The organism is Mesorhizobium sp. CA14 (assembly GCF_020165195.1).
Classification (GTDB): Bacteria; Pseudomonadota; Alphaproteobacteria; order Rhizobiales; family Rhizobiaceae; genus Mesorhizobium.
Window position 1 is genome coordinate 1 of the sequence record NZ_JAIUHR010000007.1, and the last position, 111,374, is coordinate 111,374.

Below are 111,374 nucleotides of genomic sequence, written 5' to 3' on the forward strand. Positions count from 1 at the left end.
CCCCTACTCCCCTACTCCCCTACTCCCGCATGAACCTCATCTGCGCCGCCTTGCTCTTCCTCGTCGCGCTTCTCTTCGCCTTGGCCGGCTTCACCCGCGCCGGCGTCTGGTCGATCGAGCGCCGCAACCCGCCTGACGGCGCGTTCGCCGACATCAACGGCGCGCGCATCCATTACGTCCATATCCCGGCGCCGACCGGCGCCGGCCTGCCGCCGGTCGTCTTCATCCATGGCGCCAGCGCCAATCTCAGGGACCAGATGCTGCCGCTGAAGTCCTTGCTCGAGGGCCGCGCCGAGATGCTGTTCTTCGACCGCCCGGGTCTCGGCTGGTCGGAGCGCGGCGACAATGAGACGCTTGCCACGCAGGCCGATACGATCGCCGCGCTGATGGACCGCATCGGCATCGAAAAGGCAGTCGTCGTCGCCCATTCCTTCGGCGGTGCGATCACCACGGCCTTCGCCCGCCAGCATCCCGAGAAGACCCGCGGCCTCGTTTTCCTTGCACCCGCCACCCATCCCTGGCCGGGCGGCGCGACCGCTTGGTACTACAAGCTCACGGCCACGCCGGTGATCGGCTGGTTGTTTTCCGAAACGCTCGCTTATCCGGCGGGTATGCTGCGGATCGGCGATGCCACCGCTTGTGTCTTCTCGCCCAACAAAGTGCCGCAGGGTTATATCGACGGCGCCTCGATCCCGCTGGTGCTGAGGCCATCCGCCTTTCGCGCCAACGCCCGCGATGTCGCCCAGCTCTACGACTATGTCCGCGCCGCCGCGCCTGCTTACCGCGAGATCAAGGCGCCGACCGTCGTCATATCGGGCGATCGCGACAAGGTGGTCTATGCCACGATCCATTCCGTCGGCCTGGAGCGCGACATTCCCGGCGCCGAATTGGTCTGGGTCCGCAATCTCGGCCACAAGCCGGACTGGATCGCGCCCGACCTCGTGGCCGGCGCCATCGCGAAAGTGGCCGGCGCGCCGATCGACCTGCAGGCGATGGCCAAGACGGTGGAAGGCCGGATCGCCGGCGACGCGCAAGGCGCCGGTAGATGTCCTGAGCTCCGAGTGCCAGACGCAGAACTCGCGCCGGGCTGAACTCGAAGGTTCAAGCGCCAAGGGCGTGTTGGGATTCGGGTCAGGCCGAGTCGGAGTCGAAGACGGGCGCGAAGCGACCAAACTGGGAGGGTTCCGAGAACCGGAGCGGAGCGTACTTAACGTACGTGAGCACCGGAAGCGCAGGAAGCCGGTATTTGCAGGCCGGCCTCACCCGAATATCAACACGCCCTAATGCGTTTCCGACCCCACATACGCAATCCGCAGCATATTGGTCGAGCCGGGCGTCCGCAGCGGCACGCCGGCGGTGATGATGACGCGATCGCCCGGCTTGCCGAAGCCTTCTTCCAGCGCGATGCGGCAGGCCCGGTCGACCATGTCGTCAAGGTCGGTCGCGTCCGGCGAGACGACGCAATGCGTGCCCCACAGCAGAGAAAGGCGGCGCGCCGTGTTGAGGATCGGCGACAGCGCCACGATCGGCACCTGCGGGCGCTCGCGCGCGGCGCGCAGACCGGTGGTGCCCGACGCGGTGTAGGAGATGATCGCCGACAGTTTCAGCGTCTCGGCGATCTCGCGCGCGGCCAGCGAAATGGCGTCGGCCCCGGTGGCCTCGGGCTCCGAGCGCTGCGCGTTGATGATGCCGGCATAGGTCGGGTCGGTTTCGACCTTGGTGGCGATGCGGTTCATCATGGCGACCGCCTCGACCGGATAGGCGCCGGCCGCGGATTCGGCCGAAAGCATGATCGCGTCCGCGCCTTCGAAGACGGCGATGGAGACGTCGGAAACCTCGGCGCGGGTGGGCACAGGCGCGGTGATCATCGATTCCAGCATCTGCGTGGCGATCACCACCGGCTTGCCGGCACGGCGCGCGGCGCGGGTGATCTGCTTCTGGATGCCCGGCACGGCTTCGAGCGGCATTTCGACGCCGAGATCGCCACGAGCGACCATCAGCGCGTCGGAGAGGTCGATGATCTCTGCGAGCCGCGCCACCGCCTGCGGCTTCTCGATCTTGGCCATGATCAGCGCGCGGCCGCGCGCGATCTTGCGGGCCTCGGCCAGGTCCTCCGGCCGCTGCACGAAGGACAGCGCCACCCAGTCGACGCCGGCGGCGAGGACCGCGTCGAGGTCTGCCCGGTCCTTCTCGGTCAGCGCGCCGACCGGCAGGTCGGTATCGGGCAGGCTGACGCCCTTCTTGTCAGAGATACCAGAGCCGGCGACGACCGTGCAGGTGATCGACTTGCCGTCGCTCTTCTGCGCCTTCAGCTCCAGCTTGCCGTCGTCGATCAAAAGTCGGTGACCGGCCTCGACCGAGCTCAGGATTTCGGGATGCGGCAGATACACCCGCTTCGACGTGCCGGCTTCGGGATTGTCGTCGAGCGTGAAAGTCTGGCCGACAGTCAGCGCTTCCTTGACGTTGGCGAATTTGCCGACCCTGAGCTTCGGCCCCTGCAAATCGGCGAGGATGCCGATCGGTCGGCCGACGGCCGCTTCGACCGCACGGATACGCCCGACCAGCGTGCGCATCAGCTCGTGGTCGGTATGGCTCATATTGATGCGGAAGACATCGGCGCCCGCTTCGAAAAGCTTCTTCAGCATCTCCTCGGAGGAGGAAGCCGGACCGATGGTGGCGAGGATCTTGACCTTGCGGTTACGTCTCATTGACTGTTTGTTCCCGGAGCGGGGGCCGCTGCTGGCGCGCCTCCCGTTGCGGGCTCGTCGGTCAGCTGGACCATCCAGCTGGCCTGCTCGCCCGTGTCATATTCCTGAAATCCGGCGCGCTGGAAGCCCCGGGCGACGCAATCATTCACGCCGGCGATCTTGAACTCTTTTTCGGCGACGCACATGTTGATCGGGCCGTCCCAGCGCCCGCCGCGTTCGGCGTCTTCTGCATAAAGATAGTAAAACCTTGATGACAGCGGACCCTCGATCAGCGTCTTGCAGGTCGATCCTTCGATGTGCCACCAGCCTTCGGTGATCCAGCCGGCCTTGGCGCGATAGCCGATGCCGACGCCCACCAGATTTTGCGTCGCGTTGCAAACGCGGAAGTCGGCCCGGGCCGGCGAGGTCGCGGCTATCGCGAAAAAACCCGCGCCGATGATCAGCAACGGCACGACCAGGCGCTCGCGCAACCGGCCGGCAAAACCCATCGCAGATCCCCTTGCGAACCACATTTGCATCTCTCGAAGCCCCTTTTCAGCAAACTGCGGTCGCATGTCAACGCGCCGTTTTGTCGAATTCCAATCGATTTAGAATGGTCCGTAGCGCAACTTCTCCCGCGATCGGGGATTTTTTGCGGAAACCTTGGCCAAACAACGGCATTGCGCCGGCGTCCTCTTCGTGGAATGACGATACCACATCGCAGCCGCCATCCCCTTTTCAGCCGATGACCCGATCCACAGTTTTCACGCCATTCGACATTGTCGAGGGCGACCGCAAGAAAGGCGTCGTGCTGCTGGCCGATCACGCCCGCCGCGATCTGCCGGAGGAGTATGCCAGTCTCGGTTTGCCGGCGTCTGAATTCGATCGTCACATCGCCTATGACATCGGCGTCGAGACGGTGACACGCGAACTTGCAGCAGCGCTCGACGCGCCCGCCGTGCTGGCCGGTTTCTCGCGGCTGTTGATCGACCCCAATCGGGGCGAGGACGACCCGACCATGATCCGTCAGCTCTATGACGGCACCGTGGTGCCGGGAAATTATCCGATTGCCCGGGAGGAACGCGAGCGGCGACTCGACCGCTTCTACCGGCCCTATCACGACGCCGTCGGCGCAATGATCGCCTCCGTGGTGCATGCCTCGGGCAAGGCGCCGTTCATCTTCTCCGTGCATTCCTTCACACCGGCGATGCAGGGCATTGTCCGCCCCTGGCACGTCGGCGTGCTGTGGGACCGCGACGACCGCGTGGCGCGGCCGCTGATCGACATGTTGGCCAAGGACAAGTCCCTCGTCGTCGGCGACAACGAACCCTATGACGGCGCGCTGCGCGGCGACACCATGTTCCGCCACGCCATCGTCAACGGCTATGCGCATGCGCTGATCGAGATCCGCCAGGACCTGATCGCCGACCGCGCCGGCGCCTTGGCGTGGGCCGAACGCCTGGCGCCGATCGTTGACGCCATCGACCGGCGCCCCGATATACATCAGGTGAAAATGTTCGGCTCGCGCACCGGACCCGTGTGACGAGACCGACAGCCGGGAGTTCCCCAATGACCGAACTCAGCGACGACCAGAAACGCGATTTCGAGGCAGCCGCCTTCCGTCGGCTGGTGGCGCATCTGCGCGAACGCGGCGACGTCCAGAACATCGACCTGATGAACCTCGCCGGCTTCTGCCGCAACTGCCTGTCCAACTGGTACCGCGAAGCTGCCGACGCGGAGGGCGTAACGCTGTCGAAGGACGCTGCGCGCGAGATCATCTACGGCATGCCCTATGCCGAATGGCAGGCGCTCAACCAGACCGAGGCGTCGGAAGCCAAGAAGGCGGAATTCGAGGCAAGACGCCCGAAGGATCATTGAGCTAACGACGAGGCATAAGAGCGAGCGCCGGCGGGACAGCGCCCCCCTCTGGCCTGCCGGCCATCTCCCCCACTTGGGGGGAGATCAGACGTCGCATCGGCTTTCGCCAATCTCCAATGCCGCAGGATGAAGCGAGGCGCCTGAGCAGCCAATCTCCCCGCTTGTGGGGGAGATGTCCGGCAGGACAGAGGGGGGCGCGAAGGATCGCTACCGAACGACTTTTCATAGCGCTCACCTGGTCCAAGCACTTCCCCTCAGCGGTTCTTGACTATAAATTGAATCGATCTAATTTGCCGCGCGAACCTTTTGCATGGCGGATTTCAGACCATGAGCGTGCAAACCACGATGCAGGCCGCGACGCGCGGCCGCTGGGCCGTCGCCGGCATTTTTCTTGCCAATGGTTTCTTGACCGGCAGCTGGGCGCCGCAGATCCCGGTGTTCCTCACCCGGCTCGATATCACCCGATTCACCCTCGGCCTGCTGATCCTCCTGTTCGGCGTCGGCGCGGTCATCGCCATGACCTGGTGCGGCCATCTGATCTCCCGGCATGGCTCGCGCAGCGCCACGCGTTGGTTCGGCGTCTGCGGCAGCTTCGGCCTGCTGATCGTCGCGCTTGCGCCCAACGTTCCCTTGGCGGCCATCGCCATGCTCATCTTCGGCGGCTCGATCGGAGGCATGGATGTCGCGATGAACTCGAATGCCGTGGTGGTCGAAAGAAGGCTTTCGCGGGCAATCATGTCGTCGTCGCATGGCTTCTGGAGCCTCGGCGGCTTCGCCGGCGGCGCGCTCGGCGGCTACTTGATCCAAAACTACGGTTATCTTCCCCATGCCGTCGCGGTGACGGCGATCGCCTTTGTCGTGATCGCCTTTGCCATTCGCTATCTCATCGCCGAGGACAGGCCGCAGGCGGTCGAGCACCGGAAATTCACGCTGCCGCGGCATGTGGCCGTCTATCTGGTCGGGCTGATGGCGCTCCTCACCATGATCTCGGAGGGCGCGGTGCTCGACTGGGCAGCGCTCTTCCTGCATCAGGAGCTGGGCGCAGATCTTGCGGTCGCCGGCCTCGCCTATGCCGCCTTCTCCGGCGTCATGGCGCTGATGCGTTTCCTGGGCGACGGCGTGCGCAACCGCTTCGGCGCCGTGGCGACGCTGCGCGGGTCGGCGCTGGTCGCCGCCGCAGGCATGCTGGTCGCCGGGCTTTCGCCCTCGCCTTACCTTGCCATCGCCGCCTTTGCCTTCTGCGGCTTCGGCATCGCCAATATGGTGCCGATCATCTTTTCGGCCGGCGGCAACCAGGAAGGCATGTCGTCGGGCACCGGCATGAGCGTGGTCACCACCATGGGCTATTCCGGCATATTGGTGGCGCCGTCGGCGATCGGCTTCGTCGCCGAGCATTCGAGCTTCGGCCCGATCTTCGTAGCCCTGTCCGCGCTGCTGGTCGTCGTGCTCTTGATGGCGGGCTTCGCTCACCGGGCCGAATTCGCGCCCGAGCCGGATGATTTCGGGTCGGATCGACCTGAAATCATCCGGCTCTAAGATCAGACAAATAGAGCATGATGTCGTCCGAAAACCGCTTCACACTTTTCGGCATCATGCTCTAGCCGGTCCCGGCCGAATAGCGCTTCAGTTCCTCGTGCAGGAAATCCGCCACGCGGCGGATGCGCATGCTGGTGCGCACGTCGCGATGCATGGCGAGCCACACCGGCAGAACCGGCAGGGGCACATCGGGTAACAGCTTTTCCAGGTCCGGATCGGCATCGGCCAGCGGCTCCTGGCCAATGCCGATGCCGTTGCCGGTCCGCACCGCTTCCCACAGCACGATCTGATTGTCGGTCCTGAAACGGAAATGGCTGCGGCCGACCGGAATGCCGGACGCGGTGAAACCGCGAATGATCTCGTCGCTGCGGTCGAAGCCGACCAACGCATGATCCACGAGGTCGGCGGCTCTTTCCGGCCGGCCGCGCCGGTCGAGATAGGAGCTTGCGGCGCAAAGGCAGAGCGGAATGTCGGTGACCTTGCGCGCCACCAGCTCGTTCTGCGCCGGCCTGACCATGCGGATGGCGATATCGGCATCGCGGCGCAACAGGTTCTCGACCTGGTTGGAGGCGACGATCTCGACCTCGATGCCCGGCTCTTGCTCGCCGAGACGCGCCATCATGTCTGGCAGCACGAAGGCGGCGACAACCTCCGAGGCGGCGATGCGCACCGTGCCCTCGATCGCCTCGACCGAACCCAGCGCCAGCAGCGAAAATGCATTGGCCTGCTCGCTGACCGCCCGGCCGCGCTCGTAGAGCGCGCTGCCGGCTTCCGTCAGCTCATAGCCGCGCCGCCCGCGCCGGAACAGCGTAACGCCGAGCGCCTGCTCGAGCTCCCCGATGTGGCGGCCGAGCGTCGGCTGGCTGGCCGCAAGCCTGCGAGCCGCGCCTGAAAGACTGCCGGTTTCGGCGACCGCGACAAAGCTTTTGATCAGGTTCCAGTCGAATTCCTTCATTCATTTTTGAATAACAGATTTCCGACCTCAGTCAATTTTAATTCGTCCGTGAACGCATCAGATTGGCCGGGCAAACGCAAACAACGGAGAGAACATGATGACCAAGATCGCAATCCTCGGCGCCAATGGCCGGCTCGGCCGCGTGGTCGGCAAGGCTTTCATCGATGCCGGCTTCGACGTCCGCGCTGTTACCCGCACCGGCAAGGTACCGGCGGAACTGAAGGGCGCCACGGCCGTTGCCGGCGACGCGCTGGACTGCGAGTCCCTGATCCGCGCCACCCAAGGCGTCGACATCATCTTCAACGGCCTGAACCCGATCTACACCGACTGGGGCAAGTGCATGCCGATGGCTGAGAACGTCATGGCCGCCTGCCGGGCGAACGGCGCGCTGCACCTCTTCCCGGGCACGGTCTACAATTACGGCTCGCCGATGCCGCAGGTGATCGACGAAGCAACGCCGTTCCATCCGACCACCGAGAAGGGCCGCATCCGCTGCGCCATGGAAGCGCTGTTCCGCAGCGAGGCCGAAGCCGGCCGCGTGCGCACCATTATCCTGCGCGCGGGCGATTTCTTCGGCGGCACCGGCTCAGGCTCCTGGTTCGACCTCGTCGTCGCCGCCAAGATGGAGAAGGGCGTCTACACCGCGCCCGGCCCGGCCAACCTCGTGCATGAATGGGCCTACCTGCCGGACTTCGCCGTCGGCTTCGTCGGCCTGGCGAAGAACCTCGACAAAACGGGCTTCTACGAAGCCATCAACTTCCCCGGTCACGCCGTCACCGACCTCGACATGAAGACCGCGGCCGAGAAGGCGCTCGGCCGCAAGCTGAAGCTCTCCTTCATGCCCTGGTGGGTGCTGCGCGCCGGCAGCCCGTTCGTGGCCATGTGGCGCGAGATCGTCTCGATGTCCTATCTGCGTTTCGAGGCGCACCGGCTGGTCTCGACGCGGCTGGAACAGGTCATCGGCGAAATCCCGCACACGCCGCTCGACCAGGCGGTGAAGGAGGCGCTGCAGGATATTGGCATCGGCGCGGAGCCGTCGCGCCTCGCCGCCTGATCAAGACAGATCAGAAATGAACCGGCCGGGCTCAAGCCCGGCCGTAAGTCGTTTGGATCAGATCCTGCCCATCAACAAAAGGATCAGCAGCACCACCAGGATGACGCCGACAATGCCGGACGGGCCGTAACCCCAGGAGCGCGAATGCGGCCATGCCGGCACGGCGCCGATCAAAATCAGGATCAGGATTATTACGAGAATTGTGCCGATCGTCATGAAAACCCTCGCCGTCTGGTTGAACTACGAGGGAACAATGCAAAAAGCCGCCCGGTTGTTCCCGGGCGGCTTTTGTCCTTGGGGTTGTGAAACGCTCTATTCCGCAGCCTTCGGGAAGGCGACTTCCGGCTCGGCGCCGGTCTCCTTGGCTGGTTCGTCGGTCGCGATCTCGCCCTTGCCGCGCCGGACCAGGCGGCTGAGCCAACCGCGCCGCTGGCCCGGTTTCACCTTGGCGCGGGTGAACACCATCAGCATCGACGGCGTCACCACGAGCGTCAGCAGCGTGGCGAAGGACAGACCGAAGACAATCGCCGAGGACAGCGAAATCCACCATTGCGTCGATGGCGCGTTGATCGTCGTCTCGTGATGGAAGATTTCGAGCCCGAGGCCGAAGGCGATCGGCAGCACGCCGAGGATGGCCGACACCGCCGTCAGCACCACCGGACGGGCGCGCTCGCGGCAGGTCTGCAGCACCGCGTCCATCTTGTCCCAGCCTTCCTCGCGCAGCCGGTCGTAAGTATCGATGAGCACGATGTTGTTGTTCACCACCACGCCGGCAAGCGCGATGACGCCGATGCCCGACATGACGATGCCGAAGGCCTCGCCTGTCAGAAGCAATCCGAGGAAAACGCCTATCGTCGCCATCACCACGCAGGACAGCACGAGCCACACGCTGGTGAACTTGTTGAACTGCGCAAGCAGCACCAGGAAGATCAGGAAGATCGCCGCGCCGAAGGCCTTGCCGAGGAAGGCGCTGGCTTCCGCGCTGTCCTCGTTGGAGCCTGCAAGCTTCCAGCGGATGCCGCTGCCGAGGTTCATATCGGCAACCGCCTTCGTGACTTCCGCCTGCACGGCCGCCACCTGCGCGCCGGCGCTGACATTGGCCTGGACGACCACGGTGCGCGCGCTGTCGATCCGGTTCAGGATGCCGACGCTGGGCTTTGCCTTGCGAATGACGAAGTTAGAGATCGGCACCGCCCCTTGCGAGGTCTGTACCCTCAACTCGTCGAGCGTCGACAGCGTGCGCCGATCCTCCGGCAGGCGCAGCCGGATATCGACCGCCTTGTCGGCGCCGGCCGGTCGGTACTCGCTGAGCTTCAGGCCGTTGGTCACCAGTTGCACCACCGTGCCGACCGAAGTCGGGCTGATGCCGTATTGCGCCGCCTTGGCGCGGTCGACCTCGATCGCCCAGTCGACGCCGGGCGGCGGCAGGCCGTCCGAAATGTCGATGACATTGGGGATCTTGGCGATGCGCGCCGCGACCGCTCGCGCCTTGTCGTCGAGCCCGGCCGGATCGGCGGCCGACAGCCGGATCTGGATCGGCTTGCCGGTCGGCGGGCCGGCTTCCGGCACGCGCACTTCGACATCGACGCCGGGAATGCCGGCCATCACGCCGCGCAGATCGTCGAGGATCTGGTTGGCGGACTTGCGCTCGCGCCAATCGACGAACTCGTACTGGATGACGCCGACCACGTCTTCGGGAATGTCCTGGCCGCCGCCCTGCGTCTTGCCGACCCGCGTATAGACCGACTTCACGCCGGGCCAGCCGAGCAGGCGGTTTTCCGCCGTCTTGGTCGCGGCGTCCATTTCGGCCAGCGAAAGATTGCCGCGGGCATGAACATAGAGCAGGCCGTAATCCGGCTCGACGCTGGGGAAGAACTCGACGCCGGCGCCATATTTCGAATAGGCGAAGCCGACGCCGACCAGAAGCCCGACGGTGAGCAGGATCACCGTGATCGGGAAGCGCACCGCCTGCTTGACCACGGCCATGTACCAGCCGTCGCGATGCTCTTCCTCATGATGCGCCGGCGCCTTGGCGAAGATCGCGCCCAAAGTCGGCGCGAAGACCAGCGCATAGAGCATCGAGGCCGACAGCGTCACGATCAGCGTGATCGGCATATACTTCATGAAGTCGCCGATGATGCCGGGCCAGAAGAGCAGCGGCGAGAAGGCGGCGATGCGCGTCATCGTCGCCGCGATGACCGGGCCGGCCATGCGCTTGGCAGCAAGCGCGAACGCGTCGGCCTTCGGCATGCCTTCGCTCATACGCCGTTCCGCGAATTCGGTGACGATGATGGCGTCGTCCACCAGCATGCCGACGGCCAGGATGAGGCTGAACAGCACGATCATGTTGATCGTGTAGCCCATCATGGCGAGCAGCAGGATGCCCATCAGGAACGATGACGGAATGGCAAGGCCGATGAGCAGCGAGGCTCGTCCCGACAGCGCGTAGAGGATGACGATGAACACCAGTATGACGGCGATCATCACGTGGTTCTGCAGGTCGCCGAGCAGCTGGTTGACGAAGACCGACTTGTCCTGCGTGTAGGTAACGTGCATGCCCTCGGGCATCGTCTTGATGAAATTGTCCGACACTTCCCTGACATGGGTCAGCGTGTCGATCAGATTGGCGCCAATGCGCTTCTTCACTTCGATGGCGATTGCCGGCCTGCCGTCGAGGCGCGTCACTGTCTCGGCGTCCTTGAAGGTCGAGCGTATGGTCGCGATGTCCTTGGCCTGGACCACGGCGTTCGGCGTGGCGACCACCGGCAGGTTGGCGACATCCTCGGGCTTCTCGATCAGCGACGGCACCTTGACCGCGTATTTGCCTTCCGAGCCTTCGAGATTGCCGGCCGCCACGAGACTGTTGGAGGAAGCGACGCCCTGGATCACCTGGTCGAGCTGCAGCCCGTAGGAGGAAAGCTTCACCGGGTCGACGACCACCTCGACAAGGTCGTCGCGCGCGCCCTGCAGCGAGCCTTCGAGCACGCCGGGCACTTCCTCGATACGGTCGCGCAGCTCGCGCGCGGCCGACGTCAGCACGCGCTCCGGCACATCGCCGGAAAGCGTGACGACCAGGACCGGGAATTCCGAGACGTTGACCTCGTTGACCGTCGGCTCCTCGGCGGCCTGCGGCAGGTCGGCCTTGGCGTCCTGCACCTTGCTGCGCGTATCCTGCAGCGCCGTCGCGAGATCCGTCTGCGGCTGGAATTCGACCAGCACATAGCCGCCGCCCTGGAAGGCGGCCGAACGCATCTCCTTAAGCCCCTTGAGGCTCTTGAGCTTGCTTTCCATCGGCCTCAGCAGCAGGCGCTCGGAATCCTCCGGCGAGATGCCCTGATAGATCAGGCTGACATACATCATCGGAATCGGAACGTCGGGTTCCGCTTCCTTCGGCGTCGACTGATAGGCGACCCAGCCCGCGACGACCAGGAACAGCAGCGCCGAAATCGTGAGGCGGGCATTGTTGATGGCGAGTCTGACGATATCCATGACTTCGGCCTGTTATGCTTCGGGGGGCTGGGGACTGCCCTCGCCGGACTGGTCGGCGACGGACGCGTCCTGCTTTACTGCGTGCCGGCGGTGGCTTCGCCGATCAGCTTGTTGATGGTCGCCTGGTCGGCCTCGACAGGCTTCACCAGGTCGCCCTCTTTTACCAGCTCCTGGCCGGCGACGATGATGCGCGCATCTTCCGGAATGCCGCCCAGCACCAGGCCGTGCGGCGTGTCGTCGACCAGGTCGATCGGGAAGAACGCCACCTTGTCGTCCTTGCCGACGGCGCGGATGCCGAGGTCGCCCTTGTCGCCCAGCGTCACCACCGAGCGGGGCAGCATGACCGCGTTGGTCGGCTCGGCGCTAAGCGTGATCTCGGCCGTCATGCCTGCGGGAATGGAGCCGTCGGCATTGGGGATCGCCACCTCGACGCGGAAGGTACGGGTCTGCGCCGAGGCATCGCGGCTGATGTAGCGAACCGTGCCGGTGACCTTCTGATCGTTGACCAGGCGCACGTCGGCCTGGTCGCCGATCTTGACGTAGCGCAGGTCGCGCTCGCTGATCTCGCCGCGCGCGATCACCGGGTCGAGCTTCAGGACCGTCGCCACCTCGCCGCCTTGCATCACCGAGCTGCCGAGCTCCACCGGGATGCGGTCGATGACACCGTCGAACGGCGCCTTGACCTCATTGCGGTCGAGTTCGGCCTGGGCGGTGTCGAGCTGCGATTGTGCGAGCGTCAGGTTGGAGCGGGCTGTGTCGAGCTGCAGCTTCGGCAGATTGCCGGTCTTGGCCAGGCGCTCGGCGGCGTCGAGCTCGGCCTTGCGCTGCACCAAGAGCTGCCTGGCGTTGTCGACATTGGAGATCTTCTCCTCGGCCGCGAGCATCAGCACCAGGTCGCCGGTCTTGACGCGGTCGCCCTGCTTGACCGGCAGCTTTTCGATGACGCCGGCGACGCGCGTCGCCAGCACGGCGCGCTTGTCGGCTTCGGTCAGGCCGGAGATGCGGATCGCGCGCGCATACGTCTTGCGCGGCGGCGTGACCACCGCGACGGTGCGAGGCGCGGCCTTCGGCTCTGCCTCGGCCTTGTTCGGCTTGGCGGCCGCCGGCTTGCCGGCGTCGGCCTGTTTGTCGGTGGTAACCGACTTGTCGGCGGTAGCCGACTTGTCGGCGGCACTGCCGACGGACGAAAACTCGCCCGTTCCCATCCAGGCCGCGAATCCGATGAGCACGGCAATGGCTGCAAGCTTGTGAAACCTGATTCTCGGCATCGTCGTTTTTCCGTTGCGGGACCTGGCGAGGTCGGCTTTCGACCCGGGCGCGGCCGATATGGGTGTGCGCGGGGCCTAGTTCAATTTGCCGTGATCGGCAGACGCGCGCTTCTACCTCAAAGTTGCGGCGCAATATAGTCGGAAAAGTTGCAGGAACATTGCGACATAGAACACTGTGCCTCGACAAAAGCAGGCTTTTCTGCAAGCCGGCAGGCGCTTTCGCGGGCGCGCCGACAGGTTTCCCCAAGGTCACTGGCAGCAGCCGTCAGCATTATGCGAAAAATCTTCCGTAGGCGGCGGCAACCACCCGTTTGGAGCGCAGTCACGCGCGCTATCCTCGGGGTGAAGCTGTCAAGTGATGAAGTTGAGCAGTCGGAATATCCACTCGAATGTCCTGCCATAGGGCGGGCGCAGCAAGCGGCCGGCGCTGAGCTTCGACCGGATGAAGATCGGCTTTTCCTTGCTGAAGGTGCGGAACCCCCATTCGCCGTGATAGGCGCCGGTGCCGCTCTCGCCGACGCCGCCGAAGGGCTGCCGCTCCTGCACCAGATGCAGCATGCAGTCATTGATCGTGACGCCGCCGGCCACCGTCTCGCGCATCATCCTTTGGCGGTTGGCGCTGTCGCTGCCGAACCAGTAGAGCGCCAGCGGCCGCTCGCCCCGGTTGACATGATCTATGGCCTCGTCGACCGTGCCATATTCGACGATCGGCAGGACCGGCCCGAAAATCTCCTCGCGCATCAGCCGCAAGGTCTCGCCGGCGTTGCGCACCAGCACCGGCGCCATCTTGCGATCGCTGACGCCGAGCGTCTCGTTGGCCGGGTTGACCTCGATGATTTCTGCGCCGCTGTCGCGCGCCTCCGCGACCATGTCGCTCAGCCGCCGGTGATGCCGCTCGCTGACGATCGCCGTGTAGTCGGGATTGTCGCCAAGGCGCGGATAGAGCTTGGCCATTGCGACCGCGACCTTTGCCGCGATCGCCGCGCCCTGCCCTTGCGGAACCATCAGATAGTCCGGCGCGATGCAGGTCTGGCCGGCATTGAGCAGCTTGCCATAGGCGACGCTGGCAACCGCCTCGTCGAGGTCGCAGGACGGATCGAAGATTGCCGGCGACTTGCCGCCGAGCTCGAGCGTCACCGGCGTCAGATTGGCAGCGGCGGCCAGGGCCACCTGGCGGCCGACGGCGGTCGAGCCGGTGAACAGGAGATGGTCGAAAGGCAGCGACACGAATGCCTTGCCGGTCTCCGCGTCGCCGATCATCACGCTGACCTCGTCGGCAGCGAAATATTTTTCGACCAGGCTGGCGAGCAGGTCCGAAAACTTCGACGTCAGTTCCGACGGCTTGATCATAACGCGGTTGCCGGCCGCGAGCGCCGCGGTCGCCGGCGCGACGGCGAGCTGGAACGGGTAGTTCCAGGGCGAGACGATGCCGACGACGCCGAGCGGCTGCGGCAAGAGGCGATTGCGTCCAGGCAGGAATGGCAGGCTGGTGGCGACGCGGCGCTCGCGCATCCAGGCGCCGAGATGCGACAGCGCGTGCCTGATGCCGGCACGCACGACGAACAATTCGGCAAGCCGCGTCTCCTCAGCCGAGCGGCCAGAAAAATCGCTGTCGATCGCAGCGCAGATCTCGGCCTCGTGCTTTTCGGTGAGCGCCAGCAGGCGCTTCAGCCGATCCTTGCGCGCGTCCAGCGTCGGGAACGGCTCCTTCTCGAAGGCCCTGCACTGCGCTTCAAACCTGACCCCGAGAGCGTTCTGTCTGATCTGCAGCATCGCGACCTCCCTTTACGTTCAGGTAAGCTACATCCCGCCGACAACCGAATCCAGCATTGCCCCGGTTCCGCTGGGGAAGATGCTGACAGCCGGAACGGACTTGCTGACGGGTATGGAAGACCTCAGGCGCGGCGGCGCGCGGATTCGGGCTTAAGGCGCGCTGCCAGGAACTCCTTGACGCGACGCCCGGGCGCCGGGCCGCGCAGCGGCTTGAAGCCGTCGTCGAGCTCGCCTGAAAGATCGAGCGTGGCATGCTGGCCGACGGCGTCGTAATTCTCTTCCAGCCAGTCGCTGGCGGCGCTGCGGCCGAGGTCGCGCAGATAAGCGATGAAAGCCCATTCGGCATTGACCTTGGACGACGCCGAGAGGTCCTTGAACGCCTCGTCGGCATCGATGCGGTGCATGCGGATGTCGCGGTATTCGCCATGCGGCAGGCGTCCGGCCGCGATCAGTTCCTTGACGAAGGCGATCGAGCGGAATTCACGCAGCAGCCCGGCGTTGAAGGTGATCTCGTCGATGCGGTTCTGGATCTCGTTGGCGCTCTTCGGCGTGCCTTCGCGCACGACCGGATTGATCTGCACCAGGAGCACGTCCTCTGTCGCCGCCGTCTTGAAGAACGGATAGAGCGCCGGATTGCCGCCATAGCCGCCATCCCAATAAGGCACGCCCTTGATCTCGACGGCGCGGAACAATTGCGGCAGGCAGGCCGAGGCCATCACCGTGTCGAGGTCGATCTCGCCGTCGGAGAAGACGCGCAGCTGCCCGGTTTCGACATTGGTCGCCGAGATGAACAGCTCCATCGACTTGCAGGCGCGCACATTGTCGAAGTCGATCTCCTTCGCCACCACATCGCGCAGCGGGTTGAGGCCGAGCGGATTGGCGACATAGGGCGAGAACACCCGCGACATCGTGTCGAAGAAGAAATAGCCGGGCGTGTTCTCGATCGACCAATTGCCCCAAACCACGTCCCACGGCATGCGCTGCACCGGGCTGAAACGGCCCTTCGAGGCCACCGCCCGCCAGAAATCGTCGAGCTTCTTGCGCGCGCCTTCCACACCGCCCCGGACAAATCCGTCGGCCAGCGCCACCGCGTTCATGGCGCCCGCGCTGGTGCCGGACACCGCCGCGATCTCCAGCCGCCCATCCTCCAGCAGCCGGTCGAGCACGCCCCAGGAAAAGGCGCCATGCGAGCCGCCGCCCTGGAGCGCGATGTTGATCTTCTTCTTTTCCTCCGCCCTGCCGTTCTTCGCCATGGCGTTCCTTGTTTCGATGCGCCGGCCTACCGCTACGTCATTTGCACGGAGCCGGCGCAGTCAGCCTATGTTGCAGCGCAGCATATAAGGGCGAACCAAGGCAAGAACACGAACACACAAGCGTGATCATGGAATTTTCCTCGCCCACGAAGTGGGCTACAGCATCCTGTGACTGGCGCGGCTGATCAGGCCGAGGCTTGATTGCCCCGTGGATCCCCCAATCCGTCGCTGCTTCGCAGCGCCACCCCTCTGGAGGGAAAGGAAGGGAGCGTTGCTCGACGAGCGTTGACGGCAAAAAGCTTGGCGCCTTTCCTCTACCCCGTCGATCGGGGAAAAGGTGGCTCGGCGAAGCCGAGACGGAGTGGGGGTCGACCAGCGCTACATAAGACAATACATGCGCCAAGCTGCCATGCACGTTATCGCCAAAGACCAGCCGCTTGGAATGGGTGCATGCCGTAGCCGAGGTGGGGGAGGAACTACCTCTTAGGCAACCAGGTCGGGCACTGGCCCGACATAATGCGACTGCGGCCGGATGAGACGTCCGGTCGCCTGCTGCTCGCGGGCGTGCGCGATCCAGCCGGCAACGCGGCCGGCGGCAAAGACGTTGGAGAACGCCTCTTTCGGAAAGCCGACCGCCTCCAAAAGAAGCGCGGTATAGAACTCGACATTGATCTGGATCGAGCGCTGCGGCTTGGCGATCCTGAGCACCTCAAGCGCCGCCTGCTCCACAGTCTCGGCGAAGGCTAGGCGGCTACCGGTTTCGCTACGCGAGCCGAGTTGCCGCACGACCGCCTTCAGCGCGTCGGCGCGCGGGTCGCGCACGCGGTAGATGCGATGTCCGAAACCCATGATGCGCTCGCCATGCGCGATCTCTTTACGCAGCCAGGCCGTGGCGTCGCCGCTGGCCTCGATAGCGTCCAGCATCTCGATCACCGGCCCCGGCGCACCGCCATGCAGCGGGCCTTTCAGTGCGCCGAGCCCGGCCAGGATCGCCGAGGTCAGCCCGGCCTGCGTCGACGCCACCACGCGGGTCGCGAAGGTCGAGGCGTTGAGCCCGTGGTCGCAGACCGTCACCAGATAGCTGTCGAGCGCCTTGGCAAGCGCCGGCGAGGCGGCGCCGGAGAGCATGCGCAGCATATCGCCGGCATGATCGGCTTTTTCGTCGGGGGCGACCGGCGTCTCGCCCCGGCCAAGCCGCAGCAGCGCCGGCGTCAGCACCGCCGGCGCCGCGATCAGCCTGAGCGCATCGGCAAGTCCATCGCCATCCGGCAGGACGGCCATGCCGGCCCGCATGCCGCTGTAGATGTCGAGCGGCGCAAGCTGGGCAAGCATCGGCTGCACGCGATCGAACACTTCCACCCGCGCGTTGCCGATCGCCTTCTCCAGTTCGGCATCGCTCGGAAGGTCGTCGAAGAAGCCGTCGAACAGGAGCCGCACCACTTGCGCGTAGCGCCAGCGGCCGGCGAGTTCCATCAGCGAATGGCCGCGGATGGTGAGGTGCCCGCCCGCGCCATCGACGTCGGAAAGCACTGTGTCGGCCGCCACAACATCATCGAGCCCATTTGCCATGATCGTCTCCTTGACCTTTTGCGCATGACAATTAATGCTGCGCAATCAATGCATCAATCTTGATCAAGATAATCAATGTAAGGCGGGCAAATGATGGAATGGCTGACGCGGGATGAGGCGCTGGAGCGGCTCAACGTCCGTCCGCAGACGCTTTATGCCTATGTCAGCCGCGGCCGCATCGGCATGAAGCCGGACGACGCAGACCCGCGCCGCAGCCGGTACCGCGCCGACGACATCGCCGCGCTCGCCACGCGTCGCGACCGCGGAAGGAGCCCGCAGGCGATCGCCGAAAGCGCCATCGCCTGGGGCGAGCCGGCGATTCCCACGTCAATCTCCACGGTGCTGCATGGCCGTCTCATCTATCGCGGCAAGGATGCGGTGGAGCTTTCGGCGACGGCGACACTCGAGGAGACCGCCGGACTGCTGTGGGCCTCCGACCGTCCGGTATCGTTCGCCTCGCTGACCTCTTCGGCCGCCCGGCAAAGCGGCACGCCCACCGCCTTCGCCAGGCTCTCGGCGCTCGCCGCCGGAGGCTGGTCCTCGCTCGGACGCAGGCCGGCCATGCTGCAGCAGGACGGCGCCGCCGCGACCAGCGCGCTGGCAACCGCGCTCGGCGCGGCGCCGGGCTCCGAACCCGTGCATGTCAGGCTGGCGCAGGGCTGGTCGGTGAAAGCCGCCGGCGCCGATCTCATCCGCAGGGCGCTGGTGCTTTTGGCCGATCATGAACTCAACGCCTCGACCTTCGCCGCCCGCGTCGCGGCCTCCACGGGCGCGCCGGTCGCCGCCTGCCTGCTCGCAGGTCTTGCGACCCTGACCGGCCCGCGCCATGGCGGCGCCGGCGCGGCGGCGATCACGCTTGTCGAGGATGCCGAGCGGCTGGGTCCGGACGAGGCGATTGCCCGCTGGCTCGCCCATGACCGGCCGCTGCCAAGCTTCGGCCACCCGCTCTACCCGGAAGGCGATCCGCGCGCACAAGCACTGCTGCCCGACCTGGAGATCGATGACGGGATCGTGCATCTTCGCGACGCTGTGCTCGCCGCGACCGGGCTGCATCCGAACATCGATTTTGCGCTGGCCGCGATGACGCGCAGCCTCAGCCTGCCGGCCGATGCACCGTTCCGCCTGTTCGCGCTCGGCCGCAGCGTCGGCTGGACGGCGCATGCCGTCGAGCAGGTGACCAGCAACAGGCCGATCAGGCCGCGCGCCCGTTACGACGGGCCGGTCGGGACTTAGTGGCGGCCGACTGGTGCCATAAAGGTGAAGCGCTTGGCGCTTCGCCTTTATGTGAAACGCGGCAGGGTGTGTCGAGATTCCGGCCTCACCTGAATATCGGCACACCCGTCAGGACATCGTGTCCAGCTTGCGCTGCATGGCCGCAATCTGCGCCTTCAATTCCTGCAGATCGTCGGATTTCTCTTCCTTCTTCGGCGGCTCGGCAGGGGCCGCGGAATTGCCGCCGGCGGGCGGGAACGGCGTGAACATGCGCATGGCGTTCTGGAACATCTCGACGTTGCGTCGCGTCTGCTCCTCGAGCGCCTTGATGGGCGTCTTCATCATGTCTATCGGCGTCTTGCCGAAGGCGCCTTTGAGCTGCTCGCGAAACCGCTCCTGCTCCTTGGAGAAGGCGATCATCGACTGTTCGAGGAAGCTCGGCACGATCATCTGCATCTGATCGCCGTAGAAGGAGATGAGCTGGCGCAGGAACGGGATCGGCAGCATGTTCTGCCCGTCCTTGTTTTCCAGCTCGAAGATGATCTGCGTCAGCACCGGATGGGTGATGTCGTCACCCGTCTTTGCGTCCTGGACCGTGAACTCCTCGCCCTTCTTGACCATCTCGGCCAAGTCCTCGAGTGTCACATAGGTACTCGTGCCGGTATTGTAGAGCCGGCGATTGGCATATTTCTTGATGACGATCGGGTCGTCTTTTGCGGCCATCCGTATCCTCCCCAGGACACCGGCACCTTTAGGAGTAAGCGGCCGGTAACGATTGCGCCCTTTATCGAGGATACGCGCAAAAGCGTCACAATTCCAAGCGGTTTGTGCACTGCGGCATCATTTAATGCTGCATGGCCATGACAAAATCCGCCGCGCGGTCAACGGCATGTTACCGCAACCGGCGCACGTTCTGCTTGCCGCGCATGGCGGCCATGCCCATTTCCGGTTTGACTCGGCTGCTTGAACCGGCAAGAAAGTCTTCAAGGATAGCCTAAAACACGACACCTCGAAGTCTGGAGAAGAAAATGTCCGCTTCCAATTCCATCGTCGTCGCCAGCGCCGCCCGCACCGCGGTCGGTTCCTTTAACGGCGCTTTCGCCGCCACGCCGGCGCATGAGCTCGGCGCCGTCGTCATCAGGGAATTGCTGGCGCGCGCGAACGTCGAGGCGGCGGAAGTCGACGAGGTCATCCTCGGCCAGGTGCTGACCGCCGCGCAAGGCCAGAACCCGGCCCGTCAGGCCTCGATCAATGCCGGCCTGCCGAAAGAGACCACGGCCTGGGGCCTCAACCAGGTTTGCGGGTCGGGCTTGCGCGCCATCGCGCTCGGCATGCAGCAGATCGCCACCGGCGACGCCAAGGTGATCGTCGCCGGCGGCCAGGAATCGATGTCGCTGTCGCCGCATGCCGAGCATCTGCGCGCCGGCGTCAAGATGGGCGACTACAAGATGATCGACACCATGATCAAGGACGGCCTGTGGGATGCCTTCAACGGCTACCACATGGGCAACACCGCCGAGAACGTCGCCCGCCAGTTCCAGATCACCCGCGAAACCCAGGACGAGTTCGCGCTCGCCTCGCAGAACAAGGCGGAGGCCGCGCAGAAGGCCGGCAGGTTCAAGGACGAGATCGTCGCCTTCACCATCAAGGGCAAGAAGGGCGACACCATCGTCGATCAGGACGAGTACATCCGCCATGGCGCGACGCTCGACGCCATGACCAAGCTGAAGCCCGCCTTCGACAAGGACGGTACGGTCACCGCCGCCAACGCCTCCGGCATCAATGACGGCGCCGCCGGCGCGCTGCTGATGACCGAGGCCGAGGCTGCAAGGCGCGGCATCACCCCGCTGGTGCGCATCGCCTCCTGGGCGACCGCCGGCGTCGATCCGGCGATCATGGGCACGGGTCCGATCCCGGCTTCGAAACGGGCGCTGGAAAAGGCCGGCTGGTCGGTCAAGGACCTCGATCTCGTCGAAGCCAACGAGGCCTTCGCCGCGCAAGCTTGCGCCGTCAACAAGGGCATGGGTTGGGATCCCTCGATCGTCAACGTCAATGGCGGCGCCATCGCCATCGGCCATCCGATCGGCGCCTCCGGTGCCCGCGTCTTCAACACGCTGGTCTATGAGATGCGCCGCCGCGGCGCCAAGAAGGGCCTCGCCACGCTGTGCATCGGCGGCGGCATGGGCGTTGCGATGTGCGTTGAAGCGCTCTGAGCTCAGCGAATAGGGAGTAGCGAATAGGGAAGAAAGAGCGTCGCGCGGCGGGACATCAGAACCCTACTCGCTATTCGCTACTCTCTATTCGCTCGGACGATTTTAACGGGAGGAACTTCATGTCCAAAGTAGCAATCGTCACGGGCGGATCGCGCGGCATCGGCGCTGCGATATCGGTCGCCTTGAAGAACGCCGGCTATTCGGTCGCGGCCAACTATGCCGGCAATGACGAGGCGGCCCAGAAATTCAAGGCCGAGACCGGAATCCCGGTCTACAAATGGTCCGTCGCCGACTACGACGCCTGCGCCGCCGGCATCAAGCAGGTCGAAGCCGATCTCGGTCCGGTCTCCGTGCTGGTCAACAATGCCGGCATTACCCGCGACGCCATGTTCCACAAGATGACGCCCGCGCAGTGGAAGGAAGTGATCGACACCAACCTCTCCGGCGTCTTCAACATGACGCATCCTCTGTGGAGCGGCATGCGCGACCGCAAGTTCGGCCGCGTCATCACCATCTCCTCGATCAACGGCCAGAAGGGTCAGATGGGCCAGGTCAATTATTCGGCCTCGAAAGCCGGCGACATCGGCTTCACGAAGGCGCTGGCTCAAGAGGGGGCTCGCGCCGGCATAACCGTCAATGTCGTCTGCCCCGGCTACATCGCCACCGACATGGTCATGGCCGTGCCGGAAAAAGTGCGGGAATCGATCATCGCTCAGATCCCGGTCGGCCGCCTCGGCGAGCCGGAAGAGATCGCGCGCTGCGTCGTCTTCCTGGCTTCCGACGAGGCCGGCTTCATCACCGGCTCGACGATCACCGCCAATGGCGGCCAGTATTTCGTCTGACACTCCGGTACTTCGCCCGACACCCTTTGCCGCCAAGGCGGCTCCTGCACCGGAGCCGCCTTTTCTGTCCTTCGGCAATGCCGGCGCGACACCTTGCCTCAATTCGGCACGCAAAAGTTAACGGCCGCGACCACGCTCTGTGCACAACCCCTCCGACAAGCTGTGAATCCTCGGTGGGCAAGCAGTGGATAACACCATATCTAGCGGTGAACAAACCGGGAAACTTTGTGCATCTCTGATTCGTCGCCGATTCGTTCTGGCTTTGACCGAAAAGTTAATGGCGAAGACCGAAAACCCCACCAAAATCGTTAAAAGCCGTTAAGAAAGCCCAACAATTTCATAACCTTGGCGGCGCCCTCGAGTGCACCGCGACCGTTCGCCGGCAAAGGTTAACGGCGGCCTGGCTCCAGCGCAGGCTAGGCATGAATCGGGCCAATCTCCCGATTCAGCATGTGGTGAGACTCATCGTCAAAAAATCCACATATAGCCGTGAACAAAACCTGAATCAGACCGAGTCACCGATTCGTCGCTGATTCGTTCCAGACTCGTTCCAGCCGTTAACGGCAGCCGGTTTTGACCGCCTCGTCCATTCCTGCCAGCTCCCAAAAAGAACATTCCGCTTTCGCTCGGCGTCCTAAATCCCTATGTGTCGGCTGTCACACGCGGCGGCGCCGCCGCGCCTCCGACCAAAAGCGGCAGAAACACCTATTTCCGAGCCGATGAACATCCAGCCGAAACACTCCCAGCCGCTGATCCTTTCGGGCCGCGACGTGACGGCGGTGTTGGGTCCCACCAACACCGGCAAGACCCATCTCGCCATCGAGCGCATGGTCGCGCATGGGACCGGCATCATCGGTCTGCCGCTGAGGCTGCTCGCCCGCGAGGTCTATGCCCGCGTCTGCGAGAAGGTCGGTGCCCACAAGGTGGCGCTGATTACAGGCGAGGAGAAGATCGTGCCTGCCGGCGCGAAATATTCGGTCTGCACCGTCGAGGCGATGCCGCGCGAGACCGACGCCGCCTTCGTCGCCATCGACGAGGTGCAGCTCGCCGGCGATCTCGAGCGCGGCCATATCTTCACCGACCGCATCCTGCATCTGCGCGGCCGCCAGGAGACGCTGCTCCTGGGCGCCGCCACCATGCACGGCATCCTGCAGAAACTGCTTAAGGGCGTATCCGTGGTGACGCGGCCGCGGCTTTCACATCTCGCCTATGCCGGCTCGAAGAAGCTCACCCGGCTGCCGCGGCGGACTGCGATCGTCGCCTTCTCGGCCGACGAAGTCTATGCGATCGCCGAGCTGATCCGCCGCCAGCAGGGGGGTGCTGCCGTCGTGCTCGGCGCGCTCTCGCCGCGCACCCGCAACGCGCAGGTCGAGATCTTCCAGTCCGGCGACGTCGACTATCTCGTTGCCACCGACGCCATCGGCATGGGGCTGAACCTCGACCTCGAGCACGTCGCCTTCGCCCAGAACCGCAAGTTCGATGGCTATCAATACCGCAACCTGACCGCCGCCGAACTCGGCCAGATCGCCGGCCGCGCCGGCCGCCATCTGCGCGACGGCACGTTCGGCGTCACCGGCCAGGTCGATCCGTTCGACGAGGACCTGGTCAAAAAGATCGAGGCGCATGATTTCGACCCGGTGAAGGTGCTGCAATGGCGCACCGCCGATTTCGACTTTTCCAGCCTGGATGCGCTGAAGCGCTCGATCGAGGCCAATGCGCCTGTCGAAGGCTTGACCCGCGCGTTGCCGGCAGTGGATGCGCAGGCCCTGGAGCACCTGTCGCGCGATGGCGACATCCGCGCTTTGGCCACCGGCAAGGAGCGCGTGGCGCTGCTTTGGGAAGCCTGCGCGCTTCCCGATTACCGCAAGATCGCGCCGGCGCAGCATGCCGACCTCATCGCCTCCATCTATATGGACCTTGCGCGCCATGGCCATGTCGATGAGAATTATATGGCCGAGCAGGTGCGGCGCGCCGACACGACCGACGGCGATATCGACACGCTGTCGCACCGGATCGCCCAGATCCGCACCTGGACTTTCGTCTCCAACCGGCCGGGCTGGCTGGCCGATCAGCTACACTGGCAGGAAAAGACGCGCGAAATCGAAGACAGATTGTCGGATGCGCTGCATGAGCGGTTGACGAAACGCTTCGTAGACCGCAGGACTTCCGTCCTCATGCGGCGCCTTAGAGAAAATACCATGCCTGAAGCCGAAATCAGCCCTACCGGAACCGTCCTCGTTGAAGGCCATCATGTCGGCGAGCTGCAAGGGTTCCGCTTCACCGCCGACCAGAGCGCTGGCGGCGAGGACGCCAAGGCGGTGCGCACCGCTGCCCAGAAGGCGCTCGCGGCCGAGTTCGACGCGCGCGCCGAACGCTTTGCCGCCTGCGCCAATGGCGACCTGGCGCTCGGCTCCGACGGTGTGTTGCGCTGGATCGGCGCGCCGATCGGCACGCTGGTCGCCGGCGACGAGGCGCTGAAGCCGCGCCTGGTCCTGCTTGCCGACGAGCAGCTGACCGGCCCTGCCCGCGACAAGGTCGCGGCGCGCGCCGAGCGTTTCGTCAATTTCCAAATCGAGTCGCTTTTGAAGCCGCTGGTCGACCTGAAGAACGCCGACCAGATCACCGGCATAGCGCGCGGCATCGCTTTCCAGCTGGTCGAGCATTTCGGCCTGATCAATCGCCGCGACATCGCGGAAGAGATGAAGTCGCTCGACCAGGAAGGCCGCGGCGCATTGCGCCGCCTCGGCGTGCGCTTCGGCGCTTACCATGTCTTCGTTCCGGCGCTGATCAAGCCGGCGCCGGCGGGACTGGTGACGCTCCTCTGGGCGCTCAAGAACGACGGCAAGGACAAGCCGGGCTTCGGCGACGTGGTGCACGCGCTGGCCTCCGGTCGCACCTCTGTGGTCATCGAGCCGGCCTTCGACAAGACCTTCTACAAGCTCGCCGGCTACCGCAATCTCGGCCGCCGCGCCGTGCGCGTCGATATCCTCGAGCGGCTTGCCGACCTCATCCGCCCGGCGACCAACTGGAAGCCCGGCCTCGGCCAGCGTCCGGACGGCGCCTATGACGGCCACGCCTTCATGGTGACGCCGCCGATGATGTCGATCCTCGGCGCCACGGCCGACGACATGGAGGAGATCCTCAAGGGTCTCGGCTATCGCTCGGAGGCGAAGCCGGCCGCCGAGGTGAAGGCGAAGCTCGACGCGCTGGACGCCGCCGCCCGCGAAGTGGCCGCGGCCAAGCTCGCCGCGGAAGAAGCGGCGCGCGCCGCGCAAGCGGATGAGGCGCAAGCTGCGGCAGCTGACACGGTCGCGGAGGCAATGGTCGAGGGCTCGGAGCCGGCTGCCGCCGAAGCTCCGGCTGAAGCCACCGCGGAACTGTCAGCGGAACCTGTCGCGGGAGAAGCGGCAGAAGTTCCGACCGAGGTTACGGAGGAGGCTCCCGCGGTGGAAGACACCGCAGCGGTGGACATCACGGCAGCGCCCGAGTCGCTCGAAAGCGCCGACGCCCTTACCTCCTCCTCGATGGGGGAGGTCGCGGCGCGAAGCGACGCGGGTGGGGATGACAGCGCCGATCTTCCCCACGAGGGGGAGGGTAGTGCCGGCGAGGCGCCAGCCGAAGCCGAGGAACCAAAACCTGTGCTCCTGTGGCGCCAGGCGCGTTTCGACCATCAGCGTCCGCGTCACCGTCATGACAACCGCCGTGACAATCGTCCGCGCGGTGGCCAGCCCGCACGCGAGGCAGGCGCCGGAGGCCAGCCCGGTGACAAGCCGGCGCATGAGGGTCGCGACGGCGCCGGCAAGCCGCGCTTCGACCGCTCGAAGTTCAAGCCGAGGCCGGAGGCGGGCGACCGGCGCGAAGGCAGGCCGCAAGGCGAGCGCCCGGATCGACGCGAGGGCCGGCCCGACTGGAAGGGCAACAGGCAGGACGGCAAGGGCAACGCTCAGAGCGGTAGCAACCCTCCGGGCGGCAAGCCAGCCTTCCAGGGCAAGCCGCGCGAGGAGCGTCCGCAGCGCTTCGACCCGGACTCGCCCTTCGCCAAGCTCGCCGCCTTGCGCGACCAGCTGAAGAAATAGGCTAGAGCATGATTCCAAAAAGTGGGAATCGGTTTTCGGGCGAGATCATGCTCCATCAAAGAGTCAGCATGATCCCGAACCGAAGAACCGCGTCAGCGAAGAGTGGGAACCGGTTTTCGGATAAGATCAGGCTCCAACAAAGCTAGCCACGATGGTTGGAGAAGGTCGCCAGCGCATCGACAAATGGCTGTTCTTCTCGCGCGCGGTGAAGTCGCGCTCGCTGGCGGCGAAGGTCGTCGTCGCCGGACGCGTGCGCATCAATCGCGACAAAGCAGCGCAGGCCTCGGATCTGGTCAAGCCCGGCGACGTGCTCACCATCACGCTCGAGGGCCGTATCCTGGTCTGGAAAGTGGTGAATTGCGGCACGCGACGCGGCCCGGCCGACGAGGCGCGGCTGCTCTACGAGGACATGTCGCCGGCGCCGACGCCCAAAGGCGACGCGGTTCCGGACGCCATTCCGGCGCTGCGCGAGGCCGGCAGCGGCCGCCCGACCAAACGCGAGCGCCGGCAGACCGACCGTCTGCTCGGCGACGAATGAGACCTGATCGACCGAGGGTCGCGGCCGGAGCAATTCCAGGAAAAATGCGCCGCGGTGGGGCTGGGTGACCTCGATGTGCCCTTGCAGCCGGATTCCATTCCGGACCGCCCGGCTCCGCCGGCAATCCCTGCCCTTGCATGCGGCGGGCAAAGGCGTTACCTCAGCCAAAAAGCCCAACAAAATGGGACGTTCCGGAGCCTGCAATGACCTATGTCGTGACCGACAATTGCATCAAATGCAAATATATGGACTGCATCGAGGTCTGTCCGGTCGACTGTTTCTACGAGGGCGAGAACATGCTCGTCATCCATCCCGACGAGTGCATCGACTGCGGCGTGTGCGAGCCCGAATGCCCGGCCGACGCGATCAAGCCGGACACTGAGGGCGGCCTCGACAAATGGTTGCAGATCAACTCGGAATACGCCGAGAAATGGCCTAACATCACCGCCAAGAAAGAGCCGCCGGCAGACGCCAAGACCTTTGACGGCGAGACCGGAAAGTTCGAGAAGTATTTTTCGGCGGAGCCCGGCGAAGGCGATTGATAGAGCGGCCGGCAACACCGGCATGACGCGACGTAACAGGACCGATACAATTACTGTCTTGACGGGCAGCGCTGCCGCTTGGCGTTAGCGAATGCAGCAAAACCTTGATTCTTCCGACTTTTTGTGCTACATCAGCAAAATATGCCGGTGACACAACGTCGATTTATGGCGCTAACGCCCCAAATCACTGAAAGGTGAGCTTTTAGATCCGGACCAGAGCGATCTGGGGCAGGCGGTCGCATTCGTGCGATATGCCGGTCCCTGCTTTTCCGGTGGGTTCATCCCTGTTGCGCGGCTAATGGTCGGCTATTGCCGGCCCCATGGGTTCGAGTCGGCATGATGCCGGCTGCACAACTAAGGAGTTCAGGGCGTAATGGCAACGATCACCCCGCAGAAGAAGTCCAACGCGGCCCGCCACGGGTTCAAGACCGGCGAATTCATCGTCTATCCGGCGCATGGTGTCGGTCAGATCGTGGCGATCGACGAGCAGGAAGTTGCGGGTCACAAGCTGGAACTGTTCGTCATCGATTTCCAGAAGGACAAGATGCGGCTGAAGGTGCCGGTCGCCAAGGCGACCTCGATCGGCATGCGCAAGCTGTCGGAAGAGGACTATGTCGACCGCGCGCTCAAGGTCGTGCAGGGTCGCGCCCGCATCAAGCGCACCATGTGGTCGCGCCGCGCCCAGGAGTATGATGCCAAGATCAACTCCGGCGACCTGATCTCGATCTCGGAAGTGGTGCGCGACCTCTACCGCGCCGACAACCAGCCGGAGCAGTCCTATTCCGAGCGTCAGCTTTACGAAGCCGCGCTCGACCGCATGGCCCGCGAGATCGCCGCGGTGAACCGCATGTCGGAGACCGAGGCCGTGCGCCTCATCGAGGTCAACCTCAACAAGGGTCCGAAGCGCGGCGCCAAGGCCGACAACGAAGAAGCCGAGCAGGAAGAAGCTGCCTGAGCTTTTTCGCTTTTGGAATTACGAGAACCCGACCTCGCGCCGGGTTTTTGCTTGTGGACTCTCGCATATGGCGCCCCCTCACCCAGCCTCCGCTTCGCTCGGCTGACCTCTCCCCGAGGGGAGAGGAGGTTGTCAGCGCCGGCGCCAAGCTCTTCTCCCCATGGGGAGAAGGTGGCCGCGTAGCGGCCGGATGAGGGGGCGGCGCCGCCCTATGCGATTGGCCCCACGAGTAGAAAGTTGGGAGGCTCAGCCGCCGCCTTCCTTCTGCGCCTCCTCTTGCCTGAGCGAGGCGATGAAGCGTTTCGTCCGCTCGCGCTCGGGATTGTCGAAGACGACCGAAGCAGGGCCCTTCTCCACGATCGAACCGGCATCGAGGAAGACGACCTCCTGCGCGATCTTGGAGGCGAGTCTGAGATCATGCGTGGCCATAACCATCGTCGTGCCTTCGCGGGCCAATTGCCCTAGCACGTCGACCACTTCCTGCGCCAGTTCCGGATCGAGCGCCGAGGTCGGCTCGTCGCAGAGCAGCACGCGTGGCGACGGCGCCAGCGCCCGGGCGATCGCCACGCGCTGCTGCTGGCCGCCGGACAGCGTCGCCGGCCAGGCATCGGCCTTGTGCACCATGCCGACCTTTTCGAGCAACGCCAGCGCCCGCTCGCGCGCCCTCGGCTCGGGCCATTTCAGCACCGTCACCAGCCCTTCCATGACATTCTCGATCGCTGTGCGGTGCGGGAAGAGCTGGAAATTCTGGAACACCATGCCGGTCTGCAGGCGGATGCGCTGGATATCCTTGGCCGGCACTTTGACGCCCGGATGGAACGCAAGCGTCTCCTCGCCGATGCGCAAGGAACCGGAGGTCGGGATTTCCAGCAAGTTGATGCAGCGCAAGAGCGTGCTTTTCCCGCCGCCCGAGGGGCCGACCAGCGCCGTCACGCTGCCCTCGTCGAGGCTGACGGTGACACCCTTCAGAACCAGATTGTCGCCGAAGCGCTTTTCGATGTTGGTGAGGCCGATCATGCGTTGGCCTCCAGGAACCCGCCATAGCGGTTGAGCCGCACTTCGAGCCGCGCCTGCAGCGCCGACAGCACCGAGCTCAACGCGAGATAAAGCGCCGCCGCTTCGACATAGAGGATCAGCGGCTCATAGGTGGTGGCGACGATGCGCTGCGCGGCCTGGAACATCTCGGGCACCGTGATCGCCGCCGCCAGCGAGGTGTCCTTGACCAGCGAGATGAACGTGTTGGAGAGCGGCGGCACCGCGACGCGGCCGGCTTGCGGAAGGATGGTGCGCCGCATCGCCTGGCTCCAGGTCATGCCGATCGAATAGGAAGCTTCCCACTGGCCCTTCGGCACCGAGCCGATGACGGCGCGGATGATCTCCGAGGTATAGGCGCCGATGTTGAGCGTGAAGCCGATCAGCGCGGCGGGAAAGGCATCGAGCAGGATGCCGACCGACGGCAGGCCGTAGAAGATCAGGAACAACTGGACGAGCAGCGGTGTGCCGCGAAAAATCCAGACATAGAAGCGCACCAGCGCGACCAGCGGCTTCGGGCCGAACAGCCGGATCAGGGCCGTCACCAGTCCGGCAATGAGCCCAAGCGCGAAGGACAAAAGCGTCAGCGGTACGGTGAAGATCAGCGCCGCCCACAGCAGCGTCGGCAACGATTCCAGCATCAATTGCAGCCAGTGCGGCACGGGGCGCTTCTCCCTTCCAGATACGGCGGCGCGTTCCCCCGTATAGACTGACTATCATGCAAAAATCGGCAGGCCGTCAAAGACGGCCCGGATGAATGTCGTGTAAAAAATGGCGGCCGTCTTAGACGGCGCCCGAATCTCATGCAAAAAATGGCGGGCCGTCTGAGACGGCCCGCCGGTTTGCGAACAAAAGGACGATTGCCTTACTTCGAAACGTCCTGACCGAAATACTTGTCGGCGATCTTCTGATAGGTGCCGTCGGCCTTGATGTCGGCCAGCGCCTTGTTGATGGCCGCGACCAGCTCCGGATCGCCCTTGCGCACGATGACGCCGGAATAGTCGGCATTCTCTTCCTGCGCGGCGATCTTCACATTGGCGTCCGGCTTGTGCTTCTTGAAGTCGAGGAAGGACAGGCTGTCGTTGATGGTGGCGTCGGCGCGGCCGGTGAGCAGAAGCTGGATAGACTGGTCGAAACCGTCGGTGCCGACGAGCTCGGCGCCGTTCTTCTCGGCGAGCTTGCCGAAATTCGAGGTCAGCGACTGTGCGGCCTTCTTGCCCTTGAGGTCGGCGAAGGTCTTGATGTCGGTGTTGTCGCCGCGCACGATCAGCACCGCCTTCGAGGCGATATAGGGATCGGAGAAATCATACTTGGCCTTGCGGGCATCGGTGATGCCGACCTCGTTGATGACGGCGTCGTAGCGGTTGGCGTCGAGGCCGGCGATCAGGCCGTCCCACTTGCCCTCGAGGAACTGAACCTTGACGCCGAGCTTGTCGCCGATGGCCTTGGCGATCTCGACGTCGAAGCCGACCAGCGCGTTGGATTCGTCGTGATAGGTGAAAGGCGCATAGGTGCCTTCAGTGCCAACCTTGAGCACCCCGGCCTGTTTGATCTGGTCGAGATTGGCGCCGGCATAGCTGGCAGTGATCGCCAGAAACTGCAGCGTTCCGGCGATAAGAAGCGGTTTGAGCCATTTCATTTTTCTGTGATCCCGTTTTGACCGGTGCCCCGGCGCGATTGTGCGAGCCGGAAACTGGCAGATAGAAGGCTGCAAAATAAGGAACCAGATTTCAAAAATCGGCTCAGCCAGAAATCTGGTTCTCAAAACCGGCCAGGAATCCGCCAAGCGGCTTTTCCCGGCAGATAACAGAATGTTTCCGTCGGCACCATCTGCCCCCTCGGGCGGCGGAACCATCCATGCGCCTGACACGTTGCATGGCTGTTGTAGGGCGCGGCGGCATCTTTTCAACCGCCATACGCGCAATCGTCGCAAAAGGAGCCGGCATGATCGAGGACGCGGCAGGACGGACACTGGTCCGGGCGGCAATGAAGGCTCCCTACCTCGAGCGCGACGAGGAGCATGTCCTTGCGCTCCGCTGGAAGGAAGAGAATGACCAGCACGCGCTGCACAGGATCACTGTCGCCCATATGCGGCTGGTCATCTCAATGGCCTCGAAATTCCGCCATTATGGCCTACCGCTCGGCGATTTGATCCAGGAGGGCCATGTCGGTCTGCTTGAGGCAGCGGCCCGCTTCGAGCCCGCGCGCGAAGTGCGCTTCTCGACCTATGCCACCTGGTGGATCCGCGCCTCGATGCAGGACTATATCCTGCGCAACTGGTCGATCGTGCGCGGCGGCACCAGCTCGGCGCAGAAGGCGCTGTTCTTCAATCTCAGGCGTTTGCGCGCACGGCTGGCCAACGGCGCCGAGCCGCTCTCCAACGCCTCGCTCTACCGCGAGGTGTCTGCGGCGCTCGGCGTGCCGGAGGCCGACGTGGCGATGATGGATTCGCGCCTGTCCTCGCCCGACAGCTCGCTCAACGCACCTTTGGCCGATGAGAACGGCGCCGCCGAGCGAATGGATTTCCTGGTCTGCGAAAACCCGCTTCCCGACGAGATCGTCGGCGAAAGGATCGATGTTCAGCGCCGCGCCGTCTGGCTGAAGAGCGCGCTCGGCGCGCTCAACGCCCGCGAGCTTCGCATCATCGAGGAGCGCAGGCTGAGCGATGACGGCGCCACGCTGGAATCGCTTGGCGAACAGCTCGGCATCTCCAAGGAGCGCGTCCGCCAAATCGAGGCCCGCGCCATGGAAAAGCTGAAGCTGGCGCTGGTAAAGCAGAATCCGGAATTTCTGGCGGAAGCCGCCTGAAGCTGGTCCGGGCCAAGCTCAAAGATAAGAAATTTATTAAATAAGAATACATCGTCATCGAGGCAATTTTCCTCGGGTAATAACGAGGATTGTGAGCTCTTTAACAGACCGTTGCGCCGCAATCGGCTTTTTGACTCCTCCAGATCACAACACATGGGGGATTTGCCATGCTGCGATGCTGCGCGCTCCTTGCAGCCTTGATCCTCGTGGGTCTCACGACATTCCAAGCGCATGCCGATCGAAGGGTGGCCCTCGTGATCGGCAATTCGCAATATCGCGAAATCCCAGCCCTCAAGAATCCCGACAAGGACGCCGAGGATGTATCGAAGACATTCCGGCTGGCCGGCTTCGAGGTGTTCGCGGCCAAGGACCTCACCAAGCTTCAATTCGAAGAGAAGTTCCGCAACTATCTGGCGGCGGCGGACGGCGCCGATCTCGCGGTCGTCTATTATTCCGGCCACGGCTTTCAGATCGGCGGGGAGAATTTCCTGATCCCGGTGGATGCGTCGTTGAAAGATGCCGCGGACATGGAAGTCCAGGCCATCAAGGTCGACGACATATTGCGGCAGCTGCGCTCGAGATCGAAGGTCCAGATGATCATCCTCGACGCCTGCCGCGACGATCCTTTCCCGCGCAAGGACTATTGGCTGCGCGACCAGTTGATCGTCGCCGGCGGCAGCGGCCTTGCGCAGGTGACAGGCTCGCAGAACACGCTGATTGCCTTTGCCACGGAACCCGGCGCCGTCGCCTATGACGGATCCGGCGACCTCAGCCCGTTTTCATCGTCCTTCTCCCGCCGCGCGCTGGCGCCGAACCAGGAAATACGCTCGGTGATGGCGGCCGTGCGTCGCGATGTGGTCAAGGCGACCAACGGCAAGCAGGTTCCGTGGGAGAACTCCTCGCTGATCGACGATGTCGTGCTGATGCGCGGAACGGAGCAACCCGCGCCGCCGCCCGACGCTGAGCAGAACCAACAGACAGCGGAGCGCGGAATTCAGGTCTCCGCCGCTGCCGAAGCGATGGACAATCGCGACATCCGCGTCCCGGTCGGCGTCGGCCCGGTTCCGCTGAAACTGGACTTCGCGGCCAAGGATGCCTCGCTCGGCCTCAAGCTCGCGAGCTACCCGGCAACCGGAACGCTGTCCCTGCCGGATCGCGTGCTTTCGCCGCAATCGAGCCTGATGGCCGCCGAGGTCGACAAGCTGCGCTACGAGCCGCAGATCGGCTCGGTCGCTCCCGTCGAAGTCGGCTTCCAGATCCGCGTGGGCAACGCCGCGAGACAGGCGACGGTGAAACTGTCGCCGAACGTCGACCCCTGCGACCAGGCCGCCGGCGAGCCGCTCGACCTGCAAGGCGTCGTTCCGGGCCGCTTGCCGAACGAGATCGGCAGCGGGGCTGTCGAAGCCTGCGAGGCGGCGGTGAAATCCTATCCCGGCATTGCGCGCTTCCGTTACGAGCTCGGGCGGGCGCTGCTGGCGTCGGGCAGGATCGACGAGGCCAGGCAGGCGATCCAGCAGGCTGCCGACAAGGAACATATTCGCGCCCTGTTCGCGCTGGGCTCCATCGCCTCGTCCGGAATGGGGACGGCTGCCGACACGTCGAAGGCGAACGACCTTTATTCGAAAGCGTCCGACAGGGGAGATCCCTACGCCATGGCCGCCTGGGGCCGCGCTTTGTTCAATGGCATCGGCGTCGAGCGCGATACCGGCAAGGGCCTGGACCTGTTGCTCCAGGCGGCGGCGATGGGGCATATCGATGCCATGAAGGAGCTTGCGCTGATCTTCAAGGAGGGCCGCAACGGCGTTCCCGCCGACCCGGCCCGCGCCTTGGCGTTCCTGAAGGCGGGCATGGAGCGGCAAGATGCTTATTCGATGGGAATTCTTGGGCTTCCGCCGAATCGAAGCACCCAGGTACTCGCCGTGTGCAAGCCCAAGGTCATCACGAAAGTGATCACGAAGGTGAAGGTAATCCGCGCCCCTGCGCCAAAAGCGCCGCCGCCGAACACGCCAAAGGTCCCTGTGGTACCAATTGACCCAGCGCCCTGGCGCGGCGGCAGTGCTGGCGATAACGATCATTCGCAGTCTGGACGCGGCAGCGGCGACAACAGCAATGGTTGATGGCATTGACGATGGTGGCGGTGCTGCTATCGCCGACCGCCGATGATCCAGGTGCAAGCGGTAATGCAGCGACCCGAAGCAACCGCGGCAATAGAGCGTTTCACGGAAACGGTGAAACGCTCTATCTCTTTGTTTTTACGCAATTCCGGAACGGAAAACCGCTCACACCTTTCCTGGAATTGCTCTAGCGGTTTTATGGCCGCTCTGGGCTTACTTGTCGGTGACGATCTTGACCTTGTCGCCCGCCGATACGCTGGCGCCCGGCGACATGGCGTTGAGCACCCGGAACAGATCGAGCTTGCGGTCGACGCCGACCATCTGGGCGGCGAGCGAGCCCATGGTCTGGCCGGCCTGGACGGTGACGACGCGGATATGCAGCGGCTTCAGCGCTGCCTTCTCGGCCGGGCTCAGCACGCGGAAGGAGCCGCTGACCGAGCGCGCCACCGGGTCCAGCGAAGTGCTGGCTGAGGGCGCGGCCGTCAGCAGCCTGTAGACCTGCCCGCCGGCGCGGATCACCGCGATGTCGAACTGCCAGCCTTGCGCGCTGGCATGCGCCGTCGCTGCATCGTTGCCGTTGATCGTCTCCTGGCGCACGCTGGCGTCTTCCAGCCCTGCCACCCAGCCGCTGCGGATGTAATCGGTGAGCGAGACCGACTTGTCGATCGCCACGCCGTCGAAGCGGATGGCGATGTCGCCCGGCCCGGTCGCGGTCACCGCTGCTGCTGAATTGTCGATGACGAACCCGTCCGGCACGGTGAAGGAGACGCCGAGATTGGGATGCATGAAGGTCTGGCCGCGCACATAGCCTTCTTCCGGCGTGTCGCCGTAGAGCAGGCCGTCTATGCCGGCCAGAAATGCGTCGCGGTCGCGCGTGCCGACGCCGGGCGGGCCGAAATTGCGCGCGAGGCGCTGCGCCAGCTCGATACGCTGCGGCGTGTTCGGGTGCGTCGCCAGGAAGTCGAGGCTGGCGTCGGTGGCGCCGCTCACCGAGCGGAAATCCGTATAGGCAGACATCGATTGCAGGAAGCGGCCGGCGGCATAGGGATCATAGCCCGCCTCGCCGATCGACTTGATGCCGATGGCGTCGGCCTGCAGTTCCTGGTTGCGCGAGAATTGCGCGAGCCTGAGCTTGCCGCGGATGAGCGCCGCCTTGGCGGTCGGGCTGTCGCCGAGCACATCGGAAACCACCTTGGTCGCCAGGCCTTCCTCGGCCTCGAGCTGCTGCCGCTGCAGCCCGTGATTGGCGGTGACGTGGCCCATCTCATGCGCGATGACGGCGGCAAGCTCGGAGGAATCGTTGGCCAGCGCCAGCAGCCCGCGCGTCACATAGAGATAGCCGCCCGGCAGCGCGAACGCGTTGACGTTGGGCGAGTTGAGGATTGTGATACGATAGGTCTGGGTCGGATTGGCCGACACCACCGTCAGATTGCCGACGACCTTGGCCACCATGCGTTCCAGCTTGGGGTCGGAATATTCGCCGCCATAGGTCGCCAGGATGCGCGGATGCTGCGCCTTCGCCATTTCGGCGAGCTTGGCGTTGGCGACGACATTGTCGACGGTGATCGGCTTGTCGGAAGGCTGGAAGCCGCTCTCCTGCACGTCCGGCGGTGTGAACATCTGGCAGCTCGCCAGCAAGGCAACGCTCGCCAGCGCGAAAAATCGTGCCCGCGGCTTCATCCACACCTTCTTAGCGCCGCTCGACAGGTCGGCTTCCTTTCCAAATCTTTCGGCAAATCACGGCCCATCCGGACCAGCATGGCCGGACCTAGCCATACTCCCCCGGACAAGGCAAGGAAACGCCGGATCGCCCATTGCCGGTTTGGCCATAAATTATGTCCGCTTCCGGGCAATATGTTGTGATCCGGCAACGGTGCCGCCTCGATCGCCGATATAGCGCCTGAACGCATCCGGTCCAGACCGATCGAAGAAATCGTCGGCCGGCCCGGTCGCCGCGATCATGCCTTCATCGAGAAATGCCACATCCTGGCCGATGCGGCGCGCATCTTCCGGCTGATGCGTGACGAACAGGACCGTCATTTTGCGCTCGGCGTGGATGCCGGCGACAAGGTCGAGCATGTCCTCGCGCAGCGCCGGGCCGAGCGATGCGAAAGGCTCGTCGAGCAGCAAAACCGGCCGGTCGCGCAGCAGCACCCTCGCCAGCGCCACGCGCTGCCGCTCGCCGCCGGAAAGCTCGCGCGGCAGCCGCTTTTCCTTGCCAGCTAGGCCAACCCGCGCCAGCGCCTCGGCGACGGCAATGCGATCGGCGTCGCCGAGTTTCAGCGATGGCGAGCGGCCGAGCCCGACATTGGCTTCGACGGAAAGATGCGCGAACAAATTGTTTTCCTGGAACACCATCGACACCGGTCGCGCCGAAGGCGGCGTATCGCCGATGTCAATGCCGCCGATCAGCACCTTGCCGGTGTCGGGCGTTTCGAAGCCCGCTATCAAATTGAGCAATGTCGACTTGCCGGAACCGCTCGGCCCCATGATGGCGGTGATCCTGCCGGCCGCGAATTCGGCATTGAAGCGAAAAGAAGACTCGCCATAGCTGAACGAGACGCCATCCAGCGTGACAGTGAGGCGCTTTTGCGCGGCGGTGCCCTTAATGGTCGTCGTCATCGCTTTCCTTCCCGCCCCAGCCGGTCGGCGGCCACCACCAGCATCAGGCAGACAAGGCCAAGCAGCAAGGCAAGTCCCGCGGCGTCGGCTGTCCGGTAGCTGCCCATGCGCGCCAAAAGCAGATAGGGCAAGGTCTGCACCGAATCGCTGCCGAAGAGCGCGATCACGCCGAGATCGCCGAGCGACAGCGCCATGGCGAAGGCGAAGCCGGTGGCCAAGGGCCGCCTCAGCGACGGCCAGTCGATCAGGCTGAGCCGGTTCCAGCCGGATATGCCGAGCGCCAGGCAAAGCCGCTCATGGCGTTCGCTCGCCGCGTCATAGGCCGGGCGAATGGCGCGGATGGCGAACGGCATCGCCATCACCGCGTTGACGGCGACGACCATGACCGGCGCGACGGCGAAGACATCGGTGACATGGCGCAGCGCCAGGAACCAGCCGGCGCCAAGCACGATCGGCGGCACGACGAGCACGAAGCCGGCGCCGGTGTCGGCGGCATGTTCGAGCAGCGACATGGTGTTCCCCGAGCGGCGGCGCAGGGCCAGCGCGCGCCGCGCCTCAATCAACGCCAGCGACAGCGTCACGCTGAGCAGCGCCGCAAGCAAGGCAAGGCCCGCGCTGGTGAGCGTCGCGCGGCGCACCGCTTCCTCGCCCGCCAGCCTGCCGAGATCGGCCTCGAGGCCTGAAAGCAGCGTCGCCGCCATCGGTCCGGCGACGAACAGCAGGGCAAGCGTGATGAGGCCGGCATTCAGCACGGTTTCGAGCCGGCCCGCTGAAAGGTAGCGGCGCGGCGCGACCGGCAGATTGGCGTCGCCGACCGTGTTGGCGCCGAGCCGCGTGAGAGCGACGACCACGATGAAGGTCAGCGCGATCTGCAGCAGCGTCAGCACCACGGCGCGCGCCGGATCGAAATCGAAGCGCAGCGCCTGGTAGATGGCGACCTCCAGCGTCGTCGCGGCCGGACCGCCGCCCAGCGTCAGCACGATGGTGAAGGAGGTGATGCAGAGCATGAAGACCAGCCCGGCAATCCCCGGCAGGGCCGCGCGCAGCACTGGCCATTCGATCAGCCGGAAGGCCGGCCGGGCGCCCATGCCGAGCTGGCTCGCCAGCCGCCACTGGTCGGCGGGAACGGTGCCGAGCGCCTCGAGGAACAGGCGCGTCGCCAGGGGCAGGTTGAAGAAGACATGCGCGACCAGGATGCCGGAGAGGCCGTAGATTCCCGGCCACTCTGCGCCGCCAAGCCTGGCGAAAGCGCCGGCAAAATATCCGGCGCGACCGTAAAGCGCCAAGACGCCGAGCGTGGCGACGATGGCCGGCAATGCCAGCGGCACGGTGAACAATTGCAGGATCAGGCCGCGACCTGGAAAGGCCGGATGCCTCGACAAAGCGCGCGCCACGAGCAGCGCCGGCGCAACCGACAGCAGCGTCGACAGAGCCGCCTGCCACAGGGTGAAGCGGGCGACGCGCAGGAGGTAGCCGTCGAAGGCAGCGGCAGCGCCGGAGAGATCTTGCGCGCCTTCGACGGCAAGGCCAGCGAAGGCGCCGCCGATGAGCAGCGCGATTGCCGCGAGCGCGATGGCACCGGCGGTGACGCGGGAGTCACGTGCGGAGTGCACGCTGCACATACGGGGTTCGAGTTAACGCATGCCGCGTTCCTTCGCGCCCCCCTTTGTCCTGCCGGACATCTCCCCCTCTAGGGGGGAGATTGGCAGCTTTGACACCCCGCTCTTTCCTATGTCGGCGGTTAGCGAAATCGCCGATGAAAGCTAATCTCCCCCCTAGAGGGGGAGATGTCCGGCAGGACAAAGGGGGGCGCCGTAGAGCGATCATCCTTCGATCAATTGTCCAAAGTTACTTGCTCATCACCGCCAGCCACTCATCCACCCACGCCTTGCGATTGGCTGCCACCTCCTCGGGGCTGAACAGCAAGGTCTTGGTCGGCTTGACCAGCTTGTCGAAGGCCGGGTTGAGCGGCTTGTCGGTCTTGCCGGCCGGGAACATCCAGTTGGTTTCCGGAATGACATCCTGGAATTTCGGTCCGGTCATGAAAGCGATGAATTTCTGCGCCAGCGGGTTCTTCGCGCCGGCCGTCGTGATGCCGGCGACCTCGATCTGCAGGTATTCGCCTTCCTCGAAAGAGGCCGCCTGGTAGCGCTCCGTGTTCTCGGCCACCATGTGGTAGGCCGGCGAGGTGGTGTAGGAGAGCACCATCGGCGCCTCGCCCTTGGTGAACAGGCCATAGGCTTCGCTCCAGCCCGGCGTCACCGTCAAGACCTTCGGCTTGAGCTTGGCCCAGGCTTCCGGCGCCTTGTCGCCATAGACCGACTTCACCCACAAGAGCAGACCGAGTCCCGGGGTCGAGGTGCGCGGATCCTGGATGACGATCTTGTCCGTGCCGTTACCTTCGACCAGTTCCTTCAGGCTCTTCGGCGGGTTCTTCAGCTTCTGCGTGTCATAGACGACGGCGAAATAACCATAGTCGAAAGGCACGAAAGTGTCGTCCTTCCAGCCGCCGGGCACGTCGATGCCGGACACTTCGCTATGCGGCGCGAACAGGCCGCTCGCCTTGGCGTCGGCGGTGAGATTGGTGTCGAGGCCGAGCACGATATCGGCCTTGGTGCCGGCGCCTTCGAGCTTGACGCGGTTGAGGAGCGCCACGCCGTCTGCCACCGAGACGAATTCGAGATCGCAGCCGCATTCGGCCTCGAATTCCTTCTTCACCGCCGGGCCGGGACCCCAATCGGCGGTGAAGCTTTCATAAGTATAGACGGTGAGCTTGTCCTTTGCCTCGGCAGGCGCGACGCCCGTCAGAAGCGAAACAAGGCCGGTTGCGAGAACAAGCTGGGACAATAGCGAGCGCATCGGCGCCTCCTTCGTTCGTGTGACAAGGAATTGAGGCGCCGGATGGTCCGAAACGTCTAATCCCTCCGCCGGTACAAACCGGATCAGGTTCAGCGGGTTGGCTTGATTGCCTCTCAGCCGGATCACGTCCGGCACCCCGTTAGAGCGTTTCGACAGATAGGCCCGGCCGAAGCGGCGCGCAAGCGGAAGTTTGCCGGGCAGCGAATGTTCGCCGGCAGGGCTCGCAACCGAAGCGCGCTGCATCCGGCTTCCGTTTCACCCGACAGGCTGGTAAGGGCGACGCCATGGGCACATTCACCATCCTGCTTGGCGGCGAGCTTATCCGCACGCCCCGGCTCGAACGTCAGATCGAAGGCTCGCGCGTCATCGCCGCCGATGCCGGCATCGGCCATGCCCGCATGCTTGGCCTGATGCCGGAGCTTTGGGTCGGCGATTTCGATTCCGTGCCGGCGAACCTGCCGGATGATCTCGCCGCGGTGCCGCGAAAAGTCTTTCCGGCCGAGAAGGACATGACCGATGGCGAGCTCGCCATAGCGGAAGCGCTTAAGCGCGGCGCCACCAGCCTCGTTCTGGCCGGCGCCTTCGGCGGCAAGCGCGCCGACCATGCTTTCCTGCATCTGGCGCTGGCCGTGCGGCTGGCCGAGGCAGGCACGACGGTGCTGCTGACCAGCGGCGCGCAGGAAGGTGTTCCCGTTTTGCCGGGCAGCGCCGCCTTCGACTATGCGGACGGCACCTTGTTTTCGGTCCTCGGCTTCTCGGAGCTCGCCGGATTGACGGTCACCGGCGCCAAATGGCCGCTCGACCGCGTCGAGGTGGCGTTCGGCTCCTCGCTCACTATATCAAACGAGGTCAAAGGGCAGCTTGGCATCGCGCTGGAGCGCGGCCGGGCGCTGCTTCTGGCCCACCCCTATCCTCTTCCAGAAAGCTGATATGGCGCCGCCACTCCTCAATCTCGACGGCATTAAACTGACCTTCGGCGGGACGCCGCTGCTCGATGGCGCGGCGCTCAGCGCATCCGCCGGCGAGAAGATCGCGCTGGTCGGACGCAACGGCTCAGGCAAGTCGACCCTGCTCAAGATCGCCGCCGGCATGATCGAGCCGCAGAACGGCGAAGTGTTCAGGCAGCCCTCGGCGACGGTCCGCTATCTGCCGCAGCTGCCCGACATGGATGGCTTCGCCACCGTGCGCGCCTACGTCGAGGCCGGCCTCGGCCCGGCCGACGACCCGCATCGCGCCACCTATCTGATGGAGCATCTCGGCCTGACCGGCGAGGAACGGCCGAGCGACCTTTCCGGCGGCGAGGCGCGTCGTGCTGCCCTTGCGCGTGTCATGGCGCCGGAGCCCGATATCCTTTTGCTCGACGAGCCCACCAACCATCTCGACCTTTCGGTGATTGAATGGCTGGAAGAAGAGCTTGCCCGCACCTCTTCCGCCGTCATCCTTGTTTCGCACGACCGCCGCTTTCTCGAGCGCGTCTCGCGCGCCACCGTCTGGCTCGATCGCGGCCAGACACGGCGGCTGGACAAGGGCTTTGCCCATTTCGAGGAATGGCGCGACCAGGTGCTGGAGGAGGAAGAGCGCGAGCAGCACAAGCTCGGCCGCCAGATCGTGCGCGAGGAGCACTGGCTGCGCTACGGCGTGACCGCCAGGCGCAAGCGCAATATGCGCCGCCTGGGCGAATTGCAGACCATGCGCCAGCGCTTTCGCAGCCATCGCGGCGCCGAGGGCACCGCCACCATGGTAGCGAGCGACGCCGCCGAATCCGGCAAGCTCGTGATCGAGGCCAAGGCCATCGACAAGAGCTTCGGCGACCTCACCGTGGTCAAGGATTTCTCGACCCGCATCCAGCGCGGCGACCGCGTCGGCCTGGTTGGCCCGAACGGCGCCGGCAAGACGACGCTTTTGAAGATGCTGACCGGCGAGTTGGCGCCGGACGCGGGTACGGTTCGGCTTGGCGTCAATTTAGAGATCGCAACGCTCGACCAGAAACGCGAAGCGGTAGATCCGCAGGAAACGCTGGCGCATTACCTGACCGACGGGCGCGGCGAGAACCTGCTCGTCAATGGCGAGCAGCGTCACGTCGTCTCCTACATGAAGGATTTCCTGTTCAAGCCGGAGCAGGCGCGCACGCCGGTGCGCGAGCTTTCGGGCGGCGAGCGCGCGCGGCTTCTGCTGGCGCGCGTGCTGGCGCGGCCGGCGAATCTTCTGGTGCTCGACGAGCCGACCAACGACCTCGACATGGAGACGCTGGAGCTGCTGCAGGAACTGGTCGCGGGCTTTGCCGGAACGGTGATCCTGGTCAGCCACGACCGCGACTTCCTCGACCGTACCGTCACCAGCGTGATCGCGCCGGAGGGCAACGGCCGCTGGATCGAATATGCCGGCGGCTATTCCGACATGCTGGCGCAGCGCGGCGGCTCCAGGCTGGAAGACCGCAAGGCAAGGTCGAAGGCCGAGACCGCCGAGGCTTCGCCGAAAGCCGAACAACCAGCGTCCAAGAGCCCTGCGAAAAAGCTCTCCTTCAAGCAGAAATTCGCGTTGGATTCCCTGCCGAAGAAGATCGAGGCGGTGACGGCCTCGATCTCGCGACTGGAGAACAACATCGCCGACCCCTCCTTCTACGAGCGCGATCCCGTCTCGTTCCAGAAGACCATCGCCGCGCTCGACAAGGAGCGCACGACGCTTGCCGCGCTCGAGGAAGAGTGGCTGGAGCTGGAGATGCTGCGGGAAGAGATGGAAGGGTAGTTCCCTCCGTTGCAACAAACCGAGAATGCGCATAAAATATGCGCATATCGAGGTGACTCTCATGCGCAAGATAGCAGCGAACGCGGTCCGTCAACCGGCCAATCTGTCGATCGATTCTCACCTCATGGCGGAAGCCAAGGGACTCAACGTCAATGTGTCGCGTGCGGCGGAAGCCGGTATAGCGGAAGCGGTCGTTGCCGAGAAGACGCGGCTATGGAAGCTTGAAAACCGCGCGACGATGGACGCTTGGAACGACTATATCGATAAGCATGGCATCCCGCTCGCCGAGCATCGGCAATTCTGATGGCGCGTTATGACGTCTTCGCCAGCGGCATCGAAGGCGGATATCTGCTCGACGTTCAATCCGACCTGCTCGACCACTTCAAAACTCGCGTGGTCGTTCCGCTTCTGCCACTGACCTCGACTCCTTCGCCGATGCGCAGGCTGCATCCGATCTTCGATATCAACGGCCGGAAGATGGTAATGGCCACCCACCTGATCGCTACGGTCGCTGCGAGCGAACTCGGCGAAAATCGGACCAATCTTACGAGCCACCACGACGATATCGTCGCGGCGCTCGACATGCTCTTTCAAGGTTTTTAACGCCTCACCCCGACGTCTTCGCAGCCCAGGCCTTCAGCGCCTCGTCGAACACTTTCTCGCCCGGGATACCCTTTTCCATGGTGAGCAGCGCGCGGCGTCCGGTCTTGTAGACCACCGGCACGTCGATCCAGTCCTGGCCCCTCAGCAGCGTCAGGTTGGCGTCTTCGTCGGCCTTGGTGTCGTTGAGCGCGACGAGGAAGAAGCCGTCGGCGATCTTGGCCGGAATGCCGATCAGCGGGCTGCCGGCATCCTGTTCGGAGCTCTTCATGGCGATACGCAGGATGTTGTCGACGCCGCCGCCGTCAAATCCTTCCGGCGTCAGGAAGATCATCTCGACGATGTGGCTGGCCGGAAGCGTCTGGTCGGTGTTGCGCCGGATCGTCATGCGCAGCTGGATGTTCTTGCCCGGGATCGTCGCCTCGGCGCGGATTGCCGGCTCCGGCGGCAGGTCGCCGCCGGGCGATTCCTGCACCAGTGACCAGACGATGCTGCCGGGCTCGGCCGTGCCTTGCTGGGTGCTGGTGCGCTCCTCATAGAAGATCGCCTTCTGCCCGACCGGCACGGTCGCCGCGGCCGTTGCCGGCGCGGGCGGCGTCGTGCCGGCGGCCGGCGGCGTTGCTCCAGCCGCAGGCGGCGTGGCGCCAGCCGCAGGCGGTGTGGTTCCGGCCGCAGGCGGTGTCGGATTGGCCGCGCCGGCCGCCGGCGCAGCCGGCGTTACGGCAGGCGCCCCGGGTGTTTGCGTGGCCGCAGCAGGCGGGGTCGCCGCCGGCGCCGTTGCTGCGGCGGGCGGCCGCGACGTCAGCGCCGCGACGGATTCGCCTTCGCCGATCGTGGGCTGTCCGCCGGCGGGGCCGGGATCGGTCTCCTTGCCCTCCGGCGTCAGGCGTTGCGTGAACTTGGTCGTCTCAGCTGGCTCGCTGGCGCTGGCGGGGGCCGGCGCCGCGGCCGTCTCGGCGGCGGGCTTGGCCGGAGCCGGCTTCGCCAGCGGCTCGGTCGAAACCGTCTTGCTGCCGCCGCCAAGGCCGAACAGCGAGCCGAACGCATTCTTGTTCAGCCATATGCCGTAGCCGCCGCCCGCCAGCACCAGGAGCGCGATGACGGCGGCGATCAAGCCGCCATAACCGCGCTTGCGCTCCCGCGACTGCGGCCGCAGACGCTGGAAGGTGTCGGCCGCCGGCTGCTCGTCATTGGCAAAGACGTCGCCGCCATCATCGGCATCGTCCAAGCCCGCCAAGCCTACATCGTCTTCACGCGGCGACGGGATTGGCGGTGGCGGGGCTTTCTGCCATGCTGGCTCGGCCTTTGGCGCCGCCTGCCAACTTGGCTCCGTCCTTGCCGTGTTCTGCCAGGCCGGCTCGGCCTTCGCAGCGTTCTGCGGCGCGGGCTCCGCCTTCGGCGCGCTTTGCCAGCTCGGTTCCGTCCTGGCGGGCGGGGTCGCCGGCTTGAACGGTTCGGATTTGAACGGATCCGGTTTGGCAGGGGCCGGCGCCTCGGGCTGGCGGGAGTGGTAAGGCTGATTCTTGTTACGGTCGATAGAGGAGAAGATATGCTCCAGCTCCGCCAGCGGATCCTCGGCCGGAACGCGTTTGACATAGTCGCGCTCGACGCTGGAGATCGCGTCTTCCAGCGAGCGCTTCTGCTTGCTGACGACATCGGGCGCAAGCGGCGGGGAATATTCAGCGAGCTTCTTCGCCAGCACCGCGCGGGCACCGTCGTATATCTGTTTGCGCACCTCGAACGAAGGATCCACCTTCTTGTCGAGCTGCTTCTTCAGAACACTAACGAAATCTGCCATGCGTCAAGTGACCTGCATTCTTTTCCCGCCGGCTGCAAATCAGCCATAGCGCCGGGAAGGGCTGTGAAACTAGTCTTGAAACGGGTCGGTCACAAGTATTGTGTCGTCCCGCTCGGGGCTGGTGGAGAGCAGCGCCACCGGGGCGCCGATCAGCTCCTCGATATGGCGGACATATTTGACCGCTTGCGCCGGCAAATCGTTCCAGCTTCTGGCGCCGGCCGTGGTTCCCTTCCAGCCTTCGAGCGTCTCATAGATGGGCTCGACCCGCGCTTGCGCGCCCTGGCTGGCCGGCAGGTAATCGATCGTCTCGCCGTCGAGCCTGTAGCCCGTGCAGACCTTGATCTCGTCCAGCCCGTCGAGCACGTCGAGCTTGGTGAGCGCAATGCCCTTGATGCCGTTGACGGCTACCGCCTGGCGCACCAGCACGGCGTCGAACCAGCCGCAGCGGCGCTTGCGTCCAGTGACGACGCCGAATTCGTGGCCGCGTGTGCCGAGGAACTCGCCGATGTCGTTCTTCTGTTCCGTCGGGAACGGCCCCTCGCCGACGCGCGTCGTATAGGCCTTGGTGATGCCTAGCACATAGCCGATGACGCCGGGGCCGACGCCGGAACCGGCGGCTGCCTGCCCCGCGACCGTGTTGGACGAGGTGACGAAGGGATAGGTGCCGTGGTCGATGTCGAGCAGCGTGCCCTGCGCGCCCTCGAACAGGATGCGCTCACCGGCGCGACGCCTGTCGTCGAGCACTTTCCAGACGCGGTCCATGTAAGGCAGGATTTCGGCGGCCACCGAAGTCAGCTCCTGCATGATCGCCTCATGCGTCGCTTCCGGATGGCCGAGCCCGCGGCGCAGCGCGTTGTGGTGCGTCAGCAGCCTGTCGACCTTCAAGGGGAGCGTTTCCAAATCCGCCAAATCCATCACCCGCACCGCGCGCCGGCCCACCTTGTCCTCGTAGGCAGGGCCGATCCCACGGCGGGTCGTGCCAATCTTGGTTCCGGAATTCGAGGCGGCGTCTTCGCGGAATCCGTCCAGCTCCCGGTGCAAGGACAGGATAAGCGCGGTGTTTTCGGCTATTTTCAGGCGCTCCGGCGTGACCTCCACGCCCTGTTCCTTGAGCTTCTTGGCTTCGGCGACGAAGGCATGCGGATCGAACACCACGCCATTGCCGATGATCGAAAGCTTGCCCTGCCTGACCACGCCTGATGGCAGCAGCGACAGCTTGTAGACCTTGCCGTCGACGACCAGCGTATGGCCGGCATTGTGGCCGCCCTGGAAGCGCACGACCACATCGGCCCGTTCCGACAGCCAGTCGACGATCTTGCCCTTGCCTTCGTCACCCCACTGCGAGCCGACGACCACCACATTGGCCATGTTCTTTTCCCTTGAAATGCCGCGCGGGCGGCCTGAAAACGACAGGCCTCTATAGCGTCAAGCGCCGGCCGGCGCGACCCTTTCTTTGCCGTCGAAACCATCCTGGAGCATGATCCCCGAACCGAAGGTCGGCGAGTGTCAACTTGATCCAGGCACAACAAAATCCGGCTTTCGCATCATTTACTTGTCGCCGCTGTCGCACTAGGCCGGCCTGAACCCGCGAATACGCTGCAGGGCCGGATCCTCCATGCACAGAGCCGCCTATCTGTTCCTTCTGTCGACCATGCTCTTGTGGGGCGGCAATTCGGTGGCGGGCAAGCTTGCCGTCGGCCATGTCTCGCCAATGACGCTGGTGTTCCTGCGCTGGGTCATGGCCGTGATGATCCTGCTTCCCATCGGCTGGCGGACACTGCGCGAGGATTGGCCCAAAGTGCGCAGAAACTGGAAGCTGCTTGCCGGCCTCGGCGCTTGCGGCTTCACCATCTTCAACGTCATCTTCTACACCGCGCTCAACTACACGACCGCCATCAATGTCTCGATCGAACAGGCAGCCATCCCGATTGTCATCATCCTTGCCAATTTCGTGCTGTTCAGGCTGCGCGTGCGACCCCTGCAGATCGTCGGCGTCGTGCTCACCATCGTCGGCGTCGCGCTGACTGCCAGCCATGGCGATCTCGGCCAGTTGCTGAAGCTCGACCTCAACTTCGGCGACGCCATCATGCTTGTCGCGGTGCTTTGCTACAGCCTCTATTCGGTGGGGCTGCGCCTCAAGCCGGCAATCCGCTGGCAAAGTTTCATGCTGGCGCTGTCGATCGCCGCGCTGCTGACGTCAGTGCCGTTCTTCATCTGGGAGGTCGCGGCCGGCCATGTCATCGTACCGGATGCGCGTGGCTGGTCGCTCACGCTCTATACGGCGCTCGGCGCTTCGGTGGTCTCGCAGGTTCTCTATATCAAGGGCAACGAGCTGATCGGCGCCAACCGCGCCGGCCTGTTCATCAACCTGGTGCCGATCTTCGGCACGCTGCTTTCGGTGCTGATCGTCGGCGAGCAGTTTCAGGCCTATCAGGCTTTCGCGCTGGCGCTTGTCCTCGGCGGTATTGCGCTTGCCGAATACAGCGGCAGCCGAGCAGCGCTGCAGGCAGAATGATGTCTCAAATCATGCGCCAAACAGCCATCAGGTGACGGCTATGCCGTCGACGCCCCGCCTGTTGCAGACGGGGGCGTTTTGATGTCGGGTGACGGAGAATCAGCTATTCGCCGCCGACGTCGAAGCGCAGCCGCTTCGCCGAGTCGATCGACTTGTGCGCACGCACCTTCTCGAGCACGGGCTCGGGAAACGGCGCATCGAGATAGAGCAGCGCGATAGCATCGCCGCCCGGACGATTGCGGCCGAGCTGGAAGTTGGCGATGTTGACGCCGTTCTCGCCGCACACCGTGCCGAGCAGGCCGATGATGCCCGGCGCGTCGGCATTGGTCGTGTAGAGCATGTGCTGCCCGACTTCGGCGTCGAGATTGATGCCCTTGATCTGGATGAAGCGCGGCTTGCCGTCGGAGAAGCAGGTGCCGGCGATCGAGCGCGTCCTGTGCTCGGTCTTGACGGTGAGCTTGATATAGCCGTCGAACACGCCCGACTTGTCGCGCTTGACCTCGGCGACGATGATGCCGCGCTCCTTCACCATGATCGGTGCCGACACCATGTTGACGTCGGAAACCTGCGGCCGAATGAGGCCGGCAAGGGCGGCACTCACCAGCGCGCGCGTGTTCATCGTCGCGGTCGAGCCGTCGAACAGGATCTCGACCTCCTTGATCGGATCCTCGGTGACCTGACCGACAAAGGCGCCGAGCACTTCGGCAAGCTTGACGAAGGGTTTCAGCCGCGGCGCTTCCTCGGCCGTGATCGAAGGCATGTTGATGGCATTGGAGACTGCGCCCTTGATGAGGTAGTCGCTCATCTGCTCGGCGACCTGCAGCGCGACATTCTCCTGCGCCTCGGTGGTCGAGGCGCCGAGATGCGGGGTCGCCACGACGTTCTCCATGCCGAACAGCGGGTTGTTTTCCGCCGGCTCGACCTCGAACACGTCGACGCCGGCGCCCGCCACCTTGCCGCTTTTCAGCGCCGCGACCAGATCGGCCTCGACGACCAACCCGCCGCGGGCGCAATTGATGATGCGCACGCCGTTCTTCATCTTGGCGATCGCCGCCGCGTCGATGATGTTGCGCGTCTTGTCGGTCAGCGGTGTATGCAGCGTGATGAAGTCGGCGCGGTGAAAGAGCTCGTCGAGCTCGACCTTCTCGACGCCGAGTTCCTCAGCGCGGCTGTCCGACAGGAACGGGTCGAAGGCAATCACATGCATCTTCAGGCCGACGCCGCGCGTGGCGACGATCGAGCCGATATTGCCGCAGCCGATCACGCCCAGCGTCTTGCCGGTGATCTCGATGCCCATGAAGCGGTTCTTCTCCCATTTGCCGGCATGGGTCGAGGCATTGGCTTCCGGTATCTGCCGCGCCAGCGCGAAGATCATCGCCACCGCATGTTCGGCCGTGGTGATCGAATTGCCGAAGGGCGTGTTCATCACGATGATACCCCTGCGACTGGCGGCCGGGATATCGACATTGTCGACGCCGATACCGGCGCGGCCGACGACCTTGAGCCTGGTGGCGGCATTGATCAGCTTCTCGGTGACCTTGGTCGCCGATCGGATGGCGAGGCCGTCATATTGGCCGATCACCTCGGCGAGCTTTTCCTTGTCCTTGCCGAGATCGGGCAGATAGTCGACGTCGATGCCGCGATCCTTGAAGATCTGCACGGCGGTGGTGGAAAGTTTATCCGAAACGAGAACGCGGGGCGCCATTGCGGCCTCCTTGACGTGGGAATGGATGTGTCGGGAAATGGCGGCCCGCGGGCCACCATGAAACTCAGGCCGCTGCCTTGAGCGACGCCTTCTGGGTGGCGAAGGCCCAGTCGAGCCAGGGCAGCAGCGCTTCGAGATCGGAAGTCTCGACGGTTGCGCCGCACCAGATGCGCAGGCCGGGCGGGGCATCGCGATAGGAGCCGATGTCGTAAGCGACGCCTTCCTTGTCGAGCGAAGACACAATCCCCTTGGCGAAAGCCGTCTGGCCGTCGGCGTCGAGCGCCGCCACGTCAGAATCGGTGAAGGAGAGGCACACCGACGTGTTCGAGCGCGTTGCCGGATCGACGGCGAGATGACCGAGCCACGGCGACTTCTCAACAAACCGGTTGAGCACCGCGGCATTGGCGTCCGCGCGGGCGATCAACGCCTCCAGGCCGCCGATGGACTTCGCCCACCGAAGAGCATCGAGATAATCCTCCACGCACAGCATCGACGGCGTGTTGATGGTCTCGCCCTTGAAGATGCCCTCGATTAGCTTGCCGCCCGAGGTGAGGCGGAAGATTTTCGGCAGTGGCCAGGCCGGCTTGTAGGTCTCCAGCCGCTCGACGGCGCGGGGCGACAGGATCAGCATGCCATGCGCGCCCTCGCCGCCCAGCACCTTCTGCCAGGAGAAAGTGACGACATCGAGCTTCTCGAAGTCGAGCCGCTGCGCGAACGCCGCCGAGGTGGCGTCGCAGATGGTCAGACCCTTGCGGTTCGCCGGAATGAAATCGCCGTTCGGAACGCGCACGCCCGAGGTCGTGCCGTTCCAGGTGAAGACAACGTCGCGGTCGAAATCGACCTGCGCCAGGTCGGGCAGCTTGCCATAGCCGGCCTCGAACTTGCGCACATCGGCGAGCTTGAGCTGCTTGACGACATCGGTCACCCAGCCGGAGCCGAAGCTCTCCCAGGCGACCATGTCGACGCCGCGCTCGCCGAGCAGCGACCATAGTGCCATCTCGACCGCGCCGGTGTCCGACGCCGGCACGATGCCGATGCGGTAGCCGGTGGGAACCTTGAGGATGTCGCGCGTCAGCTCGATCGCCTGTTCGAGCTTCGCCTTGCCGATCTTGGCGCGGTGCGAGCGTCCGAGCGCGGCGGCTTTCAGCGCCTCGGCCGACCAGCCGGGGCGTTTTGCGCAGGGACCTGAGGAGAAATTGGGATTTGCCGGACGGAGTCCGGGCTTGGTAGGCGTCGTCATCGTGGTCTATCCTTCCAGATAGTGGCCCCTCGTTGGGGAGGGGTGGCCCACGGACGGCGATATGCGCTCAGCCTTTCGGCGTCAAGGGGAAAGTTTTTGTCGCTGCCGGGATACCCGCTCCCGAAAAACAACAAGTTAAAAGCAAACGGCAGGCCTGAAGACCGGCCATCCTCAAGTTGTGCTGGCCTCTGCGCTACCAAAGATCGTAGCGTAGCCCCAGTTTGACGGTCTGGAAGTTCACACCCTTGTGAACGTTGAAGAGCCCGTTGTCATAGGCGACATACCGGGCGCTCGGGATTGAAAGATATTCGTAGCCGAGGTCGACCGAAACGTTTTTGGTCATCTGATAGGAGAGGCCGGCCGCCAGCGAATACGCAAAGTCGTAACTGGCCTTCGAACTGACCTGCCCATTATAGCCTGCAGGGTCATCGCAGTTGAATTGCGTCGTGGTGGTGGTGCCGTTACCGACGACGCTGCTGGGCGACAGGGTAACGCAGTTCTTCGCGCCGATTGTACTGGCGTATTTGTCGTAGACAACGCCAGCGCCGGCGCCGATATAGGGCGTGATACCGACATAGGTACCGAGATCGACATAGCCGTTGGCCATCAGACTATAGGCCTTGTTCAAGGCGTTGCTGGATCCCTTGCAGGGCTGCGTGGTTGGCCGAGCAGTGACTTGGCTCGTAATCGTTCCGGAGGTGTTGTCGACGACTGTCGTCGTTGTTGAACCGCTACACGTGGTATCCACGCTGTCGCTGAACTTGTTTGACGGCAGGATCCCCAGGTTCAGATCCGCGCGAAGATAGTCGTTGAAATGATAGCCCATGCCGACGCTGGCATCAAAGAGCGTCCGGCTGTGCGAAAAGCCCGGATTGTTGCTGGTGTCGTCAAACGGATGGCTGAAGGCATAGCCGACATCGCCGCGCAGGTACCAGCCCGAACCGACCTCGACCGGCTGGTAGTCCGGCGCCTGGTCGACATAGATCGGCGGGTCGTAATCCGCCGCCAGCGCCGGCGTCATCGGCAACAGGATGATTGCGGCAAGCGCTGACGCGATACGCGATCTGGATATCATGGTCCCCGGCTCCTGAAATTGGCGCCAGCCGCGAAATGCGGGCGCCGTTTCAAGGAGCCATTGTTAACCATAGTGGTTAAGTGCCGGTTAAGGATAACAGGCGGTTACCGAATTGATTTCGATGCGATTTTACGGATGCCGCAAAAGCGAAGCCGCCCGGCTGGCGCCGGGCGGCTTTGAAATTCCAGATTCAGGAAGCGATTACTTGGTGTAGATCGGTTCCGGTTCCGGCTGATAGGCGACCACCGGTGCGGCGCAGCCATTGTTGCCGCCGAACTGGTAGCGCAGGCCGCCGCGCACTTCGTGAGTGTTGATGCCGCGATCGAAGCCCGGTCCGGTGCTGCTCGCATCCCATTCGAACATGCGGCCGCCCTGGATGTGGGTGAAGCGGTAGCCCGCATCGAGGATCACCCTGTCGGTCAGGCAGTAGGAAGCACCGGCCATCAGAGCGTAGGCGAAGCGCCAGTTGGAGGAGCCCGGATTGGTCTCGGTGGTGTTCGGATCGTGGACCGTGTCCCACTTGACATGCGCGCCGCCGATGCCGGCGCCGACATAGGGCGTGATGCCGTGCCAGGTGCCGATGTCGACATAGGCGTTGGCGAGCAGCAGCAGGGCGCTCATCTTCGACACCTCAGTCGATATCTGGACCGGCGTGGTCGTCAAGTCCGAAGTCTGGCCATTGAAGTTCGACTTGAACCAATAGTCGGCGGTCACGTCCGTACGGAAGTAATCATTGATCTTGTAGCCGACGCCGCCGCCAAGCGAGAAGCCGCCCTTGAGCTTGCCGAAATCGAAGCTTTTGCTGCCGGGAGTGACCGAGCAGTTACAAGGGTCAACGGCGTAGGTCATGTAGTCGATGCCGCGCAGGCTCGACTTGTGATAGTCGATGTCGCCGCGGATATACCAGCCGCCGACATCGATCGGCTGCTGCTCGACGACGGGCGGCGGCGCCTCTTCGATTTGCGGTTCGGGGAGGTCGGCCGCAAAGAGCGGTCCGGCCAAGCCCGCGAACAGCACGGCAAGCAATGCCATTCTTGCTGTCTTGAACATTCTGTCACCCCTAAGAAGCCTCGGGACGACTCCCGCCCGAAGATGATTGACCTCGGGTTTGGATAATGAATTGCAAAGGTTAAAAGCCGTTTAACCGTACCGATTAACCACGAATCTATACAATTTTAGAGCGAACGCCGTTGTGCGAGCGGCACAAGAAACGAAAGCCCGCCACAATGGCGGGCTTTCGGATAAGGAGAACTCCCGGCTGGCGACCGGATTCAGGCGGCGCTGCGGGTTTCCTGGAGGATGCCGACGATTTCGTTGACGACCGCTTCGACCAGTTGCGGATCGTCGCCCTCGGCCATGACGCGGATGAGCGGCTCGGTGCCGGAAGGCCGGATGACGAGGCGGCCGGACGTGCCGAGCCGGTTGCGTCCTTCCTCGATCGCCGCCTTGACCGGCGCCTCCTCCAGCGGCTTGCCGCCGGAGATGCGGACATTTTTCAGAAGCTGCGGCACCGGCTCGAACTTCTTCGACAGCTCGCTGACCGGGCGGTTCTGCCGCTTGATGCAGGCCAGCACCTGCAAGGCGGAGACCAGGCCGTCGCCGGTGGTCGAGAAATCGGAAAGCACGATGTGGCCCGACTGCTCGCCGCCGACGTTGAGCCCATGCGCGCGCATATGCTCGACCACATAGCGGTCGCCGACCTTGGTGCGATGGAGCTGCAGCTTCATGTCGCCGAGGAAGCGCTCCAGGCCGAGATTGGACATCACGGTGGAGACGACGCCGCCACCGGCCAGCCGTCCGCTCTGGTGCCAGGATTCGGCGATCAGCGCCATGATCTGGTCGCCGTCGACGATCGCTCCGTTCTCGTCGACGATGACGACGCGGTCGGCATCGCCGTCGAGCGCGATGCCGATGTCGGCGCGCACCTCGTGCACCTTCTTCTGCAGGCCGGCCGGATGGGTCGAGCCGCACTCCTTGTTGATGTTGAAGCCGTTCGGCTCGACATTGATCGCCACCACCTCGGCGCCGAGTTCCCACAGCGCCTCGGGCGCCACCTTGTAGGACGCGCCGTTCGCGCAGTCGACGACGATCCTCAGGCCCGAAAGCGACATTGAGCGCGGCAGCGTGCGCTTGGCGAATTCGATGTAGCGGTCATGCACGCCGTCGACGCGCTTGGCGCGGCCGAGCCCGTCGGAATCGGCGAGCGCCAGCTCGATGTCCTTGTCGAGCATGCTCTCGATGCGCTCCTCGATCTCGTCGGAAAGCTTGTAGCCGTCGGGACCGAACAGCTTGATGCCGTTGTCGTAATAAGGATTGTGCGAGGCCGAGATCATCACGCCGATGTCGGCGCGCAGCGAGCGCACCAGCATGGCCACCGCCGGTGTCGGAATAGGACCGAGCAGGAACACGTCCATGCCGGCGGCGCACAGGCCCGCGACCATGGCATTCTCGATCATGTAGCCGGAAAGCCGTGTGTCCTTGCCGAGCACGACGCGGTGACGATGATTGCCGCGCTGGAACGAGAGCCCGGCGGCCATGCCGACGCGCATGGCGACCTCTGCCGTCATCGGAAATTTGTTGGCGCGACCGCGGATACCGTCTGTGCCGAAATACTGACCTGCCATGTGCCTTACAGTCCCCGTCGGTTTTTCAGCCGCCCGTATTGCCACAATTGGGCCGCATCCGGTCATCAAATTTCGTGATTGTATACTACCATTCCTTAGAAAAACATTGTCGCGGGCGGCGCAAGTGCCCGCGCGAAGTTTTTCAGTGCCCATCCACCGGCAAGCTCTGGCTGGTGGCACGCCGTCAGGCAATTCATCATCTTATCAGGAGCAACACACTTTGTGAGGGTACCGATGCGGAAGCATCTGGCGCAACCGGACATTGAGAGCTATTGATTTGGCATAGGGACACTTATTGGCGGCAGCAAGGGAGAAAACGCCATGCTTATTCATAGACTTGCAGCTTTGACGGGTATCGCCGTCGCAACCTTGTTCCTGGCGGCGCCTGCCAACGCGCTGACCATGGCCGAGTGCAGCACCAAGTATAACGCGGCCAAGGATGCGGGAACGCTCGCCGGCCAGACCTGGAACCAGTTCCGCAAGGCGCAGTGCGGCACCGATGCTTCCGCCGCGACCGACACCAAGACGGCGACCGATACGAAGGCCGCCGACACCAAGACCACCAAGAAGGCAAAGACGACCGCCGCTGCCGACGACGCAGCCAAGGGCTTGAGCGCCAAGGAGTGCAGCACCAAGTACCAGGCCGCGAAATCCGCCGGCACGCTCAACGGCATGAAGTGGAACGACTTCCGCAAGGCCGAGTGCGGCCCTGGCGCAACCGCCGCTACCGCCCCCGCCACCGGCACCAAAACCGCCACGACGACCAAGACCTCCACCGCCGCTGCCGACGGCGGCAAGGGCCTGACCATGGCCGAATGCAGCACCAAGTATCAGGCTGCGAAGACCGCCAACAAGCTGAACGGCATGAAGTGGAACGACTTCCGCAAGGCCGAATGCGGCGCCGCCGCCAGCGATGACGACACCGTGCCGGCTCCGACTGAGGCGACTTTCACGAAGGAACCGGCCAAGCCGACTGTGGCCGCTCCGAAGGGCGTCACTTTCCCGACCGCCATCTCGCCGAAATTCGCCAACGAGACCCCGGCCAAGGGCCGCATGCATACCTGCCTCGAGCAGTACTATGCCAACAAGGATGCCAACACGCTGAACGGCCTCAAGTGGATCCAGAAGGGCGGCGGTTTCTACAGCCTCTGCAATGCCAAGCTGAAGAGCTGATCGGTTAGTCTCTTCCAGAACAAAGCCCGCGCATCGCAAGATGCGCGGGCTTTTTGTTGCGGGCGAAGACGCCCGCAACCTGCTCGCATCTGGACTGTCGGCATCATCAATTGGCCCACACTGCTCACCGCCAGGCTTGTCCGTAGTCGCAAAGATTCTAGTTGAACATACAGGGAACAAACAGTATACAAAAGGCGTCAAACTGTTATCAATCAGGAGGGTATCAATGTTCAGTTTGAAATTGGCGACGTTGGCTGTGACGGCACTGGTCGCTTGGAGCGCCTCACCTGCGAGCGCGCTGACGATGAAGGAGTGCGGCGAGACCTATCGGGCAGCCAAGGAAGGCGGCACTCTGAACGGCATGGACTGGGCCGCTTTCCGCAAGGAGAAATGCGCGACGTCCGCCGCGGAGAGTGTCAGCGCGGAGTCGGTCGAAACCGCGGACACCAGCGCGGCGGTCGCCCCCACTGTAGCGCCGGCGGGCGTGACATTCCCGACCACCCTCGCCGCCGAGTTCAAGACCGAAAAGCCCGCGAAGGCCCGGATGAAGACCTGCCTCCAGGGTTATCACGACAACAAGGAGGCGGGCACGTTGAACGGCCTTCGCTGGATCCAGAAGGGCGGCGGCTACTACAGCCTCTGCAATGCGCGGCTGAAAGCTGAATCATAAAAATTCGAATACGGCGGATAAAGCGCTCCACCGTTTTCCCGCAGACGTTGAGCCATTATGCTCAGGCGTGTCCGAGAATCTGCTGTCGGGCGATATCTGGGCGCCAGGACGAGGGAAGCCTTGCCTTGTCTCCATTCCCAAACAAAAACGCCGCGGACCAAGCCGCGGCGTTTCTCGATCGGTCTTTCGCTCACCAGCCTCAGCTTGACGGCTGCGGTTCCATGCCGCCTTCGGGCTCGGGACCCTTCTTGCGGCGGCCGCCGGTGCCGGCCTTCGGCACGGCCGAGCCGCGGCTGGGCGGCGTGTCGTCGCCAAGGTCTCGGGCGGGCTTGTGCCCGGCGATGAGTTGCTTGATCTCTTCGCCGGACAGCGTCTCGTATTCAAGCAGCCCTTCGGCAAGCGCGATCCAGTCCTTCTTCTTCTTGGTGAGCACCGACTTCGCCGTCGAATAGGCGTCGTCGATCAGCCGCCGCACCTCGGCGTCGATGATCTGCGCCGTCTCTTCCGAGATGTTCTGCTGGCGCGCCACCGAATGGCCGAGGAAGACCTCTTCCTGGTTGTCGCCATAGGCGACATGGCCAAGCTTGTCGGAGAAGCCCCAGCGCGTGACCATGGCGCGCGCCAGCTTGGTCGCCTGCTCGATGTCGGAGGAGGCGCCCGACGTGATGTTCTCCTTGCCGAACTTGAACTCCTCGGCAACGCGGCCGCCCATCATGATCGCGAGCCTCGAGATCATGTATTTGTAGCTCATCGAATAGCGGTCGCCTTCGGGCAGTTGCATGACCATGCCGAGCGCGCGGCCGCGCGGGATGATGGTTGCCTTGTGCAGCGGATCGGCCGTCGGCACGTTGAGCGCCAGGATGGCGTGGCCGGCCTCGTGATAGGCGGTCAGCTCCTTCTCGGCCTGCGTCATCGCCGACGAGCGGCGCTCGGCGCCCATCATGATCTTGTCCTTGGCGTCCTCGAACTCGGCCATGGTGACGAGCCGCTTGTTGCGGCGCGCCGCCATCAGCGCGGATTCGTTGACGAGGTTCATCAGGTCGGCGCCGGAGAAGCCGGGCGTGCCGCGCGCGATGACCTTGAGGTCGACATTGGGCGCCAGCGGCACGTTGCGCACATGCACCTTGAGGATCTTCTCGCGGCCGACGATGTCGGGGTTCGGCACCACGACCTGGCGGTCGAAGCGGCCGGGCCTCAGCAACGCCGGGTCGAGCACGTCGGGGCGGTTGGTGGCGGCGATCAGGATGATCGACTCGTTGGATTCGAAGCCGTCCATCTCGACCAGCAGCTGGTTCAGCGTCTGCTCGCGCTCGTCATTGCCGCCGCCGAGGCCGGCGCCGCGATGGCGGCCGACGGCGTCGATTTCGTCGATGAAGATGATGCAGGGCGCATTCTTCTTGGCCTGGTCGAACATGTCGCGCACGCGGCTTGCGCCGACGCCGACGAACATCTCGACGAAATCCGAGCCGGAAATGGTGAAGAACGGCACATTGGCCTCACCCGCCACCGAGCGGGCGAGCAGCGTCTTGCCGGTGCCGGGCGGACCGACCAAGAGCACGCCGCGCGGGATCTTGCCGCCAAGGCGCTGGAACTTCTGCGGATCGCGCAGGAACTCGACGATCTCTTCCAGATCTTCCTTGGCCTCGTCGACACCGGCGACGTCCTGGAAGGTGACGCGGCCATGCGCCTCCGTCAGAAGCTTGGCCTTCGACTTGCCGAAGCCCATCGCTCTTCCGGAACCGGATTGCATCTGGCGCATGAAGAATATCCACACGCCGAGGATCAGGATCATCGGCAGCCACGAGATCAGGTAGCCGAACAGCGAATTGGAGCCGTCGGTCTCAGGCTTCGCGGTGATGGTGACATTCTTGTCCTGCAGCCTGGAAACCAGCGACGGGTCGCCTGGCGAATAGGTCTGGAAGCCGTTGGCGTTGTCCGTGTAGTTGCCGAAGATGCGGGCGCCGGCGATGGTCACGCTCTTGACCCGGCCGGAGGCGACATCCTGCAGGAACTGCGAATAGGCGATATCCGTCGTGGCACCGCGCGTCTGGGGCGTCTGGAACAGATTGAACAGGGCGATGAGCAGGACCGCTATGATCGCCCAGAGCGCGAGGTTGCGATAGTTCGGATTCATCTATTGTCCCGTTGGGGCCCGCCTGCGGGCCCGCGATAATGGAGAAGCTCGGCCTAACATAGGGAGAGCGCCTCCCCTTGCCAAGCAGAACAGCACGTATCGGTTAAGCTTTCGCCCACCCTCGCCCACCATCATGGCCGTGGAATGGCGGCGCCGGCATCGGCGGCGCGCCCATAAGCGCCGCGGTGGCGGCGGCTGGCTCGATCTCGAAGGACGGCAGGAAGCGCGCGAAAGGGGCCACCGCCGGAATGGCCGAGACCGGCTGCAGGCCCGCATTGCCGCCCGCAAAACCAAGGCATACGCCGCCGGACCACAACGAAGGCTCCGCGGCCAGCGCCGCGCGTGAAAGGCTTTGTGGGACATCCTCGCTCAGGGACGCTTGCCTGGCTGCGGCGGACCCCAGCGGCGCGATCACCAAATCGCCCGGCCCGTCTTTGAAAGTGATGCGGCAGCGATTGTCCCAGAGCAGGTTGTCCACCGGCGGCGTGGGGGCGGGCAGGTTGCGGTTTTCGCGGCGAAGGAAAATGCCGGTTCGGCGCGCGTCGACCACCGTCCGCGACAATGTAGCGCAAAGCGACCCCCACCGCAGACGCGAAAGCAGCGCAGCGCAGCGCGCCTCATCGGCGAGGAACGACATGCCGCCGACGGCGGCCAAGAGGATGCGCAACGCATAGTTGGCCGCCTCGCCGTCCTCATGCCCGGCAAAATCGCGATCAAGGCGGATGAGGCCCGGACTTGGTCTGTCGGCAAAGGCATCGATGAGCATGGCGGCGCGGCGACCGATATCCTGGCGCGCGAAAGCCGCCTGCTGCGACCGTGCCAGCGCTTCCGCGATGCGCCGTTCGCCTTCGCCCTGCGCGAGCTTCGCCCGCACGCGCGGCCGCTCGAAGCGGGCATCGACATTGGTCGGATCCTCGATCCAGCCGATCTCGCGAGCCTGCAGCATCTCGCGCAGCGCCGCGCGCCTTGTGCCGAGCAGCGGCCGGACGATCCATGTCCGCCAGTCGTGCAGCGTAGCGGGCGCCATGCCGGCGAGGCCGCGGCCGTCATCGTCGCGCGCCTGCCGCATCAGCACGGTCTCGGCCTGGTCGTCCGCGGTGTGGCCGGTCAGGATCAGCTTGATGCCTTCAGCGACGGCTGCTTCCGCAAGCAGCCTGTAGCGCGCCTCGCGCGCGGCGGCCGGCAGCCCGGTCGCAGGCTTGTCGCCGTGCCAGGAGAGAATGCGATGCGCGATGCCGCGCTCGGCGCAGAAGTTGGCAACCTGCCGCGCCTCGATGGCCGAGTCCGGCCTCAAGCCGTGATCGATCGTCACCGCAAGCAGCCTGGCGCCCGATGCGGTCCGGTCGAAGTGATCGTTGAGAAGAAGAAGAAGGGCGGTCGAGTCGCTGCCGCCGGATACGGCCGCAACGGCGCCGCTCGAAAAGTCTAGGTCTGAGAAAAGGCCGTGTGAAAGATCAGTTTTAGTATCGGGCGTCAGCACGCCGCCAGCGCCTTTTCCTGCTTGATGCGTTCCTTGAGCGTGCCCGAAACGTCGGGATAGCGCTTGCCGATCTCGTTGAAGGTGGCGCAGGCGACGTCGTTCTGCTTCAGGCCCACCAGCGAAACGCCGAGCTTGAGCAGCATGTCGGGCGCCTTCTTGGCCTTCGGATAGTCCTTGCTGGCGGCGAGGAAGACTTCCGCCGCATCGCGGTATTTCTGCTGGCCGAGCAGCGACTCGCCCAGCCAGTAATGCGCATCCGCCGCCTTGGCGTCCTTGGGGAAGCGCGAAATATGGTCGCGAAAACCCTGCTCGGCGGTCGGGTAATCGCCCGACAGGATGAACTGGTAGGAATTGCGGTAGAGCTCGTCGGGATTGTTGGTCGACGGCAGGGCCGCGACTTCCGTGCCGCCGGCTTTGTTCTTCCTGGCCGGCGTCTCGGCGGAAGGAGCGCCTGCCGTGGCCGCCGGAGCTTGCGCCGGCGCGCTGGCGTGCGGATCGGTCTCGGCATTGACGACGTTGCCGTTCTTGTCGACGGTGATGGTGCCGAAATCCTTCGGCGGCGCGCCGGTGATCAGCTTGCCGGGATCGCCGGTTTGCGATTCCACGATGACATCGCCGACTGTCTTGCCGCCGCCATTTTGCCCGCCGGTGCCGGCCGGCGCCTGCGTCGCCGGAGCCTGGGCGACGCCGTTGTCGGTTCCGGCTTCGCCGGTACCGGTAGCCCCAGTGCCGGCATCGCCGAGATTGGTGTTGCCGCCGTTGCTATTTCCGTCCTGGGGCGTGGCCTCCGACTTCTTCTGTCCGGCCGGCTTGGCGCCGCCTTGCGAGCCGCCCTCGAGCTGCTGGAAGCGGAACTCGTTGTCTTCCTGCTGCTTGCGGATCTGTTCCTGCATCTGCAGGATCTGGAAATTCATCTCCTCGATCTTGCCGTTCAGCTGACGCAGTTGGTCTTGCAGACCGGTCACGCCACCGCTGCTGTCCTGCGCGATCTGCGCCTGCTCCGGCTTCTTCTTGTCGCCGAAGATGCCGAGTGTCGGCAGACGGAAGGTGAATCCGCCATCGGAAGCCTGCCCGGCGCTGTCGGCCGGCGCTGCAAGGCTTGGGAGGCTTGATACGAGCAGCAGCGCAAGCGTGCCGCTCAGGACCGTTCTGAAGTGCATTCTGTCTCTCGCGGTGGGTGTTGGCCTGATGCGCCTTTCCAAATCAAACAAGGGAAGCAAGCGCCCTCGCGCTCATAGCAGGACGCGAGACTTCGGCCAAATTTTGTTTCGGTTTGTCGCAAATGAAAAAGGCGGCCCCGAGGCCGCCTTTCATGTTCGGGATGTTGCATTTTTGTCGCCGCGTCGGCGCGACGCCGCAGGACCCGGCTCTTAGGAGCCGGCGCCGGAAAGCGTGGTGACGGCGCGGCGGTTCTGCGACCAGCAGGAGATGTCGTCGCAGACGGCGACCGGACGCTCCTTGCCGTAGGAGATCGTCTTCAGGCGGCCGGCGGAGACGCCCTTGGAGACCAGGAAGTCGCGCGCGGCGGCGGCGCGGCGGGCGCCCAGCGCCAGATTGTACTCACGCGTGCCGCGCTCGTCGGCATGGCCTTCGATGACGATCGCGTACTGACGATACTGGTTGAGCCACTGCGCCTGACGCGACAGCGTGGTCTGCGCATCGGCGCGGATCGACGAGGAATCGGTGTCGAAGAAGATGCGGTCGCCGATGTTGACCGTGAAGTCCTGCGCCGAACCGGGGGTGGCTGCGCCGGCGCCGTTGAGGCCGAGATCCGCCGCGCTGTTCGGGGTCTTCTTCGAGGCGCAACCGGTGATGGCGAGAGCCGCCACCAGCGCAATCATCGCCGGGTTTCTGGTAAGTGCTGCGATACGGCTCATGCCGCCTCTCCTTCGCATATGAGTGATTTCGTTGATCACCCAGTAACCACGTTTGGGTTAACCGGCATTCAAGAAACACGGTTAATGTTTGGTTTCGAGCCGCCCTCCGCGGCCCTTCTCGTCCCACGCATTTACCAAGGGCAAGACTGCGCGCGGACCCTAGGCAGAAATGCGGCCAAAACGCGACCAAGGGGGAAAGCGGGATTTTGAACCGCCCGCTTTCTTCAGTTCTTCAATTCCTCAGTTCCCCTACTCGAGAAGCGGCGACCAAGCCGGGTCGGAAGCGTAGTTCGCCGTCGGAATCTGCTGCTCGTTGCGGCCGGTCAGATCGACCGAGACCAGCTTGGGTCCGCCTGCGGAGTCGCGGAAGAACATCAAGACGCGGCCGTTCGGCGCCCAGGTCGGCCCCTCCTGCTGGAAGCCAGAGGACAGGATGCGCTCGCCCGAGCCGTCGGTCTTCATGACGCCGATCTGGAACTCGCCGCCGCTCTGCTTGGTGAAGGCGATGAGGTCGCCTCGCGGCGACCAGACCGGCGTCGAATAGACGCCGTCGCCGAAGGAGATACGGTGCGGGTTGGAGCCGTCCGCGCCCATGACATAGATCTGCGAGCGGCCGCTGCCGCCGCCGCGGTCGGAGGTGAAGACGATCTGCGAGCCGTCCGGCGAATAGGAGGGCGAGGTGTCGATGGCAGTGGAGTCGGTTAGCCGCGTCGTCGAGCGGCTCCTCAGGTCCATGGCGAAGATGTTGGAGTTGCCGTCGTCGCGCAGCAGGCTCATGATCACCTTCTGGCCGTCGGGCGAAAAGCGCGGCGCGAACGTCATGCCCGGGAAATTGCCGACCAGCTCGCGCTGGCCGGTTTCGATCTGCAGCAGATAGACCTTCGGCTGTCCGCTCTCATAGGACATATAGGTGATTTCCTGCCGGTTAGGCGAGAAACGCGGCGTCAGCACGATCGAGCGGCCGTCCGACAGATAGCGCACATTGGCGCCGTCCTGGTCCATGATGGCGAGGCGCTTCTTGCGCGCGTTCTTTGCCCCGGATTCGTCGACGAAGACGACGCGGGTGTCGAAATAGCCTTTTTCGCCGGTGATCTTCTCATAGATCGCGTCGGCAATGATGTGCGCGACGCGGCGTTGATTGGCATCGTTGGCGAAAAACTGCTCGCCGGCCAGCTGCTGGTTGCCGAAAATGTCCCACAGGCGGTACTGGGCGCGGATGCGGCCGTCCGCCTCCTTGCTCACGCTGCCGGTGACCAGCGCCTGCGCGTTGATGACCTTCCAATCGTCGAAACGGGGCGTGGCATCCGGATTGGAGATCTTTTCGACAAAGGCGGCCTTGTCGATCGGCGCGAACAGTCCCGACCGTTTCAGATCGGCTGCGACGATCTCCGATATCTGCGGGCCAAGCCCTCCCTGGAAGTCAGGGATGGCGATCGGCATCGGCTCGACATTGCCTTTGTTGACGTTCAGCTCGAGAGTTGCCTGGGCAGGCAAGGTGGCGACAGAACTTATGCCCATCGCCATCGCGGCGACCATCAGGAGCGGCTTGAGGATGGATTTCATGTCTTCTCGCTTCTCTTGCTGATTTTTTGGACGCTCAGGCTACAGGCCAAGCATCGCTCTCGGATCGAAGTTGACGCGAATGTCAGACCAGATGTCTTGCTTTCCGGCGGGAACCTGCAGCCCGGCGACATCGCATTTCTGCACGGCGCGAATCGCGCTGGCGTCGAATTGGGGGTTGCCGCTGGACTTCTCGACGGTCGGGCGGCCCTCCAGCTTGCCGGAGGCATTCAGGTTGAAACGGATCACCACGGTGAAGTTCTCGGAGCCTTCGAGGCCGACCGGAAGGGTCCAGCAACCACCGAGCTGATCCTCCAGCGCCCCTTGCTCCGACCTGGAGAGCTTCTGGCCCTGATCCTTTTCGCCACCGAGCGAGGCCTGCTGGGTCGAGCGCTTGGCGCCGCCGCCGGTCGGCTTCTGCTTGTCGAGCAGAGCCGTTATCTCATCGGCGTTGAACTGCTTCTCGTCCGATTTCTTCTTGGAAGACGCTTCCTTTACCGGCTTTTCAGCGTCCTTGCGATCCGGCGCCTTGGCGCTCTCGGCCTGGGCCGGCTGCGGCTTCGGCCGCGCTTCCGGCGCGGGCGCCGAATCCGGAAGCTTCGCTTCCTCCGCCGGCTGATCCTGCGAGATCGCCTCGGCCACCGCGTCGGGCTTGATCTCTTCCTTTTGGATGGCCGCGGTCTTGTCCGGCTGCGGCGCGGGCGTCGGTTCCTTGGCCGGCGTCGGCTTCGGCTCCGTCTGCTTGACCGGCTCGGGCTTGACTTCTTGCTTGGGCGTCGGCGTCGGCGCGACTTCCGTGGCAGGCGTCGGCTTCGGCTTCTCCTGCGGCTTCGGCACGTCCTCGACCGCGGGCTTCTCGGTCGGCGTCGGCGCGGGCGGCGGCGCCGCCGTCTTGTCGACCGGCTTCGGCTTGGCTTCGTCCGTCACCGGCTTGTCGGTGTCGACGGTATTCTCCCCGACCTTCTGGGCATTGGGAACGACGTCCGGGCGCTTCGTCGGAACAGGCGCCGGCTTGTCATGCATGACCGCCTTCTTGTCGCCCTGCAGCGTCTGTGCCACGGCTTCCATCGGCACGATGTCGACTGCCACCGACTCCACGTCGGAGGCAGGCATGGCCGGCGGCGACGACAGCGTGAACAGCCCGAAGGCCAGCGCCACCGCATGCAAGATCACCGAAGAGGTGAGACCGGTCCGCATTTGGCGTCTACTGATCCTGTTCCTGCAGCGAGACCAGGCCGATATTCTTGTAGCCGGCCGCCGAAATGCGGGCCATGACCTTCATCGCCGTGCCGTAATCCGTCGACTTGTCGCCGCGGATGAAGATGCGTTCATCGTAACCGGTCTTCGAGATCGCCTGCAGCTTGGCGATCAGTTCCTCGATCGGGATTTCGGTTTCCTGCAGATAGATCTGGCCGGCAGCGTTGATCGACACGGTGATCGGCTGCGTGTCGACATTCATCGCCTTGGCCTGCGTGTCCGGCAGGTCGATCGGAACCCCGACGGTGAGCAGAGGTGCTGCGACCATGAAGATGATCAACAGCACCAGCATCACGTCGACCATCGGCGTGACGTTGATTTCCGACATCAGGGCATGGTGCCGGCCACGCCGCCTATGGCCGCGTCCGCCCCGCCCCGAGCCACTTGCGCCTGCAGCAGACATCCCCATGATCTATCCTCAGCCCTTCTGCGCTACTTTTTCATCGATTTGGCGCGAGAGTATGGCGGAGAACTCGTCCGCAAACCCTTCCATGCGCATGCCGAGCTTGTTCGCGTCCGATGACAGCTTGTTGTAGGCGATGACCGCGGGAATGGCCGCGAGCAGGCCGATCGCGGTGGCGAGCAGCGCCTCGGCAATGCCGGGCGCCACAACCGAAAGGCTGGTGTTCTTCGAGGCGGCGATCGCCTGGAACGACGTCATGATGCCAATGACGGTGCCGAACAGCCCAATGAACGGTGCGGCCGAGCCGGTGGTGGCGAGGAAGCCGAGGCGACCCTCCAGCTTCTCCATCTCGCGCGTCAGCGCCAGGTCCATCGCCTTGTCGATGCGGGTCTGCAGCGCCAGCGCCGATTTCGCGCCCTTTTCGAAGCTCTTCTTCCATTCGCGCATGGCGGCGACGAAGATCGCGCCCATTCCGGTGGTCTTGCGGTCGGCCAGCGTTCGGTAGAGGTCCTCAAGCGACTGGCCCGACCAGAACACCTGCTCGAAGCGGTTGAGCGCCAGCCGCATGCGGCCATAGGCGACGAGCTTGTCTATGATGATCGCCCAGGTCCAGATCGAGGCGCAAAGCAGGCCGATCATGACCAGCTTGACCACCCAGCCGGCCTGCATGAACAGGGCCCAGATCGACAGATGCGCGCCCGGATCGGCGAGTGCGATGTTTTCCATGACTTAAGTCCTTAAGGTTTTCCGGGCATCGCTGGCGGCTGGCCCATGGGCATTCCTTTGGTCCGATCGCGCGAAGCTTGAAGCTTGCGGGATAAGCCCCGAATGCACCGTTTCGCGGCCTTTTCGAGGCAAATATTGGTGAAAGGAAGGCACACGAATTGCGCCGATCTTCACCAATTCCTTCATGAACCGTTATGGTTAAGGATGGGTTAGGACGTAAGGCGCGGCGCATTGCCGCGCATGATCTCGACCAGGCGGAGAGACGCAACGCAGGGCCAAGCTGCTATTCAGGTCAGGCTGAGGCGAGAATGGTGGCTTACGAGAACCGGCCTACGCCGGCCGTAGCCTTCGTAGAGCGGCGACACTTATGAGGGCTTCGCACGGCGAAGGCCGGAGCGGAGCGTACTTGAAGTACGTGAGCACCGGAAGCGCCGGAAGCCGCCATTCGCAGGCCGGCCTCACCTGAATATCAGCTTGGCCGAGGCATGAAGGCGGCGACCCATTCCTTCGGGAAACGCTTCGGTCGGCCGCTTTCGCCGACGATCGCCGCTTCGACCTTGGCCTCGACCAGCACATCGCTGCCGCGCTTCAACTGCTGGCCCATGAAGATGCGGGCGCCGGAAATATCGTCGGTGCGCGTGTCGATGGTGAGGATATCGTCCATGCGCGCCGGCGAGCGGAAGTCGATCTCCATGCGCCGCACCACCCAGACGATGCGCTCGCCATGCTTGCCGTCCAGGAGTTCGGTGTGGTGGACGCCGGTCAGCCTCAGATAGTCGGAGCGGCCGCGTTCGAGGAATTCGAGATAGCGCGCATGATAGACGACGCCAGAGAAATCGGTGTCGGCATAATAGACCCTCGCCATCAGCCGGTGGCCGAAATCCGTCAGCGCTCCGGAAAGCCCGGCGCTGAGCGCCACCGATTCACCATGATCGTCCATCGCGCTTTCCTTTTTCGGCCTAGAGAGGCAGGTGTTTCTCGCGCGGGAACGGGATGGCACTGTTGGGCACGATGATCAAGACCTTGATGGCGGCGCTGCTTGCGCTTGGCGCGCTGGCATTGCCCGCCGGAGCGGCGACGTTCTCGATGAAGCGCGGCCTCAATCTCGACCAGTGGGTGACCTGGCCGGCCGAGGACAGATGGGGCGAGCGCCAGGCGATCCTGTCTTATCCGGAGTGGCGCAAATTCCTCAAGGAGGACGACCTCAGGGCGCTCAAGGATGCCGGTCTCGATTTCCTGCGCATGCCGGTCGATCCCTCGCCCTTTCTTTCGGACCGGACCGCGGCCCTTCGCGACGACCTCTATGCCAGCGTGCTCGAGTCGGCGCGCATGATCAACCGCGCCGGCCTGAAGGTGATCGTCGACCTGCATCTGATCCCGGCCGGCGGCAATCGCAAGATCGGCATGAGCGAGGTCATGCATGACCCGGCCGTCTTCGACGCCTATGCCGAGCTGGTGCGCAAGATGGCGCGGACATTGGCCAAGGAGGATCCGAAGCTTGTCGCGTTGGAACTGATGAATGAGCCGCTGCTCGATTGCGAGGCGAACGGCACCAACCTTTGGCCCGACCGCCAAAAGCAATTGTTCGCGGCCGCGCGCGCCTCCGCCACCAGGCTGACGCTGATCCTGACCGGCGGCTGCTATTCGAACGCGGAATCGCTGGCCAGGATCGATCCGAGGGCGATCGCCGATGACAACATCATCTGGACCTTCCATTCCTACGACCCGTTCCTTTTGACGCATCAGGGCGCAAGCTGGGCCGGCGACTTCATCCCCTATGTCACCGGCCTGCCCTATCCGCTGACGACCGTTCCGAAGGCGCAATTGGACATGACGCTGGACACGATCCGCGACCGGATCAGGGCCGAGGCGCCTTGGGCGCGACGGAGCGGCCTGCTTGGCTATCTCGACGAGCAGGTGGCGACGATGGACAGCCCCGAAAAGCTGCTTGGCGTGATGGATGCGCCGTTCGCGACGGTCGATGCCTGGGCGAAGGCCAACGGCGTCAAGCCGCAGGATATCACGCTCGGCGAATTCGGCATGATCCGCAAGGAATACGGCAACGGCTTCGTCATGCCGGCGGCATACCGCGCCGCCTATGTGCGCGACATGATCGCCCGCGCCGAGGCGCATGGCTTTTCATGGTCGGTGTGGAGCTATGGCGGCGCCTTCGGCATCGTCGATGCTTTCGACGGCGAGAAGGCTGAGCCGGACGTGATGGACGTAATCCGTCAGCTTCCACGTTAGTCACCAGCGATGCTACCAATTCTGCGCTGGCATCGGGGGATTAGCTTATGCGCTCACTGCTTTATACGACCGGATCACCTTTCGCGCGCGGCATTCGTGTCGTGCTGGACGAAATCGGCCTCGACTATGAGCGCCGGGAGGAAACGACGACGCCATCCGCCGCGTCTCGCGCCGACTGGACCCCGGCGCTTCAAGTACCGACGCTACGGGATGGCGATCTGACACTTTGGGAAAGCGGTGTCATCGCCGAGTATCTGCTTGCCGCCTATCAGCAGCGTGTCGGGAGCGATCCGGCTCTGGCTCCGTCGATGTGGCGGGCGGCATCGGAATGGCAGGACCGATTGCTCTTTGCTTCGATCCAGACGCTGGGCACCGCCGCAACGACGATCAGCCAGATGCAATGGTCCGGAGTGAGGCATCGCGGCAATTCGCATTTGACGCGCTGCGCAGCGCGCATTGCCCATCTGATCGGATGGCTGGAAGGGCGGATCGACCGCGACGACGAGGGATTTTTCGGCAAGGTCGTGTCGGTCCAGGACATTTTCCTGACCTGCCACTTACGCTTCATCGCCAACCGGCCCCTGGACCTCGGTACTCAACTTGGCGAGCATCCGAAAACCCGCGCGCTTGTGAGCAGGATGGAAGATCGCGCCAGCTTCCGGAACAATCCGGTGCTGTGGTGGGAACCTGGCATCACCGGTTACGAAGCCGACGGCACGCCCATCCGCGCTATCTAGAGGGAGATGAGTTTGGCTTGAATCGAAGGGATTCCCAAGGGTCTGCAAATCAGATTCAAGATGCTGGCTGGGAGAAGGAGGCCGGCATGAATGGGCAAGCCATATTCAAACGATCTTCGGGACCGGGTCGTGGCTTCGGTCGAGCAAGACGGACTTTCGCGCCGACAGGCAGCGGCGCGTTATGATGTCGGCATCAGCTCGGTGATCAGATGGGTCGGGCGCTTTCGCGAAACAGGCAGCGTCAGCCCCGGCCAGATCGGTGGACACAAACCCAAGAAGATCCGCGGCGCTCACCGCGACTGGTTGGTTGAGCGCTGCCGCAATGAGGCCTTCACCTTGCGCGGGCTGGTCGCGGAACTGGCCGACCGCGGCCTGAAGGTGGACTACCGCTCGGTCTGGGCATTCGTTCACGAGGAGAAGCTCAGTTATAAAAAAAGACGCTGGTCGCGGCCGAGCAGCGGCGCCCCGACGTCGCGCGCCGGCGTCAGCAATGGTTGAAGTATCGCGCAGCGATTGATCCTTCACGCCTGGTGTTCATCGACGAGACCTGGACCAAGACCAACATGGCGCCGCAGCGCGGCTGGGCGCCAGTCGGGGAGCGGCTCCATGCCGAGGTCCCGCACGGCCATTGGCAGACCATGACCTTCCTGGCGGCACTGCGCCATGATCGTCTGGACGCGCCATGGCTGATCGATGGACCAATCAACGGCGAGCGCTTCCGGCTCTATGTTGAGCAGGTGCTGGTTCCGACCCTCAAACCCGGTGATATCGTGATCATGGACAATCTTGGCTCGCACAAGGGCAAGGTGGTGCGCCGCGCCATTCGCGGCGCCGGCGCAAGACTTCTGCTCCTGCCGAAATAATTCGCCCGATCTGAACCCGATCGAACAAGTCTTTGCCAAGCTCAAGCACTGGCTCAGAAAGGCGGCGCGGCGAACCGTCGAGACTGTCTGCAGCGCCATCGGCGAAATCCTCGATGGCCTCACCGCAACCGAATGCAACAACTACTTCGAAAACGCTGGATATCGTTCAACCTAAAATCATCCCGCTCTAGAGCAATTCCACAAAAACTGTGAGCGGTTGAATAAAAAACAAAGAGATAGGACGTCTCGCCGTTTCCGTGAGACGGTGAAATGCAAATGGGAACCTTAGCCCAGATCGATCTGCAGGATCTCCGGCCGCACCCCGATACGTACCGGCAGAATGCTGAAGCCCAGCCCGCCCGACACGATCAGGTTGCGGTCATTCTCCACGACATGGCCGTAGGCGAAGCGGTTGCCATAGTCCGAAGGCACGACCGGCGAATAGCCGAACAGCCGCACCTGTCCGCCATGCGTGTGTCCGGACAGTGTCAGCGACACCCGCTCCGGCACTTTCGTGAAAATGTCGGGCTCGTGTGCAAGCAGGATAATCGGCTCGCTGCCCTGGATCTTGGCCAAGGTGCCCGGGAGATCGTCGAAGCCCTGGAAACTGTCGCGTCCCTTGGCCTTGTTCGGCAGCAGCGCGAGTTGATCGGCTAGCCCGGCGATCCAGAACCCATGCCCGTCCTTTTCCAACCGCACGACGTCGTTTTCCAGCACCGGGATGCCGACATGCTCGAGCGCCTTGCGCGACTGAGTCGGGCCGGCTTCCGCTCGCTGGGCGAAGAAATCCGTCCACCAATCATGGTTGCCGAGGATCGACAGCACCCCAAGCGGCGCCTTGAGCCCCGACAATGCCTCGGCCCACTCCTCCACCCGCACCCGGCCCGTCACCAGCTTTGTCCCGGCAGTATAGTCACCGAGCAGCACGATCAGATCCGGCTGCAGCGCGTTCGCTTCCTCGGCAAGTGCTGCGATCCGTTCCGGCGTCATCCAGGGCCGGCAGGAGTGGATATCGGCAAGCGCCACGACGCGCAGCTTGAGCCCGGCCGGCCAGTGCGGCGGCGTCAGCGCGTACCGCTTGACGTGGGTGAGCAGCATCGGCTCGATGCCGACCGCATAGGCGCTGAGCGACACCATGGCGAAGGCCGAGCCGCCGATAAGGCGCAGGAAAGCGCGTCTGGTGATCATGGACCGCCCAAGCCCTAGGATTGCGTCAGATAGGCCTACCTTAAAGGCTGCAATTGCGCCCTCAGTCAGGCCGAGGCGCGCAGATTCTGCGCAGATGGGCCGTAGCGCCGCCGAAACGGCGAACAAATCTGCGTTACTCTTCCTGGAACAGGCTGATCTGCTGCTGGGCGATATCCCTGGGCGGATCGAGGCCGAGATGGCGCCAGGCATTGGCGGTCAGCACGCGGCCGCGCGGCGTGCGCTGGATGAAGCCCTGCTGGATGAGATAGGGCTCGATAATGTCCTCGATCGCGTCGCGCGGTTCGGAGAGCCCGGCCGCTATCGTCTCAATGCCGACCGGGCCGCCGCCGAAATTGCGCGCGATCATCGATAGATAGCGGCGGTCGAGCGCGTCGAGGCCGAGCGCATCGACCTCCAGCCTGGTCAGCGCCTCGTCGGCGATCCTCCTGTCGACATGCGCAGCACCGGCGACGCTGGCGAAGTCGCGCACCCGGCGCAGCAGCCTGCCGGCGATGCGCGGCGTGCCGCGCGCGCGGCGCGCGATCTCCACCGCGCCGTCGTCGCCGAGCGGCATCGACAGGATACGGGCGCCGCGGCGCACGATCTGCTCCAGCTCCTCGACCGTATAGAAATTGAGCCGCACCGGGATGCCGAAGCGGTCGCGCAGCGGATTGGTCAGGAGCCCAAGCCTCGTCGTCGCCGCGACTAGCGTGAAACGGGCAAGGTCGATCTTGACCGAGCGTGCCGCCGGCCCCTCGCCGATGATGAGATCGAGCTGGAAATCCTCCATCGCCGGATAGAGGATTTCCTCGACCGCCGGATTGAGGCGATGGATCTCGTCGATGAAGAGGACGTCGCGTTCCTCGAGATTGGTGAGCAGCGCGGCGAGATCGCCGGCCTTGGCGATGACCGGGCCGGAGGTAGAGCGGAAATTGACGCCGAGCTCGCGCGCCATGATCTGCGCCAGCGTCGTCTTGCCGAGCCCGGGCGGGCCAACGAACAGCACATGATCGAGCGCCTCGCCGCGGCTCTTGGCCGCGTCGACGAAGACCTTGAGATTGGCGCGCACCGCCGCCTGGCCGACGAACTCGTCGAGCGACTGCGGCCGCAAGGTCTGGTCGGCATCCTCGCCGCGCTTGTCGGGGGCAATGAGGCGAGGCGAAAGGGTCATGCCGCCTTCCTTGCATAGGACCGGTGGCGGGACAAGCGTCGCCTCACCGCGCCAGTTCCTTCAGGCCGAAGCGGATCAACATGGACGCATCCGCGCCTTCGCCGGCCGATTTCAGCGCTGCCGCGACCGCGTTCGCCGCGATGTCGCGCGAATAGCCGAGATTGACGAGCGCCGAGACCGCATCCGTAATCGGCGCTGCGGCGACGCCTTCGCCGAGCTCCTGCTTGAGGCCGATCATGCCGGTGGCCGCGCCCGCATAGACCGGCGCCTTGCTGCGCAATTCGGTGACGATGCGTTCCGCAACCTTCTTGCCGACGCCGGGCGCGCGGGAAACCATGGCGATGTCGCGCAGCGCGATCGCGTTGGCGAGATCGGCGGGCGCCAGCGTCGACAAGATAGCCAGCGCCACCTTGGCGCCGACGCCCTGCACGTTGTTCATCAACAGGCGGAACCACTCGCGTTCCAGTCCGGTCTGGAAGCCATAGAGCCGGATCATGTCCTCGCGCACATAGGTCTCGATGAACAGCACCACCGCCTCGCCCGGCGAGGGCAGCGCGGCCAGCGTGCGCGCCGAGCAATGGGCGACATAGCCGACGCCGTGCACGTCGATGACGCAGGAATCTTCATCGATCTCGTCCAGCGTGCCTTTCAGCTTGCCGATCATGATTGTCCCTTCACGCCAGAGCGGCCATCCGGTAGGCCGCGCTTGGGCGGTGATGCGCATGGCAGATGGCGATGGCCAGAGCGTCGGCGGCGTCGTCGGTGTCGAAGATCGCCTTTGGCATCAGCACCTTCACCATCATATGGATCTGCTTCTTCTCGCCGTGCCCGACGCCGATCACGGCCTTCTTGACGGCATTGGGGGCGTATTCGGCCACCACCAGTCCGGCGCGAGCCGGCACCAGCATGGCGATGCCGCGCGCCTGGCCGAGCTTCAGCGTCGCCGTGGCATCCTTGTTGACGAAAGTCTGCTCGACCGCCGCCTCATGCGGCATGGTCTGGTGCAACACCTCGACCAAGCCGTCATGCAGCTGGCAGAGTCTTGTCGCAAGCGACTCCTTTTCGTCGGACCGCACCGTGCCGGACGCGATGAAGCGCAGCGAATTGCCCACGCTGTCGATAATACCCCAGCCGGTGCGCCTCAGGCCCGGATCGATGCCGATGATGCGAATCGCTTCCCCCATGCGCCAAGTCTAGCCGTGGCGGCAAGCGATGCCAGCAAAATGTGAACAAACCAGAAACAATTGCGATCTCAGCAATTCGCCGTTTCCGTGAGACGGTGAGACGCTCTAATTCGTCACGCGACGGATGGTTTTCGACAGCCGCGTGAGAAATGCCGGCCTGGACGATGCGACCAGCTTCCATGCCAGGACTGCATTGCCCATGCGCCGCGGCAGGATTCCGATACAAAGGAACCAGGCCGCCAGAGCAGCTCGCCGCCGCCAGGATGCGTCCATTTCCAGGCTGGCGGCGGCGCCCGCTCTTGCCAGCCCCAGCCGGGAGTCGGTGGCGACCGGATGCTGGGGCTCGTCGACGCAGAGCGAAGCCAGCCGTTCTTCCAGATGCACCGGATCGCGAAGGCCGGCATCCGGCGGTACGGTCAGACCGATCTCGGCCGCCCGGCCGGACAAGGCCTCGAGACGCCGGAAGTCATGCTGCACACGCCAACGCGCTCGCTCGGCAAGCTTTTCGGCAAAGACCGAATGATTGGAACCGTGGATGCGGTAGGCGCCAAGGCAGGTGTCGATGGATTTCACCTCTCCGTGCAGCGGCGCGAGCGTCGCGAGATAGCCATCGGCGCCTTGCCGGAAATCGCCTTCAGGCATGGGCATTATCGTTTCCAGCGCCTCGCGGTCGAATGCCAACCCGCTTGTCACCGTCGTGCGGTACCGCCCCTTGCGCAACAATTCCGGGACGACGTCGCCTGAATCGAACGGCTGTTCCGGAGGGGGAAAGACATCCTTTATCCGCTGGTCCTCATCAACGAGATGCAATCTGAATTGCGCCTGGGCGACATCCGCGTCCCACTCGTCCAGGACTTCGGAAACGGCGTTCGGATAGAGATAATCGTCGGCGTCCAGGAAAAGAATGATCTCGCCGGTGCTCGCCTCGAACCCGGTATTGAACGCGGCCGCATGCCCGCCATTCCTGCGCCTGAGACACGGACGGATTTTGTCTCCGTAGGATTCGATGACGGCCACCGACGCATCCGTCGATGCGTCGTCGACGACCACGACCTCGACATTTCGGTGGTCCTGCTTCAACGCGCTGTCGATGGCGCGTCCCAGAAACTGTTCGTAATTGTAGTTGGGGATGATGATCGATACCGGGATGCGGTCCAATGGCGAATGCACGGGATCAAGCCTCGCAATCTGCTTTGGTCACAGTGACGGTGGTTTTCTTACAGGACCGGCTCGGGTCGACCCGGCTGCGGCGAACGGCTCCAACTAGGGGCCCATCGCTTCAAGGCAAGTGTGATCTTTCCCGCGAAGGCCGGCATAGCCTTCAATACGATGACGGCTGCCGCAGTTTCGACGAGCACTCGGAATCGCAGGTGTCGACCTGCGAGCCGCTATCGCGCGTCTGTTACAAACGCGGTTTCAGCCGCGCGCGAACGCCGTATTCAAAAGGCTGATCTGGTCGGAAACCGGGTTGGCCCGCCGGCTGGGGGCGTGCAGGTCGCTGACGACGCCGCCATAGATTTCCTCGTCCATGCGCCGCACCAGCGACTGCAGGCGCAGCGAGCGCGTCACGAGGTCCACAAAATCCTTGGGCAGCTCGTTCCAGCCAAGCGCCTCGTCATGCGCGGACGCGGTATCGAGCCGCACCTTGGATTTCTCCGAGGCCACCTGGTCGCGCGTCATCTCGCCGGAATTCGCCGCCCGCTGCAAAAGCAGCCAGGAGGCGACCTGCATGAGCCTCGTGGTCAGCCGCATCGATTCGGCCGCGTAGAGCGTAGCCGCCGTGCGCGACAATTTCTTGGCTTCGAGCCTGCCCTTGCCATCGAGATATTCGGCGGCCTGCTCGACCAGCCCCATTCCTTCCTGGTAGAGCGGCTTGAAGGATTGGGAGAAAACCCGGCGCTCCGCCAATTTGATGGTTTTCGCGCTGCCCTTCGAAGGCTCGTTCATCGATACGCCCCTGCACTGCCGCCAGCCGATTCGGCAATCTTGCCGACGTGGCTCGCACCCTAAATGACTGAGGCTTGAAAATGCGCTTCGATGCCCATGAAGGCAAGCGCATGTTTAACAAACGGTTAACGCCGGCCGCGTTCCGGCCACCCGCCGGCGGATGGCGCAGGCCTGCCGGTGTGCGGATAAAAAAAGAGCCGCGGATAAGGCGGCTCTCAGGAGTTTAACAGGGAGGCGTCAAACAAAGTGGCTCCAACCACTCGGTAAGAATCCAGCAAAACTGGATGCGCATAGTAAACGCCCGTAAAGCTTAATGAAGCCTTAACGCGGCGGCGATTTTTTAAGCGAACGCGCTTTCCTGTGCCGGAACAGGACAGCGGATGCGCCGCCCGGGATCGTCTGAAACCGGATTTTCGAACGCCGATCGTGGCGGCCGTAACATGTTGGCTGCTGCCGCGGCATCGTCCCGAAACACGCGCCAGGCAAAAGGCCGCTCCTCTGAAGCGGCGCGCAGATCCGCGCCCCTTGAAATCACGCAGCATATCCGGGAGCAAACCATGGATTGGTATTCGATCGTCAAATTCCTTCACGTCGTTTCGGCTATTTTGTGGGTCGGCGGCGGCTTCGTGCTGTTCCTGCTCGGTGTGCTCGCCGAGCGAGCCGGCAACATCGAGGACAAGCTGCAGGCAATGCGCGCCAGCGGACAGCTCGGCAGCAAATTCTTCGCCCCGATGTCGATGCTGACGCTGGTCTTCGGCCTCATCATGTGCGGCTTCTGGGTCGGCTTTGCCGAGCTGTGGGTCGTCATCGGCCTTATCGGCTACGCCACGACCTTCTCGATCGGCATGCTGGTCTTCAAGCCGACCGGCGAGCGCATAGGCGCGATGGTCGCCAAGGACGGCGTGACGCCGGCCGTCCTTGCCATCGGCCAGCGCATGATGAACTGGGCGCGGCTCGATTATGCAGTGATGCTGGTGATCATCGCCGACATGGTGCTGAAGCCCAGTTTGCACGACATCGGCATTCTTGCCGGCATGGCGATGGTGATTGCGCTGGGCGCCGCGCTCGCCTTCGCCGGCGGCCGCCAGATGGTGCCGAGCGCCGCTTGACATTAACGCGCTCGCCCGAGGGCGCGTCGAGATTCAGGTCAGGCCGAGTCGAAAGTGGTGATTTCCGAGAACCGGAGCGGAGCGTACTTTAAGTACGTGAGCACCGGAAGCGCAGGAAATCGCCGTTTGCAGGCCGGCCTCACCTGAATATCGACGCGCCTCACATCAGGCCGATAATGCCGTCCCACAGCAGCTTAACGGCGACCACCGCGACGGTGGCGTAGGTGAACGGATAGAAGATTTCCGGCCGCATGCGGCGCACCAGCCAGGCGCCGGCGATCGTCGAAAGCGGCGCCAGCGGCATCAGCACCGCCGACGCGGTCAGATTGGCGGTGTCGAACTGGCCGAGCGCGAAATAGGGGATGAGCTTCAGCGCATTGGTGGCGGCAAAGAAGATCGCCGCGGTTCCCGACAGCACTTTCGGGTCGAGCCGGATCGGCAGCGCATAGACCTGGAAGGGCGGGCCGCCGACATGGGCGACGAAGCTGGTGAAGCCGGCGACCGTGCCCCAGAAGGCGGCGGCAATGCGGTTCGGCTCAGCCGCATGGTCGGCGCCGTGGCGGAACTGCAGGTAGATCCATCGCAACACGAACACCAGCGCGACGGCGCCGACGATCAGCCGCACCATCTCCTCGGTGACCAAAGCCGCGGTCAGCCAGCCGAGCCCGATGCCGATGACGGCGCCCGGCATCATGTCGACCAGCATCTTGCGGTCGTAAACGCCCCACCAGGTCCACACCGAGACGACATCCATCAGGCACAGGATCGGCAGCAGGATGGCGGCCGCCTGAACCGGCGGCATGGTCAGCGCCATCAACGGCACGCCGACGAAACCGACGGCGCCGCCGAAGCCGCCTTTTGACAGGCCGACAAGGATCACCGCGGGAATGGCGGCGGCGTAGAACCACGGATCGCTGAGCAGGCCTGACATCGGCAAGGGAAGGTTGGAGAAGGCGGGGAACCCAGCCATAGCGCAGAACAGCGCCGCCGGGATAGTCATTAATGCCGCCATCCGCTATGCCTAATGCCGGCATCCGCTATGCCGGCCCGACACTGGCAGCCGGCCGCGCTGCAAAGGATCGTCGGTTCGGTTCACTGCCTTCGAGGTGCGGATATGAGCGCTATCGGCATTCGCCGGGCCTGCGAAGCGGACGCACTAGCCTTTTGTATAATCAGGCCCAAAACGTGTCGGCAGGCCGTCGGCGAGTTTCACCCAAGGGAGCTTCTCCTCGAAAGCGACGTGCAGCGTAGGCGCAAATTTTTCCGGCTCCGCCATCGTTGCCGCAAAAAAATGCATGACATTGGACATCTTCTTTGAGCGGAAGGAAAGCGGCGAACCGCAGCGATCGCAAAACGTTCTTTCTACGCCGGGAGAAGAGTTGAATGTCTTCGGTGGCTTGCCCAGCCATCGCCATTGGCCGTCCAGGACGCCAATGTAGGTGGTCATCGGCGCAGAACACTGCCGCCGGCAACTTTCACAATGACAGACCACGCAGGCCTGGGCCGGGCCATCGACTTCAAAAGCAATAGCGCCACATAGGCAATGACCGCGCATGCGAAACCTCCTTGAGGCAGCAAGGATAGCTTATTGCCTGTGGCGTGCGGGAGTCGCCAAGAAATGCGCCGAACTGGCGCCTGATCCCGACATTTGCCTGGCGCCCGGCATTTGCTCGGCGATTGTGAGCGCGTGCGCGAGCGTTGGCTTCAGGCTGAGTTCATCAGACGCCGCGCCTGGACCAGCAGGAACATCGGCCGCTCGAGCTCTTCGGCCAGTTCCGGCCGGGCGGCGATCTGCTCGCCCGTCGGGCGAAATTCCTCGACATGCCCGATGCTGAATCCGGCCTGGATCAGCAAATTGAGCGTGGTGCCGATGGTGCGGTGGTGTTTGATCACGCCCTTGGTGAGCCAGTCGGTGGTGCGCGGTCCCTCGACAAGATACCGGTCGACCGGCCATGTCTTCCTGCCCGCGGCATCGACGGACCAGCCCGGGTTGGTCGGCGCCATATAGATCGGATGTTCCGTCGAGAAGACGAAGGCTCCGCCGGGAACCAGGGCCTGGTAAACGGTCGCGAACAGGCGCGCGGCATCGCCGACATAATGCAAGGCAAGCGAGCTGTAGGCGAGGTTGAAACGCGCCTTCGCCAGGCTGAGCTCATCGAGGTCGGCGCGCCGATAGGTGATGGCATCGTCGGCGCCGGCGGCGCGTGCCCGCGCAAGCATCTTTTCCGACAGGTCGAGGCCGAGGACCTCGCTCGCGCCGTGCGCGCGCGCCCAGCGGCAGAACCAGCCGAAGCCGCAACCGAGATCGACGATGCTCAAGCCATAGAGATCGGGCAGCATCGCGCGCAGCGCCGGCCATTCGGGCGCGCCATCCAGGCCCTCGACCGAGCGGCCGAGGCGGCTATAGCCTTCGAAGAATTCGGGACGGTCATAGATGTTTTGCGCCATGTGCCTGCTCTTCTCTGCCCGCATCACTTATGCAATGAATGAGTTGTCGGAAAGTGGCGGGTGGCAAAGTGGAAAATCAACTCTTTCAGGGTCGGCTGTTGCCGCATGAGCGCATCTTGTGGAGTGGAATGCCCGCGCAGGGATTGCTCTTCTCAAGTCGCGACGTCTTCCCTGATACCATTCAGCCTGCTCTGGTGCGGCTTTGCGATTTTCTGGACCTGTTCGGCGACAAGGCATGGCGCGCCATTGTTCTTCGACGCCTGGGGAGCGATGTTCGTCTGCATCGGCCTCTTCATGGTTTTCGGCAGGTTTGTATTCGATGCCTGGCTCAGGCAGCGGATATACTATGCCGTCACGAACAGCCGCATTCTTATCCTGCGCCGTGCTCCATCCGCCAACTTCACCTCGATCGACCTCGAACGCGTTCCTGATGTTCAGTTGACCGGCGAGACGGCGACGAAAGGGACTTTGCGCTTCGGAGTCGGCACGTCGGGATACCCGTTTTCGAGGATGAACGGATGGTTCCCGGCCCTCGATCCAGTCCCGCAATTTCTCGGAATCGAAGGCCCGCAGCGCGTGCTCGACCTCATCATGAGGACTAGGCGCGACGATGCTCGTTTGGACCGGTCCTCATCCGCCGCATAGCCGACTGTTCAAGCCGGGCGGTTTGCTCTATGCCGCAATGCAACCATCTTCGCCCGGCATAGGCGAAACCGGGATCGAAGGCCAATGAACGAAGCAACCCCGCCCAACCGCTGCCGTATCGTGCTGATCGCGCCGCCGCTCATGCCGGCTGAGCAGATCTGCGCGGCATTCGAGGGTGGCGACGTCGCTTCGCTGATCCTGCCCGACAACGGCATGGACGACGCCTCCTTCCAGGCTTTCGCCGAAAAGATCGTGCCGATTGCTCAAGGTGCCGGCATCGCCGTCATCATCGCCGGCGACAGCCGCATCGCCGGGCGCGTCCAAGCGGACGGCATCCATGTCGAAGTAAAGCCCCGGGAGCTCGCCGAGACGATCGAGCGCCTGGCCGGCAAGATGATGGTCGGTGCCGGCGGCGCCAAGACGCGCGACGAGGCGCTGGAACTCGGCGAGCAGCGGCCCGATTACATGTTCTTCGGCCGCTTCGGCTATGACAACAAGCCGGAGCCGCATCACCGCAACCTCGCCCTCGGCGAATGGTGGGCTGAGATGATTTCGATCCCTTGCATCGTCATGGGCGGCTCCGAGCTTGCCTCCGTCGAGACGGTGGCCGCGACCGGCGCCGAATTCGTGGCGCTGTCCAGCGCCGTCTTTGCCGATGGACGCGACCCGCGCGCCGCGATCGCCGCCGCCAACGCGTTGCTCGATGAAACCGCGCCGCGTTTCGAGGACTGACATGCGCCTGCACGGCCCTTGCCTGGTGGTCCTGGCCGGCTTGTTTGCGCAGGCCGCGATGGCGGCTGAGACCGTCCCGCTGCCGCAGCCGCGGCCAGAGACGAGCGCGCCGGACAAGAGCGCGCCCGACGCAGCCAAGCCGGATGCAAGCACGCCGGACACGGGCACGCCGGGCACGGGCACGCCGGATACGGGCAAACTGGACACAGCCACGCCGGACGCCGGCGCGCCGGATCCGAGCAGGTTCGGCACCGCTCCGCATATCGACAAACCGATCCAGAACACCTTGCCGCAGCCGGCGACCATGACGCCGCCATCGGCCGATGCCATCAATCCCGACCGCTTTGGCGCCAAGCAGCCGGACGCCGCCTATGGCGCCTTCCAGCGCGGGCTTTACAAGACCGCCTACAACCTCGCCCTGGAGCGCGCCAAGAACGGCGATCCGGCGGCCGAGACGCTCGTGGCCGAAATCCTGTCGCGCGGACTGGGTATGCCGCTCAATCCGGCCGAGGCCGCGAAATGGTATGCGTTAGCGGCCGAACAGGGCGTGCCGGAGGCGCAGTTCCAATATGCGCTGATGCTGCTCGACGGCCGCTATGTGAAGAAGGACGAAAAGGGCGCCTTCGCGCTGATGCAGGCCTCGGCCGAGGCTGGCAACCGGCTTGCGCAGTTCAACTTCGCCCAGTTGCTCGTCCAGCAGGATCCCGGCGATGGCGGCCTTGCCAAGGCCGCCGTCTATTACGAGCGCGCGGCAGCCACCGGCCTTGCCGATGCGCAATATGCGATGGCGCAGCTCTACGCCAACGGCGCCGGCGGCAAGCCGCATGACGATGCCCAGGCGCGTCTTCTCCTGGCGCAGGCCGCGAGGCAGAACTATGACACCGCGCAGATCGACCTTGCCACCTGGATGATCGAGGGACGCGGCGGCGGGCGCGACCTGAAATCGGGTTTTGCCTGGATGAAGCGGGCGGCGCAAGGCGGCAATGTCGCCGCCCAGAACCGCCTCGCCAAGCTCTATATGAGCGGCATCGGCACCGATCCGGACCTGATCCTAGCCGGCGCCTGGTACATCGTCGCCCGCCGCGCCGGGCTGATCGACCCGCAGATGGACGATTTCCTGCAGGGTTTAGACGACGATCAGACCAAGCAGGCGCTGCAGAAGGCAAATCGCCTGCCTTGACGCATGGTGCCACGGACGGCATGTCCGTGGCTCGCTTTGCTGCCCTCCTCCCTTGCCACTATGTGCGATTTGTGGTCTTGGAGGCGCCAAAGCGCGGCACGCGCCAGAAAAATCTCATCCGGATCAGTTCATCATGGCCAAGATCAGTGGCAGCGAAATCCGTCCCGGCTACGTCATCGAGCACGATGGCGGGCTGTGGGTGGCGGTCAAGACCAACACCGTCAAGCCGGGCAAGGGCGGCGCCTACAACCAGGTCGAGCTGAAGAACCTGATCAACGGCACCAAGCTCAACGAGCGCTTCCGCTCGGCCGAAACCGTCGAGCAGATCCGGCTCGACCTGAAGGATTTTTCGTTCCTCTACGAGCAGGGCGATGCGCTGGTCTTCATGGACACCGAAAGCTACGAGCAGCTCGAGCTGGCGAAGGACTTTGTCGGCGAGCGCGCCGCTTTCCTGCAGGACGGCATGATGGTGACGGTGCAGCTTTATGAGGAGCGGCCGATCGGCATCTCGCTGCCCGACCAGGTGACACTGACCATCACCGAAGCCGACCCGGTGGTGCGGGGCCAGACCGCAGCATCTTCCTACAAGCCGGCGGTGCTGGAGAACGGCATCCGCGTGCTGGTGCCACCCTTCATCTCGGCCGGCGAGCGCATCGTCGTCGACACAAACGAAATCACCTACGTGCGCCGCGCGGATTAACGGCAAAAAAGCAGGAAGAAAAATGGCGCGTTCCGCTCTCCTCAATGTCATGGTCCAGGCCGCGATGAAGGCCGGCCGCTCGCTGTCGCGCGACTTCGGCGAGGTGCAGAATCTGCAGGTCTCGATGAAGGGACCGGGCGACTATGTCAGCCAGGCCGACCGCAAGGCCGAAGAGATCGTCTTCGCCGAGCTGTCGAAGGCGCGGCCGGGCTACGCCTTCCTGATGGAAGAGCGCGGCGCCGTCGAAGGCGAGGACGCCCAGCACCGCTGGATCGTCGATCCGCTCGACGGCACCACCAACTTCCTGCACGGCATTCCGCTCTTCTCCGTGTCGATCGCGCTTGAGCGCCAGGGCCAGATCGTCGCCGGCGTCGTCTACAATCCGGCGATGGACGAGCTCTACACGGCCGAGCGCGGCGGCGGCGCCTTCATGAACGATCGCCGGCTGCGTGTTGCCGGGCGCTCCAAGCTGACCGACGCCGTGATCGGCTGCGGCGTGCCGCATCTCGGCCGCGGCCAGCATGGCAATTTCCTGATCGAACTGCGCAATGTCATGGCGGAGGTCTCCGGCGTCCGCCGCCTGGGCTCCGCGGCGCTCGACCTTGCCTATGTCGCGGCCGGGCGCATGGACGGTTTCTGGGAAACCGGTCTGTCGTCCTGGGATATCGCCGCCGGCATCCTTCTGGTGCGCGAGGCCGGCGGTTTCGCCTCCGACATGGATGGCGGACAGGACATGCTGGACACTGGCGAGGTCGTCGCCGGCAACGAGTTCATCCAGCGCGCGCTGCTGAAAACCGTGAAGAAGCCGTTGGCTGCCCGCTGATTAATGCATGTCGCCCAGAAGTGTGCAGCGGTTCTGGGACGACGACATGCATCAAAACAAAGACTTAAAGCGCGTCGCCTGGGTCCGTTCAGCGCGACGCGCCTTGACGCGCCTTAAAGCGTCCTTTGCGCGTCGAAAGGACGCGCGCCTTTAGTCGCAAAACCGCAACCGAAGCTTGAAATACTGGTCCGCGAGCGCCCAGATTAGGCGTTGCAGGATCATTCATGAACGATGCGAGTCCAGATACGAAGCTTGAGATCCCCTTTGTGGGGCGCTGGCACTATTCGCGCGCCGAAATGATCGCCGACGGCATTGTTCACGCTGTGGGCATCGTGCTGGCGATCGCCGCCGGCTCGGCTTTCCTGGCCTTGGCCGCCTTCCACTCCGGCCCGGGCGAATATGTCGCCGCCGTGTTCTATGTGGTGTCGCTGCTCACCGTGCTCTCGGTTTCGCTGGCCTATAATCTGTGGCCGGTGTCTTGGCCGGCGAAATGGATCCTGCGCCGTTTCGATCATGCCGCGATCTATCTTCTGATCGCCGCCACCTACACGCCCTTCCTCGCCCAGCTCGACAACTCGCCGCTGGCGCTGCCCATGATCGTCGTGGTGTGGAGCGCGGCGGCGGCCGGCATCGCCGTCAAGATGTTCCTGCCCGGCCGCTACGATCGCCTGGCCATCGTCTTTTATCTCGCCATCGGCTGGAGCGGCGTCGTGCTCGCCGGACCGCTGGTCCAGACGCTGCCGACAACCTCGCTCGCGCTGCTCGTCGCCGGCGGCATCGTCTATTCCCTGGGCGTCATCTTCTTCGCCTGGAAGGGCCTGCGCTTCCACAATGCCGTCTGGCACGGCTTCGTCGTCACCGGCGCCGGCCTGCATCTGGCTGCCATGGTCGACTGCCTCGTCGTCAACCGGTTCTAGGCCTGTGGCGCGGGCCTATCGGGCCATATTGCCAAGCGCCATTCATTTTGGTCACAATTCCGTTTAAAGTCGCGGCAATTCTGCGGCGGCGGCATCGGAAACGGGGCACGGATGGCTTTTCTCAGATCCTTCGGCAGGCGATCGGACGTCCTGGTCTATGATCCGCACAAGCTGTCGAGCCCGCAGGTCTTCCTGCTCACCATGGTGATCTTCCTGATCATCGTCGCTTTCATCGCCGCTATCCTCACCCGCCAGATCTCGACCGCCTTCTCCAGCAATCCGGGCCTCAACGGACTGATTGTCGGCGTGCTGGCGGTCGGCATCCTGCTTGCCTTCGCCCAGGTCGGGCGGCTGTTTCGCGAGGTGCGCTGGGTCAATTCCTTCCGCGCCGGCTCCGAAACCACCGAGCCGGTGCTTTTGTCGCCGATGAAGGCGATGATCGGCCGCTCGTCGACGATCGCGTTTTCGACCTCCTCGATGCGCACGATGCTGGATTCCATCGCCACCCGCCTCGACGAGAGCCGCGACACCTCGCGCTATCTGGTCGGCCTGCTTGTGTTCCTCGGCCTGCTCGGCACCTTCTGGGGCCTGCTCAACACCATCGCCTCGATCCGCGAGACGATCGAGGCGCTGGACCCGGGCACCGGCGATGCCGCCGCCGTCCTCGACGCGCTGAAACAGGGCCTGTCGGCGCCGCTCGCCGGCATGGGCACCGCGTTTTCGTCCTCGCTGTTCGGCCTTTCGGGCTCCCTGGTGCTCGGCTTCCTCGACCTGCAGGCCGGCCGCGCCCAGACCCGCTTCTATACCGAGCTTGAGAACTGGCTGTCCTCGGTCACCGATCTGTCATCGGACATCGTCGTGTCAGAGACGTCGAAAGCCACTGAATCCTCCGAGGACATCCGGCTCTTGTCGGAGCGGCTGCGCAGCCTGCAGGAGAATGGCGGCGGCTCCAATCCGCGCGTCGCCACCGCCATGGCCAATCTTGCCGACGGCATCTCGGGGCTGGTGAAGAACATGCGCTCCGAGCAGCAGATCATGCGCGACTGGGTTGAGGCCCAGTCCGACGAGCAGAAGGCCATGCGCAACACGCTGGAAAAGATCGCCGACGCGCTGAAGAAGCAAGGGGTCCACTGACGTGGCGCTGGCAAGACGGCGCACCGACCGCCGCATCGACTATTGGCCGGGCTTCGTCGACGCTTTGTCGACGCTGCTGCTGGCGATCATGTTCCTGCTCACCGTCTTCGTGCTGGCGCAGTTCCTGCTCAGCCGCGAGATCTCCGGCAAGGACGCGGTGCTGAACCGCCTCAACTCGCAGATCAACGAGCTGACCCAGTTGCTCGCGCTGGAACGCACGAACAGCCAGGACAAGGAGGATACGCTCGCCAATCTCCAGGCATCGCTGTCGGCCGCGCAGGCCGAAAAGAGCCGCCTCGAACAATTGCTGGCGCAGGGCGCCGGCGCCGGCGACGCGGCCAACAAACGGGCGGACCAGCTTTCGGGCGAGCTCAGCAACCAGCGCCAGATCAGCCAGCAGGCACTGAGCCAGGTCGAGATCCTCAACCAGCAGATCGCGGCGCTGCGCAAGCAGATCGGCGCGCTGGAAGACGCGCTCAACGTCTCCGAGCAGCGCGACCGCGACTCCAACACCAAGATCGCCGATCTCGGCCGCCGCCTGAATGTCGCGCTGGCGCAGCGCGTGCAGGAGCTCAACCGCTACCGCTCCGACTTCTTCGGTCGCCTGCGCGAGATCCTCGCCGACCGCGAGAACATCCGTATCGTCGGCGACCGTTTCGTCTTCCAGTCGGAGGTCCTGTTCCCGACCGGCTCCGATGTGATCAACGACGCCGGCAAGGTCGAGATGAAGAAGCTCGCCGACGCCATCATCGAGTTGCAGAAGGAGATCCCGCCCGAGATCAGCTGGGTGCTGCGTGTCGACGGCCATACCGACAACAAGCCGCTCTCCGGCACCGGCCGCTATCGCGACAATTGGGAATTGTCGACCGCGCGCGCTACCTCGGTGGTGAAGTTTCTGATCGAGAACGGCGTGCCCGCCAACCGGCTGGTGGCCGCCGGCTTCGGCGAGTTCCAGCCGCTCGATCCTGCCGACACCGACGAGGCGCGCAGCAAGAACCGCCGCATCGAACTGAAGCTCACCGAACGGTGAGCTATTATCACGCCAAGTCACAGGAAATTGTTTGTCGACTGAATACTTAGAGTGCCAAGTCACGTCGACAAGGCCTGAAAACATTATCTTTTTTTAATTACACATCGCAAATCGACGCACCTAATTTGCTGCGCAGGGCCGGGGACCGCCGGCGATGCCTCCCATCGCGACGCGACGGAACTGGACGGCCCCTGAACGTCGGAAGGCAATGCGGCATGACCGCTACCCTTCCCTATCGGAGGATGCGCCGCCATGCGCGCTTCAACATCTCTCAAGACTGTAACCCTGGCTGCCGCGCTGATCGCGGCCCCGCTCGCCGGCGCCTACGCGGCCGGGCACCACAAGGGGCTTCTCGACGCGACCGCTCCAGCCGATTTCATCGGACCGCGCGTGAGCGGTCTGATCGATCAGGTCCAGGGCGTGGATCAGGGTATCACCGACGCCCGGCAGGCAAACAACATTTCGGCTGCCGAAGCGCAGCGACTGCATATGCGCACCGCGCATATCAGCCAGGCCGCGGAGCATGTCGCGGTGTCGGATCACGGCAGGATACCGTCCGCGCAATATCATGAGCTGCTGCGCCGCCTCGACAATGTCGACCAGAGACTGATGAACGACACCGGCAGCGGCATCATGATGGGCGATGGCTCCGACGGCGGCAATTACCCGAACGGCTGACCTCTTCGGAGGAACGAAAGGCACCTCCTGGCGCCCGCGGGACCTGGCCCCAAGGGCGTCCTTTTTCGATAACGTCCTGCTTCGATTGGAGCAATTCCAGGAAAAGTGCGGGCGGTTTTCCGTCCGGAATTGCGTGAAAACAAAGAGATAGAGCGGTTCGGCGTTTCCATGAGACCGGTGAAACGCTCTATAGGCCGAGCCAAAGCGCGATGATGGCGAGCACCGCCGGCGCCGTCTGGATGAACAGTATCTTGCGGCCGACGGTCGCCGCGCCGTAGAGGCCGGCGATGGCGACGCAGAGCAGGAAGAACATCTTGATCTGAAACCCGCCGGCGCCGAGATAGAGACCCCAGATCAGGCCCGCGGCGAGGAAGCCGTTATAGAGGCCCTGGTTGGCGGCAAACACCTTCGAGGCGCTGGCGAATTCCGGCGTCAGCCCGAACGCCTTGCGGCCGCGCGGCGTATCCCACAGCACCATCTCCAGATAGACGATATAGCAATGGATCAGCGCCACCAGCCCGACCAGGATATTGCTGATCATTGTCCCCTCCGCTCGTCGGATAAGCATTGACGATACGTCGACGCCGCCGCGCAGGATAGGCCGACCCTGGCCTTGCCGACCAGGGTTGCCAAGCTTCGCGCCTTGGTATCTTTTCGCGCCAGCCCATTTACAGCCGGAACCCATCATGTCCTTCCAGAAACTCGACCAACTCGGCCACAAGCTCGAAGCGCTCGAGCATGCTTTGGCCATTCTCGGCGCCGACGAGGCGACGCATATGGCGGTCGGCGGCGGCGAAAAGCGCGCCGAGGCGATGTCCTTGCTTGCCGGTATGCTGCACGCCCAAGCGACCGCGCCGGAAATCGGCGACTGGATCGCCGCCGCCGAGGCCGAGCCGCTGAACGACGAGCAACAGGCGGCGGTCAGGGAACTGCGTCGCCAATACACCAACCTCACCTGCCTGCCTGTCGAATTCGTCGAGCGCCAGACGGTGGCGCGCATGCGCTCCGAGCAGCTCTGGCGCGACCTGCGCGCCAAGAACGACTGGGCGGGCTTCCTGCCGGCGCTGGAAGGCGTCGTGACCCTGGTGCGCGAGGAAGCCGCCTTGCGCGCCGAAGCGCTCAGCCTGGCCCCCTATGACGCGCTGATGGAGCAGTACGATCCCGGCAACCGCGCCGCCGACATCACGCCGGTGTTTGCCGAGCTGAAGGCCTTTCTCAAGGATTTCCTGCCGCATGCGCTGGCCGTGCAGGATGCGCGGCTGGCGAAACACCCGCTGAAGCCGCTCTCCGGCAGCTACGCCATTGACCGGCAGCGCGAGCTTGGCCTTGCCATGATGGCGGCCGTCGGCTTCGACCTCACCCATGGCTCGCTCTCCGTGTCGCACCATCCCTTCTGCGGCGGTGTGCCGACCGATGTGCGCATCACCACCCGCTACAAGACCTCCGACTTCCTTTCGGCGCTGATGGGCGTGCTGCACGAGACCGGCCACGCCCTCTACGAGCAGAACCTGCCGAAAGCCTGGTCGCATTGGCCGCTCGGCAAGGCGCGCGGCATGGCCGTGCATGAAAGCCAGAGCCTGTTCGTCGAGAAGCAGATCGGCCGCAATCCGGCCTTCTGGCGTTGGGCGCTGCCGGTGGTCGAAAAACATCTCGGCGAAGCCTGGTCGATCGATAACATCCTGCCGCATGTCCACCATGTCGAGCGCGGCCTGATCCGCGTCGATGCCGACGAGGTCACCTATCCGCTGCATGTCGTCCTGCGCTACGAACTTGAGCAGGAGCTCGTGTCTGCCCGGCTGGAGGTCGCCGACCTGCCGGAGGCATGGGATGCCAAGATGCGCGACTATCTCGGCCTCTCGACCATCGACAACCCGGCCGACGGCCCGATGCAGGATGTGCACTGGCCGGGCGCCGCCTTCGGCTATTTCCCCTCCTACACGCTGGGCGCCATGATGGCCGCGCAGCAATGGGCGGCTCTGACCAGGGAGCATCCGTCCGCCGACGAGGACCTCGCCAAGGGCGATTTCAGCGCCATCAACGAGTGGCGTCGCGCAAAGATCTGGTCGCAGGGCTCGCGCTGGTCGACGCCGGACCTGCTCGAGCGCGCCACCGGCGAGAAGCTCAACGCTTCTTATTTCACCGAACATCTGCGCAAGCGCTACGGGAACTGACTCGCGGCAGGTCGAAACCAGCTGGGTACGCGTGCCTACTCCGCCGCGCCCTTGAAGGCGCTGGCTCCCGTCTCGAACTGCAGCTTGGCGAGTCGCGTGTAGATGCCGCCCTTGGCGACCAGGCTCTGATGCGTGCCTTCCTCGACGATGCGCCCGCCGTCCATGACCAGGATGCGGTCGGCCTTGAGCACCGTCGCCAGCCGGTGCGCGATGACGATGGTGGTGCGGCCGCGCATCAGCCGCTCCAGCGCCTTTTGCACCAGCGTCTCGCTCTCGGCGTCGAGCGCCGAGGTCGCTTCGTCGAGCAGGAGGATCGGCGCGTCGCGCAGGATGGCGCGGGCGATCGCGATGCGCTGACGCTGGCCGCCGGACAGCGTCACGCCGCGCTCGCCCACCTGGCTGTCATAGCCCTTGTCGAGCCTGGCGATGAATTCATCCGCTAGGGCCGCCTTGGCCGCGGCCTCGATCTCGGCGTCGCTGGCGCCCTGCCTGCCGAAGCCGATATTGTCGGCAGCACTTGCCGCGAAGATTGTGACGTCCTGCGGCACGATCGCGATGCGTTGGCGGATGGCGGCCGGATCAGCCTCGCGCACATTGACGCCGTCGATGACGACGCGGCCGCTCTCGGGGTCGTAGAAGCGCAGGATCAGCGAGAAGACGGTGCTTTTTCCCGCGCCTGAAGGCCCGACGATCGCCACCGTCTCGCCCGGCTTCACCTGGAAGCTCAGGCCATGTACCGCGGCGCGGTCCGGCCGCGCCGGATAGGAGAAGGAGACGTCGTCGAAGCTGATCGCGCCCTTGGCCGTGGCCGGCAACGGAATGGGATTGGCAGGCCGCTGGATTGTCGGCGTCTCGGCCAGGATCTCGGTCAGCCGCTCGGCGGCACCCGCCGCCTGCGACAGCTCGCTCCACACCTCCGACAGCGCGCCGAGCGCGCCGGCGGCAAACACCGAATAGAGCAGGAACTGGCCGAGCGTGCCCGGCGACATCGTGCCGGCAAGCACGTCGCGCGAGCCGAACCACAACACCGCCACTACCGAAGAGAAAATCATGAAGATGGCGAAGAAGGTCAGGAACGAGCGCGCGAACACCGAGGCCCGCGCCGCCTCAAAGGCAGCGTCGACGGCGTCCGCAAAACGGCCGGTGACCAGCTTCTCGTTGGTGAAGGCCTGCAGCGTGCGCACCGCGCCGATCTGCTCGCTGGCATAGGCGGTGGCTTCGGCGAGCGTATCTTGCGCTTGCCGGGACTTGCGCCGCACCGAGCGGCCGAAGGCGACCAGCGGCAGCACGATCACCGGGATTGCTGCAATGACCAGGCCGGAGAGTTTTGGGCTGGTGACGACCATCATCGCCACCGCGCCGAGGCCCAGGATCAAGTTGCGCAGCGCGACCGAGGCGGTGGCGCCGACAGCCGACTTCACCTGGGTGGTGTCGGCGGCAAGCCGCGACACGATTTCTCCCGAATGCGCGCGATCGAAGAAGGCGGGCGACAATGTCGTGACATGGGAGAAAACGTCGCGGCGAATGTCGGCGACGACCCGCTCGCCGAGCGTGATGACGAAATAGTAGCGGCTGGCCGAGGCGGCCGCCAGCAGCGCCGCCATCGCCACCAGGGCGGCGAAATACTCGGCGATGAAGGTGGAGCTCGACGCCTGGAAACCGTGATCGATCATGCGCCGCACGGCCATCGGCAGGGCAAGCGTGGTCACTGCCGCCACGATCAGCGAGATGATGGCGCCTATTACCAGCTTCCGGTAGCGGGTAACGTACGGAAAGAGGCTGCGGAGCGGCCGGACCGAGCGTCTGCGCTCGCTTGCGCTGCCACCGATTTCCGCCATGAGCGTTTCCTCTGGCCGATTGGCGGGACCGCGCTTCAATATGCGCCCGCCGCGGCCTTGTGATTCAATTCCGGCTGATGTATAGGCTCGCCGACCGTTTTAGAAGCCGTGGCTTTTCATTAGCTGCGGCTTCGAGTTTTAAAAAGGGGCGCATCGACGCAGGCCTTTAGGCCCGTTGCCAGCGCCGGCAGCCAGGAAACACGACAATGAAGGCCGATATCCATCCCGACTACCACACCATCAAGGTCGTCATGACCGATGGCACCGAATACCTGACCCGTTCGACCTGGGGCAAGGAAGGCGACACGATGAACCTCGACATCGACCCGACCACGCACCCGGCCTGGACCGGCGGCCAGCAGACCCTGCTCGACCGCGGCGGCCGCCTGTCGAAGTTCAAGAAGCGTTTCGAAGGTTTCGGCCTCTAAGCCTTCATCCGCTTTGTCGCAGATCAAAAACCCGCCTTCGAGGCGGGTTTTTTGTTGGCCGCATTTCTTCTTTCTCCCCATGGGGAGAAGGCGCCCGAAGGGCGGATGGGGGGCAGCGCCGGCGCTTGAAAGTTCAAGGTTCCTCGCCCCACGAAGTGGGGAGAGGTGGCTCGGCGAAGCCGAGACGGAGAGGGGAGCGCCCTACGAAGGCCCCGCTCCGTCCGCTTCGCGGACACCTCGCCCCCGCCCCTGGCGGGGGCGAGGAACCCAAGCCCTGCGACGCTGCGGAAATCGTTCCTACTCCCCCACCAACTCCCTCAGCGCCATGCGCTTGTAAGCCGCGACCAGCCTGTCGCCCTCGTCCCGCTCGACCGAGATAGCCAGCCGCACCGCGGCCTCGCCCATCTGCCAGACGAGAAACGCGGCCGTTTCCAATTCGATCGGATCGGCATCGGGGCGAATCCGTTTCAGCGCCGCAACCAAAAATTCGGCATTGGCCCGGCTGTCGGCCAATTCCAGTTCGCGCAGCGCCTTGTCGGCCTGCGTGCCCGACCATATGTCGCGCATCACCGGCTCGGCCAGGAACAGCTGGTAGTAGATGTCGACCAGTTCCGAGAACGCCTGCCTAAGGCCGTCCTTGTCGGCGACATCCTTCAGCGCCGCCGCGATGCAGGCCTGGCTTTCGGCTGTGTAGCGCTCGGCGAGCGCCCAGACGATCGCCCGCTTGTCCGGGAAGAACTGGTAGAGCGAGCCGATCGACACCCCTGCTCGCTCCGCCACCTCGCCCATGCGCATCGCATCGCTGCCCTGCTCGGCAATCAGCGCCGAGGCGGCGGCAAGCATGCGCTCGACCCGCTCACGGCTGCGCTGCTGGCTCGGCGAGCGGCGCGGCGAAGCGATGGCGGCCTGGTCCGGCCTGGCGGCGACTTTATCATCCATGGCTCTCTCCGGGCGATTTTCCGAAAACCAACTTGACTCGCAAAATACGAGGGTTTATCACATTTTGCAAATGTGAGGATTAATCACATTTTGCACCCGGCATCTGGAGCAACTGAGATGATCAAACTTCTTCCCACCCTTACCTTTATCGCCGCGATCGGCTCCGGCGTCGTCGGCGGCGTCTTCTTCGCCTTCTCGAATTTCGTCACGGCGGCACTTGCCCGGCTGCCCGTCCCAAGCGGCATCGCGGCGATGAATTCGATCAACGTCACGGTGATCACGCCGACCTTCATGACCGCGCTGTTCGGCACCGGCCTGATCTGCCTGGTGTTGATTGCCGGTGTTTTCTTCGGCTGGAGCCAGTCCGGCTCGTACTGGCTGCTTGCCGGAGCCGTGATCTATTTCGTCGGCAACCCGATCGTGACCATGGTCTTCAACGTGCCGCTCAACGACGCTTTGGCCGCCGTCGATCCGCAGAGCGCCAACGGCGCCGCCGTGTGGGCGAACCATCTGAGCCAGTGGGTGATGTGGAACCACGTCCGCACCATCACCGCGATCGTGGCGATGGTCTGCTTCATTATGGCCTTGATCTGAGGATGAGCAGCCCGCGAATGCAAAAGACCCCGCCTCAGGCGGGGTCCGTCTTCTTGTGCGTTTTGCGATCAGCGTGGCCGAGATCCCGCTCCGGGTCGATGACGTCGCGAACCAGCTGCTTGAGCTTTGCCGCGTCCGGGAAACCGCCGTCGCGCTTGCGCTCCCAGATGAGCTGATCGTTGCAGGCAATGGTGAAGATGCCGCCGGTGCCCGGCACCAGCGTCACCTCGCCGAGATCGGTGCCGAAGGTCGAGAGCAATTCCTGCGCCATCCAGCCCGCCCGCAGCAGCCATTGGCATTGCGTGCAATAGGTGATGCGGATGATAGGCAGCGGCTTCTCGCTCATGTCGTGTCGCGTGGCCGGTCAGGCCGCGCTGAGCTTGGCCATCGTCTCGTCGTCGACCTCGAAATTGGCGTAGACGCTCTGCACGTCGTCATCGTCCTCGAGCGTGGCGACCAGCTTCATCAGCGATTGCGCCCGCTCTTCGTCGACCGGGACATTGTTCTGCGGCTGCCAGATCGGCTTGACCGATTCCGCTTCGCCGAGCGCGGCTTCCAGCGACTTCGACACTTCGCCGAGATTTTCGAAGGCGCAATAGATCGTGTGGCCTTCCTCGTCCGACTCCACGTCGTCGGCGCCGGCCTCGATCGCGGCTTCCATCACCTTGTCGGCGCTGCCGGCCGAGGCCGGGTAATAGATTTCGCCGACGCGGTTCCACATGAACGACACCGAGCCGGTTTCGCCGAGCGCCCCGCCGGCCTTGGTGAAGGCGGCGCGCACATTGGAAGCCGAGCGGTTGCGGTTGTCGGTCAGCACTTCCACGATCAGCGCCACCCCGCCGGGGCCGTAGCCTTCATAGCGCACGGCCTCGTAATTTTCGGCGTCGCCCGCGGACGCCTTGTTGATGGCGCGCTGGATGTTGTCCTTCGGCATCGACACAGCCTTAGCGTTCTGCACGGCAAGGCGCAGCCTCGGGTTCATCGCCGGGTCCGGCGTGCCGGTCTTGGCGGCGACGGTGATTTCGCGCGCCAGCTTGGAAAACATTTTCGACCGCACCGCGTCCTGGCGGCCCTTGCGGTGCATGATGTTCTTAAACTGCGAATGGCCAGCCATGGCACCCCTGTCGTGTTCGGCTAGAGCATCTCGAAGCGAGGTGTCGTCACCGCGTCTTCGGCAGAATGCTCGAATTCAATCTTTTAGAACGCACCAAGCATGCCTGCGAAGGCACGCGGCGCTCTTTGTCGGAATGGCCGGCTTATAGATAAATCGGCTCAATTCGTCCAGACGCACCATCACGCCAACCTCGAAGAGAGCCGTTCACCCCTCTAGATCGGACTTCAACCGATCGAGAATGCTGATGGCGTGGCCGGCATACTGGCTGATCCAGCGGTCATGGATCTGCTTGATCGGCAGCGCATTGAGATGGTTCCAGCGTTCGCGGCCCTCACGCTTCGCCACCACCAGATCGGCCTCCTCCAGCACTTTTAGGTGCATCATCACCGTGCAGCGGTCCATGTCCGGGAACGCCTCGCACAGCGCGCCGGTGGTCTGCGGCTGATCCTTCAGGCGATCCAGCAATTCGCGCCGGCGCGCATGCGCCAAGGCCTTGAAAACATGGTCGTCGGAGGTTTGGCTTGACATGTTATGTTTCTATAACATATCGTTTCGAGCAGCAAGGAAGGAGCTGTGGATATGTCCCTTGGTTTCAGGATTTCCGGACGCATCGGCAAACCGGTCGGCGAGGTCTTCGATGCCGTCGTCAATCCGACAAAGCTCAGCGGTTATTTCACCACCATCGGCGGTGCCTCGGCGCCGCTTGTCGCCGGCGCCACCGTCACCTGGTGGAAGACGGTGCCGGTGGAGGTCGACGAGGTAACGAAGGACAAGCGCATCGTGCTGCGCTGGGACGCGACAGACGCCGACGGCAAGCCCGCCTACAAGACCCGTATCGAGATGAATTTCGAGCCGCTTGAGGACGGCGGCACCTTCATCACCATCGCCGAGTCCGGCTGGCATGAAGGCGAGGCCGGCCTGAAGAAATCCTACCTAAATTGCGAGGGCTGGTCGCAGATGCTGGCCTGCATGAAGGCCTATCTCGAATACGGCATCAATCTGCGCGACGGCTACTACCGCAGTGAGATGAAGGGCGAGCCGGCCAACGAGACCAACATCTGAGCCCGACATTCAGGTCCCGATATCCGGCAGGAGGAGGCCGTCCGATGACGAAAGCAACGCCATTCCTGATGTTCGAGGGAAAGGCCGAGGAGGCCGTGACCCTCTATTGCGAGACCATTCCCGATAGCCGTGTGCTCGACATCACGCGCTATGGCTCGGGCGAGGACGGGGCCGAAGGAATGCTCAAGCTGGCGCGCGCTTTGATCGGCGGCGTCGAGGTCAGGATCTACAACAGCCCCGTCCACCACGCCTTCACCTTCACGCCGTCCTTTTCCTTCTTTGTCGACTGCTCGTCCGAAGAGGAGCTCGAGCGCATCGTCGGCGTCCTCTCCGAGGACGGCGGCTTCCTGATGCCGACCGGCAATTACGGCTTCAGCCAGCGTTTCGCCTGGCTCAACGACCGCTTCGGCGTCTCCTGGCAGATCAACCTGCCGTAACGATATCCAACGCAATCAAGAGGATCGGCAATGGACACCGAGATTACCGGCGGCATCAACATCGCCATGAAGGTGCCGTCGCACCAATACGAGGCAACGATCGCCTTCTATCGCGATGTTGTGGGATTGAAGCCGTTTACGGCCAAGGCGCCGGCGATCGGTTTCGAACTTGGTCCCAATCGCCTCTGGATCGACGAGGCGCCGATGATGAGCCAGGCTGAAGTCCGGCTGGAGCTTTTCACGCCGGACTTCAAGAGCGCGGCCTCGCATCTTGCAAAGGCCGGTGTCGTGCGCTGCGACGCAATAGAGTCTTTGGGTGAAGGCTTTCGTGGCGGCTGGATCACCAACCCGGCCAACATCATTCACCTGGTGCGTGAGCCGGATGCTTGGTGAATCCTGCCGGAAAGGAAAGCCGTATGGAGCTCAGAGAACCTCCCATCGCCGAAACCGCCATGCTGATCCGTCGACCGGTCGCTGAGGTGTTCGAAGCCATCGTCGATCCGGTGGTCACCACGAAATTCTGGTTCACGCATTCCAGCGGCCGGCTGGATGAGGGCAAGCCGGTCGAGTGGGAGTGGCGCATGTATAGCGTCTCGACCAAGGTCGAGGTCAGTGAGATCGTCCCCAACGAGAAAATCGTCATGCAGTGGAGCAATCCGCCGACCACCGTCGTCTGGACCTTCACCAAAATGCCCGATGAAGCGACCTTCCTCGAAGTCCGCAATTTCGGCTTCGCCGGTTCCGCCGACGAACAGGTCAAGCAAGCGGTCGAATCCACCGGCGGCTTCTCGCTGGTGCTCGCCGGCGCCAAGGCATGGCTGGAACAGGGCCTGACGCTCGGCCTGATCGGCGACCGCAATCCGAAGGGCGTTTCGGCCAAATAGAAGGCTAGGATCGACGCCTCTCCTGCTCCGTCACATAACGCCGGAGCACCCGGTTGATTTCCGTTTGATAACCACCGCCCTCCTCTACGTGCCGCTTGAACCAGGCGAGCACATCAGCATCAAGGCGAATGGTGACAGGTTGTTTGAGGGGCCGGTAGAGATCTCCTCGGCGAGCGTGAGCCCAGTTCTCCGCTGGCGCTTCCGGAATGTCGAAAGTATCGATCTGATCGTCAGGCAGATCAGCCAGCTTGGCCAGTTGATCACGCTGATCCTTGCTAAGGTCCTTCCTGCTCATAGTGCCTCCTTTCATGTGGGGTGGCCTTGCGAGCGCCGACAATTCTAATACGTTCTTCATCTGCCACGGTCGGATACGTGTGAACTACGAGCAGGATCACCTGAGTTCCGACCATGCCGATCGCATGCCAACGCTGTTCTCAAAACGATCGGGCACAATCAGATGAAGCGGATCGTCGAAAACCTTCTTCGCGAGGTCAAAGGCGACGCCATGTTTGGCAAGATTGCGCCGCGCTTTTTCGGGATCCCACTCGAACCGCATCGCGTTCCCTTGCCATACAAATATGTACGTACAAATCTGTAAGAGTCAAGTTCTCAGTGCCCCTCGCCTGACCCCTGTCTCTTACGCCGCCGCGCCATCATGTTGAGGCCTTCGACCAACGCCGAGAAACCCATGGCGGCGTAGATGTATCCTTTAGGCACGTGATAGCCCATGCCGTCGGCGATCAGTGTCATGCCGATCATCAAAAGGAAGCCAAGCGCCAGCATGACGATAGAGGGGTTCCTGGCGATGAAATTGGCAAGCGGCGTCGCCGCCAGCATCATCACGCTTACCGCCAAGATGACCGCGATATACATGATGACGATCTCGTCGGTCATGCCGACGGCGGTGATGATGGAGTCGATCGAGAAGACGAGGTCGAGCAGCAGGATCTGGAAGATCGCGCCGGCAAGGCTCATCTGCAGCGTGCCGACCATCGTGTCCTGATGGTCTTGCGGGTCAACCGTATGATGGATTTCCTTGGTCGCCTTCCAGACCAGGAACAGGCCGCCGGCGATCAGGATCAGGTCGCGCCAGGAAAAGCCGTGGCCGAAGGCGGTGAACACCGGCGTCGTTAGCTGCACGATGATCGAGATCGTGGCGAGCAGGATCAGTCGCATGATCAGCGCCGCCGAAATGCCCAGCCGGCGCGCGCGGGCGCGCTGCGCTTCCGGCAGCTTGTTGGTCAGGATCGAGATGAAGATCAGATTGTCGATGCCGAGCACGACCTCGAGCACCACCAAGGTCAAAAGCGCGACCCACGCGGTCGGATCGGAAACAAAATGAAAGTGCGGCGCCAGAAATTTGACAAGCTGCATGAAGGTCGTCCCCTCTACGATCTGGAGCAGTTTTCGCGGGTTTCGTCGCCAGTTAGGTATCGATCTCGCTTATATCAATGTCACGACCAGAAGGACGGCGCCGTTTCTTCCAGCCGCGGCCCGCGACGAAACGGCGCGATTTTTTCGGCAAGCCCGGTGCGGTCCGAAATATCGACGCCGACCCCGCAGAGCGTCGCGGGCCCTGACGACGCCTCGAAACGACCCTTCGGCACCTTGGAAAGGAACCGGTTGAGCGGCTCTTCCTTATCCATGCCGAGCGAGGAATCATAATCGCCGCACATGCCGGCATCGGAAATGTAGGCGGTGCCGCCATTGAGGATCTGATGATCGGCGGTCGGCTGGTGCGTGTGCGTGCCGACCACGAGGCTGGCGCGGCCGTCGACAAAATGCGCGAAGCACATTTTCTCCGAGGTCGCCTCGGCGTGAAAATCGATGACCGCCGCATCGGCCTGCTCGCCGAGCGGGCAGGCCGCAAGCTCACGCTCGCCGGCCTGGAACGGATCGTCGAGCTCGGGATGCATGAAGACGCGCCCCATGATGTTGGCGACCAGCACGCGCGCGCCGTTGCGGGCAATATAGACGCCGGAGCCGCGGCCCGGCGTGCCCCTGGGAAAATTGGAGGGGCGCAGGAAGCGCTCCTCGCGCGGCGCGAAGATCAGCGCGTCGCGCTGATCCCAGACATGGTTGCCGGTGGTGACGACATCCGCGCCGGCCGCGAGCGTCTCGCGAAAGATCTCCTCGGTGATGCCGAAGCCGCCGGCGGCGTTCTCGCCATTGACGATGACGAAATCGAGCTTGAAGTCGGAGATCAGCCCCGGCAGCTGTTCCCAGACTGCCGTGCGCCCTGTTTTGCCAACCATGTCGCCGAGGAAGAGAAGTCTCATAAGATCCCGAGCCGAAGTCTGCCAAGCTGCATGACTTCCGCGAAGACCATCAGCCTCGCCGACTATCTACAATTGGGGCGCGAAGCGGCGCAACCCGCTCTCGGTCAGTATTTCCGGGATGATGACGTCATGGTTCTCGTCAGGGACCATTTCGACTTCCTGACAGTCGAAGGCGATGCCGATCAGCCTGGGCGCGATGCCCTTGTCGGCCAGTCTGGCGATCGCCCGATCGTAATAGCCGGCGCCATAGCCGATACGGTGGCCGCGGGCGTCGAAGGCGGCGAGCGGCACCAGCATGAGCGTCGGGTCGAGCACTTCCGCCTCTTCATGCGGCCCGACCGTGCCGAATCCCATCTCGACCATCGGCGCGCCGCGCACCAGCTCGCGAAAGACGATCGTGGTCTTGTCGAGGATCGCGGGCAGGCAGAGCCTTGCGCCCTTTTCGCGCAGCGCGAACATCAGCGGCCGCACATCGACTTCCGAGCGCATCGGCCAGAAGCCGGAGACGACCCGGCCGGGTTCGAAGTCGATTTTTTCCTTCGCGATCTCGGCCATTTCGAGCGCGATCTCGACGCGCCAGAACTCGTCGAGCGCATCGCGGCGCGCCAATGCTTCCTTGCGAAGCTGTTTTTTCAGGTCTTTGGAAGAGCTCATGCGCGGACGCTAGAAAAAGTCGGATTTGGATGGCGTTTTAGGAGCGACGCTTTCTAGCGCATGTCTCCCGAAAACGGGAGAGCGACGATCCACACAACCGGTGGAGAGGTCGATCCCGGGTGCCTACAAAGTAGGTGGGCGCCGTGTGAGAAAACCCACGGGTCTTCCCAGGGACAGCTCCCTAAGGATCGATAAGGCCCCGGGGATAAGTTTCTCCTGCCGGGAAGCGCAGACCGCCGACAGCAAATATAGGCCGATCATTAGCCGCGCGCCAGAAGGATAGCTCTCCCGGCCCTGTAAATTCTTGTCGCGCGCTCCGCGGCGTCGCCACGCCTTGCGCGGCCTGTCCAGCCTCCTTACGGTCCGGCTGCAGGGACAGGAGAAAAAATGCGTTTCGAAGGCACTGCGGCTTACGTCGCCGACAAGGATCTGATGGTCGCGGTCAACGCCGCGATCGCGCTGGAGCGGCCCTTGCTGGTCAAGGGCGAGCCTGGCACCGGCAAGACCGAGCTTGCCCGCCAGGTGGCTTCGGCGCTTGGGCTCGATTTCATCGAATGGAACGTCAAGTCGACCACCAAGGCGCAGCAGGGCCTCTACGAATATGACGCCGTCTCGCGGCTGCGCGACAGCCAACTCGGCGATGAACGCTTCAACGACATCGCCAATTACATCAAGCGCGGCAAGCTGTGGGATGCCTTCGCGGCGCAGAAAAAAGTCGTGCTTTTGATCGACGAGATCGACAAGGCTGACATCGAATTCCCCAACGACCTCCTGCAGGAGCTCGATCGGATGGAGTTCTTCGTCTACGAGACCGGCGAGACGATCCGCGCCGAGTTCCGGCCTATCGTCATCATCACCTCGAACAACGAGAAGGAACTGCCGGACGCCTTCCTGCGCCGCTGCTTCTTCCATTATATCCGCTTCCCCGACATCGACACGCTGCACCGGATCGTCGAGGTGCATTACCCCAGCATCAAGCAGAATTTGGTGCGGGCGGCACTCAGCCAGTTCTATGAGATCCGCGACGTGCCGGGCCTGAAGAAAAAGCCCTCGACCTCCGAAGCGCTCGACTGGATCCGCCTGCTGGTCGCCGACGACATCGCACCCGAAGACCTGCGCGCCGATCCGAAGAACATGCTGCCGAAACTGCACGGCGCGCTGTTGAAGAACGAGCAGGACGTGCACCTGTTCGAGCGGTTGGCCTTCATGGCGAGACGGCAGCAATAGGCTAACAGCAACAGCATTTTCGCCGGCCGTGGACCGTTGCCCGCGCGAGGCATCTGCCGCAGCCTCGCGCCAAAGCCTGGAGGAAGAAATGTTCGAGATTAACATCCGCCCGCTCGTGCAGTCCGATCACGCCGACTGGCGGAGGCTTTGGACCGCCTATTTGACCTTCTACGAGACCAAGCTGCCGGAGGAGGTCTACGACATCACCTGGAAGCGCCTGTTCACCGAAGGCGAGTTCGAACCGAAGGGCTTCATCGCCACGTTTCACGGCAAGGCCGTAGGCCTGACTCACTATCTCTATCACCGCTCCTGCTGGTCGCAGGTCAACAACTGCTATCTGCAGGATCTGTTCGCCGACCCCGCGGTGCGCGGCAAGGGTGTGGGCGCGGCGCTGATCAAAGCCGTGCGGGACGAGGCCGGCAAAATTGGCATCAAGAATGTCTACTGGATGACGCACGAGACCAACGCCACAGCGCGCCGGCTCTACGACCATGTGGCGCGGCGGACCGGATTCATCGAGTATGATCTGCTATGATAAGCGCGGGATTTAATCCGTAGAACGAATGACTGGCTATGTTGGAATTTTAGATGGCTCCAACGACGTATGGGGCGTGCGGGTGCCCGACCTTTCAGGTTGCCACGGAGGCGGCTTAAGCCCTGAGCAAGCGATTGCCGACGCTGAGCTCGCCGTCCGCGAGTGGACGGAAGCACGGATGGCGAAGCGCTTGCCCATTCCCAAACCGCGTGCGCTGGTGGCTTTGCTTCGATCCGGCGAAATCGACAGTGCCAACGGTGATTCCGCCGTGATCGTGAGGCAGAGATAGCAGGTGTTCATCCCCTTCTTCCTCGAACTGAAGGCCGCGCGGGTTCCTGTTTCGCTCAGGGAATATCTGTCGCTGCTGGAGGGACTGGAAGCGGGGTTGGTCGATTATGATGTCGAGGCTTTCTATTACCTCGCGCGCTCGGCCCTGGTGAAGGACGAGCGTCATATCGACCGTTTCGACCAGGTCTTCGCGCATGTCTTCAAGGGCGTCGAAGCGCTCGGCGGCCCGGATGCCGTCGATGTCGCCAAGCTCCCCGAGGAATGGCTGCGCCGTTTGGCGGAAAAGCACCTGAGCGAGGAGGAAAAGAAGCTGGTCGAAGCGCTGGGCGGTTTCGATAAGCTGATGGAGACGCTGAAGCAGCGCCTCGAGGAGCAGAAGGGCCGGCACCAGGGCGGCTCGAAATGGATCGGCACCGGCGGCACCTCGCCCTTCGGCGCCTATGGCTACAACCCCGAAGGGGTTCGCATCGGCCAGCATGAAAGCCGCCATCGCCGCGCGGTGAAGGTCTGGGACAAGCGCGAATTCAAGAACTTCGACGACACCGTCGAGCTCGGCACCCGCAACATCAAGGTGGCGCTGAAGCGGCTGCGACGCTGGGTGCGCGAGGGCGCCGAGGAGGAGTTCGACCTGCCGGGCACCATCCACGCCACCGCCGAGCATGGCTATCTCGACGTCAAAACGCGGCCCGAGCGGCGCAATGCCGTGAAGCTCCTGATGTTCTTCGATGTCGGCGGCTCGATGGACGACCATATACGCGGCGTCGAGGAACTGTTTTCCGCCGCGCGCGCCGAGTTCCGCCAGCTCGAATATTTCTACTTCCACAATTGCCTTTACGAGCGCGTCTGGAAGGACAACCGCCGGCGCCTGGCCGAGACGATCCCGACTTTCGACCTCATCCACAAATACGGGCCGGACTACAAGGTGATCGTCGTCGGCGACGCCTCGATGAGCCCCTACGAGATCGCCCATCCGGGTGGCTCGGTTGAGCACTGGAATCCGGAGGCCGGAAGTGTGTGGCTGGCCCGCCTGTTGCAGCAATGGCCGAACGCGATATGGCTCAATCCCGAAGCTGAAAAGAACTGGCGCTACACGCACTCGATCCAGTTGATCAGCGACATCTTCGGCGGCCGCATGTTCCCGCTGACATTGGCCGGGCTTGAGGCAGCGACAACGCAGCTGTCGCGCAAGCATTAGCTCGCTACGCTGGAAGCACCCGTAACAAAGGCCTATGTTTGGGCGAATATCCGTTGCAAGCAACAACGAGCCGCCAAGGCCGAGGAGATTTCATGGACACCCACGCCTATCCCGTCACCCGCACCGATGCCGAATGGCGCGCCCGGCTGACGCCGGAGCAGTATGCCGTCATGCGCAACCACGGCACCGAGCGCCCCGGCAGTTGCGCCCTGCTCTACGAGAAGCGCGCCGGCACCTTCTACTGCGTCGGCTGCGACCAGCCGCTGTTCGAATCCAAGCTGAAGTTCGAGAGCGGCACCGGCTGGCCGAGCTTCAACGATCCGGTCCCGGGCGCGATCGAGACCACTGTCGACCGCAGCTACGGCATGGTCCGCACCGAATGCCACTGCGCGCGCTGCGGCAGCCATCTCGGCCATGTCTTCGAGGACGGCCCGCCGCCGACCGGCCTGCGCTACTGCATCAATGGCGTGGCGCTGCGCTTCGAACCCGCGGCCTGATCGGGGCTTCCAGTCTTCGCAAAGGGCGGCTTCGGTCGCCCTTTTTCGTATGGCTCATGCCACGACTGTCGCGATCAGCCAGAGCGCGGAACCGAGCATCATCAGCTGCGCCTTGAAACCCCCGACCTTCTCCGCGGTCCGCCACACGGCGACCGTGAGGAAGATGTTGTAGGGAACGGGGAGGAAATGCGCCGTCAGCACCAGCCAGAGCGGCAGCTTCAATCCAAGCAGGATCAGCGCCAGCGCCGAAGAGGCGATGCTCAAGATGGTCCCGACCAGCAGCATGTCACGCCAGAACAGCCGGTCGAGCAGCACTTCGCCCCTCCACCGCGTCCGGAAAAAACCCGTCATCGCCGGCGACCTATCGCTGCCCGAGAACTTCGGTCACGGCTTCTTCGAAGCGTGAGCATTCCCGCACCAGCCAGTCGCTCATGGCCGGCCAATTGTCCTCGGCGTAGCAGTTCACCCGCCACATCGAGTTGATGCCGAGACCTTCACAGCTCTGCTCGGGCCTGAGCTTCAGCCTGGACTCGATCGCCGGCTGGAACGGTTTCAGCCGCGCCCAGGATTCCGTGGCGCCGAACTTCTCATTGCGCCCGAAGAAGACGCCGACATGGTTCTGCGCCGGTGCGACATACATCGAAAGGACCAAAGCGAAATCCGGCAGCCCGCGCTGCCAGAACCATGGCCCGCGTCGCGCGAGCCTTTGCCTTTCTTGCGGGTGCCGTTCGGCGAACAGCGCCCAGAAGCCGCGATGGCGGAACTCCGAGGCGCGACGGCCGCCGAAGTCGAATTCGCTCATGGCCGGTCTCCGGCCATGAGGCTTACGCCATGCCGAGGGCGGCCTTGTAGAGATCCAGGATCGACTCCTCCTCCTGACGCTCGGCCTGGTCCTTCTTGCGCAGCCGCACGATGGTGCGAATCGCCTTGGTGTCGAAGCCAGTCCCCTTGGCTTCTGCATAGACATCCTTGATGTCGTCGGAGATCGTCTTCTTCTCGTCCTCGAGCCGCTCGATGCGCTCGATGATGGTGCGCAGCTGGCCGGCGGCTACAGTCTGGCTGGTCTCGGTGATTTCGTCGGCCATTTTTCTCTCCGCGTCTTCTGAAGCCATGGCGATTCCCGCCGCGGCGAATTGGAGCGGGTTCCCTGCCCGAGCGGGCGCGGCGGGTCAAGACACTTGTCGAGCGGCTGTGGACGGCTGCCGTCAATCGTCCCTTCGACGTTCCGATCGCACCTACTTGAAGGCGATCAAGAGATCCTTCGCATCGATCTGGTCGCCGGCCTTGACCAGCACCTCGGCGATCTCGCCGTCGCGTTCGGCATGCAGCGCGGTTTCCATCTTCATGGCCTCGATCGACAAGAGCACGTCGCCCGCCTTGACCGCCTGTCCGGCCGCCACTGCAAGCGCCGACACGACGCCGGGCATCGGCGCGCCGACATGCCCCTCATTGCCGGGCTCGGCCTTGCGGCGCGCCTTGGCGGCGGAAGCGCCATGCGCCCTGTCCGGCACCTTGACGCGGCGCGGCTGGCCGTTGAGCTCGAAGAAGACGGTGACCATGCCCTTCTCGTCAACATCGCCGAACGCCTGGCAGCGAACCACCAGCGTCTTGCCCTTCTCGATGTCGAGGAAGATCTCGTCTTCCGGCTTCATGCCGTAGAAATAGGTCGGCGTCGGCAGGACGCTGACCGGCCCGTAGGTCTCCTGCGCGGCGGCGAAATCGGTGAACACCTTCGGGTACATCAGCCATGAGGCGAATTCATATTCCGTGAGCTTGCGATCGAGCTTGCCCTCGATGTCCTTGCGGCTGGCCTTGAGATCGGCTGCTTTTAGCAGCGAGCCGGGCCGCACGGTGATCGGCTTCTCGCCCTTCAGCGCCTTCTTCTGCAGCGCCGCCGGCCAACCGCCGGGTGACTGACCGAGATCGCCGCGCAGCATCGACACCACCGAATCCGGGAAGGCGATGTCCTTTGCCGGGTTCTCGACATCGGCGACGGTGAGATCCTGGCTGACCATCATCAGCGCCATATCGCCGACCACCTTGGACGACGGCGTCACCTTGACGATGTCGCCGAACATCAGATTGACGTCATGATAGGCCTGCGCCACCTCATGCCAGCGCGTCTCCAGTCCAAGCGAGCGCGCCTGTTCCTTGAGGTTGGTGAATTGGCCGCCCGGCATCTCGTGCAGATAGACTTCCGAGGCCGGCCCCTTGAGGTCGCTCTCGAAGGCGGCATACTGGTTACGCACCGCCTCCCAATAGAAGGAGATGCGGCGGATCCATTGCGGGTCGAGACCGGGATCGCGCTCGGTGCCCTTCAGCGCCTCGACGATCGAGCCGAGGCAGGGCTGCGAGGTGTTGCCGGAGAAGGAATCCATCGCCGCGTCGATCGCGTCGGCGCCGCTCTCCACCGCCGCCAGCACCGTGGCTGCCGAAAGTCCGGACGTGTCGTGCGTGTGGAAGTGGATCGGCAGGTCAGTCGCCTCGCGCAGCGCCTTGAACAGCACGCGCGCCGCGGCCGGCTTCAACAGGCCGGCCATATCCTTGACGGCGATGATATGCGAGCCGGCGGCCTCCAGCTCCTTGGCCAGCCCGACATAGTATTTGAGGTCGTATTTGGCGCGGGCCGGATCGAGGATATCGCCGGTATAGCACATCGCCGCCTCGACCAGCTTGCCTTCGGCGCCGACCGCGTCCATGGCCACCCGCATGTTCTCGACCCAGTTCAGGCAGTCGAAGACGCGGAACAGATCGACGCCGCCGGCTGCCGCTTGGGCGACGAAATGCTGGACGACATTGTCGGGATAGTTGGTGTAGCCAACGCCGTTGGCGCCACGCAAAAGCATCTGCAGCAGAAGATTGGGAGCCGCCTCGCGCACTTTGCTCAGCCGCTCCCACGGATCCTCGGTGAGGAAGCGCATGGCGACGTCGAACGTTGCGCCGCCCCAGCATTCCAGCGACAAGAGCTGCGGCAGTGCCCGCGCATAGGTGCCAGCGATGCCGACGATGTCATAGGTGCGCATGCGCGTGGCGAGCAGCGACTGGTGGCCGTCGCGCATCGTCGTGTCGGTGACCAGCACCTGGGGCTGCTCGCGCATCCAGGCCGCGAATTTCTCGGGGCCCAGCGCATCGAGCCTCTGCTTGCTGCCGTCCGGAACATGGCCGTTGAGATAGGGCACCACCGGTGCGGCCGCATTCGCCTTCGGCATCGGCCGGCCGCGCGTCTCTGGATGGCCGTTGACGCTGACGTCGGCGAGGTAGTTGAGCAGCTTGGTGGCCCGGTCCTGCCGCTTCACCTGCTCGAACAGCTCCGGCGTCGTATCGATGAACTTGGTCGTGTAGGAATTGTCGGCGAAGCGCGGGTGGTTGATGATCGCTTCAAGGAAGGTAAGGTTGGTGGCGACGCCACGGATGCGGAACTCGCGGAGCGCCCGGTTCATGCGCGAAATCGCCTCGCCGGGGGTCGGCGCCCAGGCTGTCACCTTTTCCAGCAGCGGATCGTAGAAACGGGTGATGACCGCGCCCGAATAGGCGGTGCCGCCGTCGAGCCGGATGCCGAAGCCGGCCGCCTCGCGATAGGCGGTGATGCGGCCATAGTCCGGGATGAAATTGTGCTCCGGATCCTCGGTGGTGATGCGGCACTGGAGCGCATGGCCGTTCAGCCTGATGTCCTTCTGCGCCGGCACGCCCGATTGCTTGGTGCCGATGGCGAAGCCGTCGAGGATGTGGATCTGCGCCTTGACGATGTCGATGCCCGTCACCTGCTCGGTGACGGTGTGCTCGACCTGGATGCGCGGATTGACCTCGATGAAGTAGAACTTGCCGGTGTCGGCGTCCTGCAGGAACTCGACCGTGCCGGCGCCGATATAGCTGGTCTCGCGCGCGATCTTGAGCGCGTAGCCGCAGAGCTCCTGGCGCAGCTCTTCGCTGAGATAGGGCGCCGGCGCACGCTCCACGACCTTCTGGTTACGACGCTGGATCGAGCAGTCGCGCTCGAACAGATGCACCGCATTGCCGTGGGTGTCGCCCAGCACCTGCACCTCGACATGCCGCGCACGCTCGATCAGCTTTTCGAGATAGACCTCGTCCTTGCCGAAGGCGGCCTTGGCCTCGCGCTTGCCTTCCATCACCTCGCGCGCGAGGTCGGCTTCGGAACGGATGGCGCGCATGCCGCGGCCGCCGCCGCCCCACGAGGCCTTGAGCATCACCGGATAGCCGATTTGGGCCGCGAGCTTCTTCACCTCGTCCATGTCGTCCGGCAGCGGATCGGTTGCCGGCACGACCGGCACGCCGACCTCGATCGCCAGGTTGCGCGCGGCGACCTTGTTGCCCAACCTGCGCATCGTTTCCGGCTTCGGCCCGATGAAGGTGATGCCGGCTTCGGCGCAGGCTTCTGCGAATTCCGGGCTTTCCGAGAGCAGGCCGTAGCCGGGATGGATAGCGTCGGCGCCCGATAGCCTGGCGACCCGGATCACCTCCTCGATCGACAGGTAGCTCTCGATCGGCCCCATGTCCTTGGCGAGATGCGGTCCGCGCCCGACTTGATAGCTTTCGTCGGCCTTGAAGCGGTGCAGCGAATATTTGTCCTCCTCCGCCCAGATCGCCACGGTTTTGAGGCCGAGCTCGTTGGCCGCGCGGAACACGCGGATGGCGATTTCGGACCGGTTGGCGACGAGGATCTTCGTGATTGCCAAGGACTGGGCTCCAGCAGCGGAAGGGAGATGAACCGGCGCAATGATTAACGGGAAAATGCTGCAGCGCAAACAAATTTGCGCGACAGCTAAAACGATTTAAGTCGCCTGTTTGCGCCAAATGCTCCAAAGCGTCGGCCGGGACCCGGTGCCAGCCAGTGCGAACTCGGCGCCCTCCCCCACGACCGGTCGCTCACCCGCAAACGAAAATGCCCGGCGCAAGCGCCGGGCATCCCCGAAAGTCGGCTTAAGCATGTCTCCCGAAGGTGTGCAGCGGTTTCGGGACGAAGACATGCCTGAAACGAAGGACCTAAAGCAGGTCTCATGACCTGCTTTAGAGTTGGCCGGCTTATTTCTCGAAGTAGCTGTACTTGCCGTCGTCGCCCTTCTTCCACTCGTAGATGACATAGTCAGGACGGGTGATGTCGCCCTTGGCGTCGTAGCCGATGTCGCCGATGGCCGTCTTCCAGGTATTGGCCCGGATCGTCTCCGCAACCTTCTGCGCGTCGTCGGCCGAGCCGGTCTTGGCGATGGCCTGGGCGATGATCTGCACCGCGGCATAGGAGTAGAGCGTGTAGGCTTCCGGCTCGAAGCCGTTGGCGCGGAACTTCTCCACCACCTCCTTGGCGGCCGGATTCTTGCGCGGATCCGGAGCGAAGGTGTTGAGCGTGCCGGCAACGGCATCACCCGCGATCGAGGCCAGTTCGTTGGAGACGATGCCGTCGCCCGAGAACAGCGGCGCCTTCAGGCCCTGGTCGGCCGACTGACGGATGATCAGGCCGGCTTCGGTGTGCAGGCCGCCCCAATAGATGAGCGTGACGCCGTTTTCCTTCATCTTGGCGATGAGGGCCGAGAAGTCCTTGTCGCCGACATTCACGCCTTCATACAATACTTCCTTGATGCCGTTGGCGTTCAGGTTCTTCTTGGTCTCGTCGGCAAGGCCCTGGCCATAAGGCGTCTTGTCGTGGATGATGGCGATCTTGGCATCCTTGAAGTTCTTGGCGATGTAGTCGCCGGCCACCTTGCCCTGCTGGTCGTCGCGACCGCAGGTGCGGAAGGTGTTCCACATGCCGCGCTCGGTGAACTTCGGATTGGTCGCGGCCGGCGTGATCTCGAGGATGCCGTTCTCCTGATAGACTTCCGACGCCGGGATCGAGACGCCCGAATTGAAGTGGCCGTCGACATACTTGACGCCGTCGGCGACGAACTTGTTGGCGACCGAGATGCCTTGCTTGGGGTCGGAGACGTCGTCACCGATCTCGAGCTTGAGCTGCTGGCCGAGGATGCCGCCCGCCGCGTTGATGTCGGCGACCGCCTGTTCCGCGCCCTTCTGCAACTGCGCGCCGAAGGCGGCGTTCGGGCCGGTGATCGGACCGGCGACGCCGATCAGGATGTCGGCCCACGCGCTGCTGCTGAACGCGACGAACGCGGTCAGCGCCACGGCGGACAAAAGTGATTTTTTCATTGAAACGCTCCCATTTACGGAGTGGGCGTGGATGATGCTTTCATGCGATGCCCACCCTTATCGCAGAAAGCATAGAATGCCGATTTTCAGGCACTTGTCACGCCGATTCATCCCCGAAACGGCGTAATGGTGAACGTCAAGCTTTCGGTTTCCAGCTTAACAAGGAAGCTCTTTCATAGAGCCAGTTATACTGTGTGACCATTTGGTTGGTGCGGGTGTATTGATAGCCGAGAAAGCCCAATATCATCAGCACGATGGTGTCGACGATATAGTAATGCAGCGAGAACATCGTGCCGTCGAACAAAGCGTGATGGATGAACCTGACGCCGATGCCGAGACCGAGCAGGAAGAAAAACAGCCGCAGATACGTGCTCCAGGTCTGAGCCGCCGCCTTGCCTGTCATCCATGCCGCCCCGCCGCCAAGCAGGCCTGTGACGAACAGGAAATGCCAGATCGTGGCCTCTTCGTAGATAATACCCTGCATGATTGATATCCCCAGATCTTAGCATGGTCCCAAAAAGTTGCAGGCTTTTCGGAGAAGATCATGCTTCAAGAACAAAGCCTTAGAGCGGGATGGCGATCCTGGGAAAGTCATCGCGCTCTAATGATGTCCGCCTTCGAGATAGGCGGCGCGCACTTCCGGATTGGCGAGCAGTTCCTTGCCGGTGCCGCTCATCGTCACATTGCCGTTGACCATGACATAACCGCGCGTGGCCAGTTTGAGCGCGCCGAAGGCGTTCTGCTCCACCAGGAACACGGTCAGCCCCTGCGTCTTGTTGAGCTCGCGGATGGCGTCGAAGATCTGCTTGACGATCAGCGGCGCCAAGCCCAGCGACGGCTCGTCGAGCAAAAGCAGTTTCGGCCGCGCCATCAGCGCGCGCCCGATCGACAGCATCTGCTGCTCGCCGCCCGACAGCGTGCCGCCGCGCTGGGTGATGCGCTCCTTCAGCCGCGGGAACAGCGTGAACACCTTCTCGACGTCCTCGTCATAATGTTTGAGGTTGTCGAGGCTGGCGCCCATCTGCAGGTTTTCCATAACCGTCATGCGCGGGAAGATGCGGCGTCCTTCCGGCGACTGGGCGATACGCAGGCGGGCGATCTCGTGCGTCCGCAGCTGGGTGATGTCGGTGCCGGCGAAGGTGATCGTGCCGGTCCGCGCGCGCGGAGCGCCGAAGATGGTCATCATCAAGGTCGACTTGCCGGCGCCGTTGGCGCCGATAAGCGCCACGATTTCACCCTGGTTGACCTGCACATTGACGCCGTTCAGCGCGCGGATGTTGCCGTAATAGGTTTCGACGCCCTTGATGTCGAGCAGCGTTGTGCCGGCCATTATTTGCGCCCTCCACGCTTGCCCGCTGTAGGCTTGGCCGCTGTGTCCTTGCCCTTCGAAGCAGTGCCGGCTTTCGCGGCTGGAGCCTTGGCAGCCGGCTTGTCAGGTGCCGCTTTCGCAGTGCCGGATTTGGCTGCCGATTGGGGCTTGCTGGCTATCGAGGTGGCGCGCGCGTCGACCTGCGCCGCCTTCGAGGCGCCCTTCGACACGGTGACCCGCTCGCCCTCATTCGCATGTTCGACGGAATCGGAAACCGGTCCCGCCATCATCGATGCGGAATTGCCCGGCCCATGCGCGGAATCGGGGCCGGTATCGAGCTGCTCGATCACGTCCTCGTCGCCGACCTCGGTCAGCACCGTCTCGACCTCTTCGTCGTCGACGCCGAGATAGGCGGCGATGACGCGCGGGTCGGTCCTGACCGATGCCGGATTGCCGTCGGAAATCTTGCGGCCGTATTCGAGCACGACGACATGGTCGGAGATCTGCATCACCACCGACATGTCATGCTCGATGAGCAGGATCGACGTGCCGGTGCTTTTGATGCCCATCAACAGCTCGTTGAGCGCGGCCGATTCCTTCGGATTGAGGCCGGCGGCCGGTTCGTCCAGGCACAGAAGCTCCGGACCCGTGCACATGGCGCGGGCGATCTCCAGGCGCCGCTGCGCGCCATAGGGCAGGTCGCCGGCGGGATCGTCGGCGCGGTCGACGAGATCAGCCTTTTCCAGCCAATGCCTGGCGAGCTCGATCGATTCGGCCGAGGCCTGGCGGTAGCTCGGAAAGCCGAACAGGCCGAGAAGGGTATAGCCCGAAGCCTTCATCAGCTTGTTGTGCTGGGCAACGAGCAGGTTCTCAAGCAGCGTCATGCCCGAGAACAGGCGGATGTTCTGGAAGGTGCGCGCCACCTTGGCGCGCGCCGGGATCTCATGGTTGGGCAGGCGCTCGAGCAGATAGGTCGAGCCGTCGTTCCGGTTCAGCGTGATCATGCCTTCGGTCGGCTTGTAGAAGCCGGTGATGCAGTTGAACACCGTGGTCTTGCCGGCGCCGTTCGGGCCGATCAGCGCGGTGATCTCGCCGCGCCTGGCCTGGAAGGACAGGTCGCCGATGGCGACCAGGCCGCCGAACTTCATCGACAGATGCTCGACCTGCAGGATGAGGTCATTCGAGGAAGGGGTCGCGTTCATCAGCCGTGGCCCTCCTTGGTGAAGGAGGCCGAGACCGCTCTTCGCTGCTTGAGGAAGGCCGTGGGCTCGCGGCTGCCGACGAAGCCGCGCGGCTTCCACAACATGACGATCACCATAGCCATGCCGAACAGAAGCATGCGGTAGAGTTCAGGCGTGAAATCGGGACCGAAGACCCGCTTCAGGAAATCGAGTTCCCGCAAGGCTTCAGTGCCGCCGATCATCACCAGTGCCGCTATGGCGATGCCGACCAGCGAACCCATGCCGCCGAGCACGACGATGGCAAGGACGATCGCCGATTCCAGGAAGACGAAGGATTCGGGGCTGACGAAACCTTGCCGTGCGGCGAAGAACGAGCCGGCAAAGCCGCCGAACATCGCGCCGGTGGCGAACGCGGTCAGCTTGGTGGTGGTGGTGTTGATGCCGAGTGAGCGACAGGCGATCTCATCCTCACGTAGTGCTTCCCAAGCCCTGCCGACCGGCAGCCGGCGCAGCCTGACGGTAACGAAGGCAGTCAGAAGGCAGAGTCCAAGGATCAGATAGTAAAGGAAAATCTTGTAATAGGCGCCCGATGTGGCAATGGGCAGAACCTTGGCGATGTAGTTCGGATCGGAGACATTGAACGACATCAGGCCGAAGAACGAGACTTTCGGAATACCGGAGATGCCGGCCGAACCATTGGTCACTTCGCGCCAGTTGATCAGCACGAGCCGGATGATCTCGCCAAAGGCAAGCGTGACGATCGCCAGATAGTCGCCGCGCAATCGCAGCACCGGAAAGCCGAGCATAACGCCCCAGAAGGCGGCCATGCAGCCGGCGGCCGGAAGCAGGATCCAGAAGGACAGGCCGAAATGCGTGCCGAGCAGCGCGTAGGCATACGCGCCAACAGCATAGAAGGCGACATAACCGAGATCGAGCAGGCCGGCGAGGCCGATAACGATGTTCAGCCCCCAGGCCAGCATCACATAGATCAGGATC

General features: G+C 63.9%; 107 protein-coding genes, 1 other RNA gene, 2 pseudogenes and 1 riboswitch (1 of these 111 running past the window's edge). Of the genes and pseudogenes, 47 read left to right on the plus strand and 63 right to left on the minus strand.

Annotated features, from left to right (window positions below; translation table 11 throughout):
* Window positions 1-1,091: alpha/beta fold hydrolase (locus LB565_RS10350; protein ID WP_411970633.1), on the plus strand; the 1,091-nt coding region annotated here is incomplete at its 5' end.
* A 189-nt stretch (window positions 1,092-1,280) separates the two neighbouring features.
* Here the strand turns inward: LB565_RS10350 and pyk are convergent.
* Complete coding sequence (gene pyk / locus LB565_RS10355; RefSeq protein ID WP_224583558.1) at window positions 1,281-2,708, minus strand: pyruvate kinase; 1,428 nt, start codon at window positions 2,706-2,708, stop codon at window positions 1,281-1,283.
* Entirely contained in the window at window positions 2,705-3,262 is a 558-nt protein-coding gene (locus LB565_RS10360; RefSeq protein ID WP_224583561.1) for a DUF1036 domain-containing protein, read from the minus strand. Before LB565_RS10360 ends, pyk begins: the two co-directional genes overlap by 4 nt.
* 170 nt (window positions 3,263-3,432) lie before the next feature.
* On the opposite strand from LB565_RS10360, the gene LB565_RS10365 reads away from it, so the two are divergent.
* The 3 genes from LB565_RS10365 to LB565_RS10375 all read left to right on the plus strand — a co-directional run bounded on the left by LB565_RS10365 (window position 3,433) and on the right by LB565_RS10375 (window position 6,101).
* Window positions 3,433-4,230 carry an N-formylglutamate amidohydrolase gene (locus LB565_RS10365; RefSeq protein ID WP_224583563.1) on the plus strand — a complete coding sequence of 266 codons (798 nt, stop codon included), beginning with the start codon at window positions 3,433-3,435 and terminating at the stop codon, window positions 4,228-4,230.
* Between the two features lie 26 nt (window positions 4,231-4,256).
* Window positions 4,257-4,565: a DUF1244 domain-containing protein gene (locus LB565_RS10370; RefSeq protein ID WP_224583565.1), complete on the plus strand. Its 309-nt coding sequence runs from the start codon at window positions 4,257-4,259 to the stop codon at window positions 4,563-4,565.
* 327 nt (window positions 4,566-4,892) lie between these two features.
* Window positions 4,893-6,101 (plus strand): MFS transporter, encoded by a 1,209-nt coding sequence (locus tag LB565_RS10375; protein WP_224583567.1) that lies wholly within the window; start codon window positions 4,893-4,895, stop codon window positions 6,099-6,101.
* A gap of 61 nt (window positions 6,102-6,162) precedes the next feature.
* Here LB565_RS10375 and LB565_RS10380 read toward each other — a convergent pair whose 3' ends face one another.
* The gene (locus tag LB565_RS10380) at window positions 6,163-7,056 is read right to left on the minus strand and encodes a LysR family transcriptional regulator (RefSeq protein ID WP_224583569.1); all 894 of its coding nucleotides are present in this window, start codon (window positions 7,054-7,056) and stop codon (window positions 6,163-6,165) included.
* Between the two features lie 97 nt (window positions 7,057-7,153).
* On the opposite strand from LB565_RS10380, the gene LB565_RS10385 reads away from it, so the two are divergent.
* Window positions 7,154-8,110 (plus strand): SDR family oxidoreductase, encoded by a 957-nt coding sequence (locus LB565_RS10385; RefSeq protein WP_224583572.1) that lies wholly within the window; start codon window positions 7,154-7,156, stop codon window positions 8,108-8,110.
* 57 nt (window positions 8,111-8,167) lie between these two features.
* Here the strand turns inward: LB565_RS10385 and LB565_RS10390 are convergent, their stop codons facing one another.
* The 6 genes from LB565_RS10390 to LB565_RS10415 all read right to left on the minus strand — a co-directional run bounded on the left by LB565_RS10390 (window position 8,168) and on the right by LB565_RS10415 (window position 17,462).
* Entirely contained in the window at window positions 8,168-8,326 is a 159-nt protein-coding gene (locus LB565_RS10390; protein ID WP_040991775.1) for a DUF3309 family protein, read from the minus strand.
* 96 nt (window positions 8,327-8,422) lie between these two features.
* Window positions 8,423-11,599: an efflux RND transporter permease subunit gene (locus LB565_RS10395; RefSeq protein WP_224583575.1), complete on the minus strand. Its 3,177-nt coding sequence runs from the start codon at window positions 11,597-11,599 to the stop codon at window positions 8,423-8,425.
* Between the two features lie 74 nt (window positions 11,600-11,673).
* A complete protein-coding gene (locus LB565_RS10400) occupies window positions 11,674-12,867 on the minus strand; it encodes an efflux RND transporter periplasmic adaptor subunit (protein ID WP_224583578.1) in 1,194 nt (397 codons plus the stop codon).
* Between the two features lie 351 nt (window positions 12,868-13,218).
* Window positions 13,219-14,640, minus strand: a complete 1,422-nt coding sequence (locus LB565_RS10405; RefSeq protein ID WP_224583581.1) for a coniferyl aldehyde dehydrogenase — start codon at window positions 14,638-14,640, stop codon at window positions 13,219-13,221.
* Window positions 14,641-14,762: 122 nt separating this feature from the next.
* Window positions 14,763-15,893, minus strand: a complete 1,131-nt coding sequence (locus tag LB565_RS10410) for a patatin-like phospholipase family protein (protein WP_224583583.1) — start codon at window positions 15,891-15,893, stop codon at window positions 14,763-14,765.
* A 483-nt stretch (window positions 15,894-16,376) separates the two neighbouring features.
* The gene (locus LB565_RS10415; protein WP_224583585.1) at window positions 16,377-17,462 is read right to left on the minus strand and encodes a citrate synthase/methylcitrate synthase; all 1,086 of its coding nucleotides are present in this window, start codon (window positions 17,460-17,462) and stop codon (window positions 16,377-16,379) included.
* Window positions 17,463-17,552: 90 nt separating this feature from the next.
* Between LB565_RS10415 and LB565_RS10420 the strand changes: the two genes are divergently transcribed.
* Window positions 17,553-18,695 carry a citrate synthase family protein gene (locus LB565_RS10420; RefSeq protein ID WP_224583587.1) on the plus strand — a complete coding sequence of 381 codons (1,143 nt, stop codon included), beginning with the start codon at window positions 17,553-17,555 and terminating at the stop codon, window positions 18,693-18,695.
* A 108-nt stretch (window positions 18,696-18,803) separates the two neighbouring features.
* On the opposite strand, the gene phaR is transcribed toward LB565_RS10420, so the two are convergent.
* Window positions 18,804-19,397 (minus strand): polyhydroxyalkanoate synthesis repressor PhaR, encoded by a 594-nt coding sequence (gene phaR / locus LB565_RS10425; protein WP_224510770.1) that lies wholly within the window; start codon window positions 19,395-19,397, stop codon window positions 18,804-18,806.
* Between the two features lie 305 nt (window positions 19,398-19,702).
* Here phaR and LB565_RS10430 point away from each other — a divergent pair, with 305 nt between their 5' ends.
* The 6 genes from LB565_RS10430 to LB565_RS10455 all read left to right on the plus strand — a co-directional run bounded on the left by LB565_RS10430 (window position 19,703) and on the right by LB565_RS10455 (window position 27,840).
* Window positions 19,703-20,887: an acetyl-CoA C-acetyltransferase gene (locus LB565_RS10430; protein WP_224583590.1), complete on the plus strand. Its 1,185-nt coding sequence runs from the start codon at window positions 19,703-19,705 to the stop codon at window positions 20,885-20,887.
* Window positions 20,888-21,006: 119 nt separating this feature from the next.
* Window positions 21,007-21,729 (plus strand): beta-ketoacyl-ACP reductase, encoded by a 723-nt coding sequence (locus tag LB565_RS10435; protein WP_224583592.1) that lies wholly within the window; start codon window positions 21,007-21,009, stop codon window positions 21,727-21,729.
* Window positions 21,730-22,448: 719 nt separating this feature from the next.
* Window positions 22,449-25,805: a helicase-related protein gene (locus LB565_RS10440; RefSeq protein WP_224583594.1), complete on the plus strand. Its 3,357-nt coding sequence runs from the start codon at window positions 22,449-22,451 to the stop codon at window positions 25,803-25,805.
* A 151-nt stretch (window positions 25,806-25,956) separates the two neighbouring features.
* Complete coding sequence (locus tag LB565_RS10445) at window positions 25,957-26,343, plus strand: RNA-binding S4 domain-containing protein (RefSeq protein ID WP_224583596.1); 387 nt, start codon at window positions 25,957-25,959, stop codon at window positions 26,341-26,343.
* A 203-nt stretch (window positions 26,344-26,546) separates the two neighbouring features.
* Window positions 26,547-26,885: a ferredoxin FdxA gene (fdxA, locus tag LB565_RS10450; RefSeq protein ID WP_095767304.1), complete on the plus strand. Its 339-nt coding sequence runs from the start codon at window positions 26,547-26,549 to the stop codon at window positions 26,883-26,885.
* A 373-nt stretch (window positions 26,886-27,258) separates the two neighbouring features.
* On the plus strand, window positions 27,259-27,840 hold the full coding sequence (locus LB565_RS10455; RefSeq protein WP_040991750.1) for a CarD family transcriptional regulator: 582 nt from the start codon (window positions 27,259-27,261) through the stop codon (window positions 27,838-27,840).
* A 246-nt stretch (window positions 27,841-28,086) separates the two neighbouring features.
* Here LB565_RS10455 and LB565_RS10460 read toward each other — a convergent pair whose 3' ends face one another.
* The 3 genes from LB565_RS10460 to LB565_RS10470 all read right to left on the minus strand — a co-directional run bounded on the left by LB565_RS10460 (window position 28,087) and on the right by LB565_RS10470 (window position 30,511).
* Window positions 28,087-28,857, minus strand: coding sequence for an amino acid ABC transporter ATP-binding protein (locus tag LB565_RS10460; protein WP_224583598.1), 771 nt, complete (start codon window positions 28,855-28,857; stop codon window positions 28,087-28,089).
* On the minus strand, window positions 28,854-29,534 hold the full coding sequence (locus tag LB565_RS10465; RefSeq protein ID WP_027166691.1) for an ABC transporter permease subunit: 681 nt from the start codon (window positions 29,532-29,534) through the stop codon (window positions 28,854-28,856). Before LB565_RS10465 ends, LB565_RS10460 begins: the two co-directional genes overlap by 4 nt.
* 203 nt (window positions 29,535-29,737) lie before the next feature.
* Window positions 29,738-30,511 carry an amino acid ABC transporter substrate-binding protein gene (locus LB565_RS10470; RefSeq protein WP_224583600.1) on the minus strand — a complete coding sequence of 258 codons (774 nt, stop codon included), beginning with the start codon at window positions 30,509-30,511 and terminating at the stop codon, window positions 29,738-29,740.
* A gap of 305 nt (window positions 30,512-30,816) precedes the next feature.
* On the opposite strand from LB565_RS10470, the gene LB565_RS10475 reads away from it, so the two are divergent.
* The 3 genes from LB565_RS10475 (at window position 30,817) to LB565_RS10485 (ending at window position 33,985) form a co-directional block, all read left to right on the plus strand.
* Window positions 30,817-31,680 (plus strand): RNA polymerase factor sigma-32, encoded by an 864-nt coding sequence (locus LB565_RS10475; protein WP_224583602.1) that lies wholly within the window; start codon window positions 30,817-30,819, stop codon window positions 31,678-31,680.
* 245 nt (window positions 31,681-31,925) lie between these two features.
* A complete protein-coding gene (locus tag LB565_RS10480) occupies window positions 31,926-33,797 on the plus strand; it encodes a caspase family protein (protein ID WP_318012146.1) in 1,872 nt (623 codons plus the stop codon).
* Complete coding sequence (locus tag LB565_RS10485; RefSeq protein ID WP_224583608.1) at window positions 33,797-33,985, plus strand: hypothetical protein; 189 nt, start codon at window positions 33,797-33,799, stop codon at window positions 33,983-33,985. Before LB565_RS10480 ends, LB565_RS10485 begins: the two co-directional genes overlap by 1 nt.
* Before the next feature lie 22 nt (window positions 33,986-34,007).
* Here the strand turns inward: LB565_RS10485 and LB565_RS10490 are convergent, their stop codons facing one another.
* From LB565_RS10490 to thiB, 4 genes are all read right to left on the minus strand, one after another.
* Window positions 34,008-35,474: a M48 family metalloprotease gene (locus tag LB565_RS10490; protein ID WP_224583610.1), complete on the minus strand. Its 1,467-nt coding sequence runs from the start codon at window positions 35,472-35,474 to the stop codon at window positions 34,008-34,010.
* A 153-nt stretch (window positions 35,475-35,627) separates the two neighbouring features.
* Window positions 35,628-36,416, minus strand: coding sequence for a thiamine ABC transporter ATP-binding protein (gene thiQ / locus LB565_RS10495; protein ID WP_224583612.1), 789 nt, complete (start codon window positions 36,414-36,416; stop codon window positions 35,628-35,630).
* Complete coding sequence (gene thiP / locus LB565_RS10500) at window positions 36,413-38,038, minus strand: thiamine/thiamine pyrophosphate ABC transporter permease (protein ID WP_224583614.1); 1,626 nt, start codon at window positions 38,036-38,038, stop codon at window positions 36,413-36,415. Before thiP ends, thiQ begins: the two co-directional genes overlap by 4 nt.
* 226 nt (window positions 38,039-38,264) lie before the next feature.
* Window positions 38,265-39,275 carry a thiamine ABC transporter substrate binding subunit gene (gene thiB / locus LB565_RS10505; protein ID WP_224583616.1) on the minus strand — a complete coding sequence of 337 codons (1,011 nt, stop codon included), beginning with the start codon at window positions 39,273-39,275 and terminating at the stop codon, window positions 38,265-38,267.
* A 43-nt stretch (window positions 39,276-39,318) separates the two neighbouring features.
* Window positions 39,319-39,424: riboswitch (TPP riboswitch) on the minus strand.
* 135 nt (window positions 39,425-39,559) lie between these two features.
* On the opposite strand from thiB, the gene LB565_RS10510 reads away from it, so the two are divergent.
* From LB565_RS10510 to LB565_RS10525, 4 genes are all read left to right on the plus strand, one after another.
* Window positions 39,560-40,204, plus strand: a complete 645-nt coding sequence (locus LB565_RS10510) for a thiamine diphosphokinase (protein ID WP_224583619.1) — start codon at window positions 39,560-39,562, stop codon at window positions 40,202-40,204.
* A gap of 1 nt (window position 40,205) precedes the next feature.
* Window positions 40,206-42,020, plus strand: a complete 1,815-nt coding sequence (locus LB565_RS10515; RefSeq protein WP_224583621.1) for an ABC-F family ATP-binding cassette domain-containing protein — start codon at window positions 40,206-40,208, stop codon at window positions 42,018-42,020.
* 61 nt (window positions 42,021-42,081) lie between these two features.
* On the plus strand, window positions 42,082-42,324 hold the full coding sequence (locus LB565_RS10520; RefSeq protein ID WP_224583624.1) for a type II toxin-antitoxin system CcdA family antitoxin: 243 nt from the start codon (window positions 42,082-42,084) through the stop codon (window positions 42,322-42,324).
* Window positions 42,324-42,623 (plus strand): CcdB family protein, encoded by a 300-nt coding sequence (locus LB565_RS10525; RefSeq protein WP_224583626.1) that lies wholly within the window; start codon window positions 42,324-42,326, stop codon window positions 42,621-42,623. The genes LB565_RS10520 and LB565_RS10525 overlap by 1 nt, the downstream gene beginning before the upstream one ends.
* Window positions 42,624-42,627: 4 nt before the next feature.
* Here the strand turns inward: LB565_RS10525 and LB565_RS10530 are convergent, their stop codons facing one another.
* Entirely contained in the window at window positions 42,628-44,418 is a 1,791-nt protein-coding gene (locus LB565_RS10530) for a hypothetical protein (RefSeq protein WP_224583628.1), read from the minus strand.
* A 69-nt stretch (window positions 44,419-44,487) separates the two neighbouring features.
* Window positions 44,488-45,786 carry an adenylosuccinate synthase gene (locus LB565_RS10535; RefSeq protein ID WP_224583630.1) on the minus strand — a complete coding sequence of 433 codons (1,299 nt, stop codon included), beginning with the start codon at window positions 45,784-45,786 and terminating at the stop codon, window positions 44,488-44,490.
* Between the two features lie 247 nt (window positions 45,787-46,033).
* Between LB565_RS10535 and LB565_RS10540 the strand changes: the two genes are divergently transcribed.
* Window positions 46,034-46,933 carry a DMT family transporter gene (locus LB565_RS10540; RefSeq protein WP_224583632.1) on the plus strand — a complete coding sequence of 300 codons (900 nt, stop codon included), beginning with the start codon at window positions 46,034-46,036 and terminating at the stop codon, window positions 46,931-46,933.
* Between the two features lie 103 nt (window positions 46,934-47,036).
* On the opposite strand, the gene serA is transcribed toward LB565_RS10540, so the two are convergent.
* The 5 genes from serA to glmM form a co-directional block, all read right to left on the minus strand.
* Complete coding sequence (gene serA, locus LB565_RS10545) at window positions 47,037-48,638, minus strand: phosphoglycerate dehydrogenase (RefSeq protein WP_224583635.1); 1,602 nt, start codon at window positions 48,636-48,638, stop codon at window positions 47,037-47,039.
* Window positions 48,639-48,702: 64 nt separating this feature from the next.
* The gene (locus tag LB565_RS10550) at window positions 48,703-49,878 is read right to left on the minus strand and encodes a phosphoserine transaminase (RefSeq protein WP_224583636.1); all 1,176 of its coding nucleotides are present in this window, start codon (window positions 49,876-49,878) and stop codon (window positions 48,703-48,705) included.
* A gap of 193 nt (window positions 49,879-50,071) precedes the next feature.
* Complete coding sequence (locus LB565_RS10555) at window positions 50,072-50,953, minus strand: outer membrane protein (protein ID WP_224583638.1); 882 nt, start codon at window positions 50,951-50,953, stop codon at window positions 50,072-50,074.
* Window positions 50,954-51,154: 201 nt separating this feature from the next.
* Window positions 51,155-52,003 carry an outer membrane protein gene (locus tag LB565_RS10560; RefSeq protein ID WP_224583640.1) on the minus strand — a complete coding sequence of 283 codons (849 nt, stop codon included), beginning with the start codon at window positions 52,001-52,003 and terminating at the stop codon, window positions 51,155-51,157.
* A 221-nt stretch (window positions 52,004-52,224) separates the two neighbouring features.
* On the minus strand, window positions 52,225-53,577 hold the full coding sequence (gene glmM / locus LB565_RS10565; protein ID WP_224583644.1) for a phosphoglucosamine mutase: 1,353 nt from the start codon (window positions 53,575-53,577) through the stop codon (window positions 52,225-52,227).
* Window positions 53,578-53,898: 321 nt separating this feature from the next.
* On the opposite strand from glmM, the gene LB565_RS10570 reads away from it, so the two are divergent.
* A complete protein-coding gene (locus LB565_RS10570) occupies window positions 53,899-54,750 on the plus strand; it encodes a hypothetical protein (RefSeq protein WP_224583646.1) in 852 nt (283 codons plus the stop codon).
* A gap of 226 nt (window positions 54,751-54,976) precedes the next feature.
* Window positions 54,977-55,420 (plus strand): hypothetical protein, encoded by a 444-nt coding sequence (locus LB565_RS10575; protein ID WP_224583648.1) that lies wholly within the window; start codon window positions 54,977-54,979, stop codon window positions 55,418-55,420.
* Window positions 55,421-55,619: 199 nt separating this feature from the next.
* Here the strand turns inward: LB565_RS10575 and ftsH are convergent, their stop codons facing one another.
* The 9 genes from ftsH to ybgC all read right to left on the minus strand — a co-directional run bounded on the left by ftsH (window position 55,620) and on the right by ybgC (window position 65,797).
* A complete protein-coding gene (gene ftsH, locus LB565_RS10580; protein ID WP_224510823.1) occupies window positions 55,620-57,554 on the minus strand; it encodes an ATP-dependent zinc metalloprotease FtsH in 1,935 nt (644 codons plus the stop codon).
* Between the two features lie 103 nt (window positions 57,555-57,657).
* Window positions 57,658-59,034 carry a tRNA lysidine(34) synthetase TilS gene (gene tilS / locus LB565_RS10585; protein WP_224583650.1) on the minus strand — a complete coding sequence of 459 codons (1,377 nt, stop codon included), beginning with the start codon at window positions 59,032-59,034 and terminating at the stop codon, window positions 57,658-57,660.
* Entirely contained in the window at window positions 59,028-60,194 is a 1,167-nt protein-coding gene (ybgF, locus tag LB565_RS10590; RefSeq protein WP_224583651.1) for a tol-pal system protein YbgF, read from the minus strand. Before ybgF ends, tilS begins: the two co-directional genes overlap by 7 nt.
* A 210-nt stretch (window positions 60,195-60,404) precedes the next feature.
* Entirely contained in the window at window positions 60,405-60,911 is a 507-nt protein-coding gene (pal, locus tag LB565_RS10595) for a peptidoglycan-associated lipoprotein Pal (protein WP_224583653.1), read from the minus strand.
* 249 nt (window positions 60,912-61,160) lie between these two features.
* Window positions 61,161-62,474, minus strand: coding sequence for a Tol-Pal system beta propeller repeat protein TolB (gene tolB / locus LB565_RS10600; RefSeq protein ID WP_224583655.1), 1,314 nt, complete (start codon window positions 62,472-62,474; stop codon window positions 61,161-61,163).
* Window positions 62,475-62,513: 39 nt separating this feature from the next.
* The gene (locus tag LB565_RS10605; RefSeq protein ID WP_224583657.1) at window positions 62,514-63,668 is read right to left on the minus strand and encodes an energy transducer TonB; all 1,155 of its coding nucleotides are present in this window, start codon (window positions 63,666-63,668) and stop codon (window positions 62,514-62,516) included.
* A gap of 7 nt (window positions 63,669-63,675) precedes the next feature.
* A complete protein-coding gene (gene tolR / locus LB565_RS10610) occupies window positions 63,676-64,137 on the minus strand; it encodes a protein TolR (RefSeq protein ID WP_411970634.1) in 462 nt (153 codons plus the stop codon).
* 9 nt (window positions 64,138-64,146) lie between these two features.
* On the minus strand, window positions 64,147-64,857 hold the full coding sequence (tolQ, locus tag LB565_RS10615) for a protein TolQ (RefSeq protein WP_224583659.1): 711 nt from the start codon (window positions 64,855-64,857) through the stop codon (window positions 64,147-64,149).
* Window positions 64,858-65,326: 469 nt separating this feature from the next.
* A complete protein-coding gene (gene ybgC / locus LB565_RS10620; RefSeq protein ID WP_224583660.1) occupies window positions 65,327-65,797 on the minus strand; it encodes a tol-pal system-associated acyl-CoA thioesterase in 471 nt (156 codons plus the stop codon).
* A gap of 53 nt (window positions 65,798-65,850) precedes the next feature.
* On the opposite strand from ybgC, the gene LB565_RS10625 reads away from it, so the two are divergent.
* From LB565_RS10625 to LB565_RS10635, 3 genes and pseudogenes are all read left to right on the plus strand, one after another.
* Window positions 65,851-67,104, plus strand: coding sequence for a glycoside hydrolase family 5 protein (locus LB565_RS10625; RefSeq protein ID WP_224583662.1), 1,254 nt, complete (start codon window positions 65,851-65,853; stop codon window positions 67,102-67,104).
* Window positions 67,105-67,151: 47 nt separating this feature from the next.
* Window positions 67,152-67,841, plus strand: coding sequence for a glutathione S-transferase family protein (locus LB565_RS10630; protein ID WP_224583664.1), 690 nt, complete (start codon window positions 67,152-67,154; stop codon window positions 67,839-67,841).
* 90 nt (window positions 67,842-67,931) lie between these two features.
* Window positions 67,932-68,879: pseudogene (locus tag LB565_RS10635) on the plus strand (IS630 family transposase).
* Between the two features lie 110 nt (window positions 68,880-68,989).
* Here the strand turns inward: LB565_RS10635 and LB565_RS10640 are convergent.
* The 6 genes from LB565_RS10640 to LB565_RS10665 form a co-directional block, all read right to left on the minus strand.
* On the minus strand, window positions 68,990-69,892 hold the full coding sequence (locus LB565_RS10640; protein WP_224583666.1) for a metallophosphoesterase: 903 nt from the start codon (window positions 69,890-69,892) through the stop codon (window positions 68,990-68,992).
* Between the two features lie 133 nt (window positions 69,893-70,025).
* Window positions 70,026-71,063, minus strand: coding sequence for a Holliday junction branch migration DNA helicase RuvB (ruvB, locus tag LB565_RS10645; protein ID WP_224583668.1), 1,038 nt, complete (start codon window positions 71,061-71,063; stop codon window positions 70,026-70,028).
* A gap of 43 nt (window positions 71,064-71,106) precedes the next feature.
* Complete coding sequence (ruvA, locus tag LB565_RS10650; RefSeq protein WP_224583670.1) at window positions 71,107-71,727, minus strand: Holliday junction branch migration protein RuvA; 621 nt, start codon at window positions 71,725-71,727, stop codon at window positions 71,107-71,109.
* A 10-nt stretch (window positions 71,728-71,737) separates the two neighbouring features.
* Entirely contained in the window at window positions 71,738-72,247 is a 510-nt protein-coding gene (gene ruvC, locus LB565_RS10655) for a crossover junction endodeoxyribonuclease RuvC (protein WP_224583672.1), read from the minus strand.
* Between the two features lie 105 nt (window positions 72,248-72,352).
* Window positions 72,353-73,417 carry a glycosyltransferase family 2 protein gene (locus LB565_RS10660; RefSeq protein ID WP_224583674.1) on the minus strand — a complete coding sequence of 355 codons (1,065 nt, stop codon included), beginning with the start codon at window positions 73,415-73,417 and terminating at the stop codon, window positions 72,353-72,355.
* A 246-nt stretch (window positions 73,418-73,663) separates the two neighbouring features.
* Window positions 73,664-74,194, minus strand: coding sequence for a DUF1465 family protein (locus LB565_RS10665; RefSeq protein ID WP_224583677.1), 531 nt, complete (start codon window positions 74,192-74,194; stop codon window positions 73,664-73,666).
* Window positions 74,195-74,751: 557 nt separating this feature from the next.
* Between LB565_RS10665 and LB565_RS10670 the strand changes: the two genes are divergently transcribed.
* Window positions 74,752-75,303: a DUF2269 family protein gene (locus LB565_RS10670; RefSeq protein ID WP_224583679.1), complete on the plus strand. Its 552-nt coding sequence runs from the start codon at window positions 74,752-74,754 to the stop codon at window positions 75,301-75,303.
* A gap of 160 nt (window positions 75,304-75,463) precedes the next feature.
* Here the strand turns inward: LB565_RS10670 and LB565_RS10675 are convergent, their stop codons facing one another.
* The 3 genes from LB565_RS10675 to LB565_RS10685 all read right to left on the minus strand — a co-directional run bounded on the left by LB565_RS10675 (window position 75,464) and on the right by LB565_RS10685 (window position 77,751).
* Window positions 75,464-76,234: a sulfite exporter TauE/SafE family protein gene (locus LB565_RS10675; RefSeq protein ID WP_224583872.1), complete on the minus strand. Its 771-nt coding sequence runs from the start codon at window positions 76,232-76,234 to the stop codon at window positions 75,464-75,466.
* Between the two features lie 225 nt (window positions 76,235-76,459).
* Window positions 76,460-76,858 (minus strand): GFA family protein, encoded by a 399-nt coding sequence (locus LB565_RS10680; protein ID WP_224583681.1) that lies wholly within the window; start codon window positions 76,856-76,858, stop codon window positions 76,460-76,462.
* Between the two features lie 149 nt (window positions 76,859-77,007).
* A complete protein-coding gene (locus LB565_RS10685; protein ID WP_224583682.1) occupies window positions 77,008-77,751 on the minus strand; it encodes a class I SAM-dependent methyltransferase in 744 nt (247 codons plus the stop codon).
* Window positions 77,752-77,811: 60 nt separating this feature from the next.
* On the opposite strand from LB565_RS10685, the gene LB565_RS10690 reads away from it, so the two are divergent.
* The 9 genes from LB565_RS10690 to LB565_RS10730 all read left to right on the plus strand — a co-directional run bounded on the left by LB565_RS10690 (window position 77,812) and on the right by LB565_RS10730 (window position 85,590).
* On the plus strand, window positions 77,812-78,396 hold the full coding sequence (locus LB565_RS10690) for a PH domain-containing protein (RefSeq protein WP_224583684.1): 585 nt from the start codon (window positions 77,812-77,814) through the stop codon (window positions 78,394-78,396).
* An 84-nt stretch (window positions 78,397-78,480) separates the two neighbouring features.
* Complete coding sequence (locus LB565_RS10695; RefSeq protein ID WP_224583686.1) at window positions 78,481-79,128, plus strand: thiamine phosphate synthase; 648 nt, start codon at window positions 78,481-78,483, stop codon at window positions 79,126-79,128.
* 1 nt (window position 79,129) lies between these two features.
* Entirely contained in the window at window positions 79,130-80,308 is a 1,179-nt protein-coding gene (locus LB565_RS10700) for a tetratricopeptide repeat protein (protein ID WP_224583687.1), read from the plus strand.
* A gap of 133 nt (window positions 80,309-80,441) precedes the next feature.
* Complete coding sequence (gene efp / locus LB565_RS10705) at window positions 80,442-81,008, plus strand: elongation factor P (RefSeq protein WP_224583688.1); 567 nt, start codon at window positions 80,442-80,444, stop codon at window positions 81,006-81,008.
* 22 nt (window positions 81,009-81,030) lie between these two features.
* A complete protein-coding gene (locus LB565_RS10710) occupies window positions 81,031-81,831 on the plus strand; it encodes an inositol monophosphatase family protein (RefSeq protein ID WP_224583689.1) in 801 nt (266 codons plus the stop codon).
* Between the two features lie 224 nt (window positions 81,832-82,055).
* Window positions 82,056-82,748 carry a PAQR family membrane homeostasis protein TrhA gene (gene trhA / locus LB565_RS10715; RefSeq protein WP_224583690.1) on the plus strand — a complete coding sequence of 231 codons (693 nt, stop codon included), beginning with the start codon at window positions 82,056-82,058 and terminating at the stop codon, window positions 82,746-82,748.
* 111 nt (window positions 82,749-82,859) lie between these two features.
* Window positions 82,860-83,882 carry a MotA/TolQ/ExbB proton channel family protein gene (locus tag LB565_RS10720; RefSeq protein ID WP_224583692.1) on the plus strand — a complete coding sequence of 341 codons (1,023 nt, stop codon included), beginning with the start codon at window positions 82,860-82,862 and terminating at the stop codon, window positions 83,880-83,882.
* 1 nt (window position 83,883) lies between these two features.
* On the plus strand, window positions 83,884-84,912 hold the full coding sequence (locus LB565_RS10725) for a peptidoglycan -binding protein (RefSeq protein WP_224510877.1): 1,029 nt from the start codon (window positions 83,884-83,886) through the stop codon (window positions 84,910-84,912).
* A 252-nt stretch (window positions 84,913-85,164) separates the two neighbouring features.
* Window positions 85,165-85,590 carry a hypothetical protein gene (locus LB565_RS10730; protein ID WP_224583694.1) on the plus strand — a complete coding sequence of 142 codons (426 nt, stop codon included), beginning with the start codon at window positions 85,165-85,167 and terminating at the stop codon, window positions 85,588-85,590.
* 187 nt (window positions 85,591-85,777) lie between these two features.
* Here LB565_RS10730 and LB565_RS10735 read toward each other — a convergent pair whose 3' ends face one another.
* Window positions 85,778-86,131: a DUF1304 domain-containing protein gene (locus tag LB565_RS10735; protein WP_224583696.1), complete on the minus strand. Its 354-nt coding sequence runs from the start codon at window positions 86,129-86,131 to the stop codon at window positions 85,778-85,780.
* A 145-nt stretch (window positions 86,132-86,276) separates the two neighbouring features.
* On the opposite strand from LB565_RS10735, the gene LB565_RS10740 reads away from it, so the two are divergent.
* Entirely contained in the window at window positions 86,277-87,761 is a 1,485-nt protein-coding gene (locus tag LB565_RS10740) for a carboxypeptidase M32 (protein WP_224583698.1), read from the plus strand.
* Between the two features lie 35 nt (window positions 87,762-87,796).
* Here the strand turns inward: LB565_RS10740 and LB565_RS10745 are convergent, their stop codons facing one another.
* Complete coding sequence (locus LB565_RS10745) at window positions 87,797-89,599, minus strand: ABC transporter transmembrane domain-containing protein (protein WP_224583700.1); 1,803 nt, start codon at window positions 89,597-89,599, stop codon at window positions 87,797-87,799.
* Between the two features lie 206 nt (window positions 89,600-89,805).
* Between LB565_RS10745 and rpmE the strand changes: the two genes are divergently transcribed.
* Window positions 89,806-90,027, plus strand: coding sequence for a 50S ribosomal protein L31 (gene rpmE / locus LB565_RS10750; protein WP_040974396.1), 222 nt, complete (start codon window positions 89,806-89,808; stop codon window positions 90,025-90,027).
* 297 nt (window positions 90,028-90,324) lie between these two features.
* Here the strand turns inward: rpmE and LB565_RS10755 are convergent, their stop codons facing one another.
* The gene (locus LB565_RS10755; RefSeq protein ID WP_224583702.1) at window positions 90,325-90,966 is read right to left on the minus strand and encodes a TetR/AcrR family transcriptional regulator; all 642 of its coding nucleotides are present in this window, start codon (window positions 90,964-90,966) and stop codon (window positions 90,325-90,327) included.
* A 117-nt stretch (window positions 90,967-91,083) separates the two neighbouring features.
* Here LB565_RS10755 and LB565_RS10760 point away from each other — a divergent pair, with 117 nt between their 5' ends.
* Window positions 91,084-91,560, plus strand: a complete 477-nt coding sequence (locus LB565_RS10760; protein ID WP_224583704.1) for a DUF1772 domain-containing protein — start codon at window positions 91,084-91,086, stop codon at window positions 91,558-91,560.
* A 34-nt stretch (window positions 91,561-91,594) separates the two neighbouring features.
* On the opposite strand, the gene LB565_RS10765 is transcribed toward LB565_RS10760, so the two are convergent.
* The 3 genes from LB565_RS10765 to LB565_RS10775 form a co-directional block, all read right to left on the minus strand.
* Window positions 91,595-91,906: a SelT/SelW/SelH family protein gene (locus tag LB565_RS10765; RefSeq protein WP_224583706.1), complete on the minus strand. Its 312-nt coding sequence runs from the start codon at window positions 91,904-91,906 to the stop codon at window positions 91,595-91,597.
* Between the two features lie 18 nt (window positions 91,907-91,924).
* A complete protein-coding gene (locus tag LB565_RS10770; RefSeq protein ID WP_140841722.1) occupies window positions 91,925-92,674 on the minus strand; it encodes a YebC/PmpR family DNA-binding transcriptional regulator in 750 nt (249 codons plus the stop codon).
* A gap of 204 nt (window positions 92,675-92,878) precedes the next feature.
* Complete coding sequence (locus LB565_RS10775; protein ID WP_224583708.1) at window positions 92,879-93,202, minus strand: ArsR/SmtB family transcription factor; 324 nt, start codon at window positions 93,200-93,202, stop codon at window positions 92,879-92,881.
* 51 nt (window positions 93,203-93,253) lie between these two features.
* Here LB565_RS10775 and LB565_RS10780 point away from each other — a divergent pair, with 51 nt between their 5' ends.
* From LB565_RS10780 to LB565_RS10795, 4 genes are read left to right on the plus strand one after another with little or no spacing between them, the layout of a single operon-like run.
* On the plus strand, window positions 93,254-93,736 hold the full coding sequence (locus tag LB565_RS10780; protein ID WP_224583710.1) for an SRPBCC domain-containing protein: 483 nt from the start codon (window positions 93,254-93,256) through the stop codon (window positions 93,734-93,736).
* Between the two features lie 44 nt (window positions 93,737-93,780).
* Window positions 93,781-94,173: a VOC family protein gene (locus LB565_RS10785; RefSeq protein ID WP_224583712.1), complete on the plus strand. Its 393-nt coding sequence runs from the start codon at window positions 93,781-93,783 to the stop codon at window positions 94,171-94,173.
* Between the two features lie 30 nt (window positions 94,174-94,203).
* Window positions 94,204-94,566 carry a hypothetical protein gene (locus LB565_RS10790; protein WP_224583714.1) on the plus strand — a complete coding sequence of 121 codons (363 nt, stop codon included), beginning with the start codon at window positions 94,204-94,206 and terminating at the stop codon, window positions 94,564-94,566.
* A 23-nt stretch (window positions 94,567-94,589) separates the two neighbouring features.
* Window positions 94,590-95,057, plus strand: coding sequence for an SRPBCC family protein (locus LB565_RS10795; protein ID WP_224583716.1), 468 nt, complete (start codon window positions 94,590-94,592; stop codon window positions 95,055-95,057).
* A gap of 4 nt (window positions 95,058-95,061) precedes the next feature.
* Here LB565_RS10795 and LB565_RS10800 read toward each other — a convergent pair whose 3' ends face one another.
* The 6 genes from LB565_RS10800 to ssrS all read right to left on the minus strand — a co-directional run bounded on the left by LB565_RS10800 (window position 95,062) and on the right by ssrS (window position 98,228).
* On the minus strand, window positions 95,062-95,352 hold the full coding sequence (locus LB565_RS10800; RefSeq protein ID WP_224583718.1) for a BrnA antitoxin family protein: 291 nt from the start codon (window positions 95,350-95,352) through the stop codon (window positions 95,062-95,064).
* Between the two features lie 96 nt (window positions 95,353-95,448).
* The gene (locus tag LB565_RS10805; RefSeq protein WP_224583720.1) at window positions 95,449-95,613 is read right to left on the minus strand and encodes a BrnT family toxin; all 165 of its coding nucleotides are present in this window, start codon (window positions 95,611-95,613) and stop codon (window positions 95,449-95,451) included.
* Window positions 95,614-95,666: 53 nt separating this feature from the next.
* Window positions 95,667-96,431 (minus strand): TerC family protein, encoded by a 765-nt coding sequence (locus tag LB565_RS10810; protein WP_224583722.1) that lies wholly within the window; start codon window positions 96,429-96,431, stop codon window positions 95,667-95,669.
* A gap of 80 nt (window positions 96,432-96,511) precedes the next feature.
* The gene (locus LB565_RS10815; RefSeq protein WP_140546534.1) at window positions 96,512-97,336 is read right to left on the minus strand and encodes a YmdB family metallophosphoesterase; all 825 of its coding nucleotides are present in this window, start codon (window positions 97,334-97,336) and stop codon (window positions 96,512-96,514) included.
* 66 nt (window positions 97,337-97,402) lie between these two features.
* A complete protein-coding gene (locus LB565_RS10820; protein WP_224583724.1) occupies window positions 97,403-97,990 on the minus strand; it encodes a 5-formyltetrahydrofolate cyclo-ligase in 588 nt (195 codons plus the stop codon).
* An 82-nt stretch (window positions 97,991-98,072) separates the two neighbouring features.
* Window positions 98,073-98,228: non-coding RNA, 6S RNA (gene ssrS / locus LB565_RS10825), on the minus strand.
* Window positions 98,229-98,377: 149 nt separating this feature from the next.
* Between ssrS and LB565_RS10830 the strand changes: the two genes are divergently transcribed.
* The 5 genes from LB565_RS10830 to msrB all read left to right on the plus strand — a co-directional run bounded on the left by LB565_RS10830 (window position 98,378) and on the right by msrB (window position 101,732).
* Window positions 98,378-99,217 (plus strand): AAA family ATPase, encoded by an 840-nt coding sequence (locus tag LB565_RS10830; RefSeq protein WP_224583727.1) that lies wholly within the window; start codon window positions 98,378-98,380, stop codon window positions 99,215-99,217.
* 88 nt (window positions 99,218-99,305) lie between these two features.
* Window positions 99,306-99,752, plus strand: coding sequence for a GNAT family N-acetyltransferase (locus LB565_RS10835; protein WP_224583729.1), 447 nt, complete (start codon window positions 99,306-99,308; stop codon window positions 99,750-99,752).
* Between the two features lie 28 nt (window positions 99,753-99,780).
* Window positions 99,781-100,041, plus strand: a complete 261-nt coding sequence (locus LB565_RS30030; protein WP_224583730.1) for a type II toxin-antitoxin system HicB family antitoxin — start codon at window positions 99,781-99,783, stop codon at window positions 100,039-100,041.
* Window positions 100,042-100,044: 3 nt separating this feature from the next.
* Complete coding sequence (locus LB565_RS10845; protein WP_224583731.1) at window positions 100,045-101,235, plus strand: vWA domain-containing protein; 1,191 nt, start codon at window positions 100,045-100,047, stop codon at window positions 101,233-101,235.
* Between the two features lie 92 nt (window positions 101,236-101,327).
* The gene (msrB, locus tag LB565_RS10850) at window positions 101,328-101,732 is read left to right on the plus strand and encodes a peptide-methionine (R)-S-oxide reductase MsrB (protein ID WP_224583732.1); all 405 of its coding nucleotides are present in this window, start codon (window positions 101,328-101,330) and stop codon (window positions 101,730-101,732) included.
* A gap of 54 nt (window positions 101,733-101,786) precedes the next feature.
* Here msrB and LB565_RS10855 read toward each other — a convergent pair whose 3' ends face one another.
* The 9 genes and pseudogenes from LB565_RS10855 to livM all read right to left on the minus strand — a co-directional run.
* Window positions 101,787-102,083, minus strand: a complete 297-nt coding sequence (locus LB565_RS10855) for a hypothetical protein (protein WP_224583733.1) — start codon at window positions 102,081-102,083, stop codon at window positions 101,787-101,789.
* Between the two features lie 10 nt (window positions 102,084-102,093).
* On the minus strand, window positions 102,094-102,534 hold the full coding sequence (locus LB565_RS10860) for a hypothetical protein (protein ID WP_224583734.1): 441 nt from the start codon (window positions 102,532-102,534) through the stop codon (window positions 102,094-102,096).
* A 22-nt stretch (window positions 102,535-102,556) separates the two neighbouring features.
* Window positions 102,557-102,817, minus strand: a complete 261-nt coding sequence (locus LB565_RS10865) for a DUF2312 domain-containing protein (protein ID WP_224583735.1) — start codon at window positions 102,815-102,817, stop codon at window positions 102,557-102,559.
* Window positions 102,818-102,967: 150 nt separating this feature from the next.
* Window positions 102,968-106,426, minus strand: a complete 3,459-nt coding sequence (pyc, locus tag LB565_RS10870; RefSeq protein WP_224583736.1) for a pyruvate carboxylase — start codon at window positions 106,424-106,426, stop codon at window positions 102,968-102,970.
* A gap of 346 nt (window positions 106,427-106,772) precedes the next feature.
* Entirely contained in the window at window positions 106,773-107,888 is a 1,116-nt protein-coding gene (locus LB565_RS10875) for a branched-chain amino acid ABC transporter substrate-binding protein (RefSeq protein WP_224583738.1), read from the minus strand.
* A gap of 136 nt (window positions 107,889-108,024) precedes the next feature.
* Complete coding sequence (locus tag LB565_RS10880) at window positions 108,025-108,372, minus strand: DUF6867 family protein (protein WP_224583740.1); 348 nt, start codon at window positions 108,370-108,372, stop codon at window positions 108,025-108,027.
* A gap of 117 nt (window positions 108,373-108,489) precedes the next feature.
* Window positions 108,490-109,218 (minus strand): ABC transporter ATP-binding protein, encoded by a 729-nt coding sequence (locus tag LB565_RS10885; RefSeq protein WP_224583743.1) that lies wholly within the window; start codon window positions 109,216-109,218, stop codon window positions 108,490-108,492.
* Between the two features lie 20 nt (window positions 109,219-109,238).
* Window positions 109,239-110,399: pseudogene (locus LB565_RS10890) on the minus strand (ABC transporter ATP-binding protein); the annotation flags it as partial.
* A protein-coding gene (gene livM, locus LB565_RS10895; RefSeq protein WP_224583745.1) for a high-affinity branched-chain amino acid ABC transporter permease LivM crosses the window boundary here: on the minus strand, window positions 110,399-111,374 show its 3' portion. The gene runs 620 nt beyond the window's last position; the window shows 976 of its 1,596 coding nt (coding positions 621-1,596); its start codon lies off the right edge, out of view — the gene reads right to left on this strand; the stop codon is at window positions 110,399-110,401. The pseudogene LB565_RS10890 and the gene livM, both read right to left, overlap by 1 nt.

What these genes read in the sequence shown, in the direction of transcription:
- pyk (WP_224583558.1), bottom strand. Translation starts at nt 2,708, where the DNA reads ATGAGACGTAACCGCAAGGTCAAGATCCTCGCCACCATCGGTCCGGCT.
- LB565_RS10360 (WP_224583561.1), bottom strand. Translation starts at nt 3,262, where the DNA reads ATGCGACCGCAGTTTGCTGAAAAGGGGCTTCGAGAGATGCAAATGTGG.
- LB565_RS10365 (WP_224583563.1), top strand. Translation starts at nt 3,433, where the DNA reads ATGACCCGATCCACAGTTTTCACGCCATTCGACATTGTCGAGGGCGAC.
- LB565_RS10370 (WP_224583565.1), top strand. Translation starts at nt 4,257, where the DNA reads ATGACCGAACTCAGCGACGACCAGAAACGCGATTTCGAGGCAGCCGCC.
- LB565_RS10375 (WP_224583567.1), top strand. Translation starts at nt 4,893, where the DNA reads ATGAGCGTGCAAACCACGATGCAGGCCGCGACGCGCGGCCGCTGGGCC.
- LB565_RS10380 (WP_224583569.1), bottom strand. Translation starts at nt 7,056, where the DNA reads ATGAAGGAATTCGACTGGAACCTGATCAAAAGCTTTGTCGCGGTCGCC.
- LB565_RS10385 (WP_224583572.1), top strand. Translation starts at nt 7,154, where the DNA reads ATGACCAAGATCGCAATCCTCGGCGCCAATGGCCGGCTCGGCCGCGTG.
- LB565_RS10390 (WP_040991775.1), bottom strand. Translation starts at nt 8,326, where the DNA reads ATGACGATCGGCACAATTCTCGTAATAATCCTGATCCTGATTTTGATC.
- LB565_RS10395 (WP_224583575.1), bottom strand. Translation starts at nt 11,599, where the DNA reads ATGGATATCGTCAGACTCGCCATCAACAATGCCCGCCTCACGATTTCG.
- LB565_RS10400 (WP_224583578.1), bottom strand. Translation starts at nt 12,867, where the DNA reads ATGCCGAGAATCAGGTTTCACAAGCTTGCAGCCATTGCCGTGCTCATC.
- LB565_RS10405 (WP_224583581.1), bottom strand. Translation starts at nt 14,640, where the DNA reads ATGCTGCAGATCAGACAGAACGCTCTCGGGGTCAGGTTTGAAGCGCAG.
- LB565_RS10410 (WP_224583583.1), bottom strand. Translation starts at nt 15,893, where the DNA reads ATGGCGAAGAACGGCAGGGCGGAGGAAAAGAAGAAGATCAACATCGCG.
- LB565_RS10415 (WP_224583585.1), bottom strand. Translation starts at nt 17,462, where the DNA reads ATGGCAAATGGGCTCGATGATGTTGTGGCGGCCGACACAGTGCTTTCC.
- LB565_RS10420 (WP_224583587.1), top strand. Translation starts at nt 17,553, where the DNA reads ATGATGGAATGGCTGACGCGGGATGAGGCGCTGGAGCGGCTCAACGTC.
- phaR (WP_224510770.1), bottom strand. Translation starts at nt 19,397, where the DNA reads ATGGCCGCAAAAGACGACCCGATCGTCATCAAGAAATATGCCAATCGC.
- LB565_RS10430 (WP_224583590.1), top strand. Translation starts at nt 19,703, where the DNA reads ATGTCCGCTTCCAATTCCATCGTCGTCGCCAGCGCCGCCCGCACCGCG.
- LB565_RS10435 (WP_224583592.1), top strand. Translation starts at nt 21,007, where the DNA reads ATGTCCAAAGTAGCAATCGTCACGGGCGGATCGCGCGGCATCGGCGCT.
- LB565_RS10440 (WP_224583594.1), top strand. Translation starts at nt 22,449, where the DNA reads ATGAACATCCAGCCGAAACACTCCCAGCCGCTGATCCTTTCGGGCCGC.
- LB565_RS10445 (WP_224583596.1), top strand. Translation starts at nt 25,957, where the DNA reads ATGGTTGGAGAAGGTCGCCAGCGCATCGACAAATGGCTGTTCTTCTCG.
- fdxA (WP_095767304.1), top strand. Translation starts at nt 26,547, where the DNA reads ATGACCTATGTCGTGACCGACAATTGCATCAAATGCAAATATATGGAC.
- LB565_RS10455 (WP_040991750.1), top strand. Translation starts at nt 27,259, where the DNA reads ATGGCAACGATCACCCCGCAGAAGAAGTCCAACGCGGCCCGCCACGGG.
- LB565_RS10460 (WP_224583598.1), bottom strand. Translation starts at nt 28,857, where the DNA reads ATGATCGGCCTCACCAACATCGAAAAGCGCTTCGGCGACAATCTGGTT.
- LB565_RS10470 (WP_224583600.1), bottom strand. Translation starts at nt 30,511, where the DNA reads ATGAAATGGCTCAAACCGCTTCTTATCGCCGGAACGCTGCAGTTTCTG.
- LB565_RS10475 (WP_224583602.1), top strand. Translation starts at nt 30,817, where the DNA reads ATGATCGAGGACGCGGCAGGACGGACACTGGTCCGGGCGGCAATGAAG.
- LB565_RS10485 (WP_224583608.1), top strand. Translation starts at nt 33,797, where the DNA reads ATGGCATTGACGATGGTGGCGGTGCTGCTATCGCCGACCGCCGATGAT.
- LB565_RS10490 (WP_224583610.1), bottom strand. Translation starts at nt 35,474, where the DNA reads ATGAAGCCGCGGGCACGATTTTTCGCGCTGGCGAGCGTTGCCTTGCTG.
- thiQ (WP_224583612.1), bottom strand. Translation starts at nt 36,416, where the DNA reads ATGACGACGACCATTAAGGGCACCGCCGCGCAAAAGCGCCTCACTGTC.
- thiP (WP_224583614.1), bottom strand. Translation starts at nt 38,038, where the DNA reads ATGTGCAGCGTGCACTCCGCACGTGACTCCCGCGTCACCGCCGGTGCC.
- thiB (WP_224583616.1), bottom strand. Translation starts at nt 39,275, where the DNA reads ATGCGCTCGCTATTGTCCCAGCTTGTTCTCGCAACCGGCCTTGTTTCG.
- LB565_RS10510 (WP_224583619.1), top strand. Translation starts at nt 39,560, where the DNA reads ATGGGCACATTCACCATCCTGCTTGGCGGCGAGCTTATCCGCACGCCC.
- LB565_RS10515 (WP_224583621.1), top strand. Translation starts at nt 40,206, where the DNA reads ATGGCGCCGCCACTCCTCAATCTCGACGGCATTAAACTGACCTTCGGC.
- LB565_RS10520 (WP_224583624.1), top strand. Translation starts at nt 42,082, where the DNA reads ATGCGCAAGATAGCAGCGAACGCGGTCCGTCAACCGGCCAATCTGTCG.
- LB565_RS10525 (WP_224583626.1), top strand. Translation starts at nt 42,324, where the DNA reads ATGGCGCGTTATGACGTCTTCGCCAGCGGCATCGAAGGCGGATATCTG.
- LB565_RS10530 (WP_224583628.1), bottom strand. Translation starts at nt 44,418, where the DNA reads ATGGCAGATTTCGTTAGTGTTCTGAAGAAGCAGCTCGACAAGAAGGTG.
- LB565_RS10535 (WP_224583630.1), bottom strand. Translation starts at nt 45,786, where the DNA reads ATGGCCAATGTGGTGGTCGTCGGCTCGCAGTGGGGTGACGAAGGCAAG.
- LB565_RS10540 (WP_224583632.1), top strand. Translation starts at nt 46,034, where the DNA reads ATGCACAGAGCCGCCTATCTGTTCCTTCTGTCGACCATGCTCTTGTGG.
- serA (WP_224583635.1), bottom strand. Translation starts at nt 48,638, where the DNA reads ATGGCGCCCCGCGTTCTCGTTTCGGATAAACTTTCCACCACCGCCGTG.
- LB565_RS10550 (WP_224583636.1), bottom strand. Translation starts at nt 49,878, where the DNA reads ATGACGACGCCTACCAAGCCCGGACTCCGTCCGGCAAATCCCAATTTC.
- LB565_RS10555 (WP_224583638.1), bottom strand. Translation starts at nt 50,953, where the DNA reads ATGATATCCAGATCGCGTATCGCGTCAGCGCTTGCCGCAATCATCCTG.
- LB565_RS10560 (WP_224583640.1), bottom strand. Translation starts at nt 52,003, where the DNA reads ATGTTCAAGACAGCAAGAATGGCATTGCTTGCCGTGCTGTTCGCGGGC.
- glmM (WP_224583644.1), bottom strand. Translation starts at nt 53,577, where the DNA reads ATGGCAGGTCAGTATTTCGGCACAGACGGTATCCGCGGTCGCGCCAAC.
- LB565_RS10570 (WP_224583646.1), top strand. Translation starts at nt 53,899, where the DNA reads ATGCTTATTCATAGACTTGCAGCTTTGACGGGTATCGCCGTCGCAACC.
- LB565_RS10575 (WP_224583648.1), top strand. Translation starts at nt 54,977, where the DNA reads ATGTTCAGTTTGAAATTGGCGACGTTGGCTGTGACGGCACTGGTCGCT.
- ftsH (WP_224510823.1), bottom strand. Translation starts at nt 57,554, where the DNA reads ATGAATCCGAACTATCGCAACCTCGCGCTCTGGGCGATCATAGCGGTC.
- ybgF (WP_224583651.1), bottom strand. Translation starts at nt 60,194, where the DNA reads ATGCACTTCAGAACGGTCCTGAGCGGCACGCTTGCGCTGCTGCTCGTA.
- pal (WP_224583653.1), bottom strand. Translation starts at nt 60,911, where the DNA reads ATGAGCCGTATCGCAGCACTTACCAGAAACCCGGCGATGATTGCGCTG.
- tolB (WP_224583655.1), bottom strand. Translation starts at nt 62,474, where the DNA reads ATGAAATCCATCCTCAAGCCGCTCCTGATGGTCGCCGCGATGGCGATG.
- LB565_RS10605 (WP_224583657.1), bottom strand. Translation starts at nt 63,668, where the DNA reads ATGCGGACCGGTCTCACCTCTTCGGTGATCTTGCATGCGGTGGCGCTG.
- tolR (WP_411970634.1), bottom strand. Translation starts at nt 64,137, where the DNA reads ATGGGGATGTCTGCTGCAGGCGCAAGTGGCTCGGGGCGGGGCGGACGC.
- tolQ (WP_224583659.1), bottom strand. Translation starts at nt 64,857, where the DNA reads ATGGAAAACATCGCACTCGCCGATCCGGGCGCGCATCTGTCGATCTGG.
- ybgC (WP_224583660.1), bottom strand. Translation starts at nt 65,797, where the DNA reads ATGGACGATCATGGTGAATCGGTGGCGCTCAGCGCCGGGCTTTCCGGA.
- LB565_RS10625 (WP_224583662.1), top strand. Translation starts at nt 65,851, where the DNA reads ATGGCACTGTTGGGCACGATGATCAAGACCTTGATGGCGGCGCTGCTT.
- LB565_RS10630 (WP_224583664.1), top strand. Translation starts at nt 67,152, where the DNA reads ATGCGCTCACTGCTTTATACGACCGGATCACCTTTCGCGCGCGGCATT.
- LB565_RS10640 (WP_224583666.1), bottom strand. Translation starts at nt 69,892, where the DNA reads ATGATCACCAGACGCGCTTTCCTGCGCCTTATCGGCGGCTCGGCCTTC.
- ruvB (WP_224583668.1), bottom strand. Translation starts at nt 71,063, where the DNA reads ATGACCCTTTCGCCTCGCCTCATTGCCCCCGACAAGCGCGGCGAGGAT.
- ruvA (WP_224583670.1), bottom strand. Translation starts at nt 71,727, where the DNA reads ATGATCGGCAAGCTGAAAGGCACGCTGGACGAGATCGATGAAGATTCC.
- ruvC (WP_224583672.1), bottom strand. Translation starts at nt 72,247, where the DNA reads ATGGGGGAAGCGATTCGCATCATCGGCATCGATCCGGGCCTGAGGCGC.
- LB565_RS10665 (WP_224583677.1), bottom strand. Translation starts at nt 74,194, where the DNA reads ATGAACGAGCCTTCGAAGGGCAGCGCGAAAACCATCAAATTGGCGGAG.
- LB565_RS10670 (WP_224583679.1), top strand. Translation starts at nt 74,752, where the DNA reads ATGGATTGGTATTCGATCGTCAAATTCCTTCACGTCGTTTCGGCTATT.
- LB565_RS10675 (WP_224583872.1), bottom strand. Translation starts at nt 76,234, where the DNA reads ATGTCAGGCCTGCTCAGCGATCCGTGGTTCTACGCCGCCGCCATTCCC.
- LB565_RS10680 (WP_224583681.1), bottom strand. Translation starts at nt 76,858, where the DNA reads ATGCGCGGTCATTGCCTATGTGGCGCTATTGCTTTTGAAGTCGATGGC.
- LB565_RS10685 (WP_224583682.1), bottom strand. Translation starts at nt 77,751, where the DNA reads ATGGCGCAAAACATCTATGACCGTCCCGAATTCTTCGAAGGCTATAGC.
- LB565_RS10695 (WP_224583686.1), top strand. Translation starts at nt 78,481, where the DNA reads ATGAACGAAGCAACCCCGCCCAACCGCTGCCGTATCGTGCTGATCGCG.
- LB565_RS10700 (WP_224583687.1), top strand. Translation starts at nt 79,130, where the DNA reads ATGCGCCTGCACGGCCCTTGCCTGGTGGTCCTGGCCGGCTTGTTTGCG.
- efp (WP_224583688.1), top strand. Translation starts at nt 80,442, where the DNA reads ATGGCCAAGATCAGTGGCAGCGAAATCCGTCCCGGCTACGTCATCGAG.
- LB565_RS10710 (WP_224583689.1), top strand. Translation starts at nt 81,031, where the DNA reads ATGGCGCGTTCCGCTCTCCTCAATGTCATGGTCCAGGCCGCGATGAAG.
- trhA (WP_224583690.1), top strand. Translation starts at nt 82,056, where the DNA reads ATGAACGATGCGAGTCCAGATACGAAGCTTGAGATCCCCTTTGTGGGG.
- LB565_RS10720 (WP_224583692.1), top strand. Translation starts at nt 82,860, where the DNA reads ATGGCTTTTCTCAGATCCTTCGGCAGGCGATCGGACGTCCTGGTCTAT.
- LB565_RS10730 (WP_224583694.1), top strand. Translation starts at nt 85,165, where the DNA reads ATGCGCGCTTCAACATCTCTCAAGACTGTAACCCTGGCTGCCGCGCTG.
- LB565_RS10735 (WP_224583696.1), bottom strand. Translation starts at nt 86,131, where the DNA reads ATGATCAGCAATATCCTGGTCGGGCTGGTGGCGCTGATCCATTGCTAT.
- LB565_RS10740 (WP_224583698.1), top strand. Translation starts at nt 86,277, where the DNA reads ATGTCCTTCCAGAAACTCGACCAACTCGGCCACAAGCTCGAAGCGCTC.
- LB565_RS10745 (WP_224583700.1), bottom strand. Translation starts at nt 89,599, where the DNA reads ATGGCGGAAATCGGTGGCAGCGCAAGCGAGCGCAGACGCTCGGTCCGG.
- rpmE (WP_040974396.1), top strand. Translation starts at nt 89,806, where the DNA reads ATGAAGGCCGATATCCATCCCGACTACCACACCATCAAGGTCGTCATG.
- LB565_RS10755 (WP_224583702.1), bottom strand. Translation starts at nt 90,966, where the DNA reads ATGGATGATAAAGTCGCCGCCAGGCCGGACCAGGCCGCCATCGCTTCG.
- LB565_RS10760 (WP_224583704.1), top strand. Translation starts at nt 91,084, where the DNA reads ATGATCAAACTTCTTCCCACCCTTACCTTTATCGCCGCGATCGGCTCC.
- LB565_RS10765 (WP_224583706.1), bottom strand. Translation starts at nt 91,906, where the DNA reads ATGAGCGAGAAGCCGCTGCCTATCATCCGCATCACCTATTGCACGCAA.
- LB565_RS10770 (WP_140841722.1), bottom strand. Translation starts at nt 92,674, where the DNA reads ATGGCTGGCCATTCGCAGTTTAAGAACATCATGCACCGCAAGGGCCGC.
- LB565_RS10775 (WP_224583708.1), bottom strand. Translation starts at nt 93,202, where the DNA reads ATGTCAAGCCAAACCTCCGACGACCATGTTTTCAAGGCCTTGGCGCAT.
- LB565_RS10780 (WP_224583710.1), top strand. Translation starts at nt 93,254, where the DNA reads ATGTCCCTTGGTTTCAGGATTTCCGGACGCATCGGCAAACCGGTCGGC.
- LB565_RS10785 (WP_224583712.1), top strand. Translation starts at nt 93,781, where the DNA reads ATGACGAAAGCAACGCCATTCCTGATGTTCGAGGGAAAGGCCGAGGAG.
- LB565_RS10790 (WP_224583714.1), top strand. Translation starts at nt 94,204, where the DNA reads ATGGACACCGAGATTACCGGCGGCATCAACATCGCCATGAAGGTGCCG.
- LB565_RS10795 (WP_224583716.1), top strand. Translation starts at nt 94,590, where the DNA reads ATGGAGCTCAGAGAACCTCCCATCGCCGAAACCGCCATGCTGATCCGT.
- LB565_RS10800 (WP_224583718.1), bottom strand. Translation starts at nt 95,352, where the DNA reads ATGAGCAGGAAGGACCTTAGCAAGGATCAGCGTGATCAACTGGCCAAG.
- LB565_RS10805 (WP_224583720.1), bottom strand. Translation starts at nt 95,613, where the DNA reads ATGCGGTTCGAGTGGGATCCCGAAAAAGCGCGGCGCAATCTTGCCAAA.
- LB565_RS10810 (WP_224583722.1), bottom strand. Translation starts at nt 96,431, where the DNA reads ATGCAGCTTGTCAAATTTCTGGCGCCGCACTTTCATTTTGTTTCCGAT.
- LB565_RS10815 (WP_140546534.1), bottom strand. Translation starts at nt 97,336, where the DNA reads ATGAGACTTCTCTTCCTCGGCGACATGGTTGGCAAAACAGGGCGCACG.
- LB565_RS10820 (WP_224583724.1), bottom strand. Translation starts at nt 97,990, where the DNA reads ATGAGCTCTTCCAAAGACCTGAAAAAACAGCTTCGCAAGGAAGCATTG.
- LB565_RS10830 (WP_224583727.1), top strand. Translation starts at nt 98,378, where the DNA reads ATGCGTTTCGAAGGCACTGCGGCTTACGTCGCCGACAAGGATCTGATG.
- LB565_RS10835 (WP_224583729.1), top strand. Translation starts at nt 99,306, where the DNA reads ATGTTCGAGATTAACATCCGCCCGCTCGTGCAGTCCGATCACGCCGAC.
- LB565_RS30030 (WP_224583730.1), top strand. Translation starts at nt 99,781, where the DNA reads ATGACTGGCTATGTTGGAATTTTAGATGGCTCCAACGACGTATGGGGC.
- msrB (WP_224583732.1), top strand. Translation starts at nt 101,328, where the DNA reads ATGGACACCCACGCCTATCCCGTCACCCGCACCGATGCCGAATGGCGC.
- LB565_RS10855 (WP_224583733.1), bottom strand. Translation starts at nt 102,083, where the DNA reads ATGACGGGTTTTTTCCGGACGCGGTGGAGGGGCGAAGTGCTGCTCGAC.
- LB565_RS10860 (WP_224583734.1), bottom strand. Translation starts at nt 102,534, where the DNA reads ATGAGCGAATTCGACTTCGGCGGCCGTCGCGCCTCGGAGTTCCGCCAT.
- LB565_RS10865 (WP_224583735.1), bottom strand. Translation starts at nt 102,817, where the DNA reads ATGGCCGACGAAATCACCGAGACCAGCCAGACTGTAGCCGCCGGCCAG.
- LB565_RS10875 (WP_224583738.1), bottom strand. Translation starts at nt 107,888, where the DNA reads ATGAAAAAATCACTTTTGTCCGCCGTGGCGCTGACCGCGTTCGTCGCG.
- LB565_RS10880 (WP_224583740.1), bottom strand. Translation starts at nt 108,372, where the DNA reads ATGCAGGGTATTATCTACGAAGAGGCCACGATCTGGCATTTCCTGTTC.
- LB565_RS10885 (WP_224583743.1), bottom strand. Translation starts at nt 109,218, where the DNA reads ATGGCCGGCACAACGCTGCTCGACATCAAGGGCGTCGAAACCTATTAC.